This window comes from Acinetobacter tandoii DSM 14970 = CIP 107469 (assembly GCF_000400735.1).
GTDB lineage: Bacteria > Pseudomonadota > Gammaproteobacteria > Pseudomonadales > Moraxellaceae > Acinetobacter > Acinetobacter tandoii.
Genome location: NZ_KE007367.1, coordinates 125,354 through 240,696 on the forward strand (window position 1 = coordinate 125,354; position 115,343 = coordinate 240,696).

The 115,343-nt window shown below is 38.7% G+C and carries 103 protein-coding genes, 1 tRNA gene and 4 pseudogenes (2 of these 108 running past the window's edge); 52 read left to right on the plus strand and 56 right to left on the minus strand.

The window, feature by feature from the left end:
* On the plus strand, positions 1-1,020 hold the 3' portion of the coding sequence (ahpF, locus tag I593_RS09995) for an alkyl hydroperoxide reductase subunit F (protein WP_016167451.1). The gene continues 546 nt to the left of window position 1, outside the view; 1,020 of the gene's 1,566 nt are visible here — the last part of the coding sequence; its start codon lies beyond the left edge, outside the window; it ends in the stop codon at positions 1,018-1,020.
* Positions 1,021-1,162: 142 nt separating this feature from the next.
* Here ahpF and I593_RS10000 read toward each other — a convergent pair whose 3' ends face one another.
* The 3 genes from I593_RS10000 to I593_RS10010 form a co-directional block, all read right to left on the minus strand.
* Complete coding sequence (locus I593_RS10000; RefSeq protein ID WP_016167452.1) at positions 1,163-1,411, minus strand: YfhL family 4Fe-4S dicluster ferredoxin; 249 nt, start codon at positions 1,409-1,411, stop codon at positions 1,163-1,165.
* A 3-nt stretch (positions 1,412-1,414) separates the two neighbouring features.
* Positions 1,415-2,809: a prephenate-dependent tRNA uridine(34) hydroxylase TrhP gene (gene trhP, locus I593_RS10005; RefSeq protein WP_016167453.1), complete on the minus strand. Its 1,395-nt coding sequence runs from the start codon at positions 2,807-2,809 to the stop codon at positions 1,415-1,417.
* Positions 2,810-2,889: 80 nt separating this feature from the next.
* A complete protein-coding gene (locus I593_RS10010) occupies positions 2,890-3,294 on the minus strand; it encodes a MerR family transcriptional regulator (protein WP_016167454.1) in 405 nt (134 codons plus the stop codon).
* A gap of 63 nt (positions 3,295-3,357) precedes the next feature.
* Here I593_RS10010 and I593_RS10015 point away from each other — a divergent pair, with 63 nt between their 5' ends.
* Entirely contained in the window at positions 3,358-3,996 is a 639-nt protein-coding gene (locus I593_RS10015) for a cation efflux transmembrane domain-containing protein (RefSeq protein WP_016167455.1), read from the plus strand.
* A gap of 32 nt (positions 3,997-4,028) precedes the next feature.
* Here the strand turns inward: I593_RS10015 and I593_RS10020 are convergent, their stop codons facing one another.
* Positions 4,029-4,817, minus strand: coding sequence for a DUF2071 domain-containing protein (locus I593_RS10020; protein ID WP_016167456.1), 789 nt, complete (start codon positions 4,815-4,817; stop codon positions 4,029-4,031).
* Between the two features lie 107 nt (positions 4,818-4,924).
* Positions 4,925-5,764 (minus strand): hypothetical protein, encoded by an 840-nt coding sequence (locus I593_RS10025; RefSeq protein ID WP_016167457.1) that lies wholly within the window; start codon positions 5,762-5,764, stop codon positions 4,925-4,927.
* A gap of 260 nt (positions 5,765-6,024) precedes the next feature.
* Between I593_RS10025 and I593_RS10030 the strand changes: the two genes are divergently transcribed.
* Positions 6,025-6,591, plus strand: a complete 567-nt coding sequence (locus I593_RS10030; protein ID WP_016167458.1) for a TetR/AcrR family transcriptional regulator — start codon at positions 6,025-6,027, stop codon at positions 6,589-6,591.
* A 457-nt stretch (positions 6,592-7,048) separates the two neighbouring features.
* On the opposite strand, the gene I593_RS10035 is transcribed toward I593_RS10030, so the two are convergent.
* Positions 7,049-7,828, minus strand: coding sequence for a ferredoxin--NADP reductase (locus tag I593_RS10035; protein WP_016167459.1), 780 nt, complete (start codon positions 7,826-7,828; stop codon positions 7,049-7,051).
* A 105-nt stretch (positions 7,829-7,933) separates the two neighbouring features.
* Here I593_RS10035 and tsaA point away from each other — a divergent pair, with 105 nt between their 5' ends.
* On the plus strand, positions 7,934-8,659 hold the full coding sequence (tsaA, locus tag I593_RS10040) for a tRNA (N6-threonylcarbamoyladenosine(37)-N6)-methyltransferase TrmO (RefSeq protein ID WP_016167460.1): 726 nt from the start codon (positions 7,934-7,936) through the stop codon (positions 8,657-8,659).
* Here the strand turns inward: tsaA and I593_RS10045 are convergent.
* On the minus strand, positions 8,656-9,588 hold the full coding sequence (locus I593_RS10045) for a sensor domain-containing diguanylate cyclase (RefSeq protein ID WP_016167461.1): 933 nt from the start codon (positions 9,586-9,588) through the stop codon (positions 8,656-8,658). The two genes, tsaA and I593_RS10045, sit on opposite strands and share 4 nt — an antisense overlap.
* Before the next feature lie 260 nt (positions 9,589-9,848).
* Entirely contained in the window at positions 9,849-11,108 is a 1,260-nt protein-coding gene (locus tag I593_RS10050; RefSeq protein WP_035301965.1) for an MgtC/SapB family protein, read from the minus strand.
* Positions 11,109-11,361: 253 nt separating this feature from the next.
* On the opposite strand from I593_RS10050, the gene I593_RS10055 reads away from it, so the two are divergent.
* The 4 genes from I593_RS10055 to I593_RS10070 all read left to right on the plus strand — a co-directional run bounded on the left by I593_RS10055 (position 11,362) and on the right by I593_RS10070 (position 15,778).
* Positions 11,362-13,119 (plus strand): type IV pilus assembly ATPase TfpB, encoded by a 1,758-nt coding sequence (locus tag I593_RS10055; RefSeq protein WP_016167463.1) that lies wholly within the window; start codon positions 11,362-11,364, stop codon positions 13,117-13,119.
* A 173-nt stretch (positions 13,120-13,292) separates the two neighbouring features.
* The gene (locus I593_RS10060) at positions 13,293-13,658 is read left to right on the plus strand and encodes a NirD/YgiW/YdeI family stress tolerance protein (protein ID WP_016167464.1); all 366 of its coding nucleotides are present in this window, start codon (positions 13,293-13,295) and stop codon (positions 13,656-13,658) included.
* 101 nt (positions 13,659-13,759) lie between these two features.
* Positions 13,760-14,422, plus strand: coding sequence for a response regulator transcription factor (locus I593_RS10065; protein WP_016167465.1), 663 nt, complete (start codon positions 13,760-13,762; stop codon positions 14,420-14,422).
* Positions 14,423-15,778, plus strand: coding sequence for a sensor histidine kinase (locus I593_RS10070; protein WP_016167466.1), 1,356 nt, complete (start codon positions 14,423-14,425; stop codon positions 15,776-15,778).
* Positions 15,779-15,869: 91 nt separating this feature from the next.
* Here I593_RS10070 and hemP read toward each other — a convergent pair whose 3' ends face one another.
* Positions 15,870-16,040 (minus strand): hemin uptake protein HemP, encoded by a 171-nt coding sequence (gene hemP, locus I593_RS10075; protein ID WP_016167467.1) that lies wholly within the window; start codon positions 16,038-16,040, stop codon positions 15,870-15,872.
* Positions 16,041-16,180: 140 nt separating this feature from the next.
* On the opposite strand from hemP, the gene I593_RS10080 reads away from it, so the two are divergent.
* Positions 16,181-17,080, plus strand: a complete 900-nt coding sequence (locus I593_RS10080) for a thiamine phosphate synthase (protein ID WP_016167468.1) — start codon at positions 16,181-16,183, stop codon at positions 17,078-17,080.
* 44 nt (positions 17,081-17,124) lie between these two features.
* Here the strand turns inward: I593_RS10080 and I593_RS10085 are convergent, their stop codons facing one another.
* Together I593_RS10085 and mrcB are read right to left on the minus strand one after the other, a co-directional pair.
* On the minus strand, positions 17,125-17,670 hold the full coding sequence (locus I593_RS10085) for a hypothetical protein (protein WP_016167469.1): 546 nt from the start codon (positions 17,668-17,670) through the stop codon (positions 17,125-17,127).
* A 16-nt stretch (positions 17,671-17,686) separates the two neighbouring features.
* Positions 17,687-20,086: a penicillin-binding protein 1B gene (gene mrcB, locus I593_RS10090; protein WP_016167470.1), complete on the minus strand. Its 2,400-nt coding sequence runs from the start codon at positions 20,084-20,086 to the stop codon at positions 17,687-17,689.
* A 188-nt stretch (positions 20,087-20,274) separates the two neighbouring features.
* Between mrcB and I593_RS10095 the strand changes: the two genes are divergently transcribed.
* Complete coding sequence (locus I593_RS10095; RefSeq protein ID WP_016167471.1) at positions 20,275-21,180, plus strand: NAD(+) kinase; 906 nt, start codon at positions 20,275-20,277, stop codon at positions 21,178-21,180.
* 2 nt (positions 21,181-21,182) lie between these two features.
* The gene (locus tag I593_RS10100) at positions 21,183-21,455 is read left to right on the plus strand and encodes a YeaC family protein (protein ID WP_016167472.1); all 273 of its coding nucleotides are present in this window, start codon (positions 21,183-21,185) and stop codon (positions 21,453-21,455) included.
* Positions 21,456-21,554: 99 nt separating this feature from the next.
* Here I593_RS10100 and I593_RS10105 read toward each other — a convergent pair whose 3' ends face one another.
* Positions 21,555-22,550 carry a glycosyl transferase family protein gene (locus I593_RS10105; RefSeq protein ID WP_016167473.1) on the minus strand — a complete coding sequence of 332 codons (996 nt, stop codon included), beginning with the start codon at positions 22,548-22,550 and terminating at the stop codon, positions 21,555-21,557.
* Positions 22,551-22,993: 443 nt separating this feature from the next.
* Between I593_RS10105 and I593_RS10110 the strand changes: the two genes are divergently transcribed.
* Together I593_RS10110 and I593_RS10115 are read left to right on the plus strand one after the other, a co-directional pair.
* Positions 22,994-24,340, plus strand: coding sequence for a dicarboxylate/amino acid:cation symporter (locus I593_RS10110; protein ID WP_016167474.1), 1,347 nt, complete (start codon positions 22,994-22,996; stop codon positions 24,338-24,340).
* A 159-nt stretch (positions 24,341-24,499) separates the two neighbouring features.
* A complete protein-coding gene (locus I593_RS10115) occupies positions 24,500-25,642 on the plus strand; it encodes an acyl-CoA dehydrogenase family protein (RefSeq protein ID WP_016167475.1) in 1,143 nt (380 codons plus the stop codon).
* 35 nt (positions 25,643-25,677) lie between these two features.
* On the opposite strand, the gene I593_RS10120 is transcribed toward I593_RS10115, so the two are convergent.
* Positions 25,678-26,196, minus strand: coding sequence for a type 1 glutamine amidotransferase domain-containing protein (locus I593_RS10120; RefSeq protein WP_016167476.1), 519 nt, complete (start codon positions 26,194-26,196; stop codon positions 25,678-25,680).
* A 439-nt stretch (positions 26,197-26,635) separates the two neighbouring features.
* Between I593_RS10120 and pheA the strand changes: the two genes are divergently transcribed.
* The 4 genes from pheA (at position 26,636) to I593_RS10140 (ending at position 32,154) form a co-directional block, all read left to right on the plus strand.
* Entirely contained in the window at positions 26,636-27,745 is a 1,110-nt protein-coding gene (gene pheA / locus I593_RS10125) for a prephenate dehydratase (protein ID WP_016167477.1), read from the plus strand.
* Between the two features lie 177 nt (positions 27,746-27,922).
* Entirely contained in the window at positions 27,923-30,169 is a 2,247-nt protein-coding gene (locus tag I593_RS10130) for a bifunctional prephenate dehydrogenase/3-phosphoshikimate 1-carboxyvinyltransferase (RefSeq protein ID WP_016167478.1), read from the plus strand.
* A 116-nt stretch (positions 30,170-30,285) separates the two neighbouring features.
* Positions 30,286-30,666 carry a hypothetical protein gene (locus I593_RS10135; RefSeq protein ID WP_026440979.1) on the plus strand — a complete coding sequence of 127 codons (381 nt, stop codon included), beginning with the start codon at positions 30,286-30,288 and terminating at the stop codon, positions 30,664-30,666.
* A gap of 33 nt (positions 30,667-30,699) precedes the next feature.
* Positions 30,700-32,154 carry a hypothetical protein gene (locus tag I593_RS10140; RefSeq protein ID WP_016167480.1) on the plus strand — a complete coding sequence of 485 codons (1,455 nt, stop codon included), beginning with the start codon at positions 30,700-30,702 and terminating at the stop codon, positions 32,152-32,154.
* A gap of 138 nt (positions 32,155-32,292) precedes the next feature.
* On the opposite strand, the gene I593_RS10145 is transcribed toward I593_RS10140, so the two are convergent.
* A complete protein-coding gene (locus I593_RS10145) occupies positions 32,293-32,733 on the minus strand; it encodes a DUF2147 domain-containing protein (protein WP_016167481.1) in 441 nt (146 codons plus the stop codon).
* A 404-nt stretch (positions 32,734-33,137) separates the two neighbouring features.
* Complete coding sequence (locus tag I593_RS10150; protein ID WP_016167482.1) at positions 33,138-33,767, minus strand: alpha/beta hydrolase; 630 nt, start codon at positions 33,765-33,767, stop codon at positions 33,138-33,140.
* 125 nt (positions 33,768-33,892) lie between these two features.
* Between I593_RS10150 and yaaA the strand changes: the two genes are divergently transcribed.
* Positions 33,893-34,672 (plus strand): peroxide stress protein YaaA, encoded by a 780-nt coding sequence (yaaA, locus tag I593_RS10155; protein WP_016167483.1) that lies wholly within the window; start codon positions 33,893-33,895, stop codon positions 34,670-34,672.
* 92 nt (positions 34,673-34,764) lie between these two features.
* Here yaaA and I593_RS20995 read toward each other — a convergent pair whose 3' ends face one another.
* The 5 genes from I593_RS20995 to I593_RS10175 form a co-directional block, all read right to left on the minus strand.
* Positions 34,765-34,890, minus strand: a complete 126-nt coding sequence (locus I593_RS20995; protein ID WP_016167484.1) for a hypothetical protein — start codon at positions 34,888-34,890, stop codon at positions 34,765-34,767.
* Positions 34,891-35,483: 593 nt separating this feature from the next.
* Positions 35,484-36,899 carry a deoxyribodipyrimidine photo-lyase gene (phrB, locus tag I593_RS10160; RefSeq protein WP_016167485.1) on the minus strand — a complete coding sequence of 472 codons (1,416 nt, stop codon included), beginning with the start codon at positions 36,897-36,899 and terminating at the stop codon, positions 35,484-35,486.
* 139 nt (positions 36,900-37,038) lie between these two features.
* Positions 37,039-37,521, minus strand: a complete 483-nt coding sequence (locus tag I593_RS10165) for an FKBP-type peptidyl-prolyl cis-trans isomerase (RefSeq protein ID WP_016167486.1) — start codon at positions 37,519-37,521, stop codon at positions 37,039-37,041.
* Positions 37,522-37,655: 134 nt separating this feature from the next.
* Positions 37,656-38,942, minus strand: coding sequence for an NAD(P)/FAD-dependent oxidoreductase (locus tag I593_RS10170; RefSeq protein ID WP_016167487.1), 1,287 nt, complete (start codon positions 38,940-38,942; stop codon positions 37,656-37,658).
* A gap of 129 nt (positions 38,943-39,071) precedes the next feature.
* Positions 39,072-40,382 carry a D-alanyl-D-alanine carboxypeptidase PBP6B gene (locus I593_RS10175; protein ID WP_016167488.1) on the minus strand — a complete coding sequence of 437 codons (1,311 nt, stop codon included), beginning with the start codon at positions 40,380-40,382 and terminating at the stop codon, positions 39,072-39,074.
* Between the two features lie 178 nt (positions 40,383-40,560).
* Here I593_RS10175 and I593_RS10180 point away from each other — a divergent pair, with 178 nt between their 5' ends.
* Positions 40,561-42,264, plus strand: a complete 1,704-nt coding sequence (locus I593_RS10180; RefSeq protein WP_016167489.1) for a M61 family metallopeptidase — start codon at positions 40,561-40,563, stop codon at positions 42,262-42,264.
* Between the two features lie 83 nt (positions 42,265-42,347).
* On the opposite strand, the gene uraH is transcribed toward I593_RS10180, so the two are convergent.
* A complete protein-coding gene (gene uraH, locus I593_RS10185; RefSeq protein ID WP_016167490.1) occupies positions 42,348-42,746 on the minus strand; it encodes a hydroxyisourate hydrolase in 399 nt (132 codons plus the stop codon).
* A 128-nt stretch (positions 42,747-42,874) separates the two neighbouring features.
* Positions 42,875-43,288 carry a hydroxyphenylacetyl-CoA thioesterase PaaI gene (gene paaI, locus I593_RS10190; RefSeq protein ID WP_016167491.1) on the minus strand — a complete coding sequence of 138 codons (414 nt, stop codon included), beginning with the start codon at positions 43,286-43,288 and terminating at the stop codon, positions 42,875-42,877.
* 464 nt (positions 43,289-43,752) lie between these two features.
* Between paaI and I593_RS10195 the strand changes: the two genes are divergently transcribed.
* Positions 43,753-45,984 carry an NADP-dependent isocitrate dehydrogenase gene (locus tag I593_RS10195; RefSeq protein ID WP_016167492.1) on the plus strand — a complete coding sequence of 744 codons (2,232 nt, stop codon included), beginning with the start codon at positions 43,753-43,755 and terminating at the stop codon, positions 45,982-45,984.
* Between the two features lie 337 nt (positions 45,985-46,321).
* The gene (locus I593_RS20765) at positions 46,322-47,032 is read left to right on the plus strand and encodes a hypothetical protein (protein ID WP_016167493.1); all 711 of its coding nucleotides are present in this window, start codon (positions 46,322-46,324) and stop codon (positions 47,030-47,032) included.
* 46 nt (positions 47,033-47,078) lie between these two features.
* On the opposite strand, the gene I593_RS10205 is transcribed toward I593_RS20765, so the two are convergent.
* A complete protein-coding gene (locus tag I593_RS10205) occupies positions 47,079-47,867 on the minus strand; it encodes an rRNA large subunit pseudouridine synthase E (protein ID WP_016167494.1) in 789 nt (262 codons plus the stop codon).
* 403 nt (positions 47,868-48,270) lie between these two features.
* Positions 48,271-49,407, minus strand: a complete 1,137-nt coding sequence (locus I593_RS10210) for a catalase family protein (protein WP_016167495.1) — start codon at positions 49,405-49,407, stop codon at positions 48,271-48,273.
* Positions 49,408-50,141: 734 nt separating this feature from the next.
* Between I593_RS10210 and I593_RS10215 the strand changes: the two genes are divergently transcribed.
* Positions 50,142-50,612, plus strand: coding sequence for a hemerythrin domain-containing protein (locus I593_RS10215; RefSeq protein WP_016167496.1), 471 nt, complete (start codon positions 50,142-50,144; stop codon positions 50,610-50,612).
* 379 nt (positions 50,613-50,991) lie between these two features.
* On the plus strand, positions 50,992-51,555 hold the full coding sequence (locus tag I593_RS10220) for a M23 family metallopeptidase (protein WP_016167497.1): 564 nt from the start codon (positions 50,992-50,994) through the stop codon (positions 51,553-51,555).
* A gap of 190 nt (positions 51,556-51,745) precedes the next feature.
* On the opposite strand, the gene I593_RS10225 is transcribed toward I593_RS10220, so the two are convergent.
* Both I593_RS10225 and I593_RS10230 read right to left on the minus strand, forming a co-directional pair.
* On the minus strand, positions 51,746-52,945 hold the full coding sequence (locus I593_RS10225; protein ID WP_212750022.1) for a YbfB/YjiJ family MFS transporter: 1,200 nt from the start codon (positions 52,943-52,945) through the stop codon (positions 51,746-51,748).
* 119 nt (positions 52,946-53,064) lie between these two features.
* Positions 53,065-53,655, minus strand: a complete 591-nt coding sequence (locus I593_RS10230; RefSeq protein WP_035301963.1) for a flavin reductase family protein — start codon at positions 53,653-53,655, stop codon at positions 53,065-53,067.
* Positions 53,656-53,812: 157 nt separating this feature from the next.
* On the opposite strand from I593_RS10230, the gene I593_RS10235 reads away from it, so the two are divergent.
* The 4 genes from I593_RS10235 (at position 53,813) to I593_RS10250 (ending at position 59,541) form a co-directional block, all read left to right on the plus strand.
* The gene (locus tag I593_RS10235) at positions 53,813-55,201 is read left to right on the plus strand and encodes an L-cystine transporter (protein ID WP_016167500.1); all 1,389 of its coding nucleotides are present in this window, start codon (positions 53,813-53,815) and stop codon (positions 55,199-55,201) included.
* Positions 55,202-55,357: 156 nt separating this feature from the next.
* Positions 55,358-56,182 (plus strand): PhzF family phenazine biosynthesis protein, encoded by an 825-nt coding sequence (locus tag I593_RS10240; protein WP_016167501.1) that lies wholly within the window; start codon positions 55,358-55,360, stop codon positions 56,180-56,182.
* 129 nt (positions 56,183-56,311) lie between these two features.
* Entirely contained in the window at positions 56,312-59,077 is a 2,766-nt protein-coding gene (locus I593_RS10245) for a M16 family metallopeptidase (protein WP_016167502.1), read from the plus strand.
* A gap of 131 nt (positions 59,078-59,208) precedes the next feature.
* Positions 59,209-59,541, plus strand: a complete 333-nt coding sequence (locus tag I593_RS10250; protein WP_228130578.1) for a hypothetical protein — start codon at positions 59,209-59,211, stop codon at positions 59,539-59,541.
* Between the two features lie 53 nt (positions 59,542-59,594).
* Here I593_RS10250 and I593_RS10255 read toward each other — a convergent pair whose 3' ends face one another.
* Positions 59,595-59,984 (minus strand): DUF3144 domain-containing protein, encoded by a 390-nt coding sequence (locus I593_RS10255; RefSeq protein WP_016167504.1) that lies wholly within the window; start codon positions 59,982-59,984, stop codon positions 59,595-59,597.
* Between the two features lie 109 nt (positions 59,985-60,093).
* On the opposite strand from I593_RS10255, the gene I593_RS10260 reads away from it, so the two are divergent.
* Positions 60,094-60,726 carry a hypothetical protein gene (locus I593_RS10260; RefSeq protein WP_016167505.1) on the plus strand — a complete coding sequence of 211 codons (633 nt, stop codon included), beginning with the start codon at positions 60,094-60,096 and terminating at the stop codon, positions 60,724-60,726.
* A gap of 5 nt (positions 60,727-60,731) precedes the next feature.
* Here I593_RS10260 and I593_RS10265 read toward each other — a convergent pair whose 3' ends face one another.
* Together I593_RS10265 and I593_RS10270 are read right to left on the minus strand one after the other, a co-directional pair.
* Complete coding sequence (locus I593_RS10265; RefSeq protein WP_016167506.1) at positions 60,732-62,192, minus strand: CYTH and CHAD domain-containing protein; 1,461 nt, start codon at positions 62,190-62,192, stop codon at positions 60,732-60,734.
* Between the two features lie 176 nt (positions 62,193-62,368).
* Positions 62,369-63,832, minus strand: a complete 1,464-nt coding sequence (locus I593_RS10270; RefSeq protein WP_016167507.1) for a CYTH domain-containing protein — start codon at positions 63,830-63,832, stop codon at positions 62,369-62,371.
* Positions 63,833-64,200: 368 nt separating this feature from the next.
* Here I593_RS10270 and I593_RS10275 point away from each other — a divergent pair.
* Positions 64,201-64,583 (plus strand): annotated as a pseudogene (locus tag I593_RS10275) (Mpo1-like protein).
* Between the two features lie 506 nt (positions 64,584-65,089).
* Here I593_RS10275 and gloB read toward each other — a convergent pair.
* Together gloB and I593_RS10285 are read right to left on the minus strand one after the other, a co-directional pair.
* Positions 65,090-65,821, minus strand: coding sequence for a hydroxyacylglutathione hydrolase (gene gloB / locus I593_RS10280; protein WP_016167509.1), 732 nt, complete (start codon positions 65,819-65,821; stop codon positions 65,090-65,092).
* A 143-nt stretch (positions 65,822-65,964) separates the two neighbouring features.
* Positions 65,965-67,395 (minus strand): pyridoxal phosphate-dependent aminotransferase, encoded by a 1,431-nt coding sequence (locus tag I593_RS10285; RefSeq protein WP_016167510.1) that lies wholly within the window; start codon positions 67,393-67,395, stop codon positions 65,965-65,967.
* Positions 67,396-67,624: 229 nt separating this feature from the next.
* Here I593_RS10285 and msrB point away from each other — a divergent pair, with 229 nt between their 5' ends.
* From msrB to I593_RS10305, 4 genes are read left to right on the plus strand one after another with little or no spacing between them, the layout of a single operon-like run.
* Positions 67,625-68,044 (plus strand): peptide-methionine (R)-S-oxide reductase MsrB, encoded by a 420-nt coding sequence (msrB, locus tag I593_RS10290; RefSeq protein WP_016167511.1) that lies wholly within the window; start codon positions 67,625-67,627, stop codon positions 68,042-68,044.
* A complete protein-coding gene (locus I593_RS10295) occupies positions 68,041-68,523 on the plus strand; it encodes a glutathione peroxidase (protein ID WP_016167512.1) in 483 nt (160 codons plus the stop codon). The genes msrB and I593_RS10295 overlap by 4 nt, the downstream gene beginning before the upstream one ends.
* A 5-nt stretch (positions 68,524-68,528) precedes the next feature.
* A complete protein-coding gene (locus I593_RS10300; RefSeq protein ID WP_212750023.1) occupies positions 68,529-69,407 on the plus strand; it encodes a helix-turn-helix domain-containing protein in 879 nt (292 codons plus the stop codon).
* 47 nt (positions 69,408-69,454) lie between these two features.
* Positions 69,455-70,069, plus strand: coding sequence for a LysE family translocator (locus tag I593_RS10305; protein ID WP_016167514.1), 615 nt, complete (start codon positions 69,455-69,457; stop codon positions 70,067-70,069).
* Between the two features lie 516 nt (positions 70,070-70,585).
* Here the strand turns inward: I593_RS10305 and dapC are convergent.
* The 5 genes from dapC to I593_RS10330 form a co-directional block, all read right to left on the minus strand.
* Positions 70,586-71,755, minus strand: a complete 1,170-nt coding sequence (gene dapC, locus I593_RS10310; RefSeq protein ID WP_016167515.1) for a succinyldiaminopimelate transaminase — start codon at positions 71,753-71,755, stop codon at positions 70,586-70,588.
* Between the two features lie 25 nt (positions 71,756-71,780).
* A complete protein-coding gene (glnD, locus tag I593_RS10315) occupies positions 71,781-74,447 on the minus strand; it encodes a [protein-PII] uridylyltransferase (protein WP_016167516.1) in 2,667 nt (888 codons plus the stop codon).
* A 26-nt stretch (positions 74,448-74,473) separates the two neighbouring features.
* Positions 74,474-75,688, minus strand: coding sequence for a formate-dependent phosphoribosylglycinamide formyltransferase (purT, locus tag I593_RS10320; protein WP_171069597.1), 1,215 nt, complete (start codon positions 75,686-75,688; stop codon positions 74,474-74,476).
* Positions 75,689-75,925: 237 nt separating this feature from the next.
* Positions 75,926-76,273 (minus strand): L-valine transporter subunit YgaH, encoded by a 348-nt coding sequence (ygaH, locus tag I593_RS10325; RefSeq protein ID WP_016167518.1) that lies wholly within the window; start codon positions 76,271-76,273, stop codon positions 75,926-75,928.
* On the minus strand, positions 76,263-77,021 hold the full coding sequence (locus I593_RS10330; RefSeq protein ID WP_016167519.1) for an AzlC family ABC transporter permease: 759 nt from the start codon (positions 77,019-77,021) through the stop codon (positions 76,263-76,265). Before I593_RS10330 ends, ygaH begins: the two co-directional genes overlap by 11 nt.
* A gap of 101 nt (positions 77,022-77,122) precedes the next feature.
* Here I593_RS10330 and I593_RS10335 point away from each other — a divergent pair, with 101 nt between their 5' ends.
* Together I593_RS10335 and I593_RS20420 are read left to right on the plus strand one after the other, a co-directional pair.
* Positions 77,123-77,608, plus strand: coding sequence for a hypothetical protein (locus I593_RS10335; RefSeq protein ID WP_026440974.1), 486 nt, complete (start codon positions 77,123-77,125; stop codon positions 77,606-77,608).
* A 178-nt stretch (positions 77,609-77,786) separates the two neighbouring features.
* The gene (locus I593_RS20420) at positions 77,787-77,960 is read left to right on the plus strand and encodes a hypothetical protein (protein WP_016167521.1); all 174 of its coding nucleotides are present in this window, start codon (positions 77,787-77,789) and stop codon (positions 77,958-77,960) included.
* Positions 77,961-78,048: 88 nt separating this feature from the next.
* Here I593_RS20420 and I593_RS10340 read toward each other — a convergent pair whose 3' ends face one another.
* The gene (locus I593_RS10340) at positions 78,049-78,750 is read right to left on the minus strand and encodes a Crp/Fnr family transcriptional regulator (protein ID WP_016167522.1); all 702 of its coding nucleotides are present in this window, start codon (positions 78,748-78,750) and stop codon (positions 78,049-78,051) included.
* A gap of 94 nt (positions 78,751-78,844) precedes the next feature.
* Between I593_RS10340 and I593_RS10345 the strand changes: the two genes are divergently transcribed.
* Positions 78,845-79,375 carry an Mpo1 family 2-hydroxy fatty acid dioxygenase gene (locus I593_RS10345; protein WP_016167523.1) on the plus strand — a complete coding sequence of 177 codons (531 nt, stop codon included), beginning with the start codon at positions 78,845-78,847 and terminating at the stop codon, positions 79,373-79,375.
* Between the two features lie 198 nt (positions 79,376-79,573).
* On the opposite strand, the gene I593_RS10350 is transcribed toward I593_RS10345, so the two are convergent.
* The 9 genes from I593_RS10350 to I593_RS10390 all read right to left on the minus strand — a co-directional run bounded on the left by I593_RS10350 (position 79,574) and on the right by I593_RS10390 (position 88,984).
* On the minus strand, positions 79,574-80,185 hold the full coding sequence (locus I593_RS10350) for a superoxide dismutase (RefSeq protein ID WP_016167524.1): 612 nt from the start codon (positions 80,183-80,185) through the stop codon (positions 79,574-79,576).
* Positions 80,186-80,479: 294 nt separating this feature from the next.
* Positions 80,480-81,571 (minus strand): redox-regulated ATPase YchF, encoded by a 1,092-nt coding sequence (ychF, locus tag I593_RS10355; RefSeq protein WP_016167525.1) that lies wholly within the window; start codon positions 81,569-81,571, stop codon positions 80,480-80,482.
* A 113-nt stretch (positions 81,572-81,684) separates the two neighbouring features.
* Positions 81,685-82,344 carry a methionine ABC transporter permease gene (locus I593_RS10360; protein WP_016167526.1) on the minus strand — a complete coding sequence of 220 codons (660 nt, stop codon included), beginning with the start codon at positions 82,342-82,344 and terminating at the stop codon, positions 81,685-81,687.
* Positions 82,337-83,395, minus strand: a complete 1,059-nt coding sequence (locus I593_RS10365) for a methionine ABC transporter ATP-binding protein (RefSeq protein ID WP_016167527.1) — start codon at positions 83,393-83,395, stop codon at positions 82,337-82,339. Before I593_RS10365 ends, I593_RS10360 begins: the two co-directional genes overlap by 8 nt.
* A gap of 11 nt (positions 83,396-83,406) precedes the next feature.
* Positions 83,407-84,249 carry a MetQ/NlpA family ABC transporter substrate-binding protein gene (locus I593_RS10370; RefSeq protein WP_016167528.1) on the minus strand — a complete coding sequence of 281 codons (843 nt, stop codon included), beginning with the start codon at positions 84,247-84,249 and terminating at the stop codon, positions 83,407-83,409.
* A 9-nt stretch (positions 84,250-84,258) separates the two neighbouring features.
* Entirely contained in the window at positions 84,259-85,101 is an 843-nt protein-coding gene (locus I593_RS10375) for a MetQ/NlpA family ABC transporter substrate-binding protein (protein WP_016167529.1), read from the minus strand.
* 31 nt (positions 85,102-85,132) lie between these two features.
* Complete coding sequence (locus tag I593_RS10380) at positions 85,133-86,548, minus strand: LLM class flavin-dependent oxidoreductase (protein WP_016167530.1); 1,416 nt, start codon at positions 86,546-86,548, stop codon at positions 85,133-85,135.
* On the minus strand, positions 86,548-87,771 hold the full coding sequence (locus I593_RS10385) for an SfnB family sulfur acquisition oxidoreductase (RefSeq protein ID WP_016167531.1): 1,224 nt from the start codon (positions 87,769-87,771) through the stop codon (positions 86,548-86,550). The genes I593_RS10380 and I593_RS10385 overlap by 1 nt, the downstream gene beginning before the upstream one ends.
* 10 nt (positions 87,772-87,781) lie before the next feature.
* Complete coding sequence (locus tag I593_RS10390; RefSeq protein WP_016167532.1) at positions 87,782-88,984, minus strand: SfnB family sulfur acquisition oxidoreductase; 1,203 nt, start codon at positions 88,982-88,984, stop codon at positions 87,782-87,784.
* Between the two features lie 371 nt (positions 88,985-89,355).
* Here I593_RS10390 and I593_RS10395 point away from each other — a divergent pair, with 371 nt between their 5' ends.
* Together I593_RS10395 and I593_RS10400 are read left to right on the plus strand one after the other, a co-directional pair.
* Entirely contained in the window at positions 89,356-90,126 is a 771-nt protein-coding gene (locus I593_RS10395; protein WP_016167533.1) for a glutathione S-transferase family protein, read from the plus strand.
* 256 nt (positions 90,127-90,382) lie between these two features.
* On the plus strand, positions 90,383-90,853 hold the full coding sequence (locus I593_RS10400) for an Lrp/AsnC family transcriptional regulator (RefSeq protein ID WP_016167534.1): 471 nt from the start codon (positions 90,383-90,385) through the stop codon (positions 90,851-90,853).
* 107 nt (positions 90,854-90,960) lie between these two features.
* Here the strand turns inward: I593_RS10400 and I593_RS10405 are convergent, their stop codons facing one another.
* From I593_RS10405 to I593_RS10425, 5 genes are all read right to left on the minus strand, one after another.
* A complete protein-coding gene (locus I593_RS10405; RefSeq protein WP_016167535.1) occupies positions 90,961-91,710 on the minus strand; it encodes a YebC/PmpR family DNA-binding transcriptional regulator in 750 nt (249 codons plus the stop codon).
* 116 nt (positions 91,711-91,826) lie between these two features.
* Positions 91,827-92,387, minus strand: coding sequence for a 1-acyl-sn-glycerol-3-phosphate acyltransferase (locus I593_RS10410; RefSeq protein WP_016167536.1), 561 nt, complete (start codon positions 92,385-92,387; stop codon positions 91,827-91,829).
* A 611-nt stretch (positions 92,388-92,998) separates the two neighbouring features.
* Positions 92,999-94,417 (minus strand): NAD(P)/FAD-dependent oxidoreductase, encoded by a 1,419-nt coding sequence (locus I593_RS10415; RefSeq protein ID WP_016167537.1) that lies wholly within the window; start codon positions 94,415-94,417, stop codon positions 92,999-93,001.
* A 33-nt stretch (positions 94,418-94,450) separates the two neighbouring features.
* Positions 94,451-95,776, minus strand: a complete 1,326-nt coding sequence (locus I593_RS10420; RefSeq protein ID WP_016167538.1) for an APC family permease — start codon at positions 95,774-95,776, stop codon at positions 94,451-94,453.
* Between the two features lie 208 nt (positions 95,777-95,984).
* The gene (locus I593_RS10425) at positions 95,985-97,481 is read right to left on the minus strand and encodes an APC family permease (protein WP_016167539.1); all 1,497 of its coding nucleotides are present in this window, start codon (positions 97,479-97,481) and stop codon (positions 95,985-95,987) included.
* A gap of 676 nt (positions 97,482-98,157) precedes the next feature.
* Here I593_RS10425 and I593_RS10430 point away from each other — a divergent pair.
* From I593_RS10430 to I593_RS10440, 3 genes are all read left to right on the plus strand, one after another.
* The gene (locus tag I593_RS10430; RefSeq protein ID WP_026440972.1) at positions 98,158-99,594 is read left to right on the plus strand and encodes a gamma-aminobutyraldehyde dehydrogenase; all 1,437 of its coding nucleotides are present in this window, start codon (positions 98,158-98,160) and stop codon (positions 99,592-99,594) included.
* 62 nt (positions 99,595-99,656) lie between these two features.
* Positions 99,657-100,133, plus strand: coding sequence for an ester cyclase (locus I593_RS10435; RefSeq protein WP_016167541.1), 477 nt, complete (start codon positions 99,657-99,659; stop codon positions 100,131-100,133).
* A gap of 346 nt (positions 100,134-100,479) precedes the next feature.
* On the plus strand, positions 100,480-100,935 hold the full coding sequence (locus tag I593_RS10440; RefSeq protein ID WP_016167542.1) for a DUF2147 domain-containing protein: 456 nt from the start codon (positions 100,480-100,482) through the stop codon (positions 100,933-100,935).
* 239 nt (positions 100,936-101,174) lie between these two features.
* Here the strand turns inward: I593_RS10440 and I593_RS10445 are convergent, their stop codons facing one another.
* Positions 101,175-102,401, minus strand: coding sequence for an integrase family protein (locus I593_RS10445; RefSeq protein WP_016167543.1), 1,227 nt, complete (start codon positions 102,399-102,401; stop codon positions 101,175-101,177).
* 160 nt (positions 102,402-102,561) lie between these two features.
* Between I593_RS10445 and I593_RS10450 the strand changes: the two genes are divergently transcribed.
* Positions 102,562-102,638 (plus strand) — tRNA-Ile (locus I593_RS10450).
* Between the two features lie 348 nt (positions 102,639-102,986).
* Here I593_RS10450 and I593_RS20425 read toward each other — a convergent pair.
* Positions 102,987-103,149: pseudogene (locus tag I593_RS20425) on the minus strand (IS66 family transposase); the annotation flags it as partial.
* Between the two features lie 46 nt (positions 103,150-103,195).
* Here I593_RS20425 and I593_RS20725 point away from each other — a divergent pair.
* The gene (locus tag I593_RS20725) at positions 103,196-103,393 is read left to right on the plus strand and encodes a hypothetical protein (RefSeq protein WP_171065452.1); all 198 of its coding nucleotides are present in this window, start codon (positions 103,196-103,198) and stop codon (positions 103,391-103,393) included.
* A 351-nt stretch (positions 103,394-103,744) separates the two neighbouring features.
* On the opposite strand, the gene I593_RS10455 is transcribed toward I593_RS20725, so the two are convergent.
* A complete protein-coding gene (locus I593_RS10455; protein ID WP_016167544.1) occupies positions 103,745-104,632 on the minus strand; it encodes a hypothetical protein in 888 nt (295 codons plus the stop codon).
* A 109-nt stretch (positions 104,633-104,741) separates the two neighbouring features.
* On the opposite strand from I593_RS10455, the gene I593_RS10460 reads away from it, so the two are divergent.
* The 6 genes from I593_RS10460 to I593_RS10485 all read left to right on the plus strand — a co-directional run bounded on the left by I593_RS10460 (position 104,742) and on the right by I593_RS10485 (position 112,350).
* The gene (locus I593_RS10460; RefSeq protein WP_016167545.1) at positions 104,742-104,951 is read left to right on the plus strand and encodes a helix-turn-helix domain-containing protein; all 210 of its coding nucleotides are present in this window, start codon (positions 104,742-104,744) and stop codon (positions 104,949-104,951) included.
* A 343-nt stretch (positions 104,952-105,294) separates the two neighbouring features.
* Positions 105,295-107,535, plus strand: coding sequence for a hypothetical protein (locus I593_RS10465; RefSeq protein ID WP_026440970.1), 2,241 nt, complete (start codon positions 105,295-105,297; stop codon positions 107,533-107,535).
* On the plus strand, positions 107,532-110,954 hold the full coding sequence (locus I593_RS10470; RefSeq protein WP_016167547.1) for a site-specific integrase: 3,423 nt from the start codon (positions 107,532-107,534) through the stop codon (positions 110,952-110,954). Before I593_RS10465 ends, I593_RS10470 begins: the two co-directional genes overlap by 4 nt.
* 115 nt (positions 110,955-111,069) lie before the next feature.
* Positions 111,070-111,360, plus strand: a complete 291-nt coding sequence (locus I593_RS10475; RefSeq protein ID WP_016167548.1) for a hypothetical protein — start codon at positions 111,070-111,072, stop codon at positions 111,358-111,360.
* Between the two features lie 93 nt (positions 111,361-111,453).
* The gene (locus tag I593_RS10480) at positions 111,454-111,753 is read left to right on the plus strand and encodes a hypothetical protein (protein ID WP_005236314.1); all 300 of its coding nucleotides are present in this window, start codon (positions 111,454-111,456) and stop codon (positions 111,751-111,753) included.
* A 339-nt stretch (positions 111,754-112,092) separates the two neighbouring features.
* Positions 112,093-112,350 (plus strand): hypothetical protein, encoded by a 258-nt coding sequence (locus I593_RS10485; protein WP_227559269.1) that lies wholly within the window; start codon positions 112,093-112,095, stop codon positions 112,348-112,350.
* A gap of 42 nt (positions 112,351-112,392) precedes the next feature.
* On the opposite strand, the gene I593_RS10490 is transcribed toward I593_RS10485, so the two are convergent.
* Together I593_RS10490 and I593_RS20080 are read right to left on the minus strand one after the other, a co-directional pair.
* Positions 112,393-112,575 carry a hypothetical protein gene (locus I593_RS10490; protein ID WP_005236300.1) on the minus strand — a complete coding sequence of 61 codons (183 nt, stop codon included), beginning with the start codon at positions 112,573-112,575 and terminating at the stop codon, positions 112,393-112,395.
* A gap of 99 nt (positions 112,576-112,674) precedes the next feature.
* Positions 112,675-112,935, minus strand: coding sequence for a metallophosphoesterase family protein (locus I593_RS20080; protein WP_026440969.1), 261 nt, complete (start codon positions 112,933-112,935; stop codon positions 112,675-112,677).
* A 57-nt stretch (positions 112,936-112,992) separates the two neighbouring features.
* Here I593_RS20080 and istA point away from each other — a divergent pair.
* The 3 genes and pseudogenes from istA to I593_RS20085 form a co-directional block, all read left to right on the plus strand.
* A pseudogene (gene istA / locus I593_RS10495) lies at positions 112,993-114,513 on the plus strand (IS21 family transposase).
* A complete protein-coding gene (gene istB / locus I593_RS10500; RefSeq protein ID WP_016167552.1) occupies positions 114,510-115,274 on the plus strand; it encodes an IS21-like element helper ATPase IstB in 765 nt (254 codons plus the stop codon). Before istA ends, istB begins: the two are co-directional and overlap by 4 nt.
* Positions 115,275-115,321: 47 nt before the next feature.
* Positions 115,322-115,343, plus strand: a pseudogene (locus I593_RS20085) (integrase core domain-containing protein) (its annotated part continues 260 nt past the right edge of the window); the annotation flags it as partial.

A 115,343-nucleotide genomic window follows, 5' to 3' on the forward strand; every position in this document is an offset into this window, starting at 1 on the left:
GGTCGTATGACATTGGAAGAAATCATTGCCAAACTAGATACTAACTCTGCTGAGAAAGAAGCAGCCAAGTTAAATGCTAAAGATGCTTTTGATGTCTTGGTAATCGGAGGTGGACCTGCGGGTGGTACAGCGGCAATTTATGCGGCACGTAAAGGGATTAAAACAGGTATTGTGGCTGAACGCTTTGGTGGTCAGGTGATGGATACCATGGATATTGAAAACTTTACTACTGTACAGAAAACGGTTGGTCCGAAATTCGCACAGGATATGGAAGCACACGTTCGTGAATACGGTGTAGACATTATGAATTTGCAACGTGTGAATAAAATTACTGGCGCAGATCAAACAGCGAATGGTTTGGTTGAAGTTGAACTTGAAAATGGCGCAAAACTTGAATCGAAAACAGTGATTCTTTCAACTGGTGCGCGTTGGAGAGAAATGAATGTGCCAGGCGAAGCGGAATACCGTACCCGTGGTGTTGCATATTGCCCACACTGTGATGGTCCATTGTTCAAAGGTAAACGTGTGGCTGTGATTGGTGGCGGTAACTCTGGTGTAGAAGCAGCAATTGACTTGGCAGGTATTGTCGAACACGTGACTTTGGTTGAGTTTGATACTAAACTGCGTGCTGACCAAGTATTGCAAGACAAGTTAAATAGCTTGCCAAATGCCACTGTGATCATGAATGCATTATCTACTGAAGTGGTTGGTGATGGTGCTCAAGTGACAGGTTTGAAATATAAAGACCGTGCAACCGATGTTGAACACACTGTTGAGTTATCTGGGATTTTCGTACAAATTGGTTTATTGCCAAATACGGACTTCCTAAAAGAAAGCGCAGTTGAACTTACTCCACGTGGTGAAATTGTAATTAACGAACGCAATGAAACCAATGTGAAAGGTGTATTTGCTGCGGGTGATTGTACGACTGTTCCATACAAGCAAATTATTATTGCGACGGGTGAGGGTGCAAAAGCGTCTCTATCTGCTTTTGATTACATGATCCGTTCAGGTCAGTAATAAAAAAGAGCCAACATACACTGAGTTATGTTGGCTTGCTATTAAACTTTTTACTTTTTATAGGAACTGAGGACGCTAACACCGATGTTCCTTTTTTTATTATTTATTGTTTCCCCCAAGATTTGGTTAAAACCGTATTGTTTTAAATAATCTTTAGCGCTTTAAATTTCTCCTCCAATGCTGCTTTGCTTTCAATGTGTTCAGGGTGAATTTCAATGCAATCGATTGGGCAGACTGCCATACAGGTTTGATGTTCATAAAAACCAACACATTCTGTACAGCGTGCTACATCAATCTCATAAACTTTTTGTCCTTCAAAAATCGCCTCATTCGGACATTCTGGTAAGCACATATCACAATTGATACAAGCATCCGTAATTCTCAAAGCCATGACTTAACCTGCTACGTAAGCCAATGACGAAGATGAAATATCGATTTCTGAGTTTGGCAGGTTGCGAATCAGCAGGGCATATTTCATATCGATATCGGCAGGAATCGGAATATCGACAATATGACCTGAGCCTTTGGCATCTGGAATAGAATTGCCTTTTTTATCCAAAATTTCGCTCAGTACAAACTGAATATTGCCTTGCGGGGTCATGAGTTCCAATGAGTCACCGACCACAAAGCGGTTCTTCACATCAATTTTAATATAGTCCCCGTGACGTTCTAACACTTCACCACAGAACTGTTGATGGTCAAAACGTGAAGAACCTGTTTCATAATTTTGGTATTCGCTATGCACATGGCGACGTAAAAAACCCTCGGTATAACCACGGTTTGCTAAGCCTTCCAGTTGTAACATCAGTGAAGGATCGAAAGGTTTACCTGCCAGTGCATCATCAATGGCTTTACGATAAATTTGTGCGGTGCGTGCGCAGTAGAAATAAGATTTGGTACGACCTTCAATTTTGAGGGAATGAATACCCATTTGGGTCAAACGCTCAACATGTTGTACTGCTCGTAAGTCTTTAGAGTTCATGAAATATGTGCCGTGTTCATCTTCTTCTGCGGCAAACATATCTTCTTCATTACGTTGTAGTAAAACAGGTTCTGTACATTGATTTTGTGCTACTGCATGTTGTTCATCTAGATCACTATTGCAACACGGATTTTCTTGTACTTGATGCACAGGAATCACATCACCTGTTTCGTCTTCTTGAGCTTGGTGCAGTTTGTAATCCCAACGGCAAGCATTGGTACAAGCACCTTGGTTAGCATCACGTTTATTCATATAGCCTGAAAGGAGACAACGTCCAGAATAGGCCATGCACAAAGCACCATGCACAAATACTTCAATTTCCATGTCTGGCACATGGTTTTTGATTTCTTCAATTTCTTCTAGGGACAATTCACGTGACAAAATCACGCGAGTCAGCCCCATATTTTTCCAGAATTTCACGGTTGCCCAGTTCACAGCATTTGCTTGTACTGAAAGATGCACAGGAATGTCTGGAAATTGCTCGCGTACCATCATAATTAAGCCAGGGTCCGACATAATCAAGGCATCAGGCTGCATGGCAATGACTGGCGCTAAATCACGAATGAAGTTTTTGAGTTTACTGTTGTGCGGTTGAATATTCACCACAACATAAAATTTTTTACCTAAATTATGTGCTTCTTGAATCCCGATGGCGAGGTTGTCATGATCAAACTCATTATTACGAACACGTAAGCTATAGCGAGGTTGTCCTGCATAGACCGCATCGGCTCCATAAGCAAATGCGTAGCGCATATTTTTTAAAGAGCCAGCAGGAGAGAGAAGTTCAGTAACGTGGTGAATGCTCATGACAAAATAAAGGCATACAAATAATATGACTTTATTGTATGGATATAAAAAAAGGATTCAACCCAGTAAATTAGTCGGTTTTATTCTGATAAACCTAGATTTTTCAAAATTTGACAGTGATCAATGGTGGTATTGCTGGAACAGGATTGACGTAGTTCCTGTAACTGGCTTTGAAATGAGATCAATTCGGCAATGTTTTTTTCCACTTGTAAAATATGCTGTTCGATCATTTGATCAACAACTTGGCAGCCTTGTTGGGGTTGTTTAATGAGATCAATCAATTGTTGAATTTCGGCAAGAGACATATCCAAGCCACGACACTGTTTGATAAATTGCAGCCTTTTTAAGGTTGCTTCATCATAATATTTATAATTATTTTCGGCACGGTAGCTAGGAATAATCAGATGCTTTTTTTCATAAAAGCGCACTGTATCAATAGGTAATTGTGCTTTTTTTGCGAGTTGGTGGATTAAATAATGCTGCATAGCTTGACCTTAGAGCGAGTCCATAGTTTTAAATAAGCATAATATAGATCAAGGAGTATGGAAATGGCTTGTAGCTGTAGTCATGAACCCGCACCAGTTAAACCCCATAGTAAATTTAGAACAGCTTTATGGATTGCACTGATTATTAACCTGACGATGTTTTTTGTTGAACTGATTGGTGGCGCTTATGCGCACTCTTCAGCACTCTGGGCAGATTCACTCGATTTTTTTGGTGATGCAGTCAATTACGCTATTTCACTGGCGGTGTTGGGTGCAAGTTTATATTGGCGTGCCACTGTTGCGTTACTGAAAGGTTTGACGATGGCGAGTTTTGGTCTAATCGTCATCACAAAAACAGCTTATAGCTATGTTCAAGGTATTCCACCCGAAGCGATTACGATGGGGATGATTGGTATTTTGGCTTTAATTGCGAACGTGATTTCAGCTTTTATTTTATATGCTTTTCGTGATGGTGATGCCAATATGCAATCGGTTTGGCTGTGTAGCCGTAATGATGCAATTGGTAATGTTGCCGTAATTTTTGCTGCAATAGGGGTGTTTGGCACAGGCAGCTTAATTCCTGATTTAATTGTGGCTTTAATTATGTCAATTCTTGGTTTAACAGGCGGTTATCGTGTCATTAAACAGGCATTGGCAGAGCGTAATAGTAGTAAAACTGTGAGTAACTTAGAAGAATGTTAATGAGTAAAGAGAGCACTATGCTCTCTTTTTATTCATCGAACGATTTGCGGCGGCAGGTAAATCGTAAATTCATTGATTGGTTCTATCAGAGCACTATAGGGATTAAGTTGATCTTCAAATGAAACCAAATTCAGTCGATCAAGCAAGTCAAATTTTGCATGAAGCAATTGAGCTGGCTTTAACCGTAGACGGTCATGCCAAACGCGATAAGTTCCTAATTGACCATCACGACGATGATAAAAACCTGCGAGGGGATGGGTGAGATAAACCAAATGACTTTCTAGGTCTGGGAAGCCCGTATAATTCCATTGGTCATTTTTAGATTGTGTAAGTTGTAATTCAGCATTTGCCCATGCCGACTGGGTTTGCATCTTATAGTGACTGTAGTTGCCATGTTCATCCTGATGACAATCGAAATTGAACACAGCCGAATGCCAAGGAAGTTGCCATAAATGGCGAGGGACAATCAGTGTCCATGAATCTAAGGTGGTTCCTAAAAACCAAACGCAGCGTTCTTGCGTGTGCTGGTCTATGACATAGACGCGGTAATTGGTTTGCCCCATGCTGAAATTGGGAAAAGGAAAAACAGCGGAACTAAAATCTACATCGATAAATGGCACAACCGACATCAGAGCTTGCTCTTTACCTTGATATTCAATGGTATCGAGTTTAAACCGAGGAGGGATAATAGCATTCAAGCGTATAGGATCAAGAGCATAAGTAATGATTGCAAAATGTTGCAACTTACATTGCACATCAATCCCTTTGGGTTTCGGACGCGAATGCAAAAAATCTTTGAATTGAAGTTTAGGAAAAGCCATTGAATTTCTTAGAAAGTTTATTGTAATTGTGATCATTCTAAGGAAAGTCATTCTCACAGTAAAGCTATCGACCAGACATAAGTCGACGTGAACATGACATGATAAAATTATTGGCTAAGTAGATTCATTTTGTTCCAGAAATTTGCCCAAAGATCGAGATATTCTTGTACAACAGTTTGATATTCATGGCTTTGACTGTCTTGAAAGCTTTGGGTGAAGAGTGACCAAATATCATCTTCGTGATTGTCATCATTGGCTAATCTATAGCTATCATCAACAATACCGTGACAATCATAATAGCCTTCTGTGAAAAGCGAATCATATTTCTCTAAATTGATGCGTAACGCTTCACTATATTTGATCACTTGTAATTCGGCGCAGGCTAAAATGAGCAGGAGGTGTTCATATGAGTTTAAATGTAACTGAATAAACTGATTAAGTTCATACGCTTCGTTACATATTTCTTGTTCATCAAATGGATCAATTTCTAAAGCGTGAAGTAAATCCATGAAATAAACCAAATGTGATTTACTGGGAGAACTCAGTTGTAATTGGTAGGTATTAAACCCTAATTCATCAATCAGATTTAACGACAACAAATAACGCGCATACGCTTTCGCATGTACACGCTGGTGCATATGAATATTGGGATGATGCTCTAATTGGCACGCTTGATAGATCAGCATACTTAATGCATCGGTAAAGACTTTTACAATTGCAGCGAAATAATTGATATGAATTAACTTGAGTTGTTCTAGTGAAAGAGCTTGATTGTGTAAACGGTCTAGAATGTTTTGTTGGAATAAGGGATGTTCAAGACTGTATCGTTTAAGTCTGCTCACTTGCTCGACATGCCGATGCCATAAAGAAGGCTCGACCGAATGTCGAATAAAATTTAAAGCTTCTAATCGTGCATTTTCTGATTGTGTAAAAGCAAGTGTGCTCATGAGTGAGAGATCAGATTTTGATAAATTTAATCATATTAAAAAAAAGTCAAATACGCTATAAAGATTTATGAGTAGTGCTTCACTTTTATTAATTTCTTATTATAGAATAGTCACATACGAAAGATTACGTATGAGTTTAATCATCAGATTTAAATAATGATATAATATTACTCATCAGTTTCATTTTTTAAAAAAGATGCCCCTTTTTTATTCCATTTTGATCCACTTCTGCTTAAAGATAAGTTTGGTAGGTAAATAGCATGTCCAAAAAAGACGACATTATTAGTACTGCGCTTCATCTTTTCAATTCTTATAGCTATAACTCGATTGGAATTGATCGAATTATTAGTGAATCGGGTGTCGCTAAAATGACATTCTACAAATATTTTCCGTCCAAGGCGAAACTCATTGAAGAGTGCTTACACCGTAGAAATATGAATTTACAAGAATCTTTAGATGCAGCAATAGCTCAGTGTCCAGCTGAGGAATATTTAGACCATATTAAAACCATTTTTTACTGGTATCACGCTTGGTTTCAAATGGATGACTTTAATGGATGTATGTTTCAGAAAGCCGTTGAGGAAGTGTCTAAGGTATATCCTTCGACCATGCAACCCGCTATGGAATATAAAGAATGGTTAACTGAAAGGATGCGTTTTGCTTTGGCAAAATTAGGCGTAACGCAGTCTTCTCAACTGGCTGGTCTATTGGCCAGTATTCTAGATGGTATGACCATACAAGCTCAAATGGATAAGAGCTTAGTCAAGATTGATGAGTATTGGAAACGAGTCTATAAGTTGATTCAGCTTGAGCTCATGGAAGTCTAAATAGACTTCCATTTGGTGGGATAAGTTAAGTCACTTAAGAAGCATCTAAATAAAAAAGCGTGAATACCGTAATGGTATTCACGCCTCGCTGATAGTTCCCTGATATTAATATTTTAGTCGGCCCCGAGCAGAAGCTGTCTAAAATATTAATGTTTTAGAGGAGCTTGGAATCTCCTTTCTTATATCGTTTATTATAATTATTATAAAGTACCCTCTGGATTGATTATAAATTACATCAGCTCAACAAAGTCACATCCTGAACTAGACAGACCTGTCTGTTCTTGAATCGAATTATAGGAGTTTTTATTGATTTCGACAACACTTTTTAGTCATTTTATTGGATTTTATGACGAATTTTTGCGCTTTGGGTTAAAAATTATACATTTTTTGTAAAAATTAAATGACTGAAAAATAAAAAAAACCGAGGGGTTTCCTCGGTTTTAACTTGAAAAGAAGATTACTTCTCAACAAATGCACGTTCAATGACATAATCGCCTAAAACACCCATACGTGGTGATTCTTTAAGGCCATGTTGATCTAAAAGTGCAGCGACATCATCAAGGAATGCTGGGCTACCACAAAGCATTGCACGGTCAGTTTCTGGGTTGAAACGTGGTAAACCAATTTTTTCAAAAATTTCGCCAGTTTCAATGACTGTCGTAACACGACCTTGGTTTGGATATTCTTCACGGGTAACAGTTGGGTAATACACTAACTTGTCTTTAATACCAAGTTCTTCGAAAAACTCGTTGTTTGGTAACTCATTTAGAATAAGGTCTTGATAAGCCAATTCAGAAATGAAGCGTGTACCGTGAACAACAATGACTTTTTCAAAACGTTCATATGTTTCAGGGTCACGAATAGTCGACAAGAATGGTGCAAGGCCTGTACCTGAAGAAAGAAGATATAAATTCTTACCTGGGTTTAAGTCATCAAGAACTAAGGTCCCTGTTGGCTTTTTAGAAACTAAAATCTCATCGCCAACTTTTACTTGTTGTAAAATAGATGTTAAAGGACCGTCTGGTACTTTAATTGAGAAAAACTCAAGTTCTTCTTCATAATTTGCACTTGCAATAGAATAAGCGCGCATAAGTGGCTTACCATTGACTTCAAGACCAATCATCACAAATTGACCATTTTTAAAACGTAATGCGGTATCACGCGTTGTCTTAAAACTGAAGAGTGTGTCATTCCAGTGGTGTACGTGAGTAATCTTTTCGACGTTAAAAGCAGCCATGAAAGGTCTCAATAAATTATCAAATTAGAACAGCTTGCTATTCTAATCTAAAATCATTCTCTATAAACTGAATATATTTAATTGAACTTATCAGAAAAAGTGATTATGTCTGAGATTCAACTGCCAATTATTGGAATTATGCATTCACCGTATCAGGAAAAATTTGGAATTCCGCGACAGCCCAATTTGGTTCAAGTTCAGTCTTACATAGAGATGCAGGCACCTTATAATGATTTGGCTGCGTTTGAGGGGATTGAAGAGTTTAGTCATCTGTGGTTAGTCTGGCAGTTTCATGACAATAAGAATCAGCATAAAAAAGATCAGTTTCGTGCACAAGTTCGTCCACCACGTCTGGGAGGAAATAAGAAAATAGGGGTGTTTGCTACGCGCAGCATGTATCGACCTGCACCAATTGGATTATCGGTTGTACAGTTACAAGCGGTAAAGAAAAAGGGAAAGTCTGTCAGAGTTTACCTTACAGGAAGTGATTTGTTAGATGGAACTCCTATTCTAGATATTAAACCCTATATTCATTATTCCGATGCTGTATTTGAGGTACAAAGCGGTTATGCACAACAAGAACCAAGGCGAATGAATGTGCAGTGGTCAGAATTTGCTACATTAGAAAAGCAGCGCTTGCTGACAAAGCAATTGATAACTCAGTCGCGATTTGACGAATTAGAGCAAGTATTGTCATTAGACCCAAGACCAGCATATCAGGAAGATAGTGAGCGAATTTATAAAATGAAATTTGCGCAACTTGATGTAAGTTTTGTCATTCAGGGTCAAAACTTAGAGGTCATTGCTTTAGATTCCATTGAGCTTATCTAATGACGTTTGAGTTTATCTTGATACATGTTCTTGTCGGCTTGTAAACAGGCAGAGAGAATTCCTTCACTTGGGTCACGCAGAGCGAAGCCAATTGCAGCGCTAATTTGTTTTGTGTTTAGGCACTGGATGATTCGTTCTAAGTGTGCCTGAGACGATTCGAAGTCATTTTCTACGGTTAATATGGCAAATTCATCGCCACCTATACGCGCAATAATGTCTGTATTTCGACAACTTTCTGTTAATACTGTAGCGGTTTGACGAATGAGTTCATCGCCTGCGGCATGCCCATGTGCATCATTCATAAATTTGAGATCGTTTAAATCAAGCATAAATACCGTGGCTGGATGTCCATAAAGTTGGCATCGTTCTTCTTCAGCAAGGATAAACTGATCCCAAGCCCGACGGTTATAGAGACCTGTGAGTGGATCACGTAGCGCTTCAGCCTGTAACCGTTCATTTTTACGGGTCTGCTCAATTTCCCTCAATTCGGTTTGTAAGATTTGACTGAGTAAATCTCCGAGTAACTCAATTAAACTTTGCTCTTCTTTAAGGCTCTCAGATTTTGGTTCTGGATCAATCGCGCATAAAGTTCCAAACAGACTGCCATCTTCTTTGGTTAGCGGTTGACCAATGTAGGCTTTAATTTTGAGCTGCTGTGCAATCGGCGCTTGGCGATAAGCGGGAATATCATCGGATAGGGGGGCAATTTTTGGACCATTGCCCAAGACCATCTGAGAACAAAATGAATCGGCCCAATTAAAGACTTGTCCCGCATGTACATCATAAGCATGATCTTCTGTTTGTAATATAATCCAGTCGTCACCTTCTACACGGGTAATCATCCAAAGACCGAAGCCGAAACGTTGATATAAAAAATTAAGAACAGCTTGTCCTGCATCATGAAAGCTTTTAAAACCAATGTCGTTCATTGCACGAACCTTTTACAGCAAAAATAGGGAAATAAATTCAAGTATTATTTTAAATGATTCATAATTAATAATTGGTTGTATCATACAATATTGCAAAAATGAATTGATTTAAAATGCGAGTTAAATCTCATTTAAAATAATTAATGTGTAGCATTTTCATTATTACTATTTTATAAAATAAGGGGTTTACCCAATGTTGTGAGTCTAAATCCTGCTTTTAATCGAATAGAGTAAATGGCGAATAATATACACAAAATCGTTTAAGACATCATCCACCATAAAATCAAAATAAAAACCAACATATGTAAAATTTGGGCAGGTGCAAAGGCTAGGGCATATTTACTTCCACCTGTGAGGCTTGCATTAATAGATTTGGCGATTGCGTGAGCCGCCATTCCTAAAATGAGGGCATAGACAAGCGTATGGTTGGATGGATCACCTTGTACAACAATGGCAGCAATTGCTGCATGAATTTCAAATAAAGATGCTAAAAGTGTCCCTATAATTAAGCCAGCAGTGCCTAAGAGTAAGCTCAAACCATAAACGGCCGCCTGAATAATCGTGAGTGTTGCTGCAATAATGGCGGCTTCTTTTAGGCTAAACATGCGTCCATCAGGATGTTCTGTTGGCGTCGAGGGTTTGGTCTTACGCATGAGCCACAGTGCCCACAAAATTAAAATGCTTATGGCAGCAAGAGCCGGCAGAATAATGAGTTTTAACCAATTTAAATTAATTCCAGCGACGATGAGTAGCAGTTGTAAGAGCGTGGCAACACAAGATAATAAGGCAGCACCTGCATTCGGTATTGCTTCAGCACGCCCTGCACGAACCTCCATACCTAGGCTGGCAATCGTGGCAGTACTTGATACAAAACCAGAGGCTAATGCAGATAAAATCAGTGCATTTTTTGCTGAGAGTAGGCGTTTTGCAATATGAGCAAGTGCTTGAACAGCAAGAATTAAAGACAAAAGTTTAAGAATAATGTGAGGGTTTAATACAGTGCCCCAAAGTGGTGTGTTGGGTGTTAATGGCAATGCCACCAGAATCAGTGCAAGTAAGAATAAGCCATCTCGAAACTCATTTTCAGTTATCCATTGATTGGCAAAGCCATGAATTGGGTGTTTGAGCATTAAAATAATGGTGAGTATGACCGATAACCCAGCCGCAAATGGTGCATGCCATATACAAAGTGCTCCAATAAAATAGGTCATCACAAAAGCTAGTTCAGTGGTGACCCCTAGATCGTCTTCTTGGTTACGGAGAGAAAATACTGTTATTGCCCCAACGATTATCGCACCGACAATACCAATGCCTGTACCTAAGGCGAAACATAGTGCACCCATCAAGGCACATATGGCAAAAGAGCGTACACCCGCAAAACTGTTTGGGTTTTCACGTTGCTTGCTTCTTTCTCTTTCTAATCCAATCACCAAGCCGCAGCCCAAAGCCACTGCCATCATAGTCAACAGCTCTTGAAAAGATGCTTGTTGTATGGTCTGGTTAAAGAGAAGATCAGGCATGAGCAACTTCGAACCTTGTTATTGTGAGTGTATATTTATGTGAATAATGGATTCTTTTTTATGCTTTTCCTCAACAGAGGATATTTTATTCTTTATACCATAATTTAAACAAAAAACTTTGAAATATCTCCTCAGATTAAAAGTTTCAATATGAAATATTAATAAGTTAATCAGTAATTTTAACCCTTTAAGTCGATGAACATTCGAGAAATAAAGTCTGTTATAGTGTCGCTAGAAATTGAGGCTTAGAATAATGAATTTTAATTTTGAAATTGATACAACTTGGTGTTTAGAGCGACTATTTAAAGATGGACGCATTGATGAGCGCGAAAAATTATTAGTACAAACCACGCACCGTCAACGTGAACAACTCAAATGGCATCCATTACAGTGGATTGCAAATTTTAATTTAAAAGATCAGCTTCATCCTCAAGCGACCTTATCTCTAAATCGTTTAATGCAATGGCTAGCAGATAAATCTAGCCTTCCTTTATATGTGATTGATCCACTCAAAGCAGATGTGGGTGCGCTGACCAACGTAATGTCGCAAGAGTTTGCTGTGCGTAACAGAATTCTTGCTGTAGAAGTGAAAGCGGATGAAATTTTAATTGCAACGGATCAACCCTATAAAACCGAATGGGTGGGAAATTTAGAGCGCAGTTTGTTACCGAAAAAGATTCAACGGGTGCTGCTCAGTCCAGATCAGTTGCAGCGTTATTTGGTTGAATATTATCAGGTGAGCCGCGCGGTATCGAACTCACAGAAGTCAGGTACTTATGATCGTGAAAATAAAGGTGTGGAAGCCTTATTACAATTAGGAGACACGCAAAATCCTGATGCGAATGATCAGCATATTGTAAAATTGGTCGATTGGATTTTACAGTTTGCGTTTGAGCAAAGTGCCAGTGATATTCACATGGAACCGCGCAAAGATACGGGTAAAGTACGGTTTCGTATTGATGGGGTATTACATACGATTTACAACATGCCAGCCAATACGCTGACAGCCGTGATCTCACGGATTAAGATTTTGGGTCGTATGAATGTTGCGGAAAAGCGTAAACCACAAGATGGACGTTTAAAAACACGTACCCCAAAAGGGCAAGAAACAGAGCTACGTTTATCCACCTTGCCGACGGCTTTTGGTGAAAAGTTGGTGATGCGTATTTTTGACCCAGAGGTTTTGGTGCGTAGCTTTGAACAGTTGGGTTTTGAAGGTAGCTTGTTAAGTGATTGGCAAAGTTTAACCTCACATAGTCACGGCATTATTTTGGTTACAGGACCAACAGGTTCTGGTAAAACCACGACTTTATATTCTTCCCTAAAGCAATTGGCGACAGACCAAGTGAATGTTTGTACTATTGAAGATCCGATTGAAATGTTGGAACCAAGTTTTAACCAAATGCAGGTGAACACAGCAATTGATCTTGGTTTTGCGGATGGTGTACGTGCACTTATGCGTCAAGACCCCGATATTATTATGGTGGGGGAAATCCGTGACCACGACACAGCCAATATGGCGATTCAGGCAGCATTAACAGGTCATTTAGTGCTTTCAACGCTACATACCAATGACGCACCATCAAGTTTGACCCGTTTACATGATTTAGGCATACAGCCATTTTTAACTGCGGCAACTATTTTGGGCGTGTTGGCACAGCGTTTGGTGCGTAAACTGTGCCCACATTGTAAAAAAGAAAGCCATATTAATGAAAATGAATGGGAACATTTAACTTTTGATTACTTTATGGAAATGCCTGAAAAAGTTTATAGTGCTGTAGGTTGTGAAGCATGCCGTCATACAGGCTATAAAGGGCGTGTCGGTATTTACGAATTTATGCCACTCAGTTTAACCACCAAGCAACTCATTGGTGCAAATGCCAATTTAACCGAGTTACGTCAACAGGCAAAAAAAGAAGGGATTGAACCTTTGCGTATTGCAGGTGCACGTAAAGTGATTGCGGGCATGACCACCTTGGAAGAAGTGTTACGTGTTGTGCCGTTGAATTAGCATATATTCATGAGGCAGCTTATTCAAATGAATGATGCTATTTGAACACAAGATATGAGTTCTACTCATTTTGTTGAAATATGTTGTATTGAACTCATCTTAAGATTCCACTCATGTTATTTTGTTTTAATTGCATTAACCAAATCAAGATATGAATATTTGAGGGTGAAGTAATGAAAGTAATTTCTAAAATAGCGCTAGTTACAGCTTTGGTAGGTACAGCGAGTGGTTTTGCACTAGCCAATACAGCAGTAGTGAATCAACAGGCAATTGCTCCAACACAAATTACCGTTAAGCAGGCACTAACTTTAAAAGATGATACACCTGTAAAACTAAAAGGCTATGTTGTTAAAGCTTTGGGTGATGAAAAATATCAGTTCCAAGACCATACAGGTAGTATTACGGTCGATATTGATCATGAATTATGGCGTGGTCAACCTGTATCGGCAAAAACACCAGTTACACTAACAGGTGAAGTGGATATTGATTATCTTCCAACCAAACGTGTTGAAATTGATGTTGATACTTTAACTTTTTAATCAGACATCCATTGAACTGAGGCCACATGCAAAACATGTGGCTTTTGCATTTTAAATCCAATCAAGGCATGCTGATGATAAGCATGTGATGTGAGTACACGATGCGTATATTATTAGCTGAAGACGATCACTCTCAAGCCGAGAGTATTAAAACTTGGTTAGAAATGGACGGTTATAGTGTAGATTGGGTTGATCGTGGAGATTATGCAATTCATGCCATAGAACAACACCAATATGACTGCATTCTTTTAGACCGTGGTTTGCCACAAGCTACGGGAGATGACATTCTTAAAACAATAAGAACACGGCAGCAAGGTATTCCTGTTATTTTTATTACAGCAAGAGACAGTATTCATGACCGTGTTGAGGGGCTAGATTTAGGAGCCAATGATTATTTGGTCAAACCGTTTAGCTTAGAAGAATTATCAGCACGAGTTCGTACTCAATTACGTTTGCAGCAATCATCGGTAGGTCAGTATTTATCTTTTGCCAATTTACAACTCGACCCGCAAGCCAAGGTTGTTCAGCAAAATGGACAGGTGATTCATCTCACTGCGAAAGAATTTCAGATTTTATATAAATTAATGCAGAAGCCTGAACATATTGTGACGCGTGAACAACTTGAAGAGTCACTGTATGCATGGGGTGAAGAAATTGAAAGTAATGCAATAGAAGTATTTATTTATCAATTACGGAAGAAAATAGGCGCTGATTTGATTAAAACGGTTCGTGGGTTAGGTTATCGAATGAATCAGGATACTTAAATGGCTGCCAAGCATATTTCATTGCAAAAGAGACTGGTTAAGACGTCTGTGCTGAGTTCAGTTGCAGCAGGCGCAGTCGCTTTTGTTTTATTGGTGGGCATTTCGATATATCAAAGTATGAGTATGCAAGACGAAATTATGGATGAAATTGCTGATGCTTTGCTGCTTGTTCAACCCAATCAAAATGAAGGACCGCATATCACGCAGTTAAGTGATGAGTTTGATCTACAATATCAGTTGATCCATCAGCAAACGGTCGTGCTTCAATCCGATTCATTTGAATTGGCATCTGTAGTGAATTTTTCAAATATGCAGCATGAGCATTTTGATTATGTCTGGTTTCAACATGCGCTGTGGCGAAGTTATCAATCCTTTGATCAGGATACTCAGATGCAAGTGGTGATTTATCAACCTATGCAAGTTCGTTTTGAAAAAATCTTGAGTAGTTTTGCGATATATGCTGTTTTGTTAATGGTCTTGTGGTTATTACAGTGGTTATTTTCACATTTTGCGATTGCACGTCAGTTCAAAGTCATGCAAATGCTATCTAAAAAAATAGCGGACAAAAATGCGCAGGACTTAATGCCAATTACGCAGAATGAACCCAGCATTGATGAGCTTCAGCCCATTATTTTGCAATTAAATCAATTATTACAACGCCTAGATCAATCATTACAAGCAGAGCAGCGCTTTACCGCAGATGCTTCGCATGAATTACGTTCACCACTATCTGCAATTCAGTTGCGTTTGCAGGTGCTCCAACGAAAATATCAAGATCAGCCCCAATTTACGCAAGAATTACAACTCATTCAGCAAGATGTTAGCCGTGGTACCCAAGTGCTAGAAAACCTTTTGCTTCTCGCGCGTTTAGATCCGACAGAAACCGTAGATTTACCATTATCATCGCTTAATTTAAGCCAACTGGTGATGGAGGTCTGGAATAATTTGGAAATATTTAAGCAGCAGAAACAAATCCAACTCGTATCCAATTTGGAACCCTGTTGGGTTAAGGTAAATCCTGAATTAATGACGGTTTGTTTACGTAATCTTCTAGATAATGCCATACGTTATAGCCAACCTCATGGACGTGTTTATATACAGGTAACAGCCGAGCAGCAACAGGTGTATCTATGTATTGAAAATGAAGGTGACGGGGTAGACAGCGACACGATCTCACGTTTGGGTGAGCGTTTTTATCGGGCTTTAGGCAGTAAAACGACGGGTTCAGGGTTAGGACTTTCAATCTGTAAAAAAATTGTGCAACTGCATCATGCGAGCATTGATTTTTCAGTGTCTTCTTATGGTGGTTTAAAAGTAGAGTTGTACTTTAGAAAATTTGAAACACCTGAAATTTGAGATATTGTTCTATTTAGCCTGTAAATAAAAAAGCAGTACGCGCTGACATACTGCTAGTTCCCACGTTTATTATTATCAGTTTATTTTGTTTTTATTTCGTGAGAATAAGACGATTATTGCGAGTTAAACGTAGACGATATTCTTCACCTGCATGCATGATGCGAATTTCACGTCCAAGCGCAAAAAGATTGTTGGAATGTAGCATTGGCAGTGCATGTGCAGCTTCAGTATGACGTGTAAATAAGCTAAAAGGTGCGTTCATTTTTGTTTGCTCCGTGGTGTATTCTTGAATGATTTAAATGATAATCATTATCGAATAGATCTGTCAACGGGAATTTTAGCAATTTATAAAAAAACTAAATTTACTTACACTGACACCAATTTAAAGTGATGGAACCAGTTATGTCCAAGCCAAATATTCATGTCGCAATTGCCTTATTACTACATCAAAATAAAGTCTTGGTTGGATGGCGCAATGCTGAACAACATCAAGGAAATAAGCATGAATTTCCTGGAGGGAAAGTTGAAGCGAATGAAACACCTTTAGAAGCTTGTCGCCGTGAAGTTTTTGAAGAAGTTGGGGTAGGGCTGAATGACTGGCACGCGTTCGATGTGATTTGTCATGAATATGATGATGTCGTGGTAAATTTACATTTATTTCATGCCATAGTGCCCGAAGCATTATTAAGTGAAATTCAGCAACCATGGACATGGTATGGCCGTACAGAATTACTGAGTCTGAATTTTCCGAAAGCCAATTTTAGTATTTTGCAACGCTTATATTGGCCAAATCAAATTAAAATTTCTGAGCATTTGAATGATTTGGAACAACTTAAACCGCAGCAATTATTGTATTGGCGTGTTGAACATACAGCAGCAGACTTGGAAGATTTAGAACAATTATCTGAACAACACGCAGGTCATTTAATTGTCAATGTGCAAGCGTGGCAAAAATTGACGTTGCCAATGCAGAAGAACGTAGCTGCAATTCATCTCAAACAACATCAGTTGATGACAGTTAAGCGTGGAGAATTACCTGTCGGTTTTCGTTTCATCGCAGCTTGTCATGATATTGTGGCTATGAAACATGCACAAAATATTGGCTGTGATGCGATCATTTTAAGTCCTGTTTTGGCTACAGCGACACATCCTGATGTTGAGCCATTAGGATGGGCTCGTTTTCAAGAATACGCTCAACAAGTCGATATTCCTGTATTTGCATTAGGAGGAATGAGTGTTGAGCTGTTACAACAAGCGCAATCACATCATGCTTACGGTATTGCAGGAATCAGATATCTTTAAAAAAAACGTAGTAAATTCTTCATAAAGTGTAGAACAATCAGGCATTAAAGTGACTTTAATGCCTGTTGAGCTTGTTGTACGGTTTTACTGTTATTTTGCTTTTGCCCTGCTTTGGCTATGGCTCCCCAAAGTTGCTTTTTCATAGCTTGGGTTTGTGCATAGCTTAAGCCACGACGAGCTAAAGCTTCCGCATTTGCAGGCTGATTTTTTTGATTGGCAACCAAAGCCAAAAATAAGAAAGTTTCCGCTGACTGCGGTGCTAGACGCTGTGCACGTAAAGCAGCCGCTTCAGCATCATTCCAGTGTCCTTGTTTATAGGCTTGCTGTGTTTGCTGCATTAATTGTTTAAAGGCGGGAAGTGAGCGTCCATCTTCAAATTTCTGCTGAGATTTTTGTTCAGGCACCACGACCTGCATTTTTTGCCGTTTAATCTCAGGTTGATCATACGGCGTAATCACCACACCAGAAGGTTTTGCTTGTTCAGCTTTAGGCTTTTCGGTTGTTAGCTCTGGCTTCGCATTTTCAGGCTTTGGTAGGCTTTGGCAACCAACCAACATTACAGCAGCAGAAAGGAGAATCGGTCTCAGCATATACAATTACAATTCCTTAGTTGGCGTACGTTCCGCTCGAAATGACACGACCTGAATTTTGATCCAAGTCATTTTGCATGTCACTTTCACTCTCGCGGATATAGTTGTCCATACTATCGGGTTGTGCTGGTTGGTTCTGGTTCATTTCCGTATCAGGTGTGTAAACTGGTTCCACTTGGTAATGAGGAAAGCCGCATGCTGTAGCACGACGTGGTACAGCACTCCTTAATAACGGTATATACAATGCACCTTCACAACCCTGAGCCGATAAGTTGCCTGAGCCACTATCGATCCATTGCCATTGCACATCGTCGGTTTGACGTAAATTGACTGGTTTTTGACGTAATTGACTCATGACATTGGTCCACACAGGTAAAGCACCTGAAGAACCCGTCAGTCCAGTGACTTTATTGTCATCTAAGCCTAGCCAAACCACACTGAGATAATTGCCTGAATACCCTGCAAACCATGAGTCACGGGTATCATTGGTGGTGCCAGATTTACCAGCAAGTTTTAATGAACTTGGCAATGTGCTGTAAGCAGAACGACCTGTACCCGAGTTCATTACCTGTTGTAGGCCATAGTTCACAATATAGGCCGCCGCAGGATCGATGGTTTGTTGCACGGTTAAGCTATAACGTTCTAAAACACGACCATTAGAATCGACCACCGAGCGAATCGATTTAATTGGGTATTTGAAACCGCCTGTCGCAAAGTTTCCATAAATACTCATGACCTCCATCGGAGACATATCAACCGCACCCAAGAAAATCGAAGGGTAGGTTGGAATGTTGGAAGTTACACCAAACTTTTTCAAATGATTACTAAAGCTAGCTACTCCAAATTCTTGTCCGAGACGAACTGCAGACAAGTTATACGAATTAGACAAAGCTTGTACCATTGGAACTACGCCATGTTCACCGCCACTATAGTTTTTCGGTGTCCAAGATTTCCCTTCACTTGGAATGCTAATGTAGCTGTCTTCGACTGGACTAGCCCAGTTATAACGTCCAGACTCAATCGCACTCAGATAAATCACTGGTTTGAGTAATGAACCGACTTGGCGTTTTGCATCGAGTGCGCGGTTAAAACCAGTAAAATCTTGAGTTGAACCTACAGCAGCAACCAGTTCACCATTCTCAGGATGAGAAACTAATACCGCACCTTGCAAATCTTTTAGACGTTTTGGATTGTTATTGCTTAAACGGGCAACAGACTCTTTAAACGCGTTCTGGATATTGGTTTGGGCAATTGGGTCGAGCGTGGTGAAGATTTTTAAACCTTGGTTGGTTAAATCAGACTCTTGATATTCAGTCCGTAATTGACGACGCACAATATCTAGAAAATCAGGGAAGCGCGCAGGTCCTAACGTTGGTTTTGCTAAAACATTTAATGGGCGAGCAATTTCACGTTCATATTGTTCTTGTGATAAATATCCCATCACAAACATATTATTCAACACGATATCGCGACGCTTTTTAGCACCTTCTGGGTTACGCCAAGGATTGAATAAAGAGGGTCCTTGTACTAAACCAACCAAATAGGCTTGTTGCGAGATATTGAGTTCACGTAACGGTAAACCGAAGTAGAATTGTGATGCCAAACCATAACCATTAATTGAATAGTTGCCGTTTTGCCCTAAGTTCACTTCATTTAAATAAGCTTCAAGAATTTCATCTTTGTTGTAATGTAGTTCAACCAAAAGAGCCATCAAGGCTTCGTTGACTTTACGTTTTAAAGTACGTTCTGGGCTTAAATAAAAGTTTTTAACCAACTGTTGGGTAAGTGTCGAACCGCCTTGGCGTTTTCCTCCAGTCACATTACTGACCAAAGCTCGCGCAGTCCCTCGAACAGAAATACCATGATGCTTATAGAAGTTACGGTCTTCAGTTGCAATTAAGGCTTCAATTAAAGGTTTTGGCACATTGGACAATTTAATCAGAACCCGATCTTCATTGTGCTGCGGATAAATACCGCCAATCAATAAAGGCTCTAAACGCGCAATCCCTGTTGAAGATGGCTTGGTTGCACTTACTTCACTAATTTGATCATTCGCAAAACTAACTTTTAAAACTTGTTCAGGTTCAACACTATCACCGAAGTCAAAGCCACGGGTGTGCACATATAAAGTATTACCCGAGCTAACATAGCTCCCCGATTTTGCATAACTATCCGCATTTTTATAACCTAAAAGTTTCAATTCTTGATTGAAGTCTTTTTGGCTAATGGCTGCATTGGTGTAAATTTCTAGCGGACGAGCAAAAACCTTCGCAGGAATATCCCAACGCTTACCTTCAAACTTTTCTCTCACAATATTATCTAGACGAATCAGGTAAAAACTAAATGCTAGAAAAATACCAATGACCAATATGGAGAAAATAAGTGCGAATAATCCTATGCCACGTTCAAACTTCATAAAAAGTGATAAGATCCTGATAAATTTTGCTAATCATGCGAAGCTTTTTTCCAATTTGCAATAATAAATCTGTCACAGAAGCGAAAAGCTATATAAATGTTTGAGCTAATCAGGCTATTTATAAGGTTTTTTATTTCAATCGGGTTAATGGTATCATAAGCCAGAATCCTAACGGAGCGATCACATAGGTGCAACTTTCACACAAGTCTTTTCGGAATATTGGATTAATTGGTCGACCAGACAAATCTTCTGTTGTTGAAACTTTAAGCCTCATTCACGATCATCTTATGAGCTTGGGTTTACATCCTGTTTTTGATGCAGAAACTGCCGAGCTTGTCCCTTATAAAAATACACAGACAGTCAGCCGAGCATTATTGGGTGAGGTTGTAGATTTGGTTATTGTGGTTGGGGGTGATGGTTCCTTATTACATGCTGCTCGTTCTTTGGTGAAATATAATACGCCTGTGATTGGTGTAAACCGTGGACGTTTAGGGTTTCTTACCGATATTAAACCAACTGAAGTCATCTATAAGCTTGATCAAGTCTTACAAGGTGAGTTCCAGCAAGACCGCCGTTTTTTGTTGGAAATGGAAGTTCGCTCTAAGGGTGAAACGATTCATGATGCAATTGCCCTAAATGACGTTGTATTGCATTCGGGTAAGTCTGTACACATGATTGACTTTGAATTAAACATCGATGGGCAATATGTGTATCGTCAGCACAGTGATGGATTGATTGTTTCTACACCAACCGGTTCAACTGCTTATGCGTTATCGGGTGGTGGACCTATTGTGCATCCGAGTATGGATGCGATTTCCTTAGTCCCGATGCATCCGCATACACTCTCATCACGTCCAATTGTTGTGGGTGGTCATAGTGAAATTAAAATTCTGATTCGTGAAAATCGTGTATTGCCAATGGTCAGCGCCGACGGGCAACATAGTGTTTCACTCAATGTAGGAGATAGTTTGCATATCCGCAAACATCCATTTAAATTAAACCTCTTGCACCCACCTGGGTATGACTTTTATATGGCTTGTCGTACTAAACTAGGTTGGAATCGTGATTTTGATTCATTGCAACAACAGGATTAAAAATGAATATTGAACAAATGCTGGCTGTACTTGATCCAGATATTGTTGGTCGTTTAAAGACTGCGATTGAAATTGGTAAATGGCCAAATGGTGTTGCATTAACCAAAGAGCAACGTGAAATTTGTATGCAAGCTGTGTATGCGTGGGAAATGAAGCATTTACCAGAAACTGAGCGTAGCGGTTATATTGACCGTGGCACGAAAGAAGAAGGTGAAGAGTGCGATGATGATCATCACAAAAACGAACCTGAATTTAAGCCAATTCGTTTTGTTTAAGTCAAAAAGTTTTGCAAATAGCTAAGATAGAAAAAGGACTCCAGATAGAGTCCTTTTTGTTAATTGTTATATTGTTGTCATTACATTGGAATGGCATGCTTAGAAGCGATTTAACCAAAGCTCTTTCGCCTTCAGCATCGCATTAGGGTAACTTTCACAGACTCCCATGGTATACAAGGCAATGCCCATGGTTTCTATGACCGCAGTTTCACCATATTCATGGTGTTGTTGACCTTGCCAGACAGATTTAAATAGAGCTAAATCAAGTTCTTCCTCAACTGGACTTCGATTTTCTGTCAGTTTAGGAAGCTCGTACTCATACAATTCCCCATCTTTAATGCCACAAATTAGTGTCTTGGCATCAGGGTTGCGCTCGAATTCACCACCTTCACCTTTAATAACGGCACTGTTTTGATAACCAAGTTTAAAAGCAGCTTGTTGATGAGAGCTACGATAGGCGGGGTGGAAAATGGCTTGTAAAGTGGCTTTCGCGTTAAACGGATTAATCAGTCGCGCTAGGGTATGAATTGGCGAGCGTAATCCCATGACATTGCGTAATGCGATTAGTTCACTCAGGATGGGCGAAATAACCTCTAAAGGTAAATAGGCAAAATTACGTTGTTGTAGTTGCTGCTCAACCTCATCTTGATTTTGACAGATGGGAAAACCTAAATATTCAAGTACTTGTTCGGTATACACGCGATTTAAGGTGTGCCCAGATGCACCATGCATGACAATTTTATAGCCATGATGTGCCAAAGTTAATGCAGCTAATAAGAACCAAGGATAATGCTTACGTTTACCTGCATACGAAGACCAATCCAGATCAACATCAAGAGCTTTAAAATTTAATGTGTCACGCGTTGCTTGTACAAAACCTGCCAATTCGTCTACAGATTCTTCCTTCACACGTAATAGCATCAAAAAAGCCCCCAATTGCACATCAAGGACTTCATCGTTCAAAATCATTTTGAATGCTTGATAGGCTTCATCATAAGTGAGTGATCTTGCACCATTCTTTCCTTTACCAACAATACGGACAAATTGGGCAAAAGGATGCTCAAAATCTTTGTATAAATTTCTTTTGGTTGTCATTTGCTTAGATCACTGTGTAATTTCGTGTTTCGAGGGAGAATGTTTAAATGGATAATAGAAAGATTTTGATATAAAAGGAAGGAAAATGATGGCTTAGATATGCGACTAATGTCTAATAAAAAATGAATATAATTTAATCAAATTTAAAAATATATGTAGATTTACTGTTCAAAAATTCGGTAGAATTCAACCGAATAAGGAAAACTGTTAAGTTTTTCTTATGAGTTGTTTTTTCTATCATATTGAAAATATTCATTTTCAATAGTCTAACTGCGATGGAATCGCGGATATTATTATTTAGTTTAATCAGAAGGTATTAAGACTGATTTAATACCTATAGCCTTTTGTAGTGATTATAAAAGGAATTTTAAGGGCTGTGTATTCTTAGGAATAGACTAATATTGGATGTTTCTAGTTCTAGAAATATGTTTAGAAGTAACGCTATGGCTAAAAAACCCATCTATAAATCACTGTATTTTCAAGTGATTGTTGCCATCATTGCAGGTATTCTGGTTGGTCATTTCTCTCCAAGTGGAACCCAGATTGTAAATGGTGCCGAACAATATGTTCCAGGTTTAGGTGAACAACTGAAACCTTTAGGTGATGCATTTATTCGATTGATTAAAATGATCATCGCCCCAGTGATTTTCTGTACAGTTGTTAGCGGTATTGCTGGCATGGAAAGTATGAAATCGGTGGGTAAAACGGGTGGTATTGCTCTCCTTTATTTTGAAATCGTTTCTACTATTGCGCTACTGATTGGTTTATTGGTGATTAACATCGCTAAACCAGGTGTAGGTATGAACATTGACCCTGCCTCTTTAGATGTGTCAGGTATTTCTAAATATGTAGAATCAGGTCAGTCTCAAAGTACTGTCGATTTCTTAATGAATATCATTCCACATACTGTGGTGGGTGCTTTTGCTGAAGGTGAAATTCTTCAAGTATTGTTATTCGCTATTTTATTTGGATTTGCACTACACAAATTAGGTGATTCTGGTAAGCCAGTTCTTAAGCTGATTGACCAAATTTCGCATGTCTTCTTCAATATTGTAAATATGATTATGAAGCTTGCGCCTATCGGTGCATTTGGTGCAATGGCATTTACTATTGGTAAATATGGTATTGGCAGCTTAGCGCAATTGGCTCAGTTGATTATCTGCTTCTATATTACCTGTCTATTGTTTATCTTCATTGTATTGGGTTCAATTAGCCGTATCTGTGGTTTCAGTATCTTAAAAATGATTCGTATGATTCGCGAAGAATTATTAATCGTTTTAGGGACTTCTTCTTCAGAATCAGTATTGCCACGTATGTTGAAGAAACTTGAAATTGCAGGTTGTGAAAAATCTGTAGTAGGGTTGGTCATTCCAACAGGTTATTCATTTAACTTAGATGGTACTTCAATTTACTTGACCATGGCTGCGGTATTTATTGCTCAAGCAACCAATACTCAATTAGATATTTCACATCAAATTACTTTGTTATTGGTGTTGTTGATTTCTTCTAAAGGCGCTGCAGGTGTAACGGGTTCAGGCTTTATTGTAATGGCAGCAACGTTGTCTGCGGTAGGTCATATCCCAGTTGCTGGTTTAGCACTGATTTTAGGTATTGACCGTTTCATGTCTGAAGCTCGTGCTTTAACCAACTTGGTGGGTAACTCGTTAGCAACTATTGTGGTTGCGAAATGGGTCGGTCAGCTCGACAAGGAAAAACTAGATTTTGCTTTGGCTAACCCTGAAGAGGTAGACAAGCAAATGATGGATGAAGGTAATCAAGCGCATGCTTAATGTGATCTTGAATTAAAAAAAGGAAGCTATGGCTTCCTTTTTTTATGCCTATAGAGTTGACCTTTTTGTCGTAAATAAGACATAACATGTACATGACAGTAATCAATAAATTGCCTAGCATTACAAAGCAAAAAATTAAACAACAACAAAGGAAGAATGATGTTAGCACATGATGCAGATTTGGAACTTTTTAAAGACAATTTCAAACGTTTTATGCAAGAGCATATTGCTCCTGACTATGAGCAATGGGAACGAGCTGGCATTATGCCGCGCTCAGTGTGGAAAAAGCTGGGTGAAAATGGATTTTTATGTGTAGATCTACCTGAGCAATACGGTGGCTATGGTGTACCGACCCATTATTCTTTAATGTTGGTGGAAGAATCTGCTCGTGCAGGATATGGTGCACTTTCTACAGCGATTTCATGTCATTCTGAAATTGCTGCACCTTATGTTTTACATATTGGTACAGAACAACAGAAACAATATTGGTTACCTAAAATGGTAACGGGTGAAGTCGTGGGGGCGATTGGGATGACTGAGCCAGGGGCTGGCTCAGATTTGCAGGCAATACGTACCACTGCTATTTTGCAAGAAAATCATTATGTACTGAATGGTTCTAAAACCTTTATTTCAAATGGACAACATGCGGACCTCGTGGTCCTTGCCGTTAAAACAGATCCGCAAGCACGTGCAAAAGGGGTGTCTTTACTTTTATTAGATACCCATTTAGATGGGTTTAAGAAAGGAACCAATTTAGACAAGATCGGTTTACATTCTCAGGATACTTCAGAATTATTTTTTGATAATGTGAAAGTGCCTAAGGATCAGTTATTGGGACAAGCAGGGCAAGGATTTAACTATCTTATGCAGGAGTTGCCACGTGAAAGAACAGCGATTGCCGCGACGGCTTTAGGAGCTATTCGTGGGGCACTCGATGTGACCACGCAATACGTACAAGAACGTCAGGCTTTTGGACAAAAGATTGGGCAATTTCAAAATACGCGTTTTGTCTTGGCACAGGCAAAAATTGATGAGCTGGCTACAGCAGCTTTTTATAATCAAAATGTAGAACTTTATATGCAAGGTAAACTTGATGTGGAAACAGCCGCAGCACTAAAAAGTTTTTCAACCGACATGCAAATGAAAGTTGCAGACCAATTACTACAATTGTTTGGTGGTTATGGGTATATGACGGAATATCCAATTTCCCGTTTCTTTGTAGATGCTCGAATTCAGCGGATTTATGGTGGAACGAACGAAATTATGAAAGAAATTGTCGCGCGTGGAATGATAGGACGCTAACAATATAAAAGAGCCGAAAGGCTCTTTTTTCTGACTTAAAGCTTGAGTACAGTCAAACTTTCGCGAATAAAGGCGGGTAGATCTTCTGGAGAGCGTGAAGAAATATACAAATTATTGTCATTCACCACGGCTTCGTCATAAAACACTGCACCTGCATTAAGTAAATCAACAACAACCGATTTCATGGTGGTCATACGCCGACCTTTTACAACGCCTGCGTTAATCAGTAATTGTGGACCATGACAAATACTCATAATCGGTTTTTGTGCATTTGCAAAACAACGGACAAAATCAACATAGCGTTCATCTGCTCTTAAGTGATCTGGTGAATAGCCACCAGGAATAAGCAAAGCATCAAATTCGTGTACTGTAACATCATCAATGCCTTGATCTATAGTGACAGAATATCGGCGCTTTTTTCCGTATACAATATTGCCTGCTTTATTTTCAATATTGATTACACTATGACTCGCAGCACGAAAGGCTTCAACAGGTTCGACATATTCCATATCTTCGAAGTCATGTGTGACTAAAACTGCAATTCTTTTTGGCATTTTTATTCTCCGAATAGCATTTTTAAATTTAAAATAACAGACAAATTGTGAAATACGTCATATTAAATTGTGGTTAAATTGTGGTTAAATTGTGATCTAAAGTAATATGCCTTGATCATGTCATATTCTTAATGAAATTTTCTAGTGCTATGTTTTAAATAAAAAATAATAAAGATAACGTGATTCATCAATTTTCAATGTTGTGCGGTATTAAGAATGATGTTTCATGGAGGGTTAGACCATATACTCAAACCATCTTATGCTCAAGCTCGCTAAGCCAGATGCTCTATCTATTCTACAACTCAAACTTTAGTTAGATTTTGGCAAATATTACGGGCTATAGCGTTGAAATCAGGATGAAACCAGATTTTATTGCCTACCATTTCATTGAACTCTTGATATACTGTCGGCATTCACGTTTTCGAAGGGCGAAATAACAATGATCAACGACGATCAAAACACTACGACTTCTCTGGACTTGACCAAGATTCGCGAAGATATTGATTCTGTCGATCAACAGATTCAACAATTGATTAATCGTCGCGCGCGCTTGGCTGAAGCAGTAGCAAAAGCAAAGTTTGCCTCTGAAGAGAATCCAATGTTTTACCGTCCTGAACGTGAAGCACAAGTTCTGCGTAATGTCATGGAGCGTAATGAAGGGCCTTTGTCGGATGTAACAATGGCACGTTTATTCCGTGAAATTATGTCAGCATGCTTAGCACTAGAAGCACCGCAAAGCATTGCTTTTTTGGGTCCTGTGGGAACATTTACACATTCGGCTGTGCTTAAGCATTTCGGTCAGGATGCGGTGGTTCGCCCTTTACCAACGATTGATGAAGTATTCCGTGAAGTTGAAGCGGGCAGTGCACACTACGGTTTAGTACCAGTCGAAAACTCATCTGAAGGGGTCGTGAACCATACTTTAGACTGTTTTAAATCATCGACATTAAATGTGATTGGTGAAGTGGAACTACGTATTCATCATCAATTCTTAATTTCTGAAAATACGCGTAAAGACAGTATTAAACAGATTTATGCGCATCAACAAACCTTGGCACAATGCCGTAAATGGTTGGATGCACATTATCCAGGTGTTGAACGTGTTGCGCTCAATTCAAATGCAGAAGCTGCGCGTCGTATTCGTAATGAATGGCATTCGGCTGCGATTGCATCGGACGTTGCTGCAAGTATTTATGAGTTAGAAATTCTACACAGTAACATTGAAGATAATCCAGAAAACACCACACGTTTCTTGGTCATTGGCCGTGAAAAAGTGCCACAAAGTGGTAATGACAAAACGTCTTTATTGATTTCGGCGCATGACCGCGCGGGCGCATTGCTTGAAATCTTAGCACCGTTTGCAAAACATCAAATTAGTTTGACCAGTATTGAAACGCGTCCTGCACTTCCAGAGAAATGGGCTTATGTGTTCTTTATTGATCTTGAAGGTCATATTGAACAAGAAAATGTGAAAGCAGCCATTGAAGAAATTCGTCCTTTAGTCAAAGAAGTACGTGTATTGGGTTCTTATCCAATCGCTGTGCTCTAACATTCGCCATAAAAGGTGGTGTTGCTGTCTCGTATATTCAATCCAATCTAAAATTTGTAATATGTATTGATATATTGAGACAGCTTACAAAAACTTTTAAGTTAAAAAACTTAAGCATATAGATATCGTTGAAATGCACTTGCCAAAGTGTGGGGTTTAGAGGCGAAAGCATAAAATATGACACAGCCATTATTTGAAAAAGTTGCATTTATTGGACTTGGCCTGATTGGTTCAAGTCTGGCTCGTGTAATAGTTGCTGAAAAACTGGCGAAACAAATTGTCGCATCAACACGTTCAAGTAAGACCTTGGACGATGCAAAAGCTTTAGGATTAATTGCTGAAGGTTTTACTAATCCAGTTGATGCTGTGCAAGGTGCCGATTTGGTGGTACTTGCCTTGCCTGTACGAGCGACAGAAAAAGTTTTAGCTACCATTAAGCCGTATTTGTCAGAAAATTGCATCATTACTGATGTAGGCAGTACCAAAGGGAATGTTGTTGATGCAGCCAAAGCCGTTTACGGTGAAAAGTTGCCTGCTGGTTTTGTACCAGGTCATCCAATTGCGGGCGCGGAACATACAGGTGTTCATGCAGGTAAAGTCGATTTATTTGCGCATCATAAAGTCATTCTGACACCACTTCCAAGCAGTGCGCCTTGGGCGGTTGAAAAACTGATCACCCTTTGGCAAGCGGCAAAAGCTGAAGTCATTTGCATGGATGTGGAAAAACACGATGAAGTGTTGGCGCATACCAGTCATTTACCGCATTTGATGGCATTTAACTTAGTCGAGCAATTGGCCAATCGCGCAGATAATTTGGATATTTTCCGTTATGCTGCGGGTGGTTTTCGTGATTTCTCACGTATTGCGGCCAGTGATCCGCAAATGTGGCATGACATCTTCTTTGCCAATAAAAAAGCCATTTTAAATGCTGTAGATGGATTTGAACAACAACTTGCTGTACTCAGAAAACTGATTGAAGATGAAGATTCGCCAGCCTTAATGGGTTTGCTTGGCAATGCTCAAGCTGCACGACAACATTTCAATCACATGTTAGCCAAGAAACCCCTGATGGAGAAAAATAAGGTGACACAACAATTTACCATTTTACCAGGCCCTAAAACGTTCCAAGGTAAGTTTACCGTGCCTGGAGACAAGTCTGTGTCTCACCGCTCTATCATGTTTGGTGCGATTGCAGAAGGCACAACACATGTAACAGGTTTCCTTGAAGGTGAAGATGCTTTAGCAACATTACAAGCCTTCCGTGATATGGGCGTGAGTATTGAAGGTCCTAAAAATGGTGAAGTGACCATTCATGGCGTTGGCATGCATGGTCTAAAAGCACCTGCGAGCGCGTTGTATATGGGTAACTCAGGCACATCTATGCGTCTTTTGTCGGGAATGCTTTCTGCACAAAAATTTGATTCAGTCATGACGGGTGATGCTTCTTTGTCAAAACGTCCAATGGAGCGTATTGCGAAACCTTTACGTGAAATGGGTGCACAAATTCAGACCACAGGTGAGCGTGGTACACCGCCAGTATCGATTATAGGTAGCCAGCCATTAAAAGGCATTCACTATAATTTACCAATGGCTTCTGCTCAGGTGAAATCAGGTATTCTATTGGCGGGTTTGTGGGCAGCAGGTGAAACTTCTGTGACCGAACCAGAGCCAACACGTGATCATACTGAGCGTATGCTACGTGCTTTTGGTTATGAAGTAAAAACTGAAGGCAATCGTATTTCACTGCAAGGTGGTGGTAAGTTAGTGGGTACGGATATTCAGGTCCCATCTGATATTTCTTCTGCTGCATTCTTTATGGTCGGTGCTGCGATTACCGAAGGTTCAGACGTGACCCTTGAAGCTGTCGGGATTAACCCAACGCGTACAGGTGTGATTGAAATTCTGAAACAAATGGGTGCAGACCTTAGCGTAGAAAACGAACGTATTGCTGGTGGCGAGCCGATTGCGGATATTCGTATTCGTGGTAGTCGTACCTTAAAGGGTATTCATATGCCTGAAGACCAAGTGCCTTTAGCGATTGATGAATTCCCAGCATTGTTTATTGCTGCGGCATGTGCCGAAGGGCAAACTGTCCTGACGGGTGCTGCTGAATTGCGCGTGAAAGAATCTGACCGTATTCAAGTGATGGCAGATGGTCTGAAAACCATGGGCATTGACTGTACACCGACAGAAGATGGCATCATCATTGAAGGTAAAGGTCAATCTGGAGATTGGTCTGCAATCTTTGCAGGCGGTGAAATTGAATCACACCATGACCACCGTATTGCCATGAGCTTTAGTATGGCGGGCTTACGTAGTTCAGGTGAGATCAAAATTTTGGGTACAGAAACAGTAGCAACCAGTTTCCCAACCTTTACTGAACTTGCAAATCAAGCAGGTTTAGCCATTCAGGTGACTGAATAAGACTTGTGACTCAATAAGTCAGTTATTTATGATTGAACAGCCAAGCAAATGCTTGGCTGTTTTGTTTTTATTGCTTATGCTAAACCCATATAACAAAAATGCCTTTGGGTAGAGCTATGCGAAAATTACAATTCACCGCCAATTGCGAGCAGCATCAACATCATGTAGTAGCAGGGAACCAATGCCATATTACACAAGAATATGTGGCAGATTTATTGGTTGGCAAACTCAGTCAATACGGCTTCCATACCTTGCCACAAAGTGGTGATCATGTTGCTGTAAGCGTCGATAATCATGCTCTACCTTTATCGATTACCTGTCAAAGTTCAGATCAAGAAGGGCATTTGGTTTGTGAGATTACCTCATACCCAACGGAAGATCAGGACTGGTTAGATCGAATTGCTGAGCAAAGTTTATTGAATCAATTAGCACAAGCCGTTGAAAATACATTAAAAAAAGATCAAAATTTCAGTGAATTCAAGTGGAGTAATAGTTAATATTTAAGTCAATATTTCTCCAAGAATAAAAAGATGTATTCTAAAATAGCTATTTTCATTGCGATATTTTTATTTTTTCTATCGTGGTGCGTGCCTGCTGTTGATGGTATGGTTGGTTTTGGCGTCATGGTGACATCAATTCTATATCATTTTTTGATTGTCCCTATTCCCCAAATGTTTCCTGTATGGGCTAATTTAACTTTTTTATTAGCAGTGAGATGCTATTTTAAAGAAAGTGAGATGCTGGAAACATTTGAATCCAAAGCATGGATGTATAGTGTTATTACATGTGTTCTTATGTGTATTGGATTTTCTATAGCAATTATTAAAGTTAATGTGGGTGCTGTGATATGGTTATATTCAGGATTCTTTTTAATCTTGGCGCTAGCATTAACGAAAATACCTCCTTTCTGGGATAAAATAGGCTTAGTTCTAGGAATTGGATTTATTGTATTTTTAAGTTTTAAAATTTATCAAAATGAATCCTATGTGTCTAAATATCAAACAGGCTTTAAAGAAGAAGGTCTAAAACATTATTTATTTCGCCCTAAGAATAGTGAATATGTAATACCAACTTTAACTCAGGTACAGCAAAACAATTCATATAGATGGTTAAATGGGCAGAAAGTAGCTAATGATACTGTGGATTTATCAAATTTAATCAATGAGACGATTGAATTAGATTTTAACAAAACGATTGATGTTCCAAAATCTAATAATAAAAAGGCTGAATGTAAGTTAAAACAGAATAACCAACATGCTTTGTATTTTCCTCCACGTTATATTGATAATGGATATTCTTGGACACGATATTTTAATTCAGGAAATATCGCTGTAGGATATCCGACTCAAAAGGAAGGAACGGTAATCTATCGCTCTAAGAATATTGATTCGATGCATACAGTTATTCAACTTATTCGTAAAGCAGATCAGCATATTTTATATCAGCAAACTCTTTTGGCAAATGGTGGCTATGATGGATGTACATATGAACCTAAGCAGTATGAGCAAGAACTGAATTCAGTATTTGAATTGGATTCATCTTCTTTAAATAGAAAATTTGGTAGTTTTGTATCTTTGGAAAAATTTGAAGCACCCGAAAAATTAATTGAAAAATGTGAATGGCTAAATGAATCTTTTAATATTTTTATATTTGAAAATAAAAAAATTAATTTTCTGAATAAAAAAGTATTTAGCCCTCAAATTTTATGTTCTGAACATTATATTGCAGTTGTATCATTAACTGAATACAGTGTTGGTGATATTGAAAATACATTACAAGTTGAAATGTTTAAGCGAGATGATTTACAGCCAATTAATTGTGGGTTGCTTCGTTATGGCTTGACTAAGCCACAGACAGATGCATTTTATAAAAGAGAATTAGAAGTAGTAGACGTAACAATATTATCAGATAAGTTAGAACATTCTAAATGCCCTTATGTTGAATTACGGCTCAGTGATGGTCATGTGGATAAAGATTATAATTAGGTCGAAAATTTTTAGGGATGTGTTGTATTTAAATGAGTAAAAATGCTGAATCATGGGTCATTCAGCATTTTCTTAAATTATTTGCGTTATCTCAATTTTAAAGATGTGATACTCAATAAAAATAGAAAAAGTAATTGTTTACTCCACACGTACCCAAGTTTGACTACGACCTACAGCAGAAACACCGAAATAGCCACGTAAAAAGAGCTTTTTACTATTCGCACTAACCTTACCCTTTAAGCTATAAATCTTTCCTGAAACAGGGTCAATAATTTTACCATTACTATAATTTATATGATCATTCGTCTTTAAACCTGTAATGACTTGCATGCCGATAATTGGTTTGTTGGTATAAGGTGCAGGGCACTGAGTACAAAATTCTTTTGGTGTATAACCAGGACGCGGTGTTAGTTTGAGAACAGTACCTGCGTAAGTATTATTTGATTGTTTTTCAATTTTTACTAAGGCTTTAGGCTCACCTGTTTTGTCATCAATAAAGTGCCAAGTACCAGTAATGTCCTGTGCAAAGCTTGATGTGGTAGCTAAAGCAAGTAAAATTGCCCCAAAAAATGTTTTCATAGAAATCTGACCGTAGTTTTGAAATTTAAAAGTGGAAAGCTATAGCGAGCTAAGGTATTGATTGTACAATTAATTATTTAAATAATAATGTGCATAAAATGCCAAAAAATATAAGAAAATAAACTTGTAAAGCAGCATTTTTCATTGCATGAATGTTGATAATTGAGGTGTGTTTAATCATGCATTAATCAAGAAATTCAGGCAGAAAAATAGGTATTTAGCCGAATAAAAGTACTGCAATAAAGCTAGAAAGTAATTAGGAAATAGAAAAAAAGAATCTGTTTGATTGATTCATGATTTTAATCCAGTAGATCAAATACAATGAGTAATATTCAACGAGAGCATAGGTTCGAGAAAGAAATCACCTTGAATGATCATGATGTCTTTCCCGAACGTATTACAGCTTAAATTAATAAGAAACGTGAAATTGCAATACGTAACTGCTTTAAATAGCCTGTAAAGAAGTGATTCGCACCTGGTAAAACAGTAACTAAATGACGCTGTGGTTTTGCCCAAGCAATCATGTCTGAGAGTAAAGTTACATCATCGGCTTCACCGTGAATAAACAGAATATCTCCTTTAAGTTCAGGTGTTTGATAGTGGCGTACACCTGCAACAGTCGCCGTTGGCAAACCGCACAAAATAGTTTGAATTGATTTGAGTTCGCTTGGTAAAGCGTCGTAGCATTTTGCCATGACATGCGCACCAAAGCTAAAACCGCCTGCATAAAATGGTAAGCCAGCATGTTGTAAACGTGCGTGATGAATGACTTTTAATACATCGTCAGTTTCGCCGTGTCCTTCATCATGGACACCTTCACTTTGACCTGAACCACGGAAGCTTGGACGATAAACTACACAACCATTTTCAACTAAAATTTGAGCCAAAAGCGCTGGAACTTTATGTTGCGGCGTACCGCCTTGCAATGGATGGGGGTGGCAAATTACCGCGAATCCTTTCACTTCGCCTTGTGGGTAATCAACGAAAACTTCAATTTGACCCACTGAACCGGGAATGAAAATTTGCTCGGACATAAGATAAATGGATTAATAGCAGGAGAATCCGCTATTTTACCGATTATGATCAGTAAAAACACAGATTGGAAAAAAAATTAGTCTACTGTTATAGTCTGTTTAATTATTTTTTAATCAAATTGTATATGCTCGCCTTAATTTCTCCTGCTAAGACTTTAGATTATGAATCTGCACTTCCAACTGATCAACACACTTTACCAAGACTGCTAGAGCATTCACAACAACTTATAGACGTAAGTCGTAAGCTGTCTGCTTCAGAAATCGCCAGTTTAATGAGTGTGAGTGAAAAAATTGCACAATTGAATGTAGCACGGTTCCGTGAATGGCAACCTGAGTTTAATTTTTCCAATGCTCGTCAGGCCATTTTTGCTTTTAAAGGCGATGTCTATACGGGTTTAGATGCGTATGATTTGACATCACAAGACTTAGAATTTGCACAAACACATTTACGTATGTTGTCTGGTCTTTATGGTTTATTGCGTCCTTTGGACTTAATGATGCCGTATCGATTAGAAATGGGCACCAAATTAGCCAATGCGCGTGGTCATAATTTATATGAGTTTTGGGGCGATAAGATTACGCAATTGGTGAATGATGATTTAGAAGAGGCAAATTCAGATTTGTTGGTGAATTTGGCTTCAGATGAATACTATAAATCGGTGAAAGAAAGTAAAGTGAAGGCTAAAATTATCAAGCCTGTATTCTTAGATCAGAAAAATGGCAAATACAAAGTCATTAGTTTTTATGCGAAAAAAGCCCGTGGTTTAATGGCACGTTATATCATTCAGAATCAATTGAATCGTGTAGAAGATTTAAAATCTTTCAATACTGATGGTTATTATTTTGATGCAGTGAGCTCAATTCAAGGTGAGCTGGTCTTTAAGCGTGATGAACAAGCCGTGTAAAAATATGAAGATCATGACTTGAGTGGTTCTTTATGAATGTTGTATCAAGTATTGTTCAAAAAAAAGCCCCTTAAACAAAGGGGCTTTTTAATTTAACCAACCCATCCACTTGGCGTATCTTGAATAAGCTGTTGTGTAGATGGTGGAGGAGGTGTTACAGCCCCTTGGCAGCCAACCAAGTAATATGATGTGAGTAAAACCACTAGAAATGTACGCATAAGCACCTCATATGAAGAAAAAAGTTCTTTCAACTACCATATTCATTGCTTCGATTTTTAGATGTTTTATCTTAAGTTGTGCCGAAGTGATCGGTTTGATCTTTAGATATCCTATCTCTATTGATGCTATATATTAAGTCATAGCATATATGATTAATTTTACACCCAAATTGAGTGGACAAGCGCAAAATCAATCGAGCTAGTTACATAACTTAGCAATCAATGTATCTAGTATCTTTCACTTGCAAAATCTGACTTTTGATCTTGGTTTTGGGAGAGAACCAAGCCTAAGTAACTTCAAGATCATTATCTAAAGCTAGATTTGATCTATACAGCTTTACAGATCTTATCGGAACTAAATTTCAGTCTTGAGAGCGATAAAATTGTCTAATCGAGAGATTAGTCGTACGACCATTGGCAGGAGAATGCTTGTGTCGGAAAGAATACTGCAAGGGTAGATTAATAGGTGAATTTTAACATGAAAAGTATAGTTTTTGGTCGGTTGTTCGCATCGAATTGGATATTTTTTAATATTTATTTGCAAGACTCTGAAAGTGTTGCAAATAAATATTAAAAAAAATTATTTGGAGCAATTAAATTCCCTTAAAGGCATCAATTGCCCGCTGACGGCTCGATTTCAAGTCAACGATAGGGTGGGGATAATCCAGTTTTAAGTTTGTATTTTTGGCAAATGGTTCATGAATACTCTTGGCATCGAGATGAGCCAATTCAGGAACCCATTTGCGAATATAGTCGCCATTGGCATCAAATTTTTGTGATTGGCTAATCGGGTTAAAGATACGGAAATAGGGCACTGCATCTGTACCTGTAGATGCACACCATTGCCAACCACCATTATTTGCGGCTAAATCACCATCAATTAAATGTTGCATAAACCATTGTTCCCCCAGACGCCAATCAATCAGTAAGTTTTTACACAGGAACATTGCTGTGATCATACGGACACGGTTGTGCATCCAGCCCGTAGCAAGCAGTTGTCGCATACCAGCATCGACAATCGGGATACCTGTACGTCCTTGTTGCCATACAATTAAGTCCTCAGGTGCATCGCGCCATGGAATATATTGTGTACTTGCTTTGAAAGGTTGGTGCTTAGAGACTTGTGGAAAGTCATACAGGATATGCTGATAAAATTCACGCCAAAGCAGTTCATCTAACCATGTTTGCTGCCCTAGATTTTCAGGGAGGAAATGCCCGTGTTGCTTTCGAAATAGTGCCTGAATACATTGGCGAATGGAAAGTAAACCAATATTAAGATAAGGAGAGAGCTGACTGGTACCTCGTAAATTTGGAAAGTCTCTTTCATTTTGATAGTGACTAACTTGATGATCAATAAAATGATCCAATCGTTGTAAGGCACAGTCTTCGCCTACAGGCCATTGCATTGCAAAATGAGATTCAAGGGGCTGGGCACCTAATTCAGCAAGCGTAGGAATCTTGCTCTCTACCATGAGGTTGACAGGAGACTGTGCCGTAGGTGTTGGGTAACATTGTGGCAGACTCAAACTGAATTGTTCATAACAAAATTTTTTAAATGCACCAAAGACTTGATAGGGGTGTTGGGATTTATTTCGAATGGAGCCAATTGGGAAAAGTGTACGATCTTGATACAGCTCTAATGTTTTTTTATGTTGTTGAAGTAAATTTTGAACTTCACTATCACGCTTTAACTCATTTACACCAAACTCAATATTGGCATGAATTGTTTCTACCGCATATGTTGTACTCAAATCTAGTAGAGCTTGAGGAATATCTTTCCACAAAGGCACTTGTTGAATGATGAGAGGAATATTGAGTTGATGGAGTTGTTCTTTTAAGGAATGTAATTGGCGTAAGTAAAAATCTATTTTAACAGGTGCATCATGGTGAATCGCCCATTGTTCAGGAGATAAGATGACCACAGCCAAACAGGTATCGGCTTGTGTGGCATACCAAAGTGCAGCATGGTCTTGTATACGTAAGTCTTGTCGGAACCAAATCAATTGCATGAGCTTAGTGCTTGAATAAACTACTTAACTTGATTCTAAAACGATTTACTAAAATTCAGTAGGATGAGATGTATAAAAATAAAACACTAGGCGTAAAAAAGGGCAAAGTTAAATTTGCCCTTTTTTTGATCTGTCGATCTTAGTGGTGATGACCACCCGCACCGTGTACGTGACCGTGATCTAATTCTTCTTGAGAAGCTTCACGGATTTCAACGATTTCAACTTCGAAAGTTAAGTCTTGACCAGCAAGTGGGAAGTTTGCATCAACGATTACGTTGTCGCCTTCAACCGCTTTAACAGTTACGATTTGAACGCCATCATCAGTTTGCGCTTGGAATTGCATGCCCGCTTGGATGTTGTCAACGCCTTGGAACATTTGCGCTGGAACTTCTTGTACTAGGTCTGGGTTGTATTCGCCATAACCTTCAGCAGCAGGAACGTTTACAGTGAATTTTTCGCCTACAGTTTTACCAAGAAGCGCTTTTTCTAAACCAGGGATGATGTTGCCCGCACCGTGCAAATATGCAAGTGGTTCACCTTGAGATTGGTCGAGAGTTTCACCCTCTGCGTTAGTCAATGTGTAGTGGAAAGAAACCACGTGGTTATTTGCAATAGCAGTCATGTTATTGATCCATTCAATTTTTAAGGGTACATCATAAAGTGAAAAGCAGATTTTGTTGACTGTATTTCATCAAAATTCTGCAATTTGTACTTTTTTACGACATTTTTTAGTTAATAAGGGCAATTTAAAAAATTTCAATGCAATTTAATATTAGGTGCCAGTTTTTTGTTCATTGCATCTTTTGCCATAAAATAAGCGGTTCGGGTATATCCATGTAAAGTTGCCTGATGCATACGATACAAAGAGACATAAAGTGATTTCGCCACCCATCCCTGCACGTTCACTTGACCAAGCAATTCTCCTACAGCTTTATGATGACTTAATGACACCAATGAGCCTTTATCTATAAATTTAAACATCGGCGGTGTCTTGTTTTTTATTCGTGCAGACATTGCACTCACCAAGAAATGGGCCTGTTGACTCGCGACTTGTGCACGTGGTCCAAGTACAGGTTCATCGGCAATTGGCTGGCAATGTGCACAATCGCCAAAAGCAAAAATATTCGGGTCTGTTTTGGTTTGTAAGGTCGCGTAGACTTTTAAACGATTTAAATGATCTTTTTCGAATTCCGTCAGATGTTGAAATACTTGCGGCGCTTGAATCCCTGCACACCAAACTTTTAGATCTGCGGGAATACTGGCACCATGAGCAAAATATATTTGTTTTTCATCAATTTTACTGACTCGTTTATGGGTTAAAACTTGAATGTTGGCATGATGCAGTTCACGTAAAGTATGCTGTGATATTTTCTCTGACAGTGCAGGTAAAATGCGGTCGGCAGCCTCAATGAGGGAGATTTTTACTCGTTTAGGATCGATTTTATTGAGGCCGTATTGATGAAAACTTTGTGTACTCTGTACCAGTTCTGCTGCCAATTCTACCCCAGTTGCGCCCGCGCCAATAATGGCAATATTCAAATCTGTGAGCGAAGATTGGGTTTGCGCGGCCACATATAGGTGCAAAAGTTGTTGCTGAAATTGTTCTGCTTGTACGCGACTGTCTAGAAAATGACAATGCTCCTCACGTACACCTTCTGTGTTGAAGTCGTTCGATGTAGAGCCAATAGCAAAAATAAGGGTGTCATAGTTAAGAGAAAAGAGCTGCTGATCTTTATTTCCACTAGAGAAAGGATGTTCTAATAAAATACGCTTATTGCTTCGCTCTAATTCAGTAAAGCGACCTAAGACAAACTCATAATTGTGTTGTGCTGCATGAGCATAATAATTCAATTCCTCGCTGTGGGCATTCAGTGTACCGACTGCAATTTCATGTAATAACGGTTTCCAAATATGTGTCAGATTTTGGTCAACTAAAATAATTTTGGCTTTAGCCTGTTTACCAAAATGTTCTCCCAATAAAGTAGCCAGCTCTAACCCTCCAGCACCACCACCGACAATCACAATTTTATGTAGTTCGTTCATTTTGACCGACCTGTTTTATTATTAAAAAAAAAAGAAGATGGCTTAACATGCCATCTTCTTTTTTTGATGTGTTGTAAGTTGTTTTACAATTTACAACAACTTACATAAACCAAACTAAAGCATTCAACTTTAATGGAGTGGATAAATTTTTACTTTAAAATCATCTGAACCAAAAAAAGGCAGAATATGTTTTAACCAGATGAAGAAGCGCTCAAATACATTGGCTTCTTCAATTTGAACATCATCTTCAATTGCAATAGTTCGGATGAGCTGGTTGTTTTGATAAACATGTACAGTTGCCAACTGCATGACTTTCGCCAAAGGAGCAGTTAAAGCATGCTCATTCATTTCAATATTTAAATGTGTTTTTGTTTCTGCCAAAGGGTTGACGGAATGTAAGCTGCCATCACCTGTATTGAGCATAATACGCTGATTAATTTTGTCGTAAGTGCTTAAGTCAATCGCATAAGGTTGGTCGTACAAAGACGTTGTAATTAGTTCAGGTGCTTGGGTTTGAACTTTAAACATTTTCAATGTGGATTTCACCACAGGTAGCTCAGCAATGAGTTGCTTATCCTTAATTGCAACTTCGTTGCGTGTGTAGGTATAAGCCAAATTCATAAGGTCATAAGCCACTTCCGCACGTTTTGCAGCACTCTTGGTTCCCATGACTACAACGACTAGACGACGATTTGGTGCATCAGGGTTCATGGTAGGACGGTTTGCCGTTAGAGCAAGGTTATAACCCGCTGCTTTGGTATAGCCTGTTTTTAAACCATCAACGGTAGGATCCATTTTCAGGACTAAATTAGTTGCGTGGTGGAAGCGTTGGTTATAGCTAAAACTTTGTTGCTTGGAATAATAAAAATAGTCTGGCGTTTGTTTACTAATTGCTTGTCCTAATTGCGCTAAATCATTTGCAGATGAATAGTGCTCTGGCATGGTAATGCCTGCTGGGTTTTGGAAGTGCGTGTCTTTCATACCGAGCGCTTTTGCTTCCTGATTCATGCGTTCTACAAACTTTGGAATACTGCCTGAAATACGCTCGGCAAGCGTAACGGCCGCATCATTTGCTGACATCACAATTAAGCCTGCCAGAAGTTGATCTACCGAAATCTTTTCGCCTTCCTTTAGGTACATTTGTGATTCGTCCCACATGACTGTTTTTACAACAGGTGTGGCAGTGAGTACTTCATCTTTACGCAAATGTCCTGCTTGAATTTCTTTTAAAGCAATATAACCAACCATCATTTTTGTTAATGAAGCAGGTGCGCGTTGCGCATGGCTATTATATTCAGCAATCACTTGTCCAGATTGGGTGTCTAAAATCGTCCATGATTCGGCTTGAACACTTTCGGGAACTAAGTTAAGGAGTGTAGCGTTTGCAAAAGAAGTACAGAGCAAAGCAAATAAAGCGAGGAGGTAAGTGAAACGTTTCAAAGGTATTCCTATCAAGCTAATCCATCAGCAAGAAACTGACAAAACTAGGGGAATGCTATGCCTTTTTTAACTTGATGGCTAGTCCGAGTTGCAGACAAATAACACAGTTCTGCATCGGTTTAGAAAAAAATGCTAAGCTAGCTGCTAAGATTAATTATTTTATTTTGAACTGCCTATTATGTTGCATTATCAAATCGAATTTGACGATTATCATCAGCATCTTGTACATGTCACACTGCGTTTTTTGGCAAACCCAACTCAAGTCCTTTCTCTCCCAACATGGATTCCTGGTAGCTACTTGATTCGCGAGTTTTCTAAACACATCGAATCTGTGCGCGCGTATGATGAATCGGGTCGCGTTCTAAAAATTCAGAAATTTGAAAAGAATAAATGGCGCTTGTTCAACACGGATCACGAATTTATTACGGTTGAATATGATGTCTATGCCTATGATTTGTCTGTGCGTGGCGCCTATGTCGATCAGAACCGTTTATATGTCAATCCTGCATGTGCTTGTTTAGGTTTGGATGGTCAGGAAGAAAAAGAAATTGAAGTTGAACTGTTCTTGCCTGATGAATTAAAACATTTCCAATTGGCAACAGGCTTGGCATCTAAAAGTTTGGTCAAAGGTCGTTATACCTTAAAAGCCAAAAACTATGCAGAACTAATTGATGCACCGTTTGAGTTAGCAGAGCAAACTCGCTTTAGCTTTAATGCTGAAGGCATCACACATGAGTTTGTGGTTTCAGGGCAACATGCCATGAATGCCGAGCGTATGCAGCAGGACATCGAAAAAATCTGTGCCACTGAAATTAAGATGTTTGGTTCGGCACCGTTTGCCAACTATACCTTTATGACCATGGCAACGGGCAATAGTTATGGTGGATTAGAACATCCAAACAGCACCAGTTTAATTACACCGCGCAGTGATTTGCCGAAAGTTGATGAACCTGTAGAACCTTCGGAAGATTATCAGCGCTTTTTAGGCTTGTGTAGTCATGAATATTTCCATTCGTGGTTGGTCAAGTTTATTCGTCCTGAAAATTTGGTTAATTATGACCTAAACAAAGAAAGTTACACCACTTTACTTTGGGTGTTTGAAGGCTTTACTTCATATTATGACGATTTGATTTTGCTACGCAGTGGTGTGGTCTCGCAAGAATCTTATTTAAAACTCCTTAAAACCCAGATTGATCGTTACTTGCAGAACCCAGGTCGTCATGTACAAACAGTGGCAGAATCTAGTTTTGATGCGTGGGTAAAATTCTATCGTCAGGATGAAAATTCGAACAATGCTGGCACTAGCTACTACAACAAAGGTTGTTTAGTCGCATTGTGTTTGGATCTAGGTCTGCGTTTACGAGGTTCAAGCTTGGATGCTTTAATGCGCAAATTGTACGAGAATGCGCAAAAGGGTGTACAAGTACACGAACGCACGATTGTTGAATTGTGTAATGAGTTGACAGGTGATAATTGGATTGAACAAATTAACCATTTAATCAATACCGTTGATGAATTGCCGCTCGATCAATTATTCCCTGAATTTGGCTTAAGCTATAGCTTAAAAAATGATAAATCATTGCCATTTGGCATGAAAGTCGTAGACAAGCCAGAAGGCGTGCTGATTCAGCAAATTCGCCGTGATGGTGCTGCTGCGCAAGCAGGTCTTTCTGCCAATGATGTGATTCTTGCGATTGATGGCTTAAAAGCCAGTGAAAAGCTCTTGGCGCAATATGCGAAATGTAAAGAGACGTTCACTATCTTTGCATTCCGTCGTGATGAATTGATGCAATTTGAAGTTCAAGCTGGTGAAACTGGTTTAACTACTGTGGAATTAAAAGTAGAAGATCAGACGAAGGCAGATGCTTGGTTAAAAGCTTAAGCTGTCAGATTTAAATAGAGTTAAAAAACGATGCCTTATGGCATCGTTTTTTATATTGAATTTAGTAAAGCTGTTTCGAAACATTAGTTGCCACGATAGGTTGAATAGCCATAAGGGCTAATTAACAGTGGAATATGGTAATGATCAAGTGAGCCATCAATTACAAATACCACAGGAACTTCTGGAAAGAATGAACGTTGATTCTGTTGACGGAACCAGTCACCTGTTTTGAAGGTAACTTTATAGATCCCTTTCTGTAAAGCTGTGTCCTTGGGGTAAAGCTCAGTAATTCGACCTTGTTCGTTGGTCGTACCTGAATTGATCTCGACCCATTGATTGTTTTGTTGCGTTTCTAGCACGACTTTCACATTTGCAGATGGCAAACCATTGTCCAAATTGAGTACATGAACACTTAAAGGGTTTTGTGCAAAGCAGAAAGAAGAGAGACTAAGTCCAACAAGTGGCAAGAAATATTTAACCATTTGACTTTTCCTAAAGCTAAAAAAGATTGAGTTTAAACAATCAATCAGAAATCAACATTTCATTATGTAACAGACACCAGAATCGATAGAACATTAATGAACAATGGATACACAGAGCCAACTTAACGTTATGGTTGTTCTTTTTTCATCGGAACCAACATCCGTGACACACCTCTAAACTCCGCAATTGTTTCTTGCTTTTGGTTCACCACCTGAATGTCGTAAAATTCAGAACGGCCTGCTTGGGAGCGTAACTCCGCAGTTGCAGTGAGTACATCACCAATCCGTCCAGGTTTAATGTAGCTGATATTACAGTGCTGGCCCACGGCAGGGTAGTCACCTGTATTACAAGCAACCGCAAAAGCACCATCGGCTAAAGTGAAGATAATTCCACCGTGACAAGTACCATGTCCTTGGGTATGTCGCTTTTCGACCAAAAGTTCCACTTTGGCATAACAGTCTTTGTAGTCGATTAAGCGGGCACCTATATTTTGCATGACTTGATCATTATTAAATAATGTATGTCCTTTTACAGTGTCCATGTCTCATCCTTTTTGATACGTTATTGTATATTTATAACTAAATATGAATCATCATTAGCACTATCATAGCGCCTGATCAAGGTGTTTGAATAAAAAATAGAAATTTGAAAGTTCAATAAATATTCAAGATTCAACATGAAATAGATCATAATTTGAGATGAGGTGGTGTTGGTATTGCGCTATATTGAATTGAATATGAACAACAACGATTTTAAAGAATAACGATGAGAATAAAGGATGCAGGATATATTTTGTTCTGTATGTAAATAATTGACTTTAAAAAATGTTTAAAAAAACCACATAAACTGTGTGGTATTTTCTGACGAAATGTCGTTATCACAAGATATATCGTTGACTGATAAGCGTTGAAGGCCGATACTCTCAGGGTTTATTCAAGCAATCGGTTCGTAGGACTGGGCCAAAAGTCTAGTTCTCAATACTCAATTTAACACAAGGGGCTATATATGGCTGGTGGAAAGTCAAACATCATTTACACACTGACTGATGAGGCGCCATTGTTGGCGACTTATTCGCTACTGCCGATCATTGAGACCTTTACTAAATCTGCTGGTGTAGAGATCGTTAAAACGGATATCTCTGTTGCCGCACGTGTTCTTGCAGAATTCTCTGAATGCCTAAAAGAAGAGCAAAAAGTGCCAGACAATCTTGCAGAACTAGGTCGTCTTACACAAGATCCTGATACAAACATCATCAAACTTCCAAACATCAGTGCATCTGTTGCGCAGTTAATAGCATGTATCAAAGAGCTTCAATCAAAAGGCTATGCGATTCCTGACTATCCTGAGAACCCAACAACAGAAGAAGAGAAAGCGATTAAAGCACGTTATGGTAAGTGCTTAGGTTCGGCTGTAAACCCTGTCTTACGTGAAGGTAACTCTGACCGCCGTGCGCCTGCTGCAGTAAAGAACTACGCTAAAAAACACCCGCACTCTATGAGCGAGTGGAAGCAATGGTCACAAACTCACGTTTCACACATGGAAGAAGGTGACTTCTATCATGGCGAAAAATCGATGACGCTTGATCGCGCGCGTAACGTCAAAATGGAATTGATCACCAAATCTGGTGAAACCATTGTACTTAAGCCAAAAGTTGCGCTTCAAGATGGCGAAATCATCGACTCTATGTTCATGAGCAAGAAAGCGCTTTGCGATTTCTATGAAAAAGAACTTGATGATTGTAAAGAAGCAGGCATTTTGTTCTCTTTACACGTAAAAGCAACCATGATGAAAGTTTCGCACCCGATCGTTTTCGGTCACTGTGTGAAAATTTACTACAAAGAAGCTTTTGAAAAACACGGTAAATTGTTCGATGAGCTTGGCATTAACGTAAACAACGGTATGGCAGGTCTTTATGAGAAGATTGCAACTTTACCGACGTCTTTACGTGAAGAAATTATTGAAGATTTGCACGCTTGCCAAGAACACCGTCCTGCGTTAGCAATGGTTGATTCTGCTAAAGGTATCACTAACTTCCACTCACCAAACGATGTGATTGTAGATGCTTCTATGCCTGCAATGATCCGTGGTGGCGGTAAAATGTGGGGCGCTGACGGCAAGCCTTACGACTGTAAAGCAGTAATGCCTGAGTCAACTTTCGCACGTATCTACCAAGAAATGATCAACTTCTGTAAGTGGAATGGTAACTTTGACCCACGTACTATGGGTACTGTACCAAACGTAGGTTTGATGGCGCAAAAAGCTGAAGAATACGGTTCACACGACAAAACTTTCGAAATTTCTGAAGCAGGTGTTGCAAACATCACTGACTTAGAAACTGGCGAAGTATTGATGTCACAGAACGTAGAAGAAGGTGATATCTGGCGTATGTGTCAGGTGAAAGATGCACCAATTCGTGACTGGGTTAAACTTGCAGTAACACGTGCACGTAACTCTGGTATGCCTGCAATCTTCTGGCTTGACCCGTACCGTCCACATGAAAATGAACTTATCAAGAAAGTACAAAAGTACTTGAAAGATCATGATACAACTGGTCTTGATATTCAAATCATGTCACAAGTACGTGCAATGCGTTATACACTTGAACGTGTAGCGCGTGGTCTAGATACGATTTCTGTAACAGGTAACATCTTACGTGACTACCTCACTGACTTGTTCCCAATTATGGAATTAGGCACTTCTGCGAAAATGTTGTCTATCGTGCCGTTAATGGCGGGCGGTGGTATGTACGAAACAGGTGCGGGTGGTTCAGCACCTAAACACGTACAACAGCTTGTAGAAGAAAACCACTTACGTTGGGATTCTTTAGGCGAGTTCCTTGCATTAGCGGTTTCTTTAGAAGAGCTAGGCATTAAAGAAAACAATGCTCAAGCAAAACTTCTTGCGAAAACTCTAGACCAAGCAACGGGTCAGTTACTTGACAACGATAAGTCTCCATCACGTCGTACTGGTGAGTTGGATAACCGTGGTAGCCATTTCTATTTAGCGAAGTTCTGGGCTGAAGCTTTGGCTGCTCAGGATGAAGACGCTGAGTTGAAAGCGAAATTTGCTCCACTTGCAAAAGCACTTGCAGAAAACGAAGACAAAATCGTTGCAGAGCTTGCGGCTGTTCAAGGTAAAGCTGCGGACATCGGTGGTTACTACGCTGTAGATCCTGCGAAAGTAAATGCTGTAATGCGTCCTAGCGAAACTTTAAACGCAGCGCTTGCAGCAGTTTAAGTTGAGCAAAATCGGCTATTAGCCGATGATGTGAAAAAAGCCGATGCAAATGCATCGGCTTTTTATTTGTTTATATTCTAAACCTTAGAAATTTAACCTTTGCTTTATTATTTAGCGGATTGTAGCTAATCATTAGATATTACATTATGTGCTTAACCTTCGGTACGAGCTACTTTTGTTTAGGCAAAAGTAGTCAAAACCATCGTCATCTACTGAACTCGTCAAATGACATTTTTGATCGAGACTTCGCTGAAACAATAAATATTGTATGCTTCCTGCCTCGAACAGCAGTAGAAGACATTGTCGTGTATCAGAATATTTTGTGAGATTTAAGAAAATGAATAAGAAAAGTTTGATCTTCGGAGTTTTAGTTACCTTTATCTGGTTATTAGGAATTTATCTATTTAGCCGAAGCAATGGCTATTCTTTGCCTACTTCATTAAATGAATTGGGTGATTTTCTTGCTGGAATATTTGCACCAATCGCTTTCTTTTGGTTGATTTTAGGATATATACAGCAAGGTAAGCAGTTAGATCAAAATACAACAGCATTAGAACAACAAGAAAAAGCATTACAACTTCAGATTGATGAGATGAAGGAGAGTGTTCAACAGCAAAAAGAATTAGCCACTATTCAAAAGCAGCAGTTTGATGCCCTCAACAAAGCGGTTAAGCCAATATTTGTGATTAGAGATAGTGGATTCACATATTTTTCTCATCCTGATGGCAGTGATTTCCTAGTTGAAGTGAAGTTTAATCTGACAAATTTAGGTGGAGTAGCTAATACGCTTTATATTCGAAACAATATGAAAAAAGCCATATTTTATGTAGATCAAATTGCTGAAAAAGAAACTGTGGAAGTAAAATTAAATCTATATGAACTTGATTTAGATATTAATAATACGCAACAAACTATGCTTGCTGAAATTGCGATTGATTTTGAGAATTTATATGCAGTGTATGAAAAATATAACTATGAAATATATATGCAAACTGAATTAGAAGAATTAGATCGTGAAGAAGTATGTCTCGTTTATAAGCGAGACTAATTTATTAAATAAAGCCCACTGATGTGAGCTTTAATAAAATCAAATTTTAACGACCGCTACGTCCACGACCACGTGGTGCTTTGGTATTTGGGCGTGTTGTACCGTTGGTCTTACGACGTGGTTTCTCACTTTCATCCATTTGCCAAATACGCTTTGTACCTGACTTTTTCACAGAACCATCTTTATTCTTACGAACCATAGGTTTGCCACCTGTACCACCTGGTTTTTTCACATAAGAACGTGAACGGTAAGGTTCTTCAGCAGGAATATTTTGAAAGTCAGGGTATAAAAGTGGCTCAATTTCTTTAGTTTCACCAGGTTGTAAACCCATTTGAACCAGATCAATTGCACCAATTTTAGTACGAATTAAACGTAAAGTTGGGAAACCAACCGCAGCAGTCATACGACGGACTTGACGGTTACGGCCTTCGCAAATTGAGATTTCGACCCAAGATGTAGGAACGGATGCGCGAAAACGTACAGGAGGATCACGATCCCATAACCATTCAGGTTGTTCAACCTTCGTTGCTTGGGCTGGTAGGGTCATCCCATCTTTTAATTCAACACCTTTGCGAAGTTGCTCTAATGCTTCTTCGGTTATATCACCATCAAGTTGTACTAAATAAGTTTTGTACTTTTTGTTTGCAGGGTTGGTAATGTATTGATTTAAACCACCGTGGTCAGTTAAAAAAACTAAGCCTTCAGAGTCCATATCAAGACGACCAGCCAAACGCAAAGTCGGATCATCTACAAAGTCAGAGATCGTCATATGGGCTTCGTCTTTACGAAACTGAGAGAGAACGTCATAAGGCTTGTTAAGAATGACTATTTTCACTTTAACCTACTAGAAAATTTAAAAAATTTGTTTGGACTTGCTTGTGTTACCCGTTTGATTACCCATTTTAGTGGGAGTAGGTAGGGAAGGGTAAAGAAAGGTCCACTAACTATATGGGGGCTACTATATCAGATTTCGGCTTGAGCTCCTCAATTTTATTCTTCACATCTGATGTGTAATCCTCTTTGTTTCAAACCTTGGACATATTGGGTCAATGTTCGATTTCAGTTGCCCTACAACGGATGTTTAAGTTGAGCACATCATTGATCCATTTTTTGTTAATGTTTTTAATGAAATATATTGTTGATGAAGTTGCATGACGATAAGAACTTATTGTTTATACATAAGATTATGAATTGATTAGTGAGTTTAAGCAGATTTCCTTAATTTATTTTCATTATGATTAGGGGTCCAATCTCTCCGTCGAATTCATTTCATGTCGGACGCGACTAATCTGCTCATAGATGATTTTGCGCATTCGGTTTATACCTCCAAGTGGCTTATGTTCAGCCAAAGCATGCCAAGGTGTAAAAGAGAGGTTTTCACAAAATTTATTTTGCTCTGAGGTATCAAACACTTGCTTAGGAATATGAATCGTTGCCACCTTGTAGAAAGGAGCTTGGTCTTCTTTCCATTCAGTCATAGAATCTTCGACCGACATGGAAGTGGATGTTCGAGGTTGGACTAAAAACTCCATGCACGCATCGCTTTCTTGCAAACTCGTGCGGAGTGCCTCCCTTAAGAAGTCCCTGTTAGGTCTAGCAGGAATAGGGCTGACAATGGTCGAACAAGCTCGAGCAGAGTATTTTACCGCCTGACGATGATCACCTAATCCCAATTGATAGGGCACCATAGACCAGTATCTGGTTTGTAATGGATTTGAAATTTTATTTCTAGTATTTAGGGCGATCCAAGTTCCTTTTGCTCCTAATGCAAAAGGAATATGCAGTTTTTTTAGAAATTTGTCACTATTGATATCTTGCATGAAGGACAGATAGCGAGCGGGGTCGTTTGCAAAAAAGACTGGATGGTTGATCATGATGAAATCTTGGGTGGAAGAATTTTCATCTGAGAGATTTTTACCAGAGACCTCTAAAAGCTTGATTGCCATGCCGCGTGCATCTTTCTTAATATCTGCCTGTTTAGCATTACTTGATCCATTAGAAAAACGAATCCATGCTTGATAAGTTTTCCCAGGAATGAAAACACCTTGAGCTAGGAGGGGAGGTAATGTTTCATTGACCTTAAATTCTGCGCGTATGCAACCATGAGCTTTGGGATGTGCATCACGTAGCGCGATGTCTGTGACATATTGTTTACGAATGGACATTTCAATAGTGTCTGCAATTTGCTTGGCCGTGGCAGCCTCATTTGGATAAAGACTTTCACTTAAACGGGGATCAATATTGGGGTAAATAAGCGCTTTCGAGGTATTCAGAACTACAGTTGGAGTGTTTGCAGACGCAATAGTGGTAACACTTATGAACAATACAGTGGGAAAAAGTAGGCCTAAGAGCTCAGGTCTTTTGAAAATAGGCATAGATTACCTCCTTGCTTAAAGTTGTTATTTTTGATTCTTAGCCTGATGACAGAAAATGATCTAGATTTATTCAATATATAGGATAATCAGAATATCTGTGGTTTTTATTGATCGCTTCTTTTTTGAAAAACTTAATGTTGGTTTTTGAAAAAATGATAAAAATTTGAAAGTGTTCGGTGATGTCATTATGTACCTGAGTATGTAGCAATAATAAAAGTGTGAGCTAATGAGAAAGAGTAAATTACTGAGTCAATTGTCATTTTTTTATTAAAAATCTGAATTTTATGTACTTTAAGATCAGATAATATTCATTCCATTCTGCAGTGAAGATAATTTTATTCAGCTAAGGTTCTGGCTTTAGAAACATAGGGCATTATTTGATTTATTTTGTACAACGAACATTTTATACGCTGTAGTTTTAGAGATTGATCATGTAGCTCTTCTTTGAGAAGGGGCGAAATCCTCTTGTGTAATCGCTTTAAATACAGGATGAGCGACTTATTTTTTTTAGTTTTTTGTCTGCAACAAAGTCTTAATATTTAGAAAATTGAGCTATGGTTGCACCTGTGGTTATTTAATTCTTTTCAATTAACGATGAATAACAGTAAAAACACAATTTGAAAAAACAGTAATGCATTGTGCTTAAAAATAAAACAGTTTGTGAACAGACCATGTTTTGTGAAATGTTCATAGTAGGTGCATATCCATAAAATGAATTTTGAGGATTAACCCCAATGACAAATACAACAATTTTTGAAGCATTAAGACTAAGTCACGATAAGCAAAGAATGTTATCTGAACAATTAATTCAGACTTCGGGAGACACTGAAGAAAGACATGAGTTATTCAATGAATTAAAAAATGAATTGTTTGCACATTCAGTCGCAGAAGATAGATATCTTTATATTCCACTGATGATGACCGATTCAGGTCTTAACATCACCCGTCATGCATTAGCAGAACATCATGAGATGGATGAGTTGTTAGAGCAATTGAGCGAAACTGAGTTTAGCCATCCGAGTTGGTTGGTAATTGCAAAAAAATTATCTGAAAAAGTCCACCATCATTTAAATGAAGAGGAACATGGCTTTTTTCAACAAGCAGGGAAAATTTTAGCTGAACAGCAAAAAACACAATTGGCTGAGCAATATTTGAAAGAATATAATAAATATTTGAACAAGGAAAAAGATAGTCTAACCAGTTGATATGGGAGTGGATTTGTATAAATTGGCTCTATACGACAATTGATTTAAAAAAAAGGGATCTTTTAACAAATATTTTAAATATATCTTTAACCAAAGTATTGTAAATAGTTCTCAGTTTTGGCAGTATTAGCACAAGATTTAAAGCTGATAGTTCCCTGACTTGTTTTAAATTTTTAAAAGCCTACATGACTCATTTGTAGGCTTTTTTTTTGCTCGAAAATTATGTTTTATAAATTTAGCGTGCAGTTTGGTCTCATCATAAAGTGACTTTAGCTATTATTTAAGATTCTAGGTAATTTACAAGATAACCAAAATACCATTGGGAATTGTAGGACGCACCGTTAGAATTGAGTTAATTTAAAAAATTCAAATTATTAGAATGAAGTCTCAACATCGAAGCATTAAAAATTTAGCGATATTGCTGCCTCTTAGTTGGATGTTATTGGCATGTAAACCACCTGTTTCAGGTGAGTCGACGGGTTGGAAATACCCTATTTTGCAGTTTCAATTGGCTCGTCAAAATCTCTCGACGCAATTACCTATGCCTGTTAAAGGCATTACCTCAGCACAAATAAATGATACATGGGGTGCTGCAAGAGGTCAGAATCGTAAACATGAAGGTATCGATATTTTTGCGAAACGAGGCACTGAAGTACTGAGTACAACGCAAGGAATCGTTGCTAAGGTTGGTTTAGATAGCTTAGGTGGCAAAGTTGTGTGGGTGATTGGTCCGGATTTAAGTCGACATTATTATGCGCATTTAGAGTCTTATGCTCCACATTTAGAAGAGGGTGATTGGGTGGAGCAAGGCTCAGTACTGGGTTATGTGGGAAATACGGGCAATGCGAAAAACACACCACCACATTTACATTATGGTATTTATTTTACTGGGCAAGGGGCGGTGAATCCTTATCCATTTTTAAGCCATAAGCAGAGTTTATAAAGGCATATTCTTCGTGTGTCAGGTCTGCAAGATGATTGTTCAGATCGGATTACATGAAAGACAAGAACAGGTTTTGGGGCATGTTGAAAAAAACATTGCCCGATTTTTGACGATTATCCAATTTCTTTAGAATATCCAATTATTCTCAATACGGCCAATTTTGAAGGCCTGAAATAAAATATCTGCGCGCCTAATCTGTTATTTGTTTACTGTTTTGGCTGGTTTTTGCATGCGGGCGAGTAAACCAAAACAGTTGCAAAGTGCCGAGTAATAGTACCGCAGAGGCAATGCTAAATTGTTGATGATAAGACACACCAAAATGCTGCAAAGTGCTAAAACTAATACCGCCGAGCAACTGAATAGTGGCAAAGCTGAGCGTTGCCATACTCCATAATTTTTTATATGCCAGACCGTACAATTGCAAAATGGTATAGGAGGTTAGGAAAACCACGGCAGGGTTAAGTAAACCTGTGAGGAAAGAAGATATAAAGGTAAAAATAGGCGAGAAGCTAAGTACAGCGATTAAAACTGCAAAAATGTAGATGCTGTATAACACTTTAAGCGTGGCAAAATTCCCAAGTCTACGCGCCAAGACGTATGCACTATACGCTCCTAAAGCACTGCCCAGACCGTATAGAATCCAATTGAAATTAATCCAGAACAAATTCAAAACCAATACATGGCTTAAGTAATCAATCCAGAATAAAGAATGGGGAATATAGGCAAATGCACTACAGGCATAAGCAATTAATAAGCTGTAGTAAATGAAACCGACTCGATCTGATTGGGATTGTGTTGCTGGAATAGCTTGGAGTTGGGCTTGAAATGGACGTACCAGAAACCAGAGTAATGCACTTATGCCAAAGGCGAAAGCACATAAGATCAACCACGCAGTAGAAATTGTAATTCGGTCGAGATAGGGCATAAATAACGTGGCACATAAAACCCCCAAGCCAATACCACTAAAACCAATAAAGTTGATTTTAAAGCGATGCTGTAAATCGCTACATTGTGCGACCACACTTGGGGACAGAATCATCAGTAAGCCGCCACTGATGCCTGAAATAAAGCGCCATATTAAATACCAAATTTCTGAAAAACTGGAAAAGGCGCAAGCAAACAGACTGATTGAACCCACAAAAGCAGCGCTAATGATATAGATTGGCATTTTAGGATTTTGCGGGATTTTCATTGCCCAGTAGGCACCGACTAAGTAGCCCAAAAGATTAGCACTGCCTAAAATACTGGCAAAGTTATGACTCCATTCGTAGGCTTCGCGTGTTGAAGGCAATAAAGCGGTATAGGAAAAGCGCAAAATGCCGATGCCCAAGCACATACTCAAACAAAGAAATGCGCTGAGTTTGATGGTATTTGAGAACGTCCTGTTCATATAATTTGACTAATTGTTTAAAAAATATACTTGAACTATAAGGTGAAAAATCTAGAAAAACAATCGCTGACGTTTCACCTTTAGTCGAGCATCATTCAAGCTTAGGGAAGCTTAAAGTCTTAACTCTTGTTGGCATCAACAGCATCACCTATGGTGTAGTAATGACCTCCCGCAACATGATGTACACTTTTCCATGATGGATCGGCTTCATGATAATACCAATGTCCATCACGAAACACGCGATCATCTGCATAGGCTGCGACTACTTTTCCTATAAACAGATCATGTACTTGCTGATTATGCGGTTCAGGAATTAACTCACAAATCAGCCAAGCGGCACAACCTTCCACCATAGGTAAGTTAAAACCATCAAAGTGAAAAAGTGGAGTATGACAATGCTCAAGTTTAGCTGGGTCATCAAACTGGCTGATTGAGCCTAAGGCTTGTACCAACTCAATTTGCTTTAAGGTGGGAACTTGTAGTGCAAAATAACCTGAACCTTCAATTAATTTTCGGGTTTTGGTGCTTTTATCCAGTACGACAGAGACTTTGGCTGGAACCAACTCTAGCGCACATGCCCAAGCAGCAGTCATGACATTGGCTTCTTGTTCATGTTGTGCAGATACCAATACGGTTGGGCCATGATTGAGTAAACGATACGCCTTTGCCAGTTCGACAGGTTGAATGTGTGGATTTAACAGTTCAGCCATATTTAGATTCAATAACATTATTTTCTCGGACATATCATAACTCTGATTGTTGCAGGAGTAGTCTAAATTTGAACACTTGGTGAGTCTGTACAGGTAAAGCCAAAAGTCGAATTGAATTTTGATTTATAATAGGGATTACATTATTTAGGGAAAAAACATGAATATGCCCTTAATCATCAATGTCATCCTCTTTGTGGCATTGCTGTTCTTATTAAGTCGGACACGTCATACCCATTGGAGCCTTGCCAAAAAGGTGCTTGCTGGTCTCTGCTTGGGGGTAGTGTTCGGTTTACTCTTGCACGTGGTATATGGCACAGGTTCAACCGTGCTGCAAGAGTCAGTGCAATGGTTCAACTTGGTGGGTAAAGGCTACGTCAAACTGTTGCAAATGGTGGTCATGCCGTTGGTCTTCGTTTCCATTTTAGGCGCGGTGATTAAGCTGCATGATGCAGGTTCGCTGGGCAAGATCAGTTTTATTAGTATAGGCACCTTATTGGTTACAACAGCGATTGCCGCTTTTGTGGGTGTGGTGGTAACCAATGCTTTTGGTTTGACCGCGGCAGGTTTGGTTCAGGGGGCGCAAGAAACTGAACGTCTGAATGCCATTCAGACCGACTATGTGGGGCAAGTGACAGATTTACAAGTTCCAGATATGTTTCTCTCTTTTATTCCCACTAATCCTTTTGCTGAACTCACTGGTGCTCACCCGACTTCAATTATTAGTGTGGTAATTTTTGCTGTATTCCTAGGTATGGCTGGCTTGAATTTAATTAAGGCGGATGCAGAGAAAGGGAAAAAATTGCTTGCTGCGATTGAAATTATGCAAGCATGGGTGATGAAATTAGTCCGCTTAATTATGACCCTTACGCCGTATGGTGTATTTGCCTTAATGACCAATATTGTGGCGAATTCAAAATTGGCGGACATTCTGAACTTGGGTGGCTTCCTTGTCGCATCTTATATTGGTCTGGGCATCATGTTTGCTGTGCATGCACTCATTTTGTTGCTTACAGGTGTCAATCCAATTCAATTCTTTAAAAAGGTTTGGCCTGTATTAACTTTTGCTTTTACCAGTCGCTCTAGTGCAGCCAGTATTCCACTAAATATTGAGGCACAAACGCGCCGTCTGGGCGTGCCTGAGTCGATTGCCAGTTTCTCAGCTTCTTTTGGGACAACCATTGGTCAAAATGGTTGTGCGGGTTTATATCCTGCCATGTTGGCGGTGATGGTAGCACCAACCGTTGGGATTAACCCATTAGATCCAATCTGGATTCTAACTTTAGTCTGTGTCGTAACGCTCAGTTCTGTCGGTGTTGCAGGTGTGGGTGGTGGTGCGACTTTTGCTGCCTTAATTGTATTGCCGATGTTGGGCTTACCCGTGACTTTAGTGGCGCTACTCATTTCGATTGAACCTTTGATTGATATGGGGCGTACGGCATTGAATGTGAATGGCTCAATGACTGCCGGAATGGTCACCAGTCAAGTCTTAGGGCAAACTGATCAAACCATTTTTAAACAAGAAAATGTTGATTTAACCGAGAATTAATTTCGCCGTTACGTCATAAATAGGAAAGTCAGTATTTTGGATATTGGCTTTCTTTTTTTGTGTCAGGCAACAATTGTATCCATAAATCAAATAAATTTGTATCTGTTATTGTTTGCCTGTAACGGCATAATCATAATGAAACAATGGAGACAAATCATGAAAATGTATCAAGTCGATGCTTTTAGCAATGCATTATTTAAGGGGAATCCTGCGGCAGTAATTGTGACTGAACAATGGTTAGATGAAGTACTCATGCAAAATATTGCTTTGGAAAATAATCTGTCTGAAACTGCATTTGTAAAAAAGATTGATGCCGAACATTTTGAAATTCGTTGGTTTACACCTACAGCAGAAGTTGATTTTTGTGGGCATGCAACTTTAGCCAGCAGTTTTGTGCTATTTAAAGATTTTACTCCAGCCAAAACCATTCATTTCCATGTGAAAAAATTGGGTGTTTTTGTTGTGAGTCAGGCGGACGATGGAAAAATTTGTATGAATTTCCCAATCCGCCGTGCTGAAAAAGTAGAAGATTATCCTGAACTTTTAACTCAGGCACTGAGTAAGCCATTTAAAAATGTGTATCTGAATCAACAGGCTTTTATTGTTGAGTATGAAAGTGTGCAAGACGTTTTGGATGAGCAACCCAACTTAGAACTGTTAAAGCAATTGGGTTCTTTACGTACTGCTATTACCGCACATAGTTCAAGTGTAGATGTTGCTATTACTGCTTCAAATGCAGAGTATGATTGTGTGTCACGTTATTTTGCCCCTGCAATAGGCATCAATGAAGACCCTGTTACAGGTTCTATTCACACTGCGATAGCGCCATTGTGGGCAGAACGATTAAACAAAACAGAGTTGATTGCATATCAAGCCTCTGCGCGAGGTGGCGAATTGTATTGCAAAATTCTAGATCAGGAGCGGATTGAAATTTCGGGCTATGGCAAACTTTATATGCAGGCAGAGTTGTTCTTAGATTAAACATATTCGAACAAAGCAACGCTCAAAACTGAGGGTTATTTTGCAAAACTTAACTATAAATCCCATTTTTGATTCCGTAAGATAGGCAGCTTATAAAATATTTATATGACTGAATATATTGGAATTAACATGTTAATGCGGTTGAAAAAACTTACTTTCTCTCTGTTTTTTGTTGGTTTAAGTTCGGCTGCTTGGGCACAGCCAGTTTTGGTCAAATCAGATCATCAAATTGAAGAATATAAATTAGATAACGGTTTTCGGGTGATTTTGGCACCGAATGATAAAGAAAATAAAGTCTATATGAGCACCATATATCTGACAGGCTCATTGAATGATCCGCAAGGTAAAGGAGGGCTAGCACATTTATTAGAGCACCTTGCCTTTAAAGGAACACAAAATGTCAAAGGTGAAGAATTCCAGCGTAGATTGGATCAGTACACTTTAATGACCAATGCCAGTACCGATTATTATTCGACCCGCTATATTAATGTCGTGCGTCCAGAACAAACCGCTTTGAATGAAATCTTGCATTTAGAAGCCGAGCGTATGGATAAATTGGTGCTGCAAGAGAAGTTTGTTCCTTCTGAAATTGCCATTGTGAAACGTGAGCGGGAAGTACGTCTGGATCAGCCTTTTGCCGTATTGATGGATCAGATGTGGAAATCGGCTTATGGCAACCAGTATTTAGGACGTTTACCAATTGGTGATTTAAAAGAATTGCAGTCCATCAAAATGAATGAACTAAACCAGTTTTATCGTACGTGGTATGCACCGAATAATGCAGCAATGGTGATTGCAGGTAAATTCGATAAAGGGCAAGTGTTGAAACAGATCGATCAACAGTTTAGTTCAATTCCTGCACGTCAGATTCCTGCTCAGGTTCAAGTACCGCAGTTGGATGCAAGTAAAATTAAACAGCGTGAATTTACTGTGGCAAAGGGCAGTGATTTAGCCAAGTTCAATATTTACTTGAATGGAAAAAATGAACAGATCAAACCCGCTTTAGCTTTGTCACCGCTCTTATATACCATGCAGCCGAGTGGTCATTTGTATCAAAGTATGGTGGAAACAGGCACCAGTACCATGGTGCAGGCAACCACATGGCTAGATCGTGATTTTAACTTGGTGTTTATGGGCGCAATTTATGCACCGAATCATAATGCTGAGCAGGTCGATCAAGCGCTCGATCAAGGGGTAGAAAAAACGCAAGATTTTAATGAAACAGAATTAAAACGCGTGAAAAGTCTCATTCAAAATCAGGCGGACAGCATTCAAAGTAACTCTGCTGCATTGGGTTCACGTCTGGCGGATTATTTTGTAGCGAGTCAGGGACGTTGGGATCAATATTATGTCGATCTGAATAATATTCAAAACCTCAGTCAGAATGAGGTCAATCAGACCTTAAATCAGTTCTTGGTCAAAGAACATCGTATTACAGGTGATATTCAGCCAACTCCTGAAGATCAGAAAAAAGCCAAGCAACAGCAGCAGGCAAAAGCGCCAAGCAAGACCTTAGATCAACAGGCTCAAAAAACAGAACCACTCAAAGATGTGAGTGTGTATCAACAAGAAGTAGCACAATATGTTGCAAGCTCTCAGCAATATTTGGAAAAGAACGAGAGGAATATTCAACGCGGTGTATTAAAGAACGGGATGAAATATGCACTTTATCCTGTTGCGACTCGTGACAATAAAACTTATGCCACCATTAATGTGGAGTTCGGTACAGCTCAAAGTTTGATGAACAAAAGTGAAATTATTGATTTCACTTCTTATTTATTGCTCCGTGCTTCAGATAAATACAGTCTGCAAGACATTGCCGATAAATCGATTGATGCAGGTGGTTCTGCAACAGCATCGTCTAATGGCAACGGTATGACCATTCAAATTGTGGCGAAAAAAGAAAAATTTGAAGACTTCTTTAATTACATTGTCGAAGTCATGAAGAACCCGAAGTTTGAGCAGTCACAGTTTGATTTAATCAAGTCACAAACGTTGTCGAGCTTAAACCGTCCCTATACAGAACCTGAAACCGTTGCAGCACTGACCATTGCACGTTTAATTGAAATTTATCCGCAAGGAGATTTGCGCTATCACTTCGAACCTGAATATGCCAAGAAGCAATACCAAGCCTCGACCAATGAGCAAGTGAAGCAACTTTATCAGCAATTCTTTGCCATGAATAATGCACAAATTGCGATTACAGGCGAGTTCGATGCGAAGAAAATGTTGCGTAAAGTAAAGCAGCAGTTTGGTACTTGGAAAGGGACTCAAGCTTATGCACAACTGACTTCTGAATATACCCCGTATAAAGCGCAGAAGAAGCATGTGCTGTCTGAACAACGTGAGTTTGGTAGTTATCAGAGCTTACTCACTTTCCCGCTAGGCGAGGATCACCCTGATGCTCCAGCGATGCTGGTCTTTAGTTACATTCTTGGAGATTCTCAGCTCTCTTCACGTTTAGCACAAGAATTACGTGAGAAGAATGCTTTGGTGTATGGTTTTAGCAGTGAAATTCAACTGGATGATTGGGTTAATTCAGGAGCACTGAGCATTGATGCCAATTACACCGCAGGTAAAGCCGAGCAAGTGTCGCAGGCTGTGCACAAGGTTTTACAAGAACTGTTAGATCATGGTGTAACTGAACAAGAGTTAGAAGCGGCTAAAGCTGATATTCTAAAAAACCGCATAACGGCTTTGGAAGATGAACGCAATATTCATCAAATGTTGACCTCACAGTTAGAACGAAACCGTGATTTGTTGTTCCGTAAAAAGCGTGATCAAGCGATTGCTAACTTGACCAAAGCAGATGTAGACCAAGCCATCAAAAAATACATTCATCTTGATCAATTGGTTGAAGTGATGGCTGATCAATATGGACAGCCGAATGACTAAACTTTAAGGTTTTAATCCACTTAAAAACTTCTATAAAAAGTCACATTTTTGTGGCTTTTTATTTTAAAACTTGAAGTTAAATTGAACAGATGATAAAAAACTTTATATAAATTTTTAATAATGAAAACATCATGTTAATTGAGTCTATCTATATGAAGAAAATTCTAAAAATTTCTGGTTATCTTCTTTTTGTATTTGTCATCGGTACTTCATATGCTACAGCAGCAACTGAAACGCGTACCATCCGTACTGAAAATGGGCAATTGGTATCTCTTGGTGATAGCTATATTCAACTGGTACAGAATATGCAGCAATCGCCAATCTCGGTGCGAAATTACGAGTGGAAAGAAGGTAGAAAGCAGCTTACTACATCGGACCCTGTATATTTGGTGGGGAATGCTTATTACACTGTTACCATTATCGATAACGTTATTAAAAAGATCGTGTGGGATCGTAAAATTTAAGTCATAAAAAAGCCCTGAGTCTAAACTGAGGGCTTTTTTATTACACCATTAAATTAATGGTCATGATCATGCTTGTTGGCATGGAATTCTTCATTATGACGGAAACGTAAATAGTTTTCGAACTGTTCACAGTATTCGTCATAGTTATCTTCCAGCATCATTTGGAATTGCTGAAGGATATAAGACATCACTTGCTCTTTGGCATCACGCATTTCGTTGCCATCTTTGAAATTATTGGCTGCAACCCAAGTATTAAAACGTGCTGTTGCAAACAGCATAGAAGCACTGACTTGACCACGAATTTCAGTGGGCTTGACTTGTTGTCCTTTGGCTGGGCGACAAAATTCATTGGCATGTTTAATAAATTCATCTGCACGTTCAAAAAAAGCAGCATTCAAAGCTTCTTCTTCGGTAACATCGGTAGCGTCAATCTTTTGAACCATGATTGTTCCTAGCTAAAATTTCATTCTGCATTATAGGCAAAGCCTTGCAGAAACAAAACCTTTGACTTAATCTAAAAATAGCCTAAGCATTATAAAAATGGAACACGTTATGTCAGATGCTATTGCAATTCAAAATCTTAAACATGATATTGCACTTTTGCGCCAACAAATTTGGCCACCACAAACTTTGGCAAATGTCGAAGGATTACCTATTTATTATGGCTCGAAAGAAGATGTCGCACACTATTATCAGCAATGGCAAGATTTAATCGAGCGTGCACAACTGTTGAGCCAACCTTTTTTAAGTGATGAAATGGTTGATGCGATTCATTTACCCAGTCATTTGAATTTGCCGTTGTTTTATTTTCATGTAGATCGGATTCGAATTAATAAAACACGGGCTAAAGAGTCGAAGACCTTTAGAGGGATTGCTAGTCTATTGGATAAATGCGGAGAATATTCCGCAGAGCAGGTTGCAGCGATGCAAGTCTGGTTAAATAGTGATGATCAGGCAGCACTGGTCGCACACCGAGAATTCATTGACCTTAGAACTTATGTGTTTCAGCATGGACAAAGTGAATATACGCGTACCCGATTTTATGTGAATGGTATTGTGTTAAGCACTGAAGAGGACTTTAAACTGGTGGATGCACGAGATAAGCCACGCAAGCAACGCAGTGATAGCTATAGTGATCCACTGGCGGATAACGGGGTGTGGAAAGTCTTTGGAAAATACCGCTAAGTTGTTCAAGACCAGAACGGTTTAATTTTCTTGAAGGCTTTGAGTTGCTTATCAATGTGTTTGAGTTGTTGCTTTTCCTGTTGATTGAGCCAGTCTATCGCACAGTGAATTTCTTCATTTTCAGGCAGTTCATGGAAAAATTGCTCGGCAACCAAAAGATCATTGTATTGCCCCAAGAGTTCTTGAATTGGTTTAATTGCTTTGAGGTAATCTTTCACTGCTTTATTGCTGTATAGGCTACGCACAAACTCAATGTTGTAACGTAAGTGTTTGAAGCGTTTACGGAGTTTGTGCTTTTCTTCATCTTCTAGTTGTGAAAAATGACCAATGTCATCTGCAATGCGTTGATGGGTTTTCTTTAAGTTTTTCTCAGCATATTTTAAAAACGGTTTTTTCTTTTTATTTTTGGGACTCTGTTCTGAAGTCATATAGTCCATCAGTTCTAATATTAATTGATTGGTTTCGGTGGACTGGAAAATCCACATCACCTGATTGTGATAACTCTCGGCAGTTGGAATTTCTAAGTGTGAACAGCCCGCTTGCTGTAACTGGGGCAGAAGGGTTTCACGAATGGCATCGGTATCACGCGCATTGCCTAAAGATTGAAATATGATACGGAGCTGAGCTGCCCAGTGTGGAGAGATGTCATGTACCAAGTTGGCATAACTTTTTAAAGCACTACGCATACGCCGTATTGCGACACGTGCCTGATGTATGTGTTCGCTATTATAAAAGCCACTGGCGAGGGCAGTTGCATTTGGCAAGAGATGCTTAAAGGTATTATTTAAGATCGCATGTACAGCGGCATTCGATGTCATGGCTTGATCTAAAACGACAGGCTCCGCATATTGTGGCAGTAACATATCCTGTTGTTGTAGATGTAAATCCCCTCGTTGTGATTTACTTCGTGTGTCTAGCCAAAGTTGATATTTATTCATCCATGGCTCTATGCAGCGAATTAAGTCATGAATGGAACCTTGTACCAGTTCAAACTCAATTTCAAATATTCTTAATTTTTCTTGTTGAAAGACCAAGTGTCCAATGTCGAGGCAAACTTCAATTTCAGACTGATTAAACAGCAGAATTTTTGATATCCGTTCAACATCGGTAGAAAATTTGATTTTAAAATTTTGTGATGCATCTTCAGTGGTGAAAAGAGCAGGTAGTTCGTCTATATGATCCTGATACAGGGCTAAATTGAGTTTAGGCTGTTTTTTCTTACCAAGGTCAGATTCAAATTCAAAACGCTCGATATGTTGCTCGGTTTTGTATTTTAAGGTTTGAATCCAGTGTCCTTGTTCTAAGCGTAATCGTAGGGCAATCGACTGTTGCGCCAATTGAAAATCTGGAGTGTCGTAGTAGTGGGCGAGTAGGCGTTGCTTATATACCTTAGAGGCACAGAAGTCTTGATAAATCATGTCCTGAAAAGCATCTGGAATCTGAAATTTGAGTTCAATTTCTGACATGTTCTAGCCCTCGCACTGGAGTTTTTAAAATTATTTTAATGGCGCTAAATTTATATCTTGGCTAAAGTGACTGAAGAAGTCCAGTAAAAATATAATTTGTCTATTTTTAGAAGTAGAAATGAAGTACATCCACAAGCTTTGCCCGTGGATGTTGGTCTGTTTGTATGTCTAAGGGCTTAGAATTTAAGGAACTTACGACTTACCATAAATTGTTCAGTCGCATCTAAAAGCGCTTGAGCGTACACTTCTTGTTTGGCAGTTAACCAACCTAAAACAAACCAGTCGCTTGCCTCTAATTCGGTTTGCTGTATATAGGCAGCAGATGAACTGAGCGTCAAGTATTCTTCAGCAGCTTGGTGTGCTTCATTTAATGCTTTGCTATATTTTTGCAGGTTTTTTACATCATAAATTGAAGTAAGAATTGGGAAGCTGAATTTGAGTTCGCGAATGCGTTGAGAGAGCTGTTCTAAACTTTCAAAATTAGTAACGTCGGTTTCTGAAAGCTGCTCATGAATCTGTTTATACTGCTGTTGCAAGGTGTTCTGCGCGTAGCCTTTTAAATCTAACTCTTGCGTGGCAGTACTGCTTTGTAAGCTAAACATTAATAGCTCTAAAAAGTGATGTACATTGAGTGTTGAACGCACCAAATTATTCAGCTTTTCTTGTGCATATAAAATATCCTTGGTTAGGCTTGCTGCTGTGGTTGGATTTTGCAACAACGCTCCTAAGGTGTTCTGCATATGTTCTAGTTGTTGTAAGTTTTCAAAATGATGTTTAAATGCTGCCAATTGATAGGCCCATTTATCAGAAATATCCTTGCTCCACGTTTTAAATAAAGCCGAAGTTAAATAGAGATGGTCCAATGCTACATAAGCTTGCTCAAGATGTTCTTTTTCTGCAACGCCTGCCGAGATGGCTGCAATATTTGGCAGTAAGTGTTGTAACTGTTGTGCAATGAGCGAACGGACATTGCAGTCGGCACTGTCTTTTTTCACCAGTTGAAATGCTTTGGCTTGCTTGGCTGGACTCACTTCTTGTTGAATTGAAAGTAAATGACCCATTTCAGCTTTACTGCGAACATCTAACCACAATTGGTATTTCTTGACCCACTCAAAACTAAAGGCAAGCAAAGACTGAATAGAACCTTGTTTGAGTTCAAACTCAACTTCGTGAACTTCTCTTTCTTCAGTTTCAGTGGCTAAGCGGCCAATATCGAGGCTGACTTCAATTTCTGCATCTTCGAAGTGAATCACACGATAAGTGCGCTGAATATCAGACTCAAATTGTAATTTTAATGAAGCAAACTGATCACCCAAAGCATTTTGCAAAATGGCTAATGCTTCAGGTTCATGTTGATAAATCGTTAAATCTAAAGCAGGAGCATGTTCAGAAATACCAAAATCATGATTATGCTCAAAGCGGTGCAAATGGCTTTTTCCCGCTGCTTTTAAGGTTTGAACCCAATGCTCACCTTCAAGGCGTAAGCGTAGGGCAACACCATGTTGTGAAAGTAATTTATCTGGCGTGTCAAAGTATTTGGCTTTCAGATGAATCAAATTTGATTTTTTGGGGTCTAAGGCTTTAAGGAGCATTGTTCTTTTTGCTGTAGGAATTTGAAATTTTAATTCAACTTCAATCATAAATTTGCCTTAGATTACGGTTCAAAAAAAGGGAGCAGCTTTTATTAAAAACTGGTGTGGCTCTTTGGTATTAAATTTTAGCTGAAAAATTCTATGCTGTACGCGTTGATGAGAGAAATTATCGGCAGTTAACTATGCCAAATGGAGGTAAAAAAATACTGCCATTAAAAATCCAAGGGTTATTACATTTTTAAATGTACAGACAGAAAGATTGTCGGATTTGTAATGAAATAGCAATGATAAAATGAGGTTTGCCAATTTTTCAGCAGGAACATGAGCAAAAAGTAATTGACCAATTGAATATTACGCCCAATGATATTGGTGCAAAATCAGAAAACATAATTCAAAACAATCAGGATGATTTGAATATGAATGCAAATGTTCAAGCAAATAGAAGTGTACAGCACCTTCAATCGCCGCAATTACCCATTCGAAATTATAATGAATTTTATCTTTTTATTTAACCGAGCACCGTAATATCACCAGCAGACGCCTGCATGTGTTAGGAAGTGTCATCGGTGGATATTGGATAGCAAAAGCAATTCGCCATCGTAAACCTAAGTATGTTTTGTATGGTTTAGTGCCTGGTTATGCATGTGCATGGATTGGACACTTTGTCTATGAAAAGAATAAACCTGCGTCTTTCAAACAGCCATTTTACAGTTTTATCTCGGACTGGCGTATGTTGTCTGATATTGTGCGAGGCAACTTGAGTTTAAAGTGTCGTTCATTAGATAAAATTCCAAGTTAATTTTCATTCTTATTAAAGTGTATTTATCTAATAATATTTGATTGAAAATTTAATATAACTATATGTTATAAATTAGCTTTTAGTCTTATATGAAGTATATTTTTCAAATATTTTTAATAAAAATGGCTAGGATGTTTTATCCTTCTGATGTAGTATAAGTTTCGGATTTTTAGATAGTCTGGTATACCACTAAGACATTACAAGTTTCCAATGCCTAGAGTGACCTTTCTCTGGGCTTTTTTTATTTTGAATGTAAATAAAGTAACTCGATTAAAAAATTGAGGCTATACATTGAAAGACTCTCTAATTTTTTGCCCACATTGCCCGTGTGGTTAGTGCAAAAAATTAGAGAGTCATGTTTATTTTCAGTTATTGTTATAATTATTGAAAATAAACAAAATCTTTCGGTTTTATCGTTGTATTTTATTGCTTTTATGACTTTATTAAACCGTGATTTTGATACTTGCTCTATCCCTAGAACTAGGGATTTTTGTTAAATACAAAAATTAAAAGTTATCTTTTAATTCACGTAATTTTTGAAATTCTTCGACACTTTGTACTCTTAAAAAAGGATTGGTTTCGAGTTCAATGGCAATATTGCTGGGGACCGTGGGTTGACCAAGCATTCGTAAGGCCTCCACATGTTCAAAGCGTTTCTGAATTTCTAGATTATCGGGTTCTACATGTAACGCAAATTTAGCATTCGACAGCGTATATTCATGAGTGCAATACACTTGGGTTCGTGGGGGTAATGCGGCCAAACGATTTAAGGAATGATACATTTGTTCAAATGTTCCCTCAAATACCCGACCACAGCCCATTGCAAATAAAGTATCCCCACAAAACACCAGATCTAAAGCATCACTAAAATAAACGATATGTCCTAAAGTGTGTCCTGGCACTGCAATCACATCAATACGGACATCATGGAAATTAAAATGGTCGCCATCCGTGAGGGGGTGGGTAATAAACGGAATCTTGCTCAGCTCGTCTCTTGGGCCATAGACTGGAATGTTGCGATTGACCAATAGCGCTGCTACTCCGCCAATATGGTCTTTGTGCCAATGAGTCAACCAGATTTGCTTCAGGTGGAGTTGGTGTTCTTGACAATAATCCTCGACCAATTCTGCTTCGGTTGGGTCTACCGCAACCACTTCATGAGTTTCAGTGTGTTCAAGTAACCAAATATAGTTTTGTAATTGATTTTTTACATCAATGATATGGACTTGATAAGTCATGTCATGCGCTCTTTATCACTTGGCATTAAGTTTAGCATTGAATAGCTTAGGCTCACTATTTCAAGGTTGTAATTAATCAATTTTGGAAAAACAGATAAAAGCAAAAAGCCGCATAAAAATGCGGCTTTTTGCAAATATATGACTTAACGCAATTTCGCCAAGAAACGACCTACTCGTGTGATGGCTTCGCGAAGTTCATTTTCAGCAGGTAAGAATACAACACGGAAATGGTCTGGTGTTGGCCAGTTAAACCCTGTGCCCTGAACCAATAAGACTTTCTCTGCACGCAGTAAATCAAGCATGAGCTTTTCATCGTCCTGAATTGGGTATATCTCTGGATCAAGTTTAGGGAAGCAATACATTGCACCTTCAGGTTTTACACAAGAGACGCCAGGAATTTCATTTAACATTTCCCATGCAATATTGCGCTGTTCATATAAACGACCACCTGGGCGGATTAAATCATTAATCGATTGATAACCACCTAGGGCTGTTTGAATCGCATATTGTGCTTGATGGTTGGCACACAAACGCATAGATGCAAGCATATCCAAACCTTCGATATAATCAGTTGCGCGTGATTTATCGCCTGTAATGGCCATCCAGCCTGAGCGATAACCTGCAATACGATAGGCTTTTGATAAACCGTTGAATGAAATACACAGTTGATCGCCTGCTAATGCTGCAACGGAAACATGTTCGATACCGTCATAAATAATTTTGTCGTAGATTTCATCTGCAAATAAAATCAGGTCGTACTTTTTCGCTAAAGCGACAATTTGCTCTAAAACATGACGTGGATAAACAGCACCCGTTGGGTTGTTTGGGTTAATAATCACGATACCGCGGGTATTTGGCGTGATTTTACTTTCCATGTCGGCAATGTCTGGATACCAGAAATTTTCTTGATCACATTTATAATGAATCGCTGTACCACCCGATAAATTCACAGCCGCAGTCCACAGTGGATAATCTGGCATTGGCACCAGCATCTCATCACCATCATCGAGCAAGCCTTGCATCGCCATAACGATGAGTTCAGAAACACCATTACCGATATAGACATCATTCACGTGCATATCGAAAATGCCTTTTTGCTGGTAATACTGGCAAATGGCTTTACGTGCGGGGAAAATCCCTTTCGAGTCGGTATAACCCACAGCATTTGGCAGGTTTAGGGCGACGTCGTTAATAATTTCTTGTGGGGCTTCAAAGCCGAATGGAGCAGGGTTGCCAATATTCAGCTTAATAATTTTATGACCTGCTTCTTCCATCTCGATGGCCGCTCGTAACACTGGTCCACGGATGTCGTAGCAAACATGCTCGAGCTTAGACGATTTTTTTATTTCGCGTGGAGTTTGGATAGTGTTCGGCATTTTGATGTTCTCGGAAAGAGTGGAGGTCACTTTTGCATAACGATATAAATAACTTTTAAATGTTTCAGTTGTTACCAAATCGAGATCATGTTCATCTCGGAGTAAAGCAACAATTTTTTCATGCGTATAACCCGCCTGTTGATATTGTTTAATCACAGGTAGTAGATGTTTAAAAATAACGCTCTTTTTCTGCGACATTTTTTAATCCTGAGTAAGCATGATCGCAAGAATAACACCAATTTTGCTCACAAAAAAGCATTAATGAAATAAAAATGCTTACCATAATTATTGCATTTGCTTACTTTTTGCTTTTATTGGAATTATAAGTCTTTTGTAAATTGTTAACGAAAGACTAGAAATTTTAAGATGAATGACGTAAATATAAGATTATCTTTTTTGAAACAGCAAGATAGAAAGGGAAATAATCATGGGAAAACTCAGTAAAACAGACCGAGAATGGCAAAGAGAGTTATCACCAGAAGAATTCCGTATAACTCGACAAAAAGGAACAGAACCTGCTTTTACGGGAAAATATTGGAATAGCAAACAAGAAGGAACTTATGTGTGTCGTTGCTGCGGTACACCGTTATTTTCATCGACGACGAAATATGACAGCGGTTGTGGCTGGCCAAGTTTTTTTAAACCAATTGCTGGAGGAGCAATTGATGAATTACAAGATAACTCACATGGTATGGAAAGAACTGAAATAGTTTGTCATCATTGTGACGCACATTTAGGGCATGTTTTTGAGGATGGTCCGCAGCCGACAGGATTACGCTATTGCGTAAATTCGGCTTCATTAGAACTACAATCACAAGAAAAAAATGACGAGGAAACCTATCCATGACCAACATTTATCAGTTTGAAGCTGAGTTGCTAGATGGAAAAAATAAATCTTTTGCCGATTATGAGGGGAAGGTTTTATTAATTGTAAACACTGCCAGTAAGTGCGGGTTTACTCCACAATTTGCTGGCTTAGAAAAGTTATATGAAAAATATAAGCCTCAAGGGTTGGAAGTACTTGGCTTTCCATGTAATCAATTTGGTGGGCAAGACCCAGGCTCAAATGACCAAATTGGAGCTTTCTGCCAGAAGAACTATGGAGTGACTTTTCCAATGTTCTCCAAAGTGGATGTCAAAGGTCCTGAAGCTCACGCCATTTTTCGCTATCTGACCAATAACAGCAAAGGAATTTTAGGCAGCGGTATTAAATGGAACTTTACCAAGTTTTTAATTGGTAAAGATGGCACAGTATTAAACCGTTTTGCCCCAACCACAAAACCAGAAGCTTTAGAGGAAGAAATCGAAAAGGCATTACAACAATAAATGTCATGTTGAATAGATTGCAGCCTTCCAATGATACCTCCAAAGCTCAGACTGAGTTTTGGAGTGACCCGAATATGCCTTATGTAGAAACACGTAAGGCATGTCATAGTCGCGCCTGTTATCATGCTCATAGTCATCCAACCTTTTCCATAGGTGCTGTATATCTTGGGCAAAGTGTTTTCAGTAGTCGCTTTATAGGCGCACAAGAAATTGAGTCAGGAACATTGGTTTTAATTCCTGCAAATATTGAACACTCTTGTAATCCTGAACCTGATCAGGCGTGGAGTTATCAGATGATGCATCTGGATATGCTCTGGTTACGACAGTTACTACATGAAACTAAACAGGATTTTCGTTGTGACGCAGTTCCACAGTATAAACCTCAACTTTATCAATCAGAGCGATTGTATTCAGTTTTTTGTCATTTAAATCAAAACTTATTTGATTCTTCCATTTCATATTTGCAGAAAGAACAGTTGCTAATTCAGACCTTAACTGAGCTGTTATTTCCCAATTTGCACTTGGAATTGCTTACTGAAAATAGCTATGCGCAGCAGGAGTTCCAATTGCTAATTTCTAGGTTGAGTGGTAATGATGAGTTTTTATCCTTAGAGCAATTGTCTGAGCAAAGTGGTTTGAGTCGTTACGCGATTATTCGTTTATTTAAGTCGAATTTGGGTTTAACTCCACATGCCTATCAACTCAATTTAAAAATTAATCAAGCAAGAACGCTTTTAAGACAGGGTAAGGATATTATTGAGTTGAGTTATCAGTTGGGTTTTAGTGATCAGAGTCATTTTCAGCGTGTATTTAAACAGTTGACAGGGACCACGCCGAAGTTTTATCAAAAACAGCACCGTCGCGCAATTTTATACAATAATTAAATCTAAACACTGATTAGGCTTGTCTCAAAATTTAGTTGAGATGAGTTATGGAATTATTCTTTTTTATTGCAGTTACGCATTTTATGGCACTGCTTTCTCCCGGACCTGATTTTTTTCTCATATTAATTCATTCAATGCAGTACGGTTCGAAACTAGCCCGTTACACGGTATTAGGGATTGCAAGCGGGAATGCACTAATATTATTGATGATTTTTATATTGTTATGGTGGTTAGGGCAAATTCATCCCATATTATTGCAACTATTTCGTTACTTAGGCACCGCCTATTTACTGTATTTGGGATGGCAATGTTTTCGTTATCATGAAGCTGAGAATCAGTGTTTTGAAGATCATAATCAGATACAAATCAAGTCATCAGGTGTTCTATGTTTTGTTCAAGGTTTGCAGTCCAGCCTACTTAATCCTAAAAATGTGATGTTTTATAGCAGTCTTATTTTATTGGTCTACAGTCAATTTAGTGTTAAACAACTGTCTTTGATTTGCTTTTGGATGGTAAGTGTCGTCCTATTTTGGAATTTATTTTTGCTTAAATTGTTTAATTTTAAGAGTTGGAATCAGTTTTTAAAAAGAAATACGAAGATATTGTATAGGTTTACAGGTTGTTGTTTCTGGGGATTCGCTGCGGTTTTGATGGTGTTTTAATCCATTGCAGACGCGGTCTATTTTATTTTGTAATGAATTTAGCTAATGCTTTGTTTTTCTATCGCCTTTCAGATGCAGAAACAACTATAGATTTTCATATAACTTAATAAGGGCTCAGTTGATAAAAGATTAGATAATCAAAACTCAGAGGCACTTTGAAATGCCTCTGATGGTTTTAGATGCTTATGAATCAGAAGTTTCTATGGCTAAATTCTTTCAATAAATCGTCAAAAGATATTCACTTTGATGGGTTCTGAATGGATAGATTCATCATTTGAATTACAAGCTATTGTCGTTGGTCTATGAAATAAGTTGGTCAAAGTATTGCTGTTCAGTAGGTTAAAATAGAACTGAAAATACTGTTTATAAAATGTGTGTATTTGAATATTTCTTAGAATTTTAAAATTTAGATCAATTTTGTGAATCAGTGAGAGCACAAGTTCTTCATTATTATTTTTGTAAAATTTTCCAATAAAAAACCTCCCATAAGGAGGTTTTTTATTGGTTAAATAGGAATTAGAGAATCTTCTTTAACCGCGCGATGGCTTGCTCACATTGCGCAATATCAGCCACTAATGCCATACGCACGTGGTTTTCACCAGGATTACCCGTCGCAGTATCACGCGATAAATAGCGACCTGGAAGCACTTTAATATGAGCCTTTTCCATCAGCATTTTGGCAAATGATTCATCATTATCCACTTTAAGCCAATAATAAAAGCCAGCATCAGGTTTCTGAAGTGGTAAAAGATGTCCCAATTCATTTTGAAATAAATCAAACTTGGCACGGTACTGCACGCGATTTTCCTCAACGTGTGCTTCATCATCCCATGCTGCAATAGAGGCCAACTGATGTTGAACAGGCATGGCTGCACCATGATAAGTACGATATTGCAAATATGGTTTTAATAAGGCTGCATCGCCCGCAACAAAACCAGAACGCATACCTGGTAAGTTTGAACGTTTTGATAAAGAGTGGAATACGACACAATTTTTATAATCGTTACGTCCAATTTCAGCACAAACTTCTAATAGCCCTGTTGGTGCTTGATCAAACCATAGTTCCGAATAACATTCATCTGATGCAATCACAAAATCGTATTGGTCAGATAGTGCAATCAGCTTTTTAAATTGTTCTTTAGAAAGCACTGCACCTGTAGGATTACCTGGGGTACAAACAAACAAGAGTGCCGTTTTTTCCCATACTTCAGCAGGAACTGCATCAAAATCACCTAAATAGCCATTTTCTTCGGTACAGTTTATGAAGTAAGGCTCAGCACCTGCGAGTAAAGTTGCCCCTTCATAGATTTGATAGAAGGGATTTGGCATTACCACATACGGTTTTTCATCACGATTAATCAGCGCTTGTACAAAAGAAAAAATCGCTTCTCGCGTACCAGAAACAGGCAAAATTTCCTGTTCAGGGTTAATTTGATTCAGATTAAAACGACGTGTTAACCAGTTGGCAATGCTCAGGCGTAGCTCAGGCAAACCTTTACTGTTCGGGTAAGTCGATAGGTGTTGGAAATTATCAATAATCGCTTGTTTCACAAACTCTGGCGCAGGATGCTTTGGTTCACCAATAGAAAGTGGGATCAAAGGTAAATCTGCGGGTTGTACATCCTTAAAAAGCTTATTTAATTTTTCAAATGGATACGGATGTAATAGGGACAAACTAGAGTTCATGAAACGAATACCCGAACGTTAAAAATTAATGTTGACCACAGACCTGATTAGAGGCTTCATCTAAAGCAGACTTCAGTTGATTGGCAAATAATACAGTCTCTTCTTCCGTCATCGGAGAGCCATCTTTTTTGGTGACAAAGAAAATATCTTCGGCGCGTTCACCTAAGGTGGCAATTTTAGCAGAGTGAATGTCTAAACCCTGCATCATAAACAGACCACCAATTTTCGCAAGTAACCCAGGATGGTCAAGTGTAGAAATTTCCACCATATTTTGCTGTAACGCTTCGTTTAAGGTTACATCTACCGTATTTTCAATATCAAAATGACGAAGTTGGCGTGGAATACGGCGCTGCATTAATCCTGGATACTTATCGGATTGGCTTAGTGCTGAGGTGAGTGAGTGAATGACTGTAGCTTCTCGTTCAGGATCGGTTAATAACGTGCCAAAACGGTCTAAAACCACATAGGTATCTAAACTAAACGCAGTGGTTGCAGTAATGATTCGTGCATCCTGAACATCCAGATTCATTCGGTCTAAAATGGCCACAGTGGTTGCGAATAAGTTGGGTTGATCGCGCGTATAAATAAAGATCTGCACGGCATCTTGTGCTGATTTACGATGTGCTCTCATTAATACCAGAGGTGCAGGATTTTCACCGTGTTCCAATATTGCACGGGTATGCCAAGCAATTTCATCAGCCGATTCTTTAATGAAATATTCATCCCCCAGTTCTTGCCAGACTTTTTCCACATCGGCCAAGGAGAAGTCATTCACCAGCATTTCGCTGGCTGCAAACTTGGTATCTTCAATTAGCATTTGGTAATCCACTGGACGTCCCAAACCTGTACGAATAATGTCGCGGGCATGGGTATACAGTTGACGCATGAGTGATGCACGCCACGAGTTCCATAATTTTGGATTGGTCGCATTAATATCGGCAACAGTGAGGGTATAGAGATAGTCTAAATGCTCCATATCCCCCAGTTTTTCCGCAAAATCTTTGACTACATCTGGGTCGGAAATGTCTTTTTTCTGTGCCGTCAGTGACATGAGTAAGTGATTGTGAATTAACCAAGCCACCAGTTTGCATTCCCGTTCGGTAAAGCCATGCACGCGGCAGAATTCTATCGCATCTTCTGCACCGAGTTCACTGTGGTCTCCACCGCGACCTTTGGCAATGTCGTGGAACAAGGCAGCTAAGAATACGATGTCACGACGCGCAAGGCGTTGAAAGACTGAACTGACCACTGGAAAATCTTTGGCAAATTCCGGCTCTTTAAAGCGGTTTAAATTGCGTAACAATAGGAGCGTATGCGCATCGACGGTATAAATATGGAACAAGTCATATTGCATAAGTCCCATAATTTGTCCGAAAGCAGGAATATAATTGCCTAAAACGCCGTAACGCTTCATTGCGACCATGGTGTCGTATAAACGGTAAGGTGAACGAATAATCGCCATAAACAAGGCTTGATGTTCTGGATTATCCCGATAGGCTTGATCAATGCGTTTGGCAGCTAGAATCAATAAGCGTAAGGTTCGCGCGCGAATGCCTTCGATTTCTGGGCGGTTCGCGAGCAAATAGAATAATTCTAAAATTGCACTTGGGTTTTCTGCAAAAATTTTATGGTGTTGAACTGCTAACTTACCATCGACCAGTTTGAAGTTGTCATTAATTTCCACAATCTGACGTTCATATTGTGGCAGTCGAGGGGTGATGACCGATTCACTAAAATATGCCAATAACATTTCATTCAGGGTAGAAACCTGCTGCGCAGTACGGTAGTAGCGCTTCATGAACTGTTCAATTGGATAATTAGGTGATTTGTCTTCTTCACGCACATAGCCAAACATAGCGGCAATGTCACGTTGATAGTCAAATAATAAACGGTTTTCATCACGTTTGGTTAGGCGGTGTAAGTGATGGCGAATTTCCCATAAGAAACTCTCGGCTTCTTCGAGCACACCCAATTCAAATTCAGAAATAAAGCCCAAATGGACTAAATCATAAATACGATTGACTCTAAAGTGGCGCTTTGCAATCCATCCAATCTGGTTAATATCTCGGATGCCTCCTGGGGCATTTTTAATATCAGGTTCTAAATTGCTTTCGGTATTGTTGTGCTGCGCATAGCGACGGTGTTGCTCTTCCATCTTTGCATCAAAGAAGGTTTTATCTGTCCATGTTTGTGAAACGATACGACGCGGCCAACGCGCGAGATGTTCATAGCCGATAATTAGTCGTGCTTCAATTAGGGTAGTGGCAACAGTGAGATCATTGGTAGCTTCTTCGACACATTGGCGAATACTGCGCACACTGATGCCTGGTTTAAAATTGCCAACATCCCAAAGTGAAGAAATAAAAATGGAAATCAGTTTTTCTTGATCTGCGGTAATTTCATCTTCCGACAAGATCATGATATCGACATCTGAGTACGGCAGCATTTCACGGCGACCATAGCCGCCCACTGCAAATAGACCGAGTTTGGTTTGATCTAATTCGGCATGTTGCCAGAGAAATTGTAACGCTTCATCAATTAGATGAGATCGCGCTAAAATGACATCACGAATGGACTGTCCATGTTCAAAACTTTCCTGTAATTGTTTTTCTACATCGGTACGCCATTGGTTAATTGCTTGAATATCATGGTTACTTTTGACGTAATTCAACAATGGTAAAGTATTGATCATGAACAGTGGTCCGTAATATGTATAAGTTAGTTCTGATTCACAATGACTTGATCCGCAGCGTGTTGTGCCAACTCACGTGCTTGATCCGTAGTTTCAGCACGTGCAGTAGCAACACCCATACGACGGCGTTTAAAGCCTTCAGGTTTTCCGAACAGGCGTAAATCAGTATTTGGATTTGCCAAAGCAAGATTTAAGCCAGAGAAGGAAAGATTGGTATCATCCACACCCGCGTAAATGACAGTACTTGCAGCAATACTGTGGCGAGTTGTATTGACAGGCAAGCCTAAAATGGCGCGAGCATGTAATTCAAATTCGCTTTGATATTGGGAGGCTAAAGTCACAAGACCTGTATCGTGTGGACGTGGTGAAACTTCACTAAACCATACTTTGTCACCTTTGACAAACAATTCCACGCCAAAAATACCGCAACCGCCTAAAGCAGTTGTGACTTTGTGAGAAATTCGTTTAGCTTCTTCCAATGCCACGGCTGTCATGGCTTGAGGTTGCCAGCTTTCTACATAGTCGCCTGAATCTTGACGATGACCAATTGGGTCGCAGTATTGGGTTTCGATTTCACCTGTTTCGGCATTTTTGGCGCGAACAGTAAGAAGGGTAATTTCAAAATCAAAATCAATTTGCGATTCAACAATCACTTTACCCTGATTAACACGACCACCTGTTTGTGCATATTCCCAAGCTGCATCGACTTCGGCAAAGCTTTTTACACGTGATTGACCTTTGCCCGAAGAAGACATTACAGGTTTCACAAAGTTTGGATAACCAATGTCATCGCAAGCAGCACGGAAAGATTCGAGAGAATCGGCAAAACGGTAAGCGGAGGTGGGTAAGCCAAGTTCTTCTGCGGCCAAACGACGGATGCCTTCACGGTTCATGGTGAGGTACACAGCTTTTGCAGAAGGAATGATCGTTGCAGTTTGGCTTGCTTCAATTTCAACTAGAACTTCGGTTGCAATCGCTTCAATTTCAGGAACAATAAGGTGAGGTTTTACTTGTGCAATCAGTTGTTTTAATTCTTCAGGATTTGCCATATTTAAGGTGTATTGATAATGCGCAACTTGCATGGCAGGAGCATGGTCGTATCGGTCAGCAGCGTGTACTTCGACACCCAAACGTTGCAGTGAAATCACCACTTCTTTTCCGAGTTCACCTGACCCTAACAGTAGAACTTTAAATGCAGAAGATTGAAGGGGAGTACCAATAGTCACGCTCATGTGATTCATCCTTGCGTAAATGGGGTTTTAGCATAGCAGAACTCAGCGTAGTGTTCAGGTATGATTCACATAAAATGATAAGATTGTCGAACAATTTCTTTTAAGTTTACGCTGATTAGAATCTTAAGTTATAAAAGGAAAATATGATTACTTTCATAAAGTAAGTTTATTTTATATTTTTAGTTAATCACCTGAAAATTGCTCTCAAGTGATTAATTGTGCTGTGAATCATTCGTTCAAAATAAATTAAAAATGAAAAGGCATATAGGTATAAACCAAGCCGTAGGTCAAAGCAGCAGTTAATGTTGCAGGGACAATTTTCTTAAATTTGAAATATAAGCCCGTCAGAACCAGAAACCCTATCAGCATTGCTAAACTTTTGTTGGGTGTTTCTAACAGTGGAGGAAGTGTCGCAACGACCAACATGGAGCTAATAGCTGAAATCCCAATCGAGCCCAAGGCAATTTTTAACCACAATGCACCGCGCTTTTGCGAATTTTGTTGAAACTTCTGAATGACAAAAAAAGGACCAAAACGTGAGGCAAAATTTGCAATACCGACCACAATTCCTACCAATATGATTTCAAGATTCATGTGATGCTCCTGTAAGTTCTGCATCATGTTGTTTGAGGACATAGTGCTTAAACAAACCTGCAAATATACCTGATGAAATACCAATGAAAATTGCCGCAGAGAGATCTATGAAATAGCAGGCGATCGCAGATACTAAAATAGTCACACTGACCACAAAGGTATGTTTTTTCTCAAAAGCAGCCAATAGGAAACTGAGGAATAGCGCGGGTAATAAGAAATCTAGTGCCGCCTGCAGAAATAGCGGTAGATTGCCGACTTGATCAGCAAACAGTCCACCCAAGAATGAGCCAGTTGCCCAAGATAACCAGCTAAATAAACTCAGTCCCAACATCCAAGATTCAGACCATTCTTGGCGTCGTTGAGAGAGTTTGATCATGCCTGAAGCAAATACCTCATCTGTCAGTCCCCACGCCCAAATTGCGGTTTTTTTCAAATTCAAACGATCTTGAATTAAATTTTGTAGGGCAGGTCCATATAGTAAGTGACGAATGTCCAAGGCAATGACAGTCAGTGCCGTCATCCAGATGGAGGTTCCACTACCGAGTAGTGCAACCACCAGAAATTGGCTGGCACCCGCATACATGGTACAAGAGAGAAATAAGGCTTCCCAAGCACTAAAGCCAAACTGTGTTGCGGAAACCCCAAATGCAAAAGATACAGGTAAATAAGTAAAGATAATTGCTTGGCTATCTTTGGCACCTTGCCAAAAGCCCGCTGTTTGCGTGGGTGTTAATTTGTGTTGTGACACGACACACCTTGTTAGAGTTAAACGATAGGTCAAATAAGATTGTGTATTGTAGCCGAATTTACTAGCATAGTGCTTACTCGATTGTTGCGGTGATTCCCTAAATGCGAATACTTAGAGCGCCTGTGCTTGTTGTTTCTGTAATAAGTAGTGCTTTGTTTTTACAAGGTTGTGGTCAATCTTCAGATCATGCTGAAAAGAAAGCAGAAATTAAAGCTGCGCCTAAATTGACCAATGATGCGACCACTTATGCACATGAAGCATGGCGATTCATGAACGAGGCGGATCCTTATGTATATCGCAAGCAACGTAATTTAATAGAAGAAAAGGTACGTAAACCTGCGCGAAAACTCAGTACTGATTGGCGTATTAACGTCAAAATGACAGATTCGGTCACCGAAGGAAAATATGCATTGTGTCGTAAAGCTTTGACCAGTTTAGATGTTTGGGCGCGTGAAACCATGGAAAACTCAGCGACAGTTTCTCAGACAAAAGCGGATTACGAACGAGACAAAGCACAATGTAAAGATGCACTAGAGCATCCAGAGTTAGGTAACACCGATCCAAAGAAAAAAGCTTTTAGTTCGTAAAAGTTGAAGATCTAAAGCGGCATTGTAGTCTTGAAGATTGCAATGCTGTTATCCAATCAATAACGACAATAATAGAAAATAACACTGATTTGATTAATTTAATGCATTATCCTAATATGATAAAAGGTGTATAATTTATGTGAAAATTAACATTAAATAGCAATAAGGTTATCGTCTCATGCGTAAATTATCGATCTTCGGTTTTAGTCTGTTCTGTTTATTCAGTTCCACCGTAAATGCTCAGGTTGTGCAGCCTAAACCGCATGTGGCTTTGCATCATGCTGTGGCACACGAAGTTGCACCTTGCACCAATGGCTTTGATGAGGTCAATGTCTGTCAATTAAACTCTTAGTTGAGCTGCTTTTTGGTGCATGTATTTGAATATGCATATTTATGGTGAAAAGTTTTGCACCATAAAATGACAGTTGATGTTAGTGAAATCAACTCTGTCGAGTATGTGCCAAGCGATGTAATTGTTCCTGATCTAAAATTTCAATTTTTTTAAATGCCAGATTTAACACCCCCAGTTTTTCTAAAGCCTGCAATTCCTGATTCACCGTTTGCCGTGAGCAAGTTAGCATCTGCGCAAGTTGTTCTTGACTGAGTTGAATGACATTTTTTTCAATCAGTACATGATTGCCATAGCCTTGTAAAATCAGCATTAATCGTAGAGCAAGCCGTTGTCTGATGGTCTGAGTTTGAATTGAAATCAGCTCTAAAAAGGCAATACGTAATTTCTGGCTGGTGAGTTGAGCAATATGAAACCAGAACTGAGACTGTGTAGTGACTAAAGTGTGGATAGCCGCACTAGGAATATGCAGGATTCGTGTTTTTTGAATCGCAATGGCATCGTGGGAGCGCGGTTGCTGATCAATTAAAGAGATTTCACCGAACCACATGATGGGTTCTGCAATTGCAGCAATAGATTCTGTACCTTCAATATCGACATAACCTAAGCGTACTGCACCATTGAGTACCGCATAGATTCCATCAAAAGTATCTCCAGAATAAAAAATAGCTTGTTCTTTCTGATAGTGCTGTATAAGCGCATGTTCCTGAATAAACTGCTGAAAGGGGAGCGGTAATTCAGAATACCAACGGTTATTGGCAAGATGTTGAAGATCATCCATTTGCAGTGTCATGGGTATCCTTATTTTTTGAATTGTCGGCTAGGTGACAACTATAAAAATGATTTTTTTATATAGTGAGTTTATGCATCTTACAAGGACGATCCCAATGAGTAAATTAGAACAACTTTTAAGCCAGTATGCGGCTTATCATCTTGATCATAAAAATATTTTAACGCACTTTGTCGGGATTCCGCTGATTGTGTTCTCCATTATGTGTTTGACTGCACGGGCAGGGTTTCACTTTTCAGGATTTGAAATCACCTTAGCCTTGGTCTTGATTATAGTGAGTTGTGTGTATTATTTGAAATTAGATCTCTGGTTTGGCTGTATCATGTTATTGCTATTTTCTGCGGTCTATCCTTTGGCATTAAAGATTGCTGGTTTTGGTTTGGCGGCGTGGTTAATGCTCAGTATTGGTATTTTTGTGGTGGGCTGGGTATTTCAGTTTGTAGGACATTTTTATGAAAAGAAAAAACCAGCCTTTCTCGATGATTTAGTTGGTTTGATCATTGGTCCGTTATTCGTATTAGCCGAAGCGATATTTATGATGGGCTTTAGACAAGAATTGCAACAACGTATATTGGAACAGGCACGAAAGCAACGTGCAGCGATGGATACGAAACCAGTTCAGATTTAGTCTTTAAATTTAGCCTGCCCAATGCTTTGCATGATTGATAGAGACGCATTCGGCAGGATTCTTCAACGTTAGAATGCATTTAAGGATGTTGCCACTTTATAAATGCAAAGTAAGGCACCACTTAGCAAAATAAGTATTCCCAATATAAAGCGTAGTTGATGAAATGCGGTCATAGGTAGGTCAGTGGCTGCGTACATATTACTGAATGGCCTGTTCATAACGTTGGTTGACTTCTTGCCAGTCGACAACATTAAAAAAAGCTGAAATATATTCGGGTCGTCTGTTCTGATATTTCAGGTAATAGGCATGTTCCCATACATCGAGTGCTAAAACGGGCGTGTGACCCTGCATGAGTGGCGAGTCCTGATTGGCACTGCTCTCTACCAATAATTTTTGATCTGGAGTAACGGTTAACCAAGCCCATCCACTACCAAAGCGGGTGAGTGCCGCTTTAGTAAAATCTTCTTTAAAGTTGTCAAATCCACCCAGTTCAGCCTCTATCGCTACCGCAATTTTGCCTATAGGTTGTCCACCGCCTTGAGGACTCATAACAGTCCAGAATAAGCTATGGTTGGCATGTCCACCTGCGTTGTTGATGATATTGTTTTTGAGTTGTGTAGGAACATTATTTACCTGAGTGACTAATTGCTCCACAGTTAAGTTTTCCCACGGTGTCCCTTCAATGCCTGCATTAATATTATTGATGTAAGTCTGATGATGCTTACTATGATGAATTTCCATGGTTTTCGCATCAATATGCGGTTCGAGTGCATCATAGGCATAAGGTAAATGGGGAAGGGTATAAGCCATAGCATCATCCTTTCAATCTAAGTTTTTAGTTATGCATAGGAGTGTAGGCGATGTTGGATTTAATGTAAATATAATGATAATTATTATCATTATATTTATCAAATAAAGCTTTGCTTAACCTGAGTCACTTATGTTTGAATGATGTTAAAGATTTCAGGCGACAGAAACGGGAGGGGCACTTTGCATCTTATGTACACGAAGTTAAGTGTTGTTGTTGCTGAGCTTGGTTAACTCCTATTTAGGATATAAAAAAGCCAGTGATAACACTGGCTTTTTTGAAACATCTAAATGAAATTAGACATTGAAACGGAAATGTAAAACGTCGCCGTCTTGTACCACGTAAGTTTTACCTTCTAGACGCCATTTACCAGCTTCTTTTGCACCCGCTTCGCCGTTGTATTGAATGAAGTCATCATAAGCAATACATTCAGCACGGATAAAGCCTTTTTCGAAGTCAGTGTGAATGACACCCGCAGCTTGTGGTGCAGTTGCACCAACTTTTACAGTCCAAGCACGTACTTCTTGTACGCCTGCCGTGAAGTAAGTTTGTAAGCCAAGGAGTGAGTAACCTGCACGGATCACCACGTTCAGACCAGGCTCTTCCATACCCATCGCTTCAAGGAATTCAGCACGGTCTTCATCTTCAAGCAATGAAATTTCAGCTTCGATTTGGTTGCAAAGAGGAACTACAATTGCATTTTCTTCAGCAGCAAGTTTTTTCACTGCGTCTAAATGCGGGTTGTTTTCAAAACCATCTTCAGCCACATTGGCAATGTACATGGTTGGTTTTAAAGTCATTAAACCAAAACCACGCACCAATTTACGCTCATCGTCATCAAGCGTAGCAGCACGAGCTGGTTTGCCTTCATCTAATAAAGGTAGAATTTTGTCTAAAACCGCTTTCGTTGCAATCGCATCTTTATCACCACTTTTTGCTGATTTTGCTAAACGTGTAACGGCTTTGGTTACAGTTTCTAAGTCAGCAAGTGCAAGTTCAGTATTGATAGTAGCAATATCATCTAAGGGGTCAATTTTACCATTCACATGAATGACGTTTTCATCTTCAAAACAACGAACCACGTGTGCAATCGCATCAGTTTCACGGATGTTGGCAAGGAATTGGTTACCTAAACCTTCACCTTTAGACGCGCCAGCAACCAAACCTGCGATGTCTACAAATTCCATTGTGGTTGGAAGTACACGTTGTGGCTTTACGATGGCAGTTAATTTGTCTAAACGTAAATCTGGAACAGGAACAATCCCTGTGTTTGGTTCAATGGTACAGAACGGAAAGTTTTCTGCCGCAATTGCTGCTTTAGTTAACGCATTGAAAAGGGTAGATTTACCAACGTTCGGCAAGCCGACAATACCGCAATTAAAACCCATGAAATGACTCACAACGTATTATTTAAAAATTGGCGCTGATTTTACATGAAAGCCATGACAAAGTCAGGTCATGGCTCGTATCTTTCTTTTCAACACCTTCAAGTGCATGATTGTTAAACTTTTCGTTTGTCTAGTTGTTGTGCAAGTGCATCTCCTGTTGCTTGTACCAACATAACCAGAACCACTAAAACTACAATGACCGCAAGCATGATTTGCATATCGAAACGTTGATAACCATAACGGTAGGCAATATCACCTAATCCACCTGCGCCAATGGCACCTGCAATCGCTGAAGAATTAATCATGGTCACAATGGTGACGGTAAAGCCTGCCACAATTCCAGGTAAAGCTTCAGGCAGTAATACATGCCAAATGATTTGTTTACGGTTACAACCAATGGCTTGCGCGGCTTCAATTAGGCCTTGATCGACCTCACGTAAGCTCACTTCAGCAATACGTGCAAAGAAGGGTGTTGCAGCTAAGGTGAGAGGCACAACGGCAGCCCAAACGCCATAACTGGTGCCAACAATAAAGCGTGTTAAAGGAATCAAGGCTACCATTAAAATCAGGAAAGGCACCGAACGGGTAATATTCACCACCCAACCCAAAGCTTGGTTAATCGGTTTTGAGGGATAAATGCCGTGTTCACTGGTATTCACCAGTATGACTGCTATAGGTAAGCCAATTAGGAAAGCTAAAATTGCCGATACGCCGACCATAATCAGCGTATCAACAGTTCCTGTGAGCAAAAGGTCAATGAGTTGGTCATGCATAGCCTAATACCTCAATTTTGGCAAACTGGTGTTGCAGTTGTTGTTTAAGCTGATGGATATCCAGATCATGCTGTGGCACAGCCACCACGAATTTTCCAATCAAATGTTCCTGAATTGAATCAATATGACTTTGATACAGATGAACAGGGCGATCGATTGCCGAGAATATCGAATTTAGATCTGGTGCATGTTGCAGGGGTGAGGCATAACTTAATCGCAAGATCACCTGACTCGATTCTGCTAGTGGTTGCTCGTGTAACTGAAAGGGCAAATCTAATTGTTCTAAATTGAGCAACTCTTGAGTAATTTGCTGCTGAGGATTGGAAAATACCGACCAGACTTGTCCAGACTCCACGATTTCACCGTGTTCAATCACCACCACTTGATCGCAAATTTCTCGAATCACCTGCATTTCATGGGTAATCAGGACAATGGTAATGCCAAGTGTTTGATTGATTTCCTTGAGCAGCGATAACACCACTGAGGTACTTTCTGGATCAAGTGCAGAGGTCGCTTCATCACATAACAATATTTCAGGATGATGTACCAATGCTCGGGCAATACCAACCCGTTGTTTTTGCCCACCTGAAAGTTGTGCAGGATAGTTTTGCGCTTTATTGCTTAAGCCAACCAGTTCTAGTACTGCACTGACCCGTTGCTCGATCTCAGTAGCGCTGTAATGGGCGATTTTGAGTGGTAGTGCGACATTGTCCCAGACGGTTTTAGCAGACATTAAATTGAAGTGCTGAAAGATCATACCAATGCGCTGGCGTAGTTGGATCAGCTCGGCATGATTCAGTTCCGCCAAATTGTGTTGATGAATGTGGATGCTACCGTCACTGACTTTTTCTAAGCCATTCAGGGTACGCAATAGCGAAGATTTACCCGCACCACTTTTCCCAATAATCCCGAAAATTTTACCTTCAGGAATATCCAAATCGATATTTTTGAGTGCATGGACGTGTTGATTTTGTACTGCATAATACTTGTTCAAATTACGGATTTTGATATGTGGAAGGGAAAAATCCACATGAGAACCAAAACTCACCATTGTCTTTCTCCTTATTTCCAGCCTTCAAACCACATTTTGCTGCCAAAATCTCGGTCTAAAATCTCTTGAACTTGCTTCGAGTTTTGGAACGCTTTGACAAAGGTGGCGAGCTTTTGATTGTGATCGCTGTAGTCTTTACGCGTGACGAACAAAATTGCATATTTCTTATCAATCGGGTCAAGAAACAGAGCGCTATGCGGATCGGCTACTTTCGCCATTTTTAAGTAATGTGGAAAACCAAAGATGAGGTCGGCATCGTTATATGCATGTGCAGTTTGTGGTCCTTCAACTTCAATAAATTGCAGTTGCTTTGGATTTTGAACGATGTCCTGCACAGTCGAAAGTTCATTATTGATATCTTTCAACTGAATTAAACCTGCACGGTGCAGCAAAATCAGTGCGCGGGCAGAGTTTACAGGATCATTCGGAATGACCACACGCGCTTTGTTTGGGAGTTCCTGTAAAGACTTATATTTTTTTGAATATAGTCCGACATGACTGCCTGTACCTGTGGCAAAGGCATGTAAGTCATATTGAGTTTCACGAATTGCATTGCGTAAAAAGACGCTTTGTTGGAAAAAGTTGGCATCAATATCACCGTTTTGTACTGCAACATTCGGTGCATGCCAGTCAGAAAACTCGACCAGCTTCACCTGAATGCCTTGTTTTTTCACCTCATCCGCGACGCTTTGCAGTAGCTCTGCATAAGGTGGGCTAATACCGATGGTGAGAACCTCTTGTTGCGCCTGACTTTGGCTAGAGCGGTAAACCGCTACAGCAGCAATCAAGATCACCACAGTCAATCCAATCAACCATGCTTTACGATTTTTAGAAATAGAAACTGAATTTGTCATTGCTCAATCTCACTTCCAGCCTGGGAACCAAAGTTTTGAGCCAATTTCATCATTCAAAGTTTGTTTAACTTTGGCAGAAGTCTGATAAATTTTGATAAATTTTTCCAGTTGTGCTGCTTTTTCAGGATGTTGTTGCTGATAGTCATCGCGCACCACAAATAAAATCGAATAACGAGTATTGGTATTGTCATCTAAAATCAGCGCATCATTCGGGTCAATAGTTTTGGCAAGACGTAAATAATGTGGGTAACTGAAAACTAAGTCAGCATCATCCACTGCGCGTGCCGTTTGCGGACCTTCAACTTCAATAAATTGCAGCTTTTTAGGATTGGCAGCAATGTCTTGTAAGTTAGATAAATGATTCTCTGGATTTTTTAAAGTAATCAGTTTGGCTTGTTGTAACAGCAACAATGCACGACCTTGATTCACAGGATCATTTGGAATGACTACGCGAGCTTGATCTGGTAGTTCATCCAGTGAATGGTATTTCTTGGAGTATAGGCCAACATGGGTTGTGACGCCCTTATCCAATGCTTTCAGTTTGAATTGAGTTTCTTTGATAGCATTGTCCAAGAAGGGTTGATGCTGGAAATAATTGGCATCAATATCACCATGATTCAAAGTAATATTCGGGGTATTCCAGTCAGAAAATTCCACCAGTTTGACATTGATCCCTTGTTGTTTCGCCTCTTCGACGGCAACCTTTAATGGGTTAGCAAAGGGTGGGCTAATACCAATCACTAACTCGGTATTGCTGGTCTTTTTATGGTAACTCCACGCCACCAGCCCAATCACCAGTGCAGCGACAAGTACCCCTAAAAAGGTAAATTTATTGTTTGCAGTTAAAGCCATGTTATCTCTCGTATTTTCAAATTTACAGCTGTTAAGCTGTCTGTTTTTCTGAATGTGTGGGTAAGTCTGGAGACGAATTTGAGCTTAAACATCGGAACTGCTGTACAGGATGATGGTCGGCAAGATGGTCGCCTTGTTGAAATAGTTTGTGTCTTAAACTGCCTTCGCTGTAGCTTGTTTTGTAGCGCCCATGTTGTTGCAATTCAGGAATGACATAGCGAATAAAGTCTTGATGTGATTCTGGGGCAACCGTGCGGGTCAGATTAAAGCCATCGATGCCTGTTTCATCGATCCACCGAATCAGTTGTTCTGCCACAGCCGCGCCACTTCCAATAATGAGGGGATAACGTCCACCCAAGACATGCTGTGCTTTTAAGTCATTGCGTGTAATGGTTTGTTCTTTAAACTTTTGATTGACTGAGGCAATGCTATTAGTTTTTTGATAAGGAATCGCTTCATCATCAGCAAATTTGGATAAATCGATGCCTACCGAACTGGAGTAATGTGCTAAACCTGCTTCAGGACTGGCATAGCGGATATATTCAGCCAATTTTTCTTGAGCCAATGCATCCGTTTCTGCGGTCACAACAGTAATGCCAACAAAGATTTTAACGTTATTTGCATCTCGACCTTGAGCAACTGCGAGGGCACGAATTTTATCGACCTGTTGCTTAATCTTCTCTGGTCGATCTCCACCAATAAAAATACCTTCCGCATGTTGAGTCGCAAATGCTAAACCACGTGGCGAAGCACCTGCCTGATATAACACGGGGGTACGCTGAGGTGAGGGCGAGACTTGAAACACTCCCTGACTTTGATAAAACTGTCCCTGATGCTGAATAGCATGTACTTTAGCGGGATCGGTAAAAATACGCTGCGCTTTATCTTTCAGTACTGCGTCATTTTCCCAAGAGCCTTCCCAAAACTTATAGCAAAGCTCAAGAAATTCTTCGGCTTGAGCATAACGCAGGTCATGTTCTTTTAGGCCTTTTTGTCCCACCAATCGTTCTGCGCTATCCAAATAGCCAGTCACAATATTCCAACCGATACGACCTTGGGTTAAATGGTCTAAACTTGCAAAACGACGGGCAAATTGATATGGATTTTCATAGCTTAAATTAACCGTAACACCAAAACCCAAATGTTGAGTTGCGGCAGCCATAGCTGAAACCAAGGTACTTGGATCATGACTAGGCAACTGGATCGATTCTTTCAGAGTTAAATCAATGCCATTCTGATAGACATCATAAACACCTGTAATGTCGGCAATAAATAGACCGTCAAATAAGCCTTGTTCTAAGGTTTGTGCCAATTCAGTCCAATAACTGAGTTCATTAAAACGGTGCGATTGATCTCGCGGATGTGTCCATAAGCCATGATTGATATGCCCAACCGAATTCATATCAAAGGCATTTAAAATAATCTTTTTTTGCGTTTGTTGTGTCATTACAAGGTCCCCCGACGTGGAGGGCGAATGCCGTTGAGAGTGTAATTGGCAATGAAGTAATACTTCCAACGTGCCGCATCATGCAGGGTATGCACGCGGGCATTGCGCCAGAAACGATCTAAACCATCTACACGCTGGCTACCACGGCTACCTGCAAGTTCAATCAGTTTGGAAGATGCTTTAAGTGCGGTTTCACTGCTATGGGCACGTACTTTGGCAACGTCTAAAGACGCTTGAGTGATGTTGTCTTCGGTGGGTTGCGGTTTGGCGGCATCGATAGAGCGAGCGGCTTGTTTTAATAACACTTCGCTAGCGCGAACATCTGCCACGACACGACCTAATTCTAATAAGGTGAGTGGGTCTTGGGTTGCAGCATCTACACCTGAATCAATCCAAGGACGGGCTTGACGAACGCGAATCAATGTTTCTTCAAAAGCAGCACGGGCGATGCCTGTTTCAATTGCCGCATGCATAATTTGGGCAAAAGGTCCAACCAAAGTAGGCTGTTGAAAGGCTTGATCGAAAGGAATTACATCTTCTGCAGCAACAAAGACTTGATGGAATTTGACAGTACCGCTGCCTGTAGTGCGTTGTCCAAATCCCGACCAATCATCAATCAGCTCCAAGCCTTCACTGTTACGCGGAATAAAGGCCAGAAATTCACGATCATGGGCATCTTTGACCAAAGTTGGAATACGATGTGCAAACAAACTGCCAGTGCAGTAGAATTTTTCACCATTTACGATAAAACCATTTGCTGTCGGAGAAATTGCAGTTTGTTTTTGTGCGGCATTCTTAGTTTTAAATTCTGCAAGTGCATTACCAAAGCGCGCACCTTGCAATACCTCCTGATACAGTTTTTGTTTTTGTTGTTCAGTACCTGTATTACGCAGTACTTCAAGGGCGTAGAAATGATTTTGTGGGATCTGACCGATTGAACCATCCACACCACTCATAAGGGCAATAATCTGCGCCACGGTATAGCTCGAAACTTCAGCACCCCCATATTGTTTAGGTACCGTAATGGCCCAAAGTCCAGACTTGCTATAAGCTTCAATTTCATCAAAAGGCAAAATGCGCTCAGCATCGCGCAGAATCGCATTGTGCTTGAATTGTTCTGCCAAGGTATGCGCAATTTCTAAGGCTTCGGCATCGGATTGAATAATATGTGCAGGTGCAAGTTGTGCTGCCTGTGCAGGGGAAATAGTTTGAAATGAGGTCATGTTATTCTCCTTAAATCCATGCATGGCGGGCAGGTAATTTATGATTCAGGTAATAATCACCTAGCGCATGCAGTTTCCAACGCACAGGATCATGTAAGGTGTGCACACGTGCATTACGCCAGTGCTGATCTAAATTGAATTGACTTAAACTCGAACGACTGCCCCCGAGTTCGAGCAGTTTTTCAGAAATATTCAGTGCTGCATCATTGGCATAAATTTTGGCTTCAGCGACGAGAATAGAGGCTCGTGCAGCTTGCTCATCGGTTACGCCATCCAACTGATCTAACTCATCTAAATACTCTGCGGCTTCATCGAGCAGTAAAATAGCGGCCTCAAGTTGAATTTGCAGTTTGCCTACTTCTTGTAGGGTGTAATGTTCAAAGCTGGCTTTTTCTACTTGAGCATCGATAATTGGACGCGCCTTTTTGATGGTTGCCAACGTATCTTCAAAGGCAGCCTCAGCAATGCCGACATCAATCGCGACTTGTAACAGTTGCGAATAAGCACCACGATAGGTAGGTGCTGTCGTTAAAGGACGTTCATCAAAGATCAGGAAAGGATCGATTTCCACATGGTTCAGACGGACTGAGCCACTCGATGTTGTGCGTTGTCCAAAACCATCCCAATCATCAATGACTTCAATGCCTTGCGCTTCACGATTTACGATCACGAGCACCACATGACCTTCTGGGTGAATAGCCTTAATGGCTAACCAATGCGCGAAGCTGCTGCCTGTTGAATAGAATTTTTCACCTTGTAGATAGTAGTGGCCATTTTCAATACTCAAAATGGTATTGAGTGTTTTAGAGTCTTTGGTATGGCGCTCAGGACCACCATTGGCAAGGCGTTTTCCTGCTAAAATTTCTTGAAAAATGAACTGCTTTTGCGCTTCGGTGCCCATCAAGTCAATGAGATAAAGTAAGCTAATTTGATTTTGAGGGATTTGCCCGATGCTCGAATCGGCTTTATTCAAAATACGGAATACGCGTACCAGTGTTTTATTGGAAACATAAGCACCGCCATATTGTTTGGGAATTCTTAAACCGCCTAAGCCTTTTTGGCTAAATTGTTCAATTTCTGCAAAAGGTAATGTACGGGTTTGATCTCGAACATTTCTTTCCTCGAGTGCAAAATCTGCAACTTGGTAAGCTGCATTAATTGCATCCTGGTCATTTTTGATGATCTGTACGTTTTTAGAATTGATATAAGCCATGATGACACCTTCGAAACAATGTCAAAACGTTAATATCTCAGCTTTAAAAAACTAACTGACTGATTTCTATGTACTTATGAAAAACAATGTTTAAAACTTAAAGTGGTAAAGTTTGAATAAAAACAGATAAGTCAAATAATTGATTTTAAATAATAATTTAAATTTTGAAATTTCAGCTACTGAATTGAAAGAGGCGGATTATCTTGTTTAAAGATATTTAAGCCACAAAATTATATAACCGTACAAGGCTCAGCTATATTTATTTTGGGATAAAAATGACATTGTGTTTCTGGCTTTGACTGACTAAAGTAACAGACTGAAAGCGTTGGTTTTCTCAAAAATCAATGTTCCGATCAGCTTTTGGAGTGTTTATGCGAATTTTATACCAGTTTCCTTTATCTCATTATTGTGAGAAAGCTCGCTGGTTACTCGATCATAAACAACTTGATTTTGTTGCGCAGAATTTAATACCTGGTGTGCATCGTGCTTTTGCCCAACTTAAAACAGGGCAAAATAAACTTCCGATCTTACGAGACAACGAACATTGGGTTGCAGATTCAACACAAATTGCACTGTATTTAGATCAAACGTATCCTGAACATGCTTTATTACGTGCAGACCCACATTTAAGAGAAGCAGCATTAGAAATTAATGCGTTGGCGTCCGAGCTTGGCTTACATGTACGCCGTTGGGGATTAGCACAAAGTCTATCTGAAAGTGATGAAACTTTAGACATTATGATTGGTGAAAAAGGTTATCTGCGCCAATTTGAGAAATTTTCTAAACCTATTTTAAGAACACTGGTGTCTAAGAGCTACCAGCTTGATGCCGAAAAAGTTGAATATTCTAAGCATCAGATGGAACAGCTCATTAGTGTATTGAATCAGAAATTATTAGAAAATGATGGACGTTATTTTGTGGGCGAGCGTTTAGGGTTTGCTGATATTTCGGTCTGTTCCATGCTAGCACCCTTATTGGAAATAGCAGGAACCCCTTGGGAACGTGAAGAAGACTATATTTCAGGAAGTTCGGAAGATTTTTATATCTTCAAGCATCAACTTTTGGATTTACCTTTAGGGCAATATGTACAGCGTATATATTATACTGAACGTAATGCGCGTGTAGACTGGCGTGGTATGTAATCTTTGCTGTATTACTCATTGAAAAAAGATGTGTAATGATCACCCTTGAATAATTTTTAATTTGTATTCAAGGACATTTATGGCATTAAATTTCTATAAATCTAATGCCTGATAAAAATATCTAGTATGCATGACTTTATTTTTAGTGGAATAAACGAAATAATCGTCTTAGATATTGAACACGTATCTTGCATAATTCAAATAATTCTTACATGTGTTCTTATCTGTATTTTATTATTTTATCTTGGAGCCAGTGATGGAATTAGACCGCTTTGACAAACAGATTCTGGAAATATTAACCCATGAAGATGTGAATCTGAATGAACTGTCAGAGCGAATTAATCTTTCGGTCAGCTCAGTTCATCGCCGTATTAAACATTTGATTGATACCAATGTCATGACCAATGTACGTCGAGACATCAATTATCAAAAACTGGGTTTTAGCTTACATGTATTACTGCAAGTTTCTTTAAGTAAGCACGATACCGATACCTTTTCCAAATTTTTAGAAGAATTGGAAAGTATTCCAGAAGTGATTAATGCTTTTTTAGTCACAGGGCAGTCCGCAGATTTTATTGTGGAAGTGATTGCACGTGATATGGAAAATTACAGTCAAATTCTTCTCAATCGAATTGGTAAAATTGAGCACGTTGTTGCTTTACATTCGAGCTTCGTCATTAAGGAATACAATGTATTTAACTGTCGTGGTTTATTGAATAAGGTTTAAACTCTCAAAATTTTTAATGTTAGTTTAATCGCTGATATAAGCAATACCGTATGTATTCATCAATAAAAAAACGCGCTTATAGGCGCGTTTTTTTATTTTTTGAAAGATTACTCATCTAGCTGAGCTAAAACTTCTTCTGTAAATTCAACGTTCGTATAAACGTTTTGCACATCATCTAAGTCTTCAAACATATCAATCATTTTCACGATTTTTTTCGCTTGATCGATATCAGAAATCAATGCTTTAGTTGAAGGGTTCATCACGACTTCAGCATTGTCAGATTTTAAGCCAGCAGCAGTCAAAGCATCCTGTACATCACCAAACGATTCAGGTGTAGTAATGACTAGGATTTCATCTTCAGTCACTTCAATATCTTCCGCACCTGCTTCTAAAGCGACATCCATAATTTTATCTTCTAAAGAAACATCTTCAAAAGTAATTTCGCCACGTTTAGTAAACAAGAATGCCACTGAACCATTGGTACCTAAGTTACCATCAGTTTTAGAAAAACAGTGACGAACATCTGGCACAGTACGGTTTAAGTTGTCAGTCATTGTTTCTACGATGACCGCAACACCACCCACGCCATAACCTTCGTAAGTGACCTCTTTTAAATCAGCATTTTCTTCACCACCAACACCACGCTGGATTGCACGGTTGATAGTATCACGTGTCATATTTGCGACTAATGCTTTCTCAACGACAGCACGTAAACGTGGATTAGATGCAACATCACCACCGCCTAAACGGGCAGCTGTAACGATTTCACGAATAAATTTTGTGAATACTTTAGCGCGGCTCGCATCTTGTTTTGCTTTACGATGCTTAGTATTAGCCCACTTGGAATGACCCGCCATGCGAAATATGCTCCTTGTAGATTGGCTTTATGCCAAATCAAATTGAGCAGATTCTACCATAAGCCCTTTTTTCAGAGAAAGGGCTTAAGTTTGAGTTTTTAAACAATTGAACGGTGCTATTTGGCTTCAGGAATAATAATTTCCAATCCCACATTTTCTTTATAGAGTTTTTGCATTAAAGCAAGGTCATGATGCAATTCTGTAGGGTAAATTTTGCCAAAAATACCGCCTTGCTTGGTTTGTGAATTGGCATACATTAATACAATAGGCACATTGGCAGCTTTAGCAATATGCCAAAAGCCTGTGCGGATAGGTTTGCGTGCTTCGCCATTTTTGGCTCGCGTTGCCTCAGGCGCAATCACCAAATTAAATTTTTCATGAGAGGCAAAGAGGTCGACCATTTGTCCCACAATGTCTTGGTTCGATTTGCGGTCGACAGGGATGCCACCAATCGCTTCTAACAAGGGTTTTAAAGGACCTTTGAACAATTCTTTTTTGATAAGTGTATGAATTTTAATATCGTAAATTTGGAATAAGGCAAGAGATAAAACAGCATCCATCATTGATGTGTGCTCAAAACCTACAATTACTTGTTTGTTTTCGAGGGTATTCGGTTCTACGTGATATTGCCAGCCCGCAAGTTTAAATGCGGATTCGCCAATCATTTTTTTTAACATAGCGGATCTTAATGTTTTGGGATTAATCAAGCTTGCTAATGTCTGCCTATTTCAAAATAAGGTCAATGGCTGGAATGATGTAATTGCGTATATAAAATACAAATGTATATTTGAACTTTTTCTGTTTTGTAATGGTGTTGTGCTTATGCCAATAAATTAGCTTATTTATTGATTTTACTTATTAACTCATTGGAAAAAAGTCTTAATTTATTGGAAAAATCACTATTCATTACATTTAAACCATATTAGACTTTTGTCGTAGATGAAATGGGACTTCACTAGATATCTTTCGTTTTACCAAAGCAAGTTTAGGATTGAACAATATGATGTATTTTTCCGCTTTTCTGTTGGTCTTTTTCTTTTTTTTATTGGTTGTCATTTGGTCTTCAATTGAGTTTTATTTAGATTTTCGAAAAAAGAAATCGGTTAAACCTTAAGACTATAATTAGAAAAATTTCTATTCTTAATTTTTGAGCCTTATCGTTTTGATAAGTTCCGTTGAGGGTAATTAAGTAAATTAATCGATGAGTCTTTTACAGAAGAGCATGATGCGTAGCTCTTTAAATAAAAAGGCTGCACATAGGCAGCCTTTGAACTGATCTCAAAATGAATTAAAAAGACACCATTTTCCCAGGATTAATCATGGCTCCAATGCCATACATACTTTTGGCAATTGGAATCACAATAGGTGCTAACGCACGACCCATCGGAATATTGATGTGCTGAATTTTGGTCAGCATTTCAAAGTCATCCGATTGACCACAGAAATCGTCGGCAATGGCTTTACCGATGCGTACAGTTTGTGCCACACCATGACCACTCCAACCGTGCACCGCATAAATTGGAAATTTATTGCCAGACTTACGGCTATCGGTTGCACCATTCACGGTTAGGTCGGTTTTACCACTCCAAACAAAGTCAATTTCAACCTGCTTTAATTGTGGGAAAACGTGTTTAATACGCCCTAGTAAATAGTCGTGTGTTTGCTGTGCATCCCAACAAGAACCTGTGCCTTCACCCCCAAATAATAAACGGTTTTGAGAAACACCACGGTAATAGTCAATTTGGAATTGTGTGTCATAGACTGGCATATCAGTCGGGAGTAACGCTTTCAAATCAAGTTCGAGTGGCGCTGTCGTACACACATAGGTATAAAATGGAATTGTAGTTTGTTTACGTTCTTCCAATAACGTGAAAGAAGCATGATGTACTGCCATCACAACACTTTTACGAGCTTTAATTACGCCATTTAATGTGGTGACATAAATACCATCACCACGCTCTTGAATAGACTTTACTTCCGTTTTTTCATAAATTTTGCCACCATTTTGACAAAAACCATAAGCCAAACCGCGAGTCAATGCTAGGGGGTGAATATGACCACCGAGATGATCCAACAAGCCACCAAAATAATTTTCAGAACGAATATGCGTACGCAATTCATCCTGACTAAGCATGGACGTATTTTTTTCTTCTAAATATTCACGTGCTTGCATACCTTCACGTAAAGCATCTAAATGTCCTGAATGAACCGCAGCCGTGATATGACCGCGTTTGCGTTGCAAATTCAGGTCATATTTTTCACTAATGCTGTCAATTAATGACATCGCCTCGGTGGAAGTGAAATGCCATAACTTTTTGGCATCTGCAAAACTGAAGTGCTCTGCCATGGTCTCGGCCTCCCAACGTGCCAAACCTGGAGTGAGTTGTCCACCATTACGCCCAGAAGCAGCACTACCAATGCGGTTTTTTTCAACCAGTACCGTATCTACACCTTGTTCTGCCAAATGCAGTGCGGTCGAGGTTCCTAAGAGCCCACCTCCAATTACAAGCACATCACACTCGATATTTGTATTCAGTACATCAAAAGTATGCCAATCTTGCAATGAACTTTCATAGTAGTTGGCAGGATGTTCGAACTGACCGCGTGAAGCTGCAATCCAGTTCCATTCTTTACCAGTTTGTTGATATTGGCTGGCTTTAAATGTGACATCGTTGAGTAAAATGGGTTTAGTCACTTCGATAGACATATGGAACTCTCTTTTTAAATTTGGTAAATAAGCTTAAGCATTGCTCAGGACGATACTTTGTTTGCGAACTTTCTTATACACAAACAACACGATACCCACAGTTAGCCAGCCGAGACCAAAATGTAGTGCACTGGACTCAAGATTGAGCCACATTGCAACGAGGGATAGTACTGATAACGCGGGTAAAAAAAGATTTAAGAAGAATGATTTAAAGCCTGAACGTTGTTTTTCATGTATATAAAACTTCATAAATACAGAGAAGTTCACAGCCGTAAATGCAATTAAGGCACCAAAACTGATTAAATTCAGAACAGTAGATAAATCTAAAAACATCGCTGTCATAGAAACCATACCGATTGTGAGCACAGAATATAAAGGAGTACCTAATTTATGGTTCACAGAACCAAAAATGCCTTTATGGAAAATACCATCGCGACCCATGATATGAATTAAGCGTGCTGCACTAGCATGAGAAGCTAATCCAGAGGCAACAGTATTCATGATTTGTCCAACCAAAAATAATGCTTGGAATAAGGCACCGCCTACATATAACGCAATTTCTGGTAAAGCCGCTTCTGGGTCTTTAAAACGGGCGTTATCAGGGAAGTAAAGCTGAATAAACCATGATGCCGAAATGAAGATGAACCCGCCCAATAATGTAGTTAACATCACCGCACGAGGAATGGTTTTTTTCGGATCTTTAGTTTCGTGAGATAACGTTGTTACAGCATCAAAACCTAAAAATGAGAAACACAGAATAGATGCACCTGTAATTAATGGCACAATACTGGTATCACCATTAAATAATGGTTTTAAAGTTAGTACATGCTCATAGCCATTAGAACCAATGCCACTAATCACCAGATATATAAAAACGACAAGTAAGATTAATGGTACGAATACAAAGAGGAGGGAAAGGTTTGCAAGGATATGAATTCTAAAACAATTTACTAAAGTGACCAATCCTGCCGCAACAAATACCCATGCCGCATAAGGTATTGCTGGCATTAAGGCATGTAGATAAATTCCAGCCAATAAGGCATTAATTAAAGGCAGCAGAATGTAGTCTAATAATGAACACCATCCAACAAAGAAACCTGCTGAATTTCCACAACTTTCAGCGGTGTAGGTATAGGCAGAACCAGGGCGCTCAGTTTGCTGGCTTAATCGGGCATAACTGAATGCTGTGAGTAACATAGCGAAGAGGGCAAACAAGTAGGCGAGAGGAACTCGACCATTGGTAATGTCCGACACAATCCCAAAAGTGTCAAAAACAGTCATTGGGGTCATATAAGCAATACCCACAATAATGACTTGCGCTAATGTGAGTTTGCGAATGTTAATACTGCGATTGTCCATGTATTAAAACCTGTAAATCGTTTTAAATCATTTGGAAAAGTCATCCATGACTTAAAAAGCTGTAAATAAGGTATAAATGTCTATAGAGCGCAGTATTCAAAGAACTCATTTCTTTAGCTACCACGCTCTGAACATGTGTTTCCAACACGCTATAAAGACAAGTTTTACGGTTGAATGATGGATTTACCTTGCTTCTTATGAAGAAGAATTAAGCTGCATTACGTTTTTGGCGCAGTTCAGCCGCATGTGCAATTGCATCATTTTCAGGCGCTTGTGATTTGCCATAAGGTTTTGCAATAAACATGTAGAGCAGACCACTGATAATCACAAAAGCTAAACCAATCAGTACAATCCAACGGTCAAAGAAAGAAGGGACATCGGCAGGTTGAGCAAGTAGATAAATTGCAACTACACCATATGCCAGAGCAAGAGCATTGATTGGCAAGCCCCAAGTACCGACACTCCACTCGCCCGCAGGTTTCCAACCTTTTAAGCGATTTTTCAGCGCAGCAAATACAACCATTTGGAAAGAAACATAAATACCGATGACAGCAAAGGCAGTGATTCGTGCCAAGTTATCTGGTGAGAAATACACCACTACACAGAAAATTAAAGGCAATAAGCAGCTTAAAATCATTGCATTATCAGGTACATTTTGCTTCGATAATTTTGCAATCCATTTATTGCCAGGCAGCATTTGGTCGCGTGCGAACGAGAACAAAAGACGGCTTAATGCAGCTTGTAAAGACAAGATACAAGAGAGCATCGCAATAATGGCAATCACAATAAACAGATTTGCGCCATGCGTACCTAATGCATCACGTAAAATAAATGGAATAGGATCAGTTACTTGACCATTTACAATTGCTTGTAAGTTTGGTGATGCAAGTAAATAGCCTAATACTGAAACCATTGCAGAGATACAACCGAATACAATACTCAAAATCATTGCCACTGGAATTTGGCGGCTTGGATTTTTGACTTCTTCAGCGACGTTACCGCAGGCTTCAAAACCAAAGAACATGAATAAGCCAAGTAGCGAAGCAGAGAAGAAAGCTGTGGTGTATGAACCATCTTGTGCAAGAACGCCCATAGTGTCAAATACAATAGAGAACGGTTGAGCACGATGGAAAATCAATAAGTAGATCCCCAACGCGATTACACTCACTATTTCACACCAGAAACCAATTCGAGCAACACGTGCAAGGTTTTTGGTGCCAGACATATTTACAACCATACATAAGATTAACAATACGATGGTCGTGAGTAAGCAATTCATTGCTGTTGGTTCATATTGGAATAATGAGGCAACAAATCCTGCACTATATTCAGCAATAGAAGTCACAGTTACGACCAATGCCCAAAGGTAAACCCATGCAGCCATCCATGCATATTTTCTCCCCCATAGGCGTCTAGCCCAAGGATAAAGTCCACCTGTAATAGGGTATTGTGAAGCTGTTTCACCAAATACGATTGCAACTAATAATTGACCAAAAGCAGCAATCATAATCCACCAAATTGATGGAGGGCCAGCAAGTGTAATCGCGAGGGCAAAGAGTGAGTAAACAGCAGTTAAAGGCGATAAATAGGTAAAACCAAGTGAGAAATTAGAGATCAATCCAATTGATCGTTCGAATTGTGAATTTTGGACAGACGAAGAACTCGTTTCTTGTCCTACATTTTCACCTATAGGAAGGTCATTCATGCAATTTCCTTATTTAGCAATAAAGTTCAATACCTAAGTATTAAAATTTTCCCAATCCTGTTTTGGGAGCGTGGAATATTTTGGGTATAAAAGGTTTTCAATTTGAATCTAGAAAATTTAATCCTTTGATGAAGATCAATAAAATTTCCTGATTTTAAATGAAATCCATTTTCTATGATTTGAGGTCTAATATCATTTATTCCCTGATATTAAAGGTTCAAATCACTATACATCTACGTAGTCTAATTTGTCTTTTTTTATAATTACAAACGAGAGCCAATTTATTAATTGGAGCAGGAGCCAATTTTTTTTAAAATAATTTTTTTGCCGTATTATTATGTTGTTTTTTATATAATGTTTGTTGATTTTTTTATTTTATTTTTTTAATTAAACTTAAATAAATCAATATATTGAAGTAAATTTACATTATGTAAAAATGTAAAGTTAAAATAAAAATGTAAAGTTAAAATGAAAAAATGTAAGTATATTAATTATAATTTTAGGATAGGTTTGTCTTAGCTTGTGTTTAAAATATTCTTGACAAAAAAAATCATAAATAATAAATAAGCAGTTGTGGTGAATAGATAGATATTTTATTTAAATTGCTGAATAAGGAAATTGCATGACAGACCTACATATTGGTGAAAATTTAGGACAGGCGAATGGATTTGTTCAAATGCACGTTAAACAATTAAAGCATTTTATTAACGGTGAATTTGTTCAAACAACAGGGGTTGAATTCTTTGATTTAATTAGCCCTGTGAACGGTCAGATTTATGCACAATCGCCAAATGCGACACAGCAAGATGTAGATTATGCCTACGATTGCGCAAAAGCTGCATTTAAAGTTTGGAGACGTTCAACACCTTCAATGCGTCAAAAGGCATTATTGGACTTTGCTGATGCATTAGAAAAAAATGCAGAACAACTGGTAGAGACGCAAAGTATAGAAACAGGTCAGCTTAAACACATGATCGCCGCAGAAGAAATAAAAACATCTGTTGATCATATCCGTTTTTTTGCGGGTGCGGCTCGTTGCTTAGAAGGGAAGGCAACTGCTGAGTATTTAGATGGTTTTACTTCAAGTATCCGTCGTGAACCTATTGGTGTGGTAGGCCAAGTTGCACCATGGAACTACCCATTATTAATGGCAGTTTGGAAAATTGCGCCTGCTTTAGCTGCTGGTAATACCGTTGTATTAAAGCCAAGTGACACCACCCCAAATAGTACTTTACAACTTGCTGAAATTGCAGCTCCGTTTTTCCCTAAAGGTGCCATTAACGTCATTTTAGGTTTGGCAGATGCAGGTTCAAAAGTTGTTTCACATCCAGTACCTGCAATGGTTTCAATTACAGGTTCAGTGCGTGCAGGACTTCAAGTTGCTGCCTCTGCTGCAAGTAATTTAGCAAAAGCGCATTTGGAACTTGGTGGCAAAGCACCTGTACTGGTATTTGAAGATGCTGACTTAGAAAAAGCAACAGATGCAATCAGCGTAGCGGGTTTCTTTAATGCAGGACAAGACTGTACCGCAGCAGCACGAGTTTTAGTCCAAGAAAGTATTTTTGATGAATTTGTGGAAAAAATGGTTGCTAAAACCAAGCAAATTCATTGCGGTTTGCCAGATGACGAAACAGCTTTATTTGGCGCACTTAATAACCAACGCCAGCTTGTACATGTGAAAGGCTTTTTAGATCGCTTACCAGCGCATGCCAAAATTGTCACAGGTGGTAAACAAGTGACTCAGTACTCTGGTTTCTATTTCGAGCCGACCATCATTTGTGGTTTAGAACAGCACGATGAAGCCATTCAAAATGAAATTTTTGGACCAATTGTGACGATTCAAACTTTCAAAGATGAAGCAGACGCATTAGACAAAGCCAATGATGTTGAATTTGGTCTTGCTTCAAGTGTTTGGACCAATGATCACAGCCGTAGTATGCGTTTTAGCCGCGATTTAGATTTTGGTACGGTTTGGGTCAATGCCCATATTCCACTTACTGCTGAAATGCCACATGGCGGTTTTAAAAAGTCAGGTTATGGCAAAGATTTATCAAGCTACGGCTTTGAAGAATATACTCGTATTAAACATGTGATGAGTGCTTACGAAGATTAATTTTCCGCATGATGCATCTGCAATCATCATTTACTAACATATTTTTTCAGAAGGGAATATACATGAAAAATATTTTACAAGCGCTTATTTTAGTTCCTGCGATGGCTGGTGTCACAGTTGTTCATGCAGCTGTACCACCTAAGCAAATCGTTACATCATATATGCAAGCTTGGAATCAACATGATGCCAACAAAGCAGCCTCTTATTTTGCTAAAGATGGTGTATTTTATGATGCTACGGTAGGCACACCACAAAAAGGGCAAGTGGCAGCACGAGATAATGTCATCAGTGTATTTATTAATGCTGTGCCTAATTTGAAATGGGAAATGACGAGTGCTCCAATTGTGAGTAAAGATGGTATTTCTTTCCAATGGCGCTTTACAGGGAATAACACTGGTGCATGGAGCAAAGATACGCCAGCAACAAATAAGCCAATTAACTTTGAGGGTGTAAGTTTTGTTCGTGTTAAAAACGACAAAATTGTTTATCAAGGTGACTACTACGATGCTGCTACTGTGAATAAACAGCTAGGTTGGTAATTCGTTAGACATAACCCAGACTCTACCGCATATCATTTATGCTCTTATGAATGAGTGAAGTTGAGTTTGGGTTATGTACTTTTCATGGTTATGGAATTTCATCTTTCGGACATGACACGCAATTTTTGAGTGAGAACAGGGAGTAAAAAACTAATACAGCATTTGCAAGCACTAATTAATTTAGAGCAATTCCTATACGCTATGACAAGCTCAAGCAGATCTATAAAAATTCAAAAAAACGAAGCTGTATACGATTTCAGCAAACTATGCATATGATTTAAAATAATAATTCTATCGAGGATGTGCTTTGCTATAATCCCGAGGCTTTTTAATATATGACAATTTTATGAAATTTAGAATTTTATTTGCTTCGACTTTATTGTTAGGTTCAACTCAATTTTTAGCAGCAATGCCTGTTGATCAACTATTAGGCTCATGGAAGGTAATTGACGATAAATCAGGAAATTACATTACAGAAATTGCAATTCGTAAGAATTCTAAAACTCAACAATATAGTGCAGCCATCACTAAGTCGTATGCATTACCTGGTACGGCAGCCACTGATGTTTGTACGAAGTGTACAGGAGCCTTAAAAAATAAATATTTGTTTGGTTTGGAAATCCTCACTAATATGCAGGCAACGTCAAAAAATAAATTTAATAATGGGGTATGGGTTAACCCACAAAATGGTCTTGTTTATATTATTAATGCGGACCTAAGTAATACTGGTGAACAAATGAAGGTTTTCGGCAAGTCAAAGTCTGATAACACTACGACAATGATGACTTGGAAGAAATTATAAAGCAGTCTCCGAATCTCGCTATAGGAAGTCACTTTTTCATTCGTAAAAAACCATCATTTGATGGTTTTTTACATGAATAGAAGGGCGAAAATCATCAACCGATTGTTTGCTGTCTATTCTGAGGATGTCTCCGAGTTAGAATTATTCGTAACATAGAAACATAATTTCTATATTTTCCATATCAACAGTAACTCGCTTACTATCATTTGGTGCGAAGAAAAGGTAGCTGTATCCTTCGTTCAACTTTTTTTGTAATCACCTAAAATAATATCTTCAATAGTATTCATTGCTTCTCTTAATTTTCTGTCGCTGACTTGAACAAAGTCTCTTGTTCTATCTCGATCATCATTAATGTGATTCAGGAGGCGATCAATTGTGTACTGATCATAGCCCAGGTTTTCTGCAATAGCGCCAAAGGTTCTACGCAAATCATGGAAGCTGAACTCAATGCCACAGGATTTATTAATTTTCTGGCGTACTTTGGAAATATTTACAATATGACCAGAGGTCGATTTGGCAGAAGGGAATACCCATTCATTTGTGGCTTGATCATAACGTTTTGTCATGAGGGTAAATAGAAAGTCACCCATAGGTAAAGTGTATGGTTCACGATATTTTTCATCTATTAAGGTGATTCGACCATACTTTAAGTCGATACTGGACCAAGTTAAAGATTCACATTCTTCACGTCTGAATCCTGTAAGAACTAAGGTAAGTAAAAAATCCCGATTGGTTTCTAGCTGTTGACCACGGTCCGTATATTCGAATACTGCTTTAATCCATTCAGGGAGTTGATCTTGATGAATATAGGTTTTACGGCTGCGAATTTTATTCCAAGCCTTTTTAGCATTCAGTGTATTTATCGGATTATCTTGATCCAAAATAGATTGGTCATTTTCATCTCGATAATGCTCAACTGAGTAATTATAGATAGCTCGGAAAACACGCATCGCCATATTTGCTTGAGCCAAACTTCGTTGTGACAATTCAGAATGTTTTGCTTGAATCATAGATCTGGAGATTTTATCCAGTGTTATGTCATTCCAATCCTTTAGATAGTTATCAACAACCATAGTGTAGTCTTTAATTGTTCTAGGCTTAAGGGTTTTATATAAAAGGTAATGCTCAAATGCTTGTTTTAATGTTGGTTTAATTTTGAGTAAATCTAATTTTAATTTTTCTTCAGCAATAATTTTTCTTTTAACTTCATTTGGATTGATGCCCTGAGCCATCAGCGCAAGTTTATCTCTGGCTATATGACGCGCTTGGGCTAGGGTTAAATTTCCATGTAGACCAATTGTTGAGCGTACAGTCCTACCAAGGACTTTTTTCTCAACAATATAGGTTTTATAGGTATTATTTACCCGAATAGCAAAGCCAATGAGGTCACTGTCTCTGTAGATAGCAGGCATCAGTTCGAGTTGATCAATAAATGTCTTTGTTAGCTTTACTCTTTGAGATGACATCGCTAGAATCGCAATCAATTGCAATATTTAGCAATATAGCACAATATTTTCTAGCGTCTACTATGCGTCTACAAGCAAAAAATACTTGCTCAATAGGGAAATGTTAGATAGTATTGCTGCACAGCCAAACTATTGAATATAATGGTTTTGCAACAATATAGGGCCTATAGCTCAGTCGGTTAGAGCAGCGGACTCATAATCCGTTGGTCGACAGTTCAAGTCTGTCTGGGCCCACCATATAAAACAACCACTTACGTGTACTAATCGTAAGTGGTTTTTTTGTTTTTAGATTCTGGTAAGCAAATGGTAAGCAGCTTAAATCAACATTATTCTTAATTGGTTTTGTTGGATAAAGACTTTAAAGATAGAATTTCCTATAGTTACTCAAATTCAAGTGACGACTTGGGTATGGGGCGATCTAATTCTGGCATGGCTTAATCATAATTTAAGTCAATACTTTGAGATATGAAGTATATGATCGAATTTTAGATCAGTTTATTACAAGTTTCGTAAGCGTGGGCTGAACCCCACACCTATTTTTTAATTTTGGTCGGGTTGCCACCGGTGTGGCAGTAATTCTTCTATTTAGGTCACTTTATGTGTCGGTAACATAGGCATACAGATCCAAGCCATTCAGCTTTGCTGACTGGATTTAAGTCTTGATATTCGCCGCTCGTTGACCACTGCGCAGCGAGCCAACAAACAGCCAGTTCTTACTTCCCAAGGCCTAAGGGCGCATTTGGTTGTCGGGTAGTCAGACGCAGTTGCCTACGTCAACCCCCTAAGAACCGTGCATGCGAGTTTCCCAGCACACGGCTCAAGCCTCTTCTAAGGCGCCATTCGGCACCCGGTTATACCTCGTTGACATTGGCAAACTGAACACTCCTCGGACAATACAGATAGATGGTAAATCTCAAGATGAGCGACCGCATCCATCCTACCATGACTTAGCTTCACAATATGACGGCTGTGCCATGGTGTATCTTTGGTGACTGGTTTAAGACAGGCGCAGCAGGGATGACTTTGTTTTAGCCACACTCTATACAGCTTGGCTCGCCACTTTGGGGATCTGGTGATAGAATTTACCAAGGCAGTAAATGGGTTTTTTACACGGTAAAAATTGGCTGGCAGTGCCGCATTAAGAAATACATTTAAGAGAGCAATGTTGAATTAGCCGGGACAATTTCAGCTGGGATCTCACCTGCTTCAGGTGACGATGTTCAAGGTATTATTGCCAATACAGCATTTGGTGCAGGGGCAGGCAGCATGAGCACATGGAAAAAGGTTTACAAACGATAAAAGGGCAGGCTGCCATACCTGGGTGTTAATTGTGGGTGTCCGCTTTAGTTGGAATACAATATGATGTGGGAAGGAAAAAATTTATTAAGGTTAAGGGTGATTAGATCATTTGGATCAGTAGCAATTTTCGCATGCAATATTAAAGAATCAGAATTGGAAATGTAAATTTCTTTATTTTTAAATTTTTCTGATATAACAGATTTTTTGAACAACTCATATTCGGATACATATGAGTTCATTCGAATATCACTGATCCAATTTTTAGCTCTTAGCAGGCGCCAATTTATATTTGTGACGTCAGCTATAGTCAGGCCTCGATAAGATATTTTTCTAATTTTATCGAAAATTATGTCGAATAAAAATATGTGAGATCTATGCAAATAGCTAATATTTAATAAGAGAGTTTCTAAGTTTTTTTCAAGAGCTATAGCACAATAGTTACATAATTCATAGTTATTAATAATTAATCCCCATTGATATAGAAGATATATAGAATAGATAGCATCAAGATTTTCAAAAGAAATAATTTTTTCAAGTGTTGGATAACATATGGGTTGTGGACAACCTAATCCATCGGATATTACATAGCTGCGAATATCTGAAGATAAGTTATGCATGTCATTTATAATTTTATTTGATGTAAATTTTGTGTTTTCAATATCCCAAATAGGGTGTTGAATAATACAGGTTGCACCGGGTATATTTTTCTCAGTGCTTTCTTTCCATGATTTTTGAGGTGTAGATAAACCAAATTTATATTTTTTAAATAATTTATCTTCAGGTGAATGTTTAGAATTTGAATACATGAATTTATAAAACTTGTAATCATTTGTTATGTTTAAGTGCTTTAATTTTTTAGCTTCATTGAATAAATAGTCAAACCAAGTAATTGTTTTTGCATATTCCAAAATGCCACGAGCATTGCGTCCCATTTTTCCATTCCATACTAAAGTTGGGGTAAAGTTATTTAGTAATTATACCTCTTTTCTTTACCCCTTTAAACGTGCTTTTATAGTTTTAAAGCATTTTAAAGAGAGAAATATGGCACTAAAGCATAAACATAAGCCGATTACAGATGATCGGCTTTTATTGACCACTAGAGAGACAGCTAGGCTTTTAGGGTATGCAGAACAGACTTTACGTAAGTGGGCTTTATATGAAAATGGCCCAATTAATCCTATTAGACATGGACGTACTCTTCGTTGGAGTAAGGCGGAAGTCTACAAATTTGCTTGCTCACAAGAAGACTAAATTTGAAGATGATATGAGCTAGTTGCTCATATCTATTCATTAGACTGCTAGGCGAGTTAGGTAATGTAATAACGAATTATCTACAAGCCAGCAGAAAGTTTATTTGGGTTGTATAAATTTTATTTAAAGAGAACAATTACTTGAAGCTTTTAATTTGTGATTGATTGGGTGGGGTTAGAAGGCTTTAAAGCTTAACTCTGAATAATTTTCACTTTTGAAAAAATTCAATGCTTTCAGACTGTATGAGCACAAACTTCAAAGCTATCATCCTGCAGGTAAAAAAGTTAATCACAAATATACTTATAAATAATTGTCCTACGTTAAAGGATCAATAGTGTTAAAAATGCCAGTAGATGAAAATAAAATAGAATCTAGATTAAGAAGTCTTTCTGAAAGTATTGCTCTTATGCATATCGATTTTGCAGGATTTTTTGAGGAGTATAGCCTTAAAGAATCAATAGACAGTATAATGTTAAATTATGAAAGTGGTTCTTATACTAGTGCGATAAAATCATGTTCAGAACAATCATTTTTAATAAAAAATAATAAATTAATTGATCTATATAAAGCTGAATATGGTAAATCCTATTTTTCAAATTTAATCATTGAAAGCAAAATTGTATTTGAGTTGAATGTTGTTATTTCATATATTGCTCATAATTTACAAAAAAAAGGTTATAGTGAAAGCCATATTTCAACACTTTACTATTACTTTTATTTGTTACTAAAATTGATTTCACCGAAAAATTGTGAATATCGTGATGAAGATGGTTTTAGTGAGATTTTGGAATCGATTAATATATTTTTAATAAAATCATGTGAATCAATAGTTGATGATTTAGATGAAAAATTTGTTTCAGATTATAATAAAAAATTTAATAAATTATTTTTCTCGGTTACTAATATTGATAAAATAACTATAGTAAAAAAGATTTTTGAATATTTAAAAATATTCATTGTAAAAATAAAAAATATCGAAAATTTAAAAAACAATAAGAAAAGCACAAAGGCTAAATCAAAATTCAAAAGAATTAAAGTTAGTGACCCTAGTCCACAAGAGGCTATAAGTATTTGTGTTCCAGAAGGATCTTATGATTCTATTGAGGATGAAATATCTGAAGACGATACTCAAACAATCCTTAATGTTAAAGCTGATAGTGTTGCTGGTAGAGTAAGTGGGTATGTACAATCAGATAAAAAAATAGCTGAAATTATAATCAGGAGAAATTATCCTACAGTATCAAATCCTTCGTTTTTAGAACAAATTCTATTACGAAAAGTATTTCAGGTACTGATAGATAAATTTCAAGCTCAGCCAGACTCACAAGAAAGTGCTATTGCTGCAATGTTCTTAATGTCGTTATTTACTGGGGTGTCAGCGACACATTTTCTTAATATAGACCTTCTCTTAGAAGATCAGCGAATTTCTAAAGCTAAGGATGCAGATGGTTATCTTTTTAGATATTACGTTGGTTTAGATAATACTGAAAAAAGTAAGAATAGAACGCTAATCAACCAACTTTGTCTTACTACAGCACAGAATTGGGATATTCATGTTCCAGCTTCGTGGGTAGACACTATTTTAAATCATCAAAATTTGTTAATAGTGGATTTGAATTTGAAAATTAAAGACTGGTTCTCCAGATATTGTTTAGGTGTAATAAATATTGGTTCTATAGCGCAGCAACTACATTTCCATATGGCACGCATTGATCCTAAAGGCCTTTTGAAAGAATTTATTAAAAATAAAAAAATTCATCATGAACCTGAATTAGCCTATGCTGTTTTCAATGCCATTGAAATGAATAAATATTATCAAAAATATCTTGAGAACGTCACTGACGTACAATTCCAGTCTAGTGATGATTCTAGCTCCGATAAAGCAATAGATTATCCTGTCATTTGGGAGCGAAACGAAAGAAAAATTGGGAGTAGGAAACTATGGAATACAAAAGATGCTCGGAATTTTATTCATAGATTAAAAAGTGATTTGGAGTCAACTCTCAATAATGAAAAAAAATCGCTTTATGAAAAGGTGAATAGTTATGCCATATGGATGTGGACAATTTGTTTATTAACTCTTGGTATCCGCCCTAATTCAGGTGCTCCAGGACCATTGAAGTATTACGATGCAACAAATGGCTTTTATTACGTTCATGATAAAAAAAGCGAAAGTCGTCCTTTTGGTCGTTATATACCGATAACCAGTTTTTTGAAAGAAGAAATATCGAAATACCAAAATTTCTTAATGGAACAGGGTTTAGCTAATAAGGTTGAAAAAGATACAGATTTATCCCTCATTTATATCATGGATAAAAGGAAAAAATTGCAGGAAATCACGGCAGATTTCGTCCAATGTAATTTAGAGTCAATGAATTTTTATTTGTATAAAAATTGGGCTAGACATTTTTTAATCAATTCTGTGAAGTTACCGATAGATATTCAAAAGACATTGTATGCACACGATAGTCTAGATCTTGGATTTAGTTATGGGTCTTCACTTAGTTTTTATGCATATAAAACGAAAATTCTCAATGCTGTTGACGGAATGTTGATTGAGCTTGGCTTGGTGATAAAAGTATGAGTAAATTATCATTAGAACTTCAGACTGACTTAAAAAATAAAGCAATAAATTTATGTTGTGATATCACTAAGTTATTTGATGAATTTAATTCTAAAAAGCGAAAAACTGATAAGTCATGGCGTAATCTTAATGTTAATACTCAAAAATTAATTGGAGTTATGCAACATGAACTTAACGCTCAACTTAAGTTAATGAGTGAAATACAGTTAAAAAATGAATATTTAACGTATTGGCGCGAATTGTGGTTTGTAGAAAAAACAAAAATTATTGATAAATATTATGATATTACGAAAGTGGTAGATTTATCGATACCTGATTATTTTATATCTAATAGTGCAAAAAAGGAAATTAATGCTACTCCACACAAATTAATAGAGGGTTCGCAATTAAATAATTTTAAGAATCAATTAGAGAAATTTTGGATAGAAAAAGAAGTTTTTAACTGTGATTCAGAATATTTTAAAGATATAGAAAGTAAAGAAAATTTATCTACTAATCATTGTCTGTTGAGGATTCTATTTGCTCAGTTGACATTAAGTTTAATTTTTCACTCAAATTGTCCATTTGAAAATCATCTAGTTAGTATAGTTAAAACAGTCTTTAAAAACTTTACTGAATATGGTGTATGTGATCTCAGCCCTATTGATGGATTAGAATATATTTATGATGTTAAGGACGCATCAAAATTACAAGCAAATGGTTTTTTATTGAGTTATCTAATTCCAAATAAAAGATATGCAAATTTGTTTTTGGATGGGAATACGTACCAGAGTTGTCAGGTCAGTCTTGAACCTATTACATTGATTATTTTGAATAGATTAGTTGCCGAGATACCTAAAACACATTATTTGAGTTTAGATCAAATTTTAGGATTTGATATAAATGATACTAATAAATTTAAAAATTGGATGTTAAATGAGTTAAGAAAAATTTCTCAGAATAATGAAGTTGTTAAAAAATTTAAAGCTAAAGGGTTTATGGCATTTAACCATATTGATTATATTGCATGGAATAAGAGAAAGGTATCAATAGATGGGTTTTTATCCGCATTAAATGTAGGGAAGTATGCTACGTCAGCAATTTCAATAAATTACTTAAATCAGCTAGAGCAAAGATTAAAAATTCCTTTAGAGGAGTTAAGGATTCAATATGTCCAAAACAAACTAATTAAGAGTGAAAAAGTAAATCAGTTATCTTTTCAAGCCATTAAGTGTACGGATAATTTTTCTAATACTATGCCCAAAGAAGTAAAGAGAATTTTAAGGATAGGATCTAAAAGCAATGATCAAAAACGGTTCAAAAGATCTTTAAAATTTAATTTGGCAAAGGTAAGAAATGAATATGATTTAGAGTTTATTAAGGGCGAAAGTGATCCAGATATAGCATCATTAAGTGTTCAAATTTGTTTGCTAAGTTGGTTTGAAATGAATTTGACAAATGGTATTAAATTATCTTCTCTTCAAACCTACAAGTCGGTGTTTTCAGTAGAGCTTTATTGCTATGCTGTTGAACATTCAATTAATTTATTAGATGCAGATCAAAGTGATTTTGAAGATATGTATGAGTACATATTAAGCGTGAAGATAAAAAATGATAAAAATACCACACTTGAGGAAACTAACTTAGAGAGTTATGAAAAAAAGCATGATACATATTCAGCTGCTTTAAAGCAGCTTAAGGCATTTCATAAACATATTTCTAGTGTGTTCAATGCTCCAAATTTGGATGATTGGTTTTCATATTATAAAACAGAGAATACTCAAGTTTGTCGTAGCGGATATATATCAAAAGATATGTTTAAATACATTATTGATAAATTATTGCCTAACTCAAAAAGACTTTTTAACCTAAAGATGGATTGTCATGACTTACGAATGGTAAGAATGATATGTATTTTGGGATATCGTTGTGGTCTGAGAATAAGTGAAATTTTAGGGCTTAAACTAAGTGACTTAACGACGTTAAGCTTAGAAAAACATGAAAATAATTCTAATAAAATTGAATATTGGTTATTTGATGAAAAAATAGAGTTTTTGAAAATACAAATTAGAAATAATTATGATCGACAGCTTAAAACTAGAAATGCACAACGTGCTTTGTGTTTAAGTGAATTACTGACTGAAGAAGAATTGCTAGAATTTTGTCATCTGCTCAAAATGATAGTTATAAATAAAAAAGAAAATCGTATTTGTTTAGGTGCTAACCGGTTCATCTTTGAAAAAAATGGTGCTGGACTTATTAAAGCAAGTTCAGTTAGACAAGTATTCAAATGTTGTTTGGATTTAATTTTTGGTGATGAACAATATAATTTCTCTTTTCATACATTGAGACACAGTGCAGCGAATAATCTTGCTATTGTGTTGAAGGGTAGTGATCAACTCAGAATAGCTTGGACAGATTATTCAGATAATCATGTTAAAAATATTCGAAACTATATTTTAGCTGAATCGACTTCTTTGGAAGATAGAGCCGATGTTTGGAAACATTTGGCTTATATGTTAGGTCATTCATCGATAGAAATGACAGCAAACCACTATTTGCATGTTGGAATGATTTTGTATGCCGATGCATGTAATCGACAAGAAAATTACATACCTAGAAAGTTGTTACAGCATTTGCTACCTAAGCATACTAAAGCGGGAGTAGGTCGTAGTAAAAAGTTTATTATTGATATTAATATTTTGAATTACAGAAAAATATTATGTGATTATTTGAGAAATAGGGTAGGTTATAAAAATGAATTGACCCCTGATTATAAAATGAATGGTCACCAGTCACACTTTTTGGGAGGGGATCATACATTGAGCTTAGACCAAGATGTTTTTTTAGAAGAGCTAAATACAATACAAAATCCTATAGTTTTTAGTTCAGACTCCGAACTAAGAAAATTTTTTTTAGAATATATAGAATTGATATATAGCAATCGGTATTACACCCAAAAACGTGGGAATCATAAAAGATCCTCTGAAGAATTATTGGAGTTTCTTGCAGAATATGCTCAGCATGATAATTATCAAGCAATGCGTTTGATAAAACAGGCTTATGGTAAAGCTCAAGATCAAATAAGATTTCAGGATCAACTGACTCGGTTATCAAATCTTTTTCTCGATCATGTTTTGATTGTAGATGCTAAAATTAAATTTTATATTAGAGATGAAATAAGTTATGCAAATTATTTGGAGTTTTTAGTAAATCTAAAGGCAATTGTAGGTAATGATTTTTTTCGCAATATCTATTATAGAGAGCATGAATGGGAAGAATTTAGTAAAGTGATGAAGATTCGGAAAAATAAAAAATATGAAGTACTAGTTTTAAAGAATATTAATCCTAAAGCTAAGTATATGCAGATATTGATTTCTATTCTTTTTTATAGTTTGTCTTTGAAGATTGTAAATAAACATTTAGATACAGTTACTTAAGCTGCATATTGAGCAAGTATTTTTATATGTTGTACTTTAAATAAAAATATTTATACGTGCGTTAAATAATTTAACAGGTTTAAGAGTGCGATTTCAAAAAATGGAGGCGGACTAAATGAAGCATACGTATATAGATGTAGATCATTGTATTCAAGAAGCTTTACAAGGGAATATTGTCCACTTAAACGATAATTTATATTTTTTAAGTGCTGAAACAGCCTTACAGCAAGTCCTTATACCTGAGCATGTTTGCTGTACAGCACCATACTGGATCATTGGATATGAGTTGCCTAAACCGATTCAAAATAAACAGGAATTAGAGTCATTATTTGCATGGCATAACTTTTTTGTTAAATTTGCTAGCAATGCTGATGAATTTAAAGAGTTTAACCCTAGGGGCGAGTAATGAAACTTTATAGTGTCAGCCCTTATAGTTTTTAAATTCATCTTCATGAGTACATGATAACTTCAGTATTGACTGAATATTAAAGGATTATTTGTGAGTCGAAGTGTAAAGAGGCAACTCAGTTTCTTTTTAATCGTACTTTGCGGAGTAATTGCCTATAATTATGTGGCTACTCGTCAAATAGAACATACGGTGGTGAATTCTAGCGTTCAAGAGCGAGAGCGAGCATTTATGCAAAAACGAGCTGAATACATAAAAAATCACGGTGAGACCAGTATGGCTGATCAAGAAATTAAGCAAGAATTGGCATTCAGAAGAGCACATTTTTTAATTAATAGTTCGTCTTCGTATCAGAGTGCTAAAGAGCAAGATCTTGAAAAATTTGTAAAGTGAGGTACATATTATGGTAGATCAAATTATTTCTAAAGATAATGCGAAAATATTCGCTGAATCCGCAGCAAAAAATTAGTAAGATGAAATAATAAAGTGTGACGATCTCAGGTCTATACTAAACGCAACTAATCAACCTCCTATGAAAATCGTCAGAACTGGTAAAAATGTCATGGAGTTTTTAGAGGATTGATTTTTAAGACATTGTTTTATTTTTATTTGATCGCTGTGATTTTAATGAAGTATTGCGGGATCATTACTCAATTTTAATTTATGTCATAATTTATTAATCTTAATTTCAGATAAAAATCAAGGAAAAAATTAATGTCGAGAAAGGTAATAATGACTACAAATGAAAGACATCTTCAAGCATTAAATCAAATGCGTGCTAGCTACCGTGGTGTACAGCTTTTAAGGCAAGATAGAACTAGATTTATGCAAGATGGGTCTATTGTTCAATCCAGCTTTTCTTCCACAAGCGATAGTAGGTATCCTGCATGTGATGAACTATCAATGGAAACGGATGAGAGTGATGTGTTGAAAGAAACTGCTGAAGCTATGTACGCATCTACAGGTGATACAATTTGGTTAAGCTTTTAAATATAAAATTCAAGCGCTTTATATCGTTTCAATGAGCAGAGTTCAAAATTGCTTGAGTACGTCGTCAATTGATATTTCCTCTTCCACATAGAAAATACCATTTTGATCTGCTTTCATTTTTTTAATAGTCATACCTTCAAGCTTGGCAATCTCGATTAAATCGTCAAGTATTTGATCTGCAATTTTATTTTTCCAATCATTTTCTGGGTCTAAAGGATTCGACATGAGTTTCTCCTAGTTCATGGTGTAGAAGCTAAATCAACAGTTCTATAGGATGTATGATATTAGAGTTGGTTTAAATTGCTTCAATACGAGTATGACTACTTAAACTTCGATGATCAAATTTTCTCTAAACCCATTTTTACCTTGCTCTGGCGGATAACCCAATGGATTGATCACTAATCTACATCCATCGACTACAGTATCCACTGATGTATGCGTATGTCCTGCAATCCATAATTTAAAGCCTTTTATATCTAAGTCATTAATAAAATAGGGATTGAGTGCTGCTGCAACAGGATGCGTACCCCAATATGGATCAAGACAAGCTGTTCGGCGACAATTAGGATGACCGGTTGACGACAATTATCTTGGCCGGTTGGGTGTCACAATAGGTACCTTGTTTTCTGTTCGGAGTTCAAGGTGCCTGGACAACATATCACCCACCGACAAGAGGAGCTGTATATGCAGCATCGCCAACAAGGCATGACTCAAGAAATCGCTGCTGCGAAGTCTGCCATTTCCCCCCGCACTGCCCGACGTATTGAGCAGTCCAACACCTTACCCCGCGCTAAAGCTGATAGAGATTGGCGCACCCGCTAAGATCCACTGGAAGCCGTATGGGAAACCGATCTAGTTGTTCTTTTAAACGCTAAACCAGAGCTTACGCCTATTACTTTGCTGGAGCATTTGCAGGCGCTCTATCCAAACCAATATGACCAGCGAATTCTGAGAACATTGCAGCGTCGGGTTAAGAAATGGAAAGCACTACATGGCCCGGAGAAAGATGTCATCTTCCGCCAGCAAGCTCAACCCGGTTTACAGGGCTTCTCTGATTTTACTCATCCTGATAGCCCGATCACCATTAAGCAGCAACCCTTTGCTCATTTGCTGTATCAGTTCCGCCTCGCTTATAGCGGCTGGCGTTCCATCACTGTGGTTCAGGGTGGTGAGAGCTATTCTGCCTTATCTACCGGTTTACAGCGTGCGCTGACGCAGGCTGGTGGCTGTCCGGTGGAGCATCGCACCGATAGCCTCAGTGCCGCCAGGAACAATACGCAAAATGTCTGGACAGATGCCTATCAGGACTTGTGCGAGCATTACAACATGACGCCAACGCGCAATAACCTGGGGCAATCGCATGAGAACGGCGTAGTGGAGTGCGCTAATGGCTCATTTAAACGCCGTCTGGCGCAGCACCTGCTACTTCGCGGCCACAGTGACTTTGACAGTATCGAAGCCTACCAGGCCTTTATTGATCAAATCGTCGGCAAGCTAAACCAGCGCTCACGCAGCCGCTTTTTAGAAGAACAGCAAACCCTGCAAGCCTTACCGGAATATGATGCTGTTGATTACACCTTGCTGAGCATTAAAGTCACCCGTAGTGCCACCATTGAAGTGCGCCGGGTGGTGTACAGCGTGCCATCACGACTGATTGGCGAACGCCTGCAAGTACGGCTGTATCATAACAAACTGGTGCTCTATGTGGGCCAGCAAGTGGCGCTGACCTTGCCACGAATTTACCCGGCCCTCGGCCAAAGCCGTGCACGTTGTATCAACTACCGGCATATTATCCGCTCACTGGCCGCTAAACCGCAGGCGTTTCGTTACTCGCAACTGCGGGATGATATCTTACCTGACGACAATTACCGGCAGTTGTGGCAGTTAGTGGATGATGCGTTACCAGCACAGGATGCCTGTAAATGGATAGTCACGGTGTTATGGCTGGCGAGCGAATACGATAGCGAACAAGAGCTGGGAGAGACCTTGTTGCAAGAGGCCAGAGCCGGTCTGTTTGAAAGTGCCAAAACCATTCAGGAGCGCTTTTACACCCCGCAAAGCGCACCAGACATTAAGACAAAGCAACATAACCTGCAAAGTTATGATGCACTGCTAACGTCATTAAAGGCACAGGCGAAACACGATGTGGAGGTGCCATTTTGACTTCCTCCGTTGCATTACTGCTCAAAGAATTAAGGCTGCCGGCGTTCGTCAGGCACTATGAAAAACTCTGGCAAACCGCGGTAGAAAAAGGCTGGTCGCACAGTGACTACCTTGCGGCATTATGCGAATACGAGCTCGCAGAGCGCTTTACACGGCGCACACAAAGCTGGGTACGCGAAGGGAGGCTGGCACCGGGAAAAACCTTAAGCACTCTGGATAACAGCGTGCTCAGCCGGACAAATCAAGCGCTCATCGCCAAGTTGCACCAAGACCTGTCCTGGGCACATCACGCCGATAATATCCTGCTGATTGGCCCCAGTGGCACCGGCAAAACACACATAGCCAATGCATTGGGTTACCGGCTGATTGAGCAAGGCATACGCTGCAAACTGTTTCCAGCCATTGGCTTGGTACAACAGTTACAACAAGCCAAGCGCGAACTGGATCTGATGAGCGAGATGAGCAAGCTGGATAAGTATCAGGTGATCATCATTGATGACATTGGTTATGTGAAAAAAACCGATGCAGAAACCCAGGTACTGTTTGAATTTATCGCGCATCGATATGAAAGCGGTAGCCTGATCATCACAGCCAATCACCCGTTTAGTGCATGGGATCAGATCTTCCCAGACAGCATGATGACGGTAGCGGCCATAGATCGGCTGATCCACCACGCGACAATTATAGAATTAGAAGGAGAAAGCTATCGAAAACAACATCAGTTAAAACAAGCTGGAAGTAGGAAAAATGAGAAAACCTAACCGGCCATCATAATTGACGCGAACCGGCCAAGATAGTTGACGCCGAACAGCGTTCTCAAAAGACTGATA

Excerpts from the sequence above, each read along its gene's own strand:
- I593_RS10000 (WP_016167452.1), bottom strand. The coding sequence starts at position 1,411 with ATGGCTTTGAGAATTACGGATGCTTGTATCAATTGTGATATGTGCTTA.
- trhP (WP_016167453.1), bottom strand. The coding sequence starts at position 2,809 with ATGAGCATTCACCACGTTACTGAACTTCTCTCTCCTGCTGGCTCTTTA.
- I593_RS10010 (WP_016167454.1), bottom strand. The coding sequence starts at position 3,294 with ATGCAGCATTATTTAATCCACCAACTCGCAAAAAAAGCACAATTACCT.
- I593_RS10015 (WP_016167455.1), top strand. The coding sequence starts at position 3,358 with ATGGCTTGTAGCTGTAGTCATGAACCCGCACCAGTTAAACCCCATAGT.
- I593_RS10020 (WP_016167456.1), bottom strand. The coding sequence starts at position 4,817 with ATGGCTTTTCCTAAACTTCAATTCAAAGATTTTTTGCATTCGCGTCCG.
- I593_RS10025 (WP_016167457.1), bottom strand. The coding sequence starts at position 5,764 with ATGAGCACACTTGCTTTTACACAATCAGAAAATGCACGATTAGAAGCT.
- I593_RS10030 (WP_016167458.1), top strand. The coding sequence starts at position 6,025 with ATGTCCAAAAAAGACGACATTATTAGTACTGCGCTTCATCTTTTCAAT.
- I593_RS10035 (WP_016167459.1), bottom strand. The coding sequence starts at position 7,828 with ATGGCTGCTTTTAACGTCGAAAAGATTACTCACGTACACCACTGGAAT.
- tsaA (WP_016167460.1), top strand. The coding sequence starts at position 7,934 with ATGTCTGAGATTCAACTGCCAATTATTGGAATTATGCATTCACCGTAT.
- I593_RS10045 (WP_016167461.1), bottom strand. The coding sequence starts at position 9,588 with ATGAACGACATTGGTTTTAAAAGCTTTCATGATGCAGGACAAGCTGTT.
- I593_RS10050 (WP_035301965.1), bottom strand. The coding sequence starts at position 11,108 with ATGCCTGATCTTCTCTTTAACCAGACCATACAACAAGCATCTTTTCAA.
- I593_RS10055 (WP_016167463.1), top strand. The coding sequence starts at position 11,362 with ATGAATTTTAATTTTGAAATTGATACAACTTGGTGTTTAGAGCGACTA.
- I593_RS10060 (WP_016167464.1), top strand. The coding sequence starts at position 13,293 with ATGAAAGTAATTTCTAAAATAGCGCTAGTTACAGCTTTGGTAGGTACA.
- I593_RS10065 (WP_016167465.1), top strand. The coding sequence starts at position 13,760 with ATGCGTATATTATTAGCTGAAGACGATCACTCTCAAGCCGAGAGTATT.
- I593_RS10070 (WP_016167466.1), top strand. The coding sequence starts at position 14,423 with ATGGCTGCCAAGCATATTTCATTGCAAAAGAGACTGGTTAAGACGTCT.
- hemP (WP_016167467.1), bottom strand. The coding sequence starts at position 16,040 with ATGAACGCACCTTTTAGCTTATTTACACGTCATACTGAAGCTGCACAT.
- I593_RS10080 (WP_016167468.1), top strand. The coding sequence starts at position 16,181 with ATGTCCAAGCCAAATATTCATGTCGCAATTGCCTTATTACTACATCAA.
- I593_RS10085 (WP_016167469.1), bottom strand. The coding sequence starts at position 17,670 with ATGCTGAGACCGATTCTCCTTTCTGCTGCTGTAATGTTGGTTGGTTGC.
- mrcB (WP_016167470.1), bottom strand. The coding sequence starts at position 20,086 with ATGAAGTTTGAACGTGGCATAGGATTATTCGCACTTATTTTCTCCATA.
- I593_RS10100 (WP_016167472.1), top strand. The coding sequence starts at position 21,183 with ATGAATATTGAACAAATGCTGGCTGTACTTGATCCAGATATTGTTGGT.
- I593_RS10105 (WP_016167473.1), bottom strand. The coding sequence starts at position 22,550 with ATGACAACCAAAAGAAATTTATACAAAGATTTTGAGCATCCTTTTGCC.
- I593_RS10110 (WP_016167474.1), top strand. The coding sequence starts at position 22,994 with ATGGCTAAAAAACCCATCTATAAATCACTGTATTTTCAAGTGATTGTT.
- I593_RS10115 (WP_016167475.1), top strand. The coding sequence starts at position 24,500 with ATGTTAGCACATGATGCAGATTTGGAACTTTTTAAAGACAATTTCAAA.
- I593_RS10120 (WP_016167476.1), bottom strand. The coding sequence starts at position 26,196 with ATGCCAAAAAGAATTGCAGTTTTAGTCACACATGACTTCGAAGATATG.
- pheA (WP_016167477.1), top strand. The coding sequence starts at position 26,636 with ATGATCAACGACGATCAAAACACTACGACTTCTCTGGACTTGACCAAG.
- I593_RS10130 (WP_016167478.1), top strand. The coding sequence starts at position 27,923 with ATGACACAGCCATTATTTGAAAAAGTTGCATTTATTGGACTTGGCCTG.
- I593_RS10135 (WP_026440979.1), top strand. The coding sequence starts at position 30,286 with ATGCGAAAATTACAATTCACCGCCAATTGCGAGCAGCATCAACATCAT.
- I593_RS10140 (WP_016167480.1), top strand. The coding sequence starts at position 30,700 with ATGTATTCTAAAATAGCTATTTTCATTGCGATATTTTTATTTTTTCTA.
- I593_RS10145 (WP_016167481.1), bottom strand. The coding sequence starts at position 32,733 with ATGAAAACATTTTTTGGGGCAATTTTACTTGCTTTAGCTACCACATCA.
- I593_RS10150 (WP_016167482.1), bottom strand. The coding sequence starts at position 33,767 with ATGTCCGAGCAAATTTTCATTCCCGGTTCAGTGGGTCAAATTGAAGTT.
- yaaA (WP_016167483.1), top strand. The coding sequence starts at position 33,893 with ATGCTCGCCTTAATTTCTCCTGCTAAGACTTTAGATTATGAATCTGCA.
- I593_RS20995 (WP_016167484.1), bottom strand. The coding sequence starts at position 34,890 with ATGCGTACATTTCTAGTGGTTTTACTCACATCATATTACTTGGTTGGC.
- phrB (WP_016167485.1), bottom strand. The coding sequence starts at position 36,899 with ATGCAATTGATTTGGTTCCGACAAGACTTACGTATACAAGACCATGCT.
- I593_RS10165 (WP_016167486.1), bottom strand. The coding sequence starts at position 37,521 with ATGACTGCTATTGCAAATAACCACGTGGTTTCTTTCCACTACACATTG.
- I593_RS10170 (WP_016167487.1), bottom strand. The coding sequence starts at position 38,942 with ATGAACGAACTACATAAAATTGTGATTGTCGGTGGTGGTGCTGGAGGG.
- I593_RS10180 (WP_016167489.1), top strand. The coding sequence starts at position 40,561 with ATGTTGCATTATCAAATCGAATTTGACGATTATCATCAGCATCTTGTA.
- uraH (WP_016167490.1), bottom strand. The coding sequence starts at position 42,746 with ATGGTTAAATATTTCTTGCCACTTGTTGGACTTAGTCTCTCTTCTTTC.
- paaI (WP_016167491.1), bottom strand. The coding sequence starts at position 43,288 with ATGGACACTGTAAAAGGACATACATTATTTAATAATGATCAAGTCATG.
- I593_RS10195 (WP_016167492.1), top strand. The coding sequence starts at position 43,753 with ATGGCTGGTGGAAAGTCAAACATCATTTACACACTGACTGATGAGGCG.
- I593_RS20765 (WP_016167493.1), top strand. The coding sequence starts at position 46,322 with ATGAATAAGAAAAGTTTGATCTTCGGAGTTTTAGTTACCTTTATCTGG.
- I593_RS10210 (WP_016167495.1), bottom strand. The coding sequence starts at position 49,407 with ATGCCTATTTTCAAAAGACCTGAGCTCTTAGGCCTACTTTTTCCCACT.
- I593_RS10215 (WP_016167496.1), top strand. The coding sequence starts at position 50,142 with ATGACAAATACAACAATTTTTGAAGCATTAAGACTAAGTCACGATAAG.
- I593_RS10220 (WP_016167497.1), top strand. The coding sequence starts at position 50,992 with ATGAAGTCTCAACATCGAAGCATTAAAAATTTAGCGATATTGCTGCCT.
- I593_RS10225 (WP_212750022.1), bottom strand. The coding sequence starts at position 52,945 with ATGAACAGGACGTTCTCAAATACCATCAAACTCAGCGCATTTCTTTGT.
- I593_RS10230 (WP_035301963.1), bottom strand. The coding sequence starts at position 53,655 with ATGGCTGAACTGTTAAATCCACACATTCAACCTGTCGAACTGGCAAAG.
- I593_RS10235 (WP_016167500.1), top strand. The coding sequence starts at position 53,813 with ATGAATATGCCCTTAATCATCAATGTCATCCTCTTTGTGGCATTGCTG.
- I593_RS10240 (WP_016167501.1), top strand. The coding sequence starts at position 55,358 with ATGAAAATGTATCAAGTCGATGCTTTTAGCAATGCATTATTTAAGGGG.
- I593_RS10245 (WP_016167502.1), top strand. The coding sequence starts at position 56,312 with ATGTTAATGCGGTTGAAAAAACTTACTTTCTCTCTGTTTTTTGTTGGT.
- I593_RS10250 (WP_228130578.1), top strand. The coding sequence starts at position 59,209 with ATGTTAATTGAGTCTATCTATATGAAGAAAATTCTAAAAATTTCTGGT.
- I593_RS10255 (WP_016167504.1), bottom strand. The coding sequence starts at position 59,984 with ATGGTTCAAAAGATTGACGCTACCGATGTTACCGAAGAAGAAGCTTTG.
- I593_RS10260 (WP_016167505.1), top strand. The coding sequence starts at position 60,094 with ATGTCAGATGCTATTGCAATTCAAAATCTTAAACATGATATTGCACTT.
- I593_RS10265 (WP_016167506.1), bottom strand. The coding sequence starts at position 62,192 with ATGTCAGAAATTGAACTCAAATTTCAGATTCCAGATGCTTTTCAGGAC.
- I593_RS10270 (WP_016167507.1), bottom strand. The coding sequence starts at position 63,832 with ATGATTGAAGTTGAATTAAAATTTCAAATTCCTACAGCAAAAAGAACA.
- gloB (WP_016167509.1), bottom strand. The coding sequence starts at position 65,821 with ATGACTTATCAAGTCCATATCATTGATGTAAAAAATCAATTACAAAAC.
- I593_RS10285 (WP_016167510.1), bottom strand. The coding sequence starts at position 67,395 with ATGTCGCAGAAAAAGAGCGTTATTTTTAAACATCTACTACCTGTGATT.
- msrB (WP_016167511.1), top strand. The coding sequence starts at position 67,625 with ATGGGAAAACTCAGTAAAACAGACCGAGAATGGCAAAGAGAGTTATCA.
- I593_RS10295 (WP_016167512.1), top strand. The coding sequence starts at position 68,041 with ATGACCAACATTTATCAGTTTGAAGCTGAGTTGCTAGATGGAAAAAAT.
- I593_RS10300 (WP_212750023.1), top strand. The coding sequence starts at position 68,529 with ATGTTGAATAGATTGCAGCCTTCCAATGATACCTCCAAAGCTCAGACT.
- I593_RS10305 (WP_016167514.1), top strand. The coding sequence starts at position 69,455 with ATGGAATTATTCTTTTTTATTGCAGTTACGCATTTTATGGCACTGCTT.
- dapC (WP_016167515.1), bottom strand. The coding sequence starts at position 71,755 with ATGAACTCTAGTTTGTCCCTATTACATCCGTATCCATTTGAAAAATTA.
- glnD (WP_016167516.1), bottom strand. The coding sequence starts at position 74,447 with ATGATCAATACTTTACCATTGTTGAATTACGTCAAAAGTAACCATGAT.
- purT (WP_171069597.1), bottom strand. The coding sequence starts at position 75,688 with ATGAATCACATGAGCGTGACTATTGGTACTCCCCTTCAATCTTCTGCA.
- ygaH (WP_016167518.1), bottom strand. The coding sequence starts at position 76,273 with ATGAATCTTGAAATCATATTGGTAGGAATTGTGGTCGGTATTGCAAAT.
- I593_RS10335 (WP_026440974.1), top strand. The coding sequence starts at position 77,123 with ATGCGAATACTTAGAGCGCCTGTGCTTGTTGTTTCTGTAATAAGTAGT.
- I593_RS20420 (WP_016167521.1), top strand. The coding sequence starts at position 77,787 with ATGCGTAAATTATCGATCTTCGGTTTTAGTCTGTTCTGTTTATTCAGT.
- I593_RS10340 (WP_016167522.1), bottom strand. The coding sequence starts at position 78,750 with ATGACACTGCAAATGGATGATCTTCAACATCTTGCCAATAACCGTTGG.
- I593_RS10345 (WP_016167523.1), top strand. The coding sequence starts at position 78,845 with ATGAGTAAATTAGAACAACTTTTAAGCCAGTATGCGGCTTATCATCTT.
- I593_RS10350 (WP_016167524.1), bottom strand. The coding sequence starts at position 80,185 with ATGGCTTATACCCTTCCCCATTTACCTTATGCCTATGATGCACTCGAA.
- ychF (WP_016167525.1), bottom strand. The coding sequence starts at position 81,571 with ATGGGTTTTAATTGCGGTATTGTCGGCTTGCCGAACGTTGGTAAATCT.
- I593_RS10360 (WP_016167526.1), bottom strand. The coding sequence starts at position 82,344 with ATGCATGACCAACTCATTGACCTTTTGCTCACAGGAACTGTTGATACG.
- I593_RS10365 (WP_016167527.1), bottom strand. The coding sequence starts at position 83,395 with ATGGTGAGTTTTGGTTCTCATGTGGATTTTTCCCTTCCACATATCAAA.
- I593_RS10370 (WP_016167528.1), bottom strand. The coding sequence starts at position 84,249 with ATGACAAATTCAGTTTCTATTTCTAAAAATCGTAAAGCATGGTTGATT.
- I593_RS10375 (WP_016167529.1), bottom strand. The coding sequence starts at position 85,101 with ATGGCTTTAACTGCAAACAATAAATTTACCTTTTTAGGGGTACTTGTC.
- I593_RS10380 (WP_016167530.1), bottom strand. The coding sequence starts at position 86,548 with ATGACACAACAAACGCAAAAAAAGATTATTTTAAATGCCTTTGATATG.
- I593_RS10385 (WP_016167531.1), bottom strand. The coding sequence starts at position 87,771 with ATGACCTCATTTCAAACTATTTCCCCTGCACAGGCAGCACAACTTGCA.
- I593_RS10390 (WP_016167532.1), bottom strand. The coding sequence starts at position 88,984 with ATGGCTTATATCAATTCTAAAAACGTACAGATCATCAAAAATGACCAG.
- I593_RS10395 (WP_016167533.1), top strand. The coding sequence starts at position 89,356 with ATGCGAATTTTATACCAGTTTCCTTTATCTCATTATTGTGAGAAAGCT.
- I593_RS10400 (WP_016167534.1), top strand. The coding sequence starts at position 90,383 with ATGGAATTAGACCGCTTTGACAAACAGATTCTGGAAATATTAACCCAT.
- I593_RS10405 (WP_016167535.1), bottom strand. The coding sequence starts at position 91,710 with ATGGCGGGTCATTCCAAGTGGGCTAATACTAAGCATCGTAAAGCAAAA.
- I593_RS10410 (WP_016167536.1), bottom strand. The coding sequence starts at position 92,387 with ATGTTAAAAAAAATGATTGGCGAATCCGCATTTAAACTTGCGGGCTGG.
- I593_RS10415 (WP_016167537.1), bottom strand. The coding sequence starts at position 94,417 with ATGTCTATCGAAGTGACTAAACCCATTTTACTCAACGATGTCACATTT.
- I593_RS10420 (WP_016167538.1), bottom strand. The coding sequence starts at position 95,776 with ATGGACAATCGCAGTATTAACATTCGCAAACTCACATTAGCGCAAGTC.
- I593_RS10425 (WP_016167539.1), bottom strand. The coding sequence starts at position 97,481 with ATGAATGACCTTCCTATAGGTGAAAATGTAGGACAAGAAACGAGTTCT.
- I593_RS10430 (WP_026440972.1), top strand. The coding sequence starts at position 98,158 with ATGCACGTTAAACAATTAAAGCATTTTATTAACGGTGAATTTGTTCAA.
- I593_RS10435 (WP_016167541.1), top strand. The coding sequence starts at position 99,657 with ATGAAAAATATTTTACAAGCGCTTATTTTAGTTCCTGCGATGGCTGGT.
- I593_RS10440 (WP_016167542.1), top strand. The coding sequence starts at position 100,480 with ATGAAATTTAGAATTTTATTTGCTTCGACTTTATTGTTAGGTTCAACT.
- I593_RS10445 (WP_016167543.1), bottom strand. The coding sequence starts at position 102,401 with ATGTCATCTCAAAGAGTAAAGCTAACAAAGACATTTATTGATCAACTC.
- I593_RS20725 (WP_171065452.1), top strand. The coding sequence starts at position 103,196 with ATGCGAGTTTCCCAGCACACGGCTCAAGCCTCTTCTAAGGCGCCATTC.
- I593_RS10455 (WP_016167544.1), bottom strand. The coding sequence starts at position 104,632 with ATGGGACGCAATGCTCGTGGCATTTTGGAATATGCAAAAACAATTACT.
- I593_RS10460 (WP_016167545.1), top strand. The coding sequence starts at position 104,742 with ATGGCACTAAAGCATAAACATAAGCCGATTACAGATGATCGGCTTTTA.
- I593_RS10465 (WP_026440970.1), top strand. The coding sequence starts at position 105,295 with ATGCCAGTAGATGAAAATAAAATAGAATCTAGATTAAGAAGTCTTTCT.
- I593_RS10470 (WP_016167547.1), top strand. The coding sequence starts at position 107,532 with ATGAGTAAATTATCATTAGAACTTCAGACTGACTTAAAAAATAAAGCA.
- I593_RS10475 (WP_016167548.1), top strand. The coding sequence starts at position 111,070 with ATGAAGCATACGTATATAGATGTAGATCATTGTATTCAAGAAGCTTTA.
- I593_RS10485 (WP_227559269.1), top strand. The coding sequence starts at position 112,093 with ATGACTACAAATGAAAGACATCTTCAAGCATTAAATCAAATGCGTGCT.
- I593_RS10490 (WP_005236300.1), bottom strand. The coding sequence starts at position 112,575 with ATGTCGAATCCTTTAGACCCAGAAAATGATTGGAAAAATAAAATTGCA.